Annotated in this window: 107 protein-coding genes and 1 pseudogene (1 of these 108 cut by a window edge); 45 read left to right on the top strand and 63 right to left on the bottom strand. The window is 70.9% G+C overall.

Translation table 11 applies throughout. The features are described 5' to 3' along the window. Together mqnP and K7G59_RS17785 are read right to left on the bottom strand one after the other, a co-directional pair. Nucleotides 1-57: the 5' portion of a menaquinone biosynthesis prenyltransferase MqnP gene (mqnP, locus tag K7G59_RS17790; RefSeq protein ID WP_225835320.1), read on the bottom strand. The gene continues 846 nt to the left of window position 1, outside the view; 57 of the gene's 903 nt are visible here — the first part of the coding sequence; its start codon is at nt 55-57; its stop codon lies off the left edge, out of view. Continuing rightward, nucleotides 54-1,511 (bottom strand): menaquinone biosynthesis decarboxylase, encoded by a 1,458-nt coding sequence (locus tag K7G59_RS17785; protein WP_225835318.1) that lies wholly within the window; start codon nt 1,509-1,511, stop codon nt 54-56. Before K7G59_RS17785 ends, mqnP begins: the two co-directional genes overlap by 4 nt. A 76-nt stretch (nt 1,512-1,587) precedes the next feature. On the opposite strand from K7G59_RS17785, the gene K7G59_RS17780 reads away from it, so the two are divergent. After that, nucleotides 1,588-1,872 carry a PLD nuclease N-terminal domain-containing protein gene (locus tag K7G59_RS17780; protein WP_225835317.1) on the top strand — a complete coding sequence of 95 codons (285 nt, stop codon included), beginning with the start codon at nt 1,588-1,590 and terminating at the stop codon, nt 1,870-1,872. 14 nt (nt 1,873-1,886) lie between these two features. Beyond that, nucleotides 1,887-2,789 (top strand): LysR family transcriptional regulator, encoded by a 903-nt coding sequence (locus K7G59_RS17775; RefSeq protein ID WP_225835316.1) that lies wholly within the window; start codon nt 1,887-1,889, stop codon nt 2,787-2,789. Here the strand turns inward: K7G59_RS17775 and K7G59_RS17770 are convergent. Next, the gene (locus K7G59_RS17770; protein ID WP_225835315.1) at nt 2,677-3,636 is read right to left on the bottom strand and encodes a DMT family transporter; all 960 of its coding nucleotides are present in this window, start codon (nt 3,634-3,636) and stop codon (nt 2,677-2,679) included. The two genes, K7G59_RS17775 and K7G59_RS17770, sit on opposite strands and share 113 nt — an antisense overlap. Before the next feature lie 193 nt (nt 3,637-3,829). Then, nucleotides 3,830-4,165 (bottom strand): helix-turn-helix transcriptional regulator, encoded by a 336-nt coding sequence (locus K7G59_RS17765; protein WP_225835314.1) that lies wholly within the window; start codon nt 4,163-4,165, stop codon nt 3,830-3,832. 107 nt (nt 4,166-4,272) lie between these two features. Between K7G59_RS17765 and K7G59_RS17760 the strand changes: the two genes are divergently transcribed. After that, nucleotides 4,273-5,247: a zinc-binding dehydrogenase gene (locus tag K7G59_RS17760; protein WP_225835313.1), complete on the top strand. Its 975-nt coding sequence runs from the start codon at nt 4,273-4,275 to the stop codon at nt 5,245-5,247. A gap of 162 nt (nt 5,248-5,409) precedes the next feature. On the opposite strand, the gene K7G59_RS17755 is transcribed toward K7G59_RS17760, so the two are convergent. The 6 genes from K7G59_RS17755 to K7G59_RS17730 all read right to left on the bottom strand — a co-directional run bounded on the left by K7G59_RS17755 (nt 5,410) and on the right by K7G59_RS17730 (nt 11,115). Further along, nucleotides 5,410-5,916: a PhzA/PhzB family protein gene (locus tag K7G59_RS17755; RefSeq protein WP_225835312.1), complete on the bottom strand. Its 507-nt coding sequence runs from the start codon at nt 5,914-5,916 to the stop codon at nt 5,410-5,412. Nucleotides 5,917-5,962: 46 nt separating this feature from the next. After that, nucleotides 5,963-6,664 (bottom strand): phenazine biosynthesis FMN-dependent oxidase PhzG, encoded by a 702-nt coding sequence (gene phzG, locus K7G59_RS17750; protein ID WP_225835311.1) that lies wholly within the window; start codon nt 6,662-6,664, stop codon nt 5,963-5,965. Continuing rightward, complete coding sequence (locus K7G59_RS17745) at nt 6,657-7,493, bottom strand: PhzF family phenazine biosynthesis protein (protein ID WP_225835310.1); 837 nt, start codon at nt 7,491-7,493, stop codon at nt 6,657-6,659. Before K7G59_RS17745 ends, phzG begins: the two co-directional genes overlap by 8 nt. 100 nt (nt 7,494-7,593) lie before the next feature. Continuing rightward, a complete protein-coding gene (locus tag K7G59_RS17740; protein ID WP_225835308.1) occupies nt 7,594-9,492 on the bottom strand; it encodes an anthranilate synthase family protein in 1,899 nt (632 codons plus the stop codon). Next, nucleotides 9,489-10,112 carry an isochorismatase family protein gene (locus tag K7G59_RS17735; RefSeq protein ID WP_225835304.1) on the bottom strand — a complete coding sequence of 208 codons (624 nt, stop codon included), beginning with the start codon at nt 10,110-10,112 and terminating at the stop codon, nt 9,489-9,491. Before K7G59_RS17735 ends, K7G59_RS17740 begins: the two co-directional genes overlap by 4 nt. Before the next feature lie 106 nt (nt 10,113-10,218). Then, nucleotides 10,219-11,115 carry an aromatic prenyltransferase gene (locus K7G59_RS17730; protein ID WP_225835307.1) on the bottom strand — a complete coding sequence of 299 codons (897 nt, stop codon included), beginning with the start codon at nt 11,113-11,115 and terminating at the stop codon, nt 10,219-10,221. 243 nt (nt 11,116-11,358) lie between these two features. On the opposite strand from K7G59_RS17730, the gene K7G59_RS17725 reads away from it, so the two are divergent. Both K7G59_RS17725 and K7G59_RS17720 read left to right on the top strand, forming a co-directional pair. Beyond that, nucleotides 11,359-12,423, top strand: coding sequence for an acetylserotonin O-methyltransferase (locus K7G59_RS17725; protein ID WP_225835306.1), 1,065 nt, complete (start codon nt 11,359-11,361; stop codon nt 12,421-12,423). A gap of 138 nt (nt 12,424-12,561) precedes the next feature. Then, nucleotides 12,562-14,040, top strand: coding sequence for a multicopper oxidase family protein (locus K7G59_RS17720; protein ID WP_225835305.1), 1,479 nt, complete (start codon nt 12,562-12,564; stop codon nt 14,038-14,040). Between the two features lie 111 nt (nt 14,041-14,151). Here the strand turns inward: K7G59_RS17720 and K7G59_RS17715 are convergent, their stop codons facing one another. From K7G59_RS17715 to K7G59_RS17690, 6 genes and pseudogenes are all read right to left on the bottom strand, one after another. Next, nucleotides 14,152-14,775, bottom strand: a complete 624-nt coding sequence (locus K7G59_RS17715) for an isochorismatase family protein (protein ID WP_225835304.1) — start codon at nt 14,773-14,775, stop codon at nt 14,152-14,154. A gap of 28 nt (nt 14,776-14,803) precedes the next feature. Next, nucleotides 14,804-15,991 carry a 3-deoxy-7-phosphoheptulonate synthase gene (locus K7G59_RS17710; protein WP_225835303.1) on the bottom strand — a complete coding sequence of 396 codons (1,188 nt, stop codon included), beginning with the start codon at nt 15,989-15,991 and terminating at the stop codon, nt 14,804-14,806. Nucleotides 15,992-16,037: 46 nt separating this feature from the next. Next, nucleotides 16,038-16,526, bottom strand: a complete 489-nt coding sequence (locus K7G59_RS17705; RefSeq protein ID WP_225835302.1) for a PhzA/PhzB family protein — start codon at nt 16,524-16,526, stop codon at nt 16,038-16,040. Between the two features lie 159 nt (nt 16,527-16,685). Then, nucleotides 16,686-16,956 (bottom strand): annotated as a pseudogene (locus K7G59_RS17700) (chorismate synthase); the annotation flags it as partial. A gap of 502 nt (nt 16,957-17,458) precedes the next feature. Beyond that, the gene (locus K7G59_RS17695; RefSeq protein WP_225835551.1) at nt 17,459-18,478 is read right to left on the bottom strand and encodes a cytochrome d ubiquinol oxidase subunit II; all 1,020 of its coding nucleotides are present in this window, start codon (nt 18,476-18,478) and stop codon (nt 17,459-17,461) included. A 55-nt stretch (nt 18,479-18,533) separates the two neighbouring features. After that, entirely contained in the window at nt 18,534-19,802 is a 1,269-nt protein-coding gene (locus K7G59_RS17690) for a cytochrome ubiquinol oxidase subunit I (protein WP_225835300.1), read from the bottom strand. A 208-nt stretch (nt 19,803-20,010) separates the two neighbouring features. Between K7G59_RS17690 and K7G59_RS17685 the strand changes: the two genes are divergently transcribed. The 4 genes from K7G59_RS17685 (at nt 20,011) to K7G59_RS17670 (ending at nt 26,949) form a co-directional block, all read left to right on the top strand. Beyond that, nucleotides 20,011-20,940, top strand: coding sequence for a LysR family transcriptional regulator (locus K7G59_RS17685; protein ID WP_225835298.1), 930 nt, complete (start codon nt 20,011-20,013; stop codon nt 20,938-20,940). A 245-nt stretch (nt 20,941-21,185) separates the two neighbouring features. Next, nucleotides 21,186-22,430, top strand: a complete 1,245-nt coding sequence (locus tag K7G59_RS17680) for an NAD(P)/FAD-dependent oxidoreductase (protein ID WP_225835296.1) — start codon at nt 21,186-21,188, stop codon at nt 22,428-22,430. Between the two features lie 860 nt (nt 22,431-23,290). Beyond that, a complete protein-coding gene (locus K7G59_RS17675; protein WP_225835294.1) occupies nt 23,291-25,402 on the top strand; it encodes a hypothetical protein in 2,112 nt (703 codons plus the stop codon). Continuing rightward, nucleotides 25,402-26,949: a hypothetical protein gene (locus K7G59_RS17670; RefSeq protein WP_225835292.1), complete on the top strand. Its 1,548-nt coding sequence runs from the start codon at nt 25,402-25,404 to the stop codon at nt 26,947-26,949. Before K7G59_RS17675 ends, K7G59_RS17670 begins: the two co-directional genes overlap by 1 nt. Here the strand turns inward: K7G59_RS17670 and K7G59_RS17665 are convergent. The 9 genes from K7G59_RS17665 to hemL all read right to left on the bottom strand — a co-directional run bounded on the left by K7G59_RS17665 (nt 26,946) and on the right by hemL (nt 35,493). Continuing rightward, nucleotides 26,946-27,350: a hypothetical protein gene (locus K7G59_RS17665; RefSeq protein ID WP_225835290.1), complete on the bottom strand. Its 405-nt coding sequence runs from the start codon at nt 27,348-27,350 to the stop codon at nt 26,946-26,948. The genes K7G59_RS17670 and K7G59_RS17665 overlap by 4 nt on opposite strands. A gap of 77 nt (nt 27,351-27,427) precedes the next feature. Then, the gene (locus K7G59_RS17660) at nt 27,428-27,604 is read right to left on the bottom strand and encodes an FKBP-type peptidyl-prolyl cis-trans isomerase (RefSeq protein ID WP_225835288.1); all 177 of its coding nucleotides are present in this window, start codon (nt 27,602-27,604) and stop codon (nt 27,428-27,430) included. A gap of 143 nt (nt 27,605-27,747) precedes the next feature. Beyond that, nucleotides 27,748-28,851, bottom strand: coding sequence for a c-type cytochrome biogenesis protein CcsB (ccsB, locus tag K7G59_RS17655; RefSeq protein WP_225835286.1), 1,104 nt, complete (start codon nt 28,849-28,851; stop codon nt 27,748-27,750). After that, nucleotides 28,848-30,587 carry a cytochrome c biogenesis protein ResB gene (locus tag K7G59_RS17650; protein WP_225835284.1) on the bottom strand — a complete coding sequence of 580 codons (1,740 nt, stop codon included), beginning with the start codon at nt 30,585-30,587 and terminating at the stop codon, nt 28,848-28,850. Before K7G59_RS17650 ends, ccsB begins: the two co-directional genes overlap by 4 nt. 3 nt (nt 30,588-30,590) lie before the next feature. Beyond that, complete coding sequence (locus K7G59_RS17645; RefSeq protein WP_225835282.1) at nt 30,591-31,361, bottom strand: cytochrome c biogenesis CcdA family protein; 771 nt, start codon at nt 31,359-31,361, stop codon at nt 30,591-30,593. A gap of 1 nt (nt 31,362) precedes the next feature. Beyond that, nucleotides 31,363-31,953 (bottom strand): TlpA disulfide reductase family protein, encoded by a 591-nt coding sequence (locus tag K7G59_RS17640; protein ID WP_225835281.1) that lies wholly within the window; start codon nt 31,951-31,953, stop codon nt 31,363-31,365. Between the two features lie 109 nt (nt 31,954-32,062). Then, entirely contained in the window at nt 32,063-33,379 is a 1,317-nt protein-coding gene (locus K7G59_RS17635; protein WP_225835279.1) for a hypothetical protein, read from the bottom strand. 111 nt (nt 33,380-33,490) lie between these two features. Next, entirely contained in the window at nt 33,491-34,138 is a 648-nt protein-coding gene (locus K7G59_RS17630; RefSeq protein WP_225835550.1) for a histidine phosphatase family protein, read from the bottom strand. Nucleotides 34,139-34,176: 38 nt separating this feature from the next. Continuing rightward, a complete protein-coding gene (hemL, locus tag K7G59_RS17625) occupies nt 34,177-35,493 on the bottom strand; it encodes a glutamate-1-semialdehyde 2,1-aminomutase (protein WP_225835277.1) in 1,317 nt (438 codons plus the stop codon). A 253-nt stretch (nt 35,494-35,746) separates the two neighbouring features. Here hemL and K7G59_RS17620 point away from each other — a divergent pair, with 253 nt between their 5' ends. The 5 genes from K7G59_RS17620 to K7G59_RS17600 all read left to right on the top strand — a co-directional run bounded on the left by K7G59_RS17620 (nt 35,747) and on the right by K7G59_RS17600 (nt 40,511). Next, complete coding sequence (locus K7G59_RS17620) at nt 35,747-36,376, top strand: hypothetical protein (protein WP_225835275.1); 630 nt, start codon at nt 35,747-35,749, stop codon at nt 36,374-36,376. A gap of 287 nt (nt 36,377-36,663) precedes the next feature. Continuing rightward, the gene (locus tag K7G59_RS17615) at nt 36,664-37,242 is read left to right on the top strand and encodes a fasciclin domain-containing protein (protein ID WP_225835273.1); all 579 of its coding nucleotides are present in this window, start codon (nt 36,664-36,666) and stop codon (nt 37,240-37,242) included. Nucleotides 37,243-37,545: 303 nt separating this feature from the next. After that, nucleotides 37,546-37,974, top strand: coding sequence for an ATP-binding protein (locus tag K7G59_RS17610; RefSeq protein ID WP_225835270.1), 429 nt, complete (start codon nt 37,546-37,548; stop codon nt 37,972-37,974). Further along, a complete protein-coding gene (locus tag K7G59_RS17605) occupies nt 37,974-39,305 on the top strand; it encodes a PP2C family protein-serine/threonine phosphatase (protein ID WP_225835268.1) in 1,332 nt (443 codons plus the stop codon). Before K7G59_RS17610 ends, K7G59_RS17605 begins: the two co-directional genes overlap by 1 nt. A gap of 228 nt (nt 39,306-39,533) precedes the next feature. Then, nucleotides 39,534-40,511: an MASE1 domain-containing protein gene (locus K7G59_RS17600; RefSeq protein ID WP_225835266.1), complete on the top strand. Its 978-nt coding sequence runs from the start codon at nt 39,534-39,536 to the stop codon at nt 40,509-40,511. A 178-nt stretch (nt 40,512-40,689) separates the two neighbouring features. On the opposite strand, the gene K7G59_RS17595 is transcribed toward K7G59_RS17600, so the two are convergent. Continuing rightward, nucleotides 40,690-41,148, bottom strand: a complete 459-nt coding sequence (locus K7G59_RS17595) for an ArsI/CadI family heavy metal resistance metalloenzyme (protein ID WP_225835263.1) — start codon at nt 41,146-41,148, stop codon at nt 40,690-40,692. Between the two features lie 342 nt (nt 41,149-41,490). Between K7G59_RS17595 and K7G59_RS17590 the strand changes: the two genes are divergently transcribed. Beyond that, the gene (locus tag K7G59_RS17590; RefSeq protein ID WP_225835259.1) at nt 41,491-41,868 is read left to right on the top strand and encodes a helix-turn-helix transcriptional regulator; all 378 of its coding nucleotides are present in this window, start codon (nt 41,491-41,493) and stop codon (nt 41,866-41,868) included. A gap of 64 nt (nt 41,869-41,932) precedes the next feature. After that, nucleotides 41,933-42,406: an N-acetyltransferase family protein gene (locus K7G59_RS17585; RefSeq protein ID WP_374114243.1), complete on the top strand. Its 474-nt coding sequence runs from the start codon at nt 41,933-41,935 to the stop codon at nt 42,404-42,406. 44 nt (nt 42,407-42,450) lie between these two features. On the opposite strand, the gene K7G59_RS17580 is transcribed toward K7G59_RS17585, so the two are convergent. From K7G59_RS17580 to K7G59_RS17570, 3 genes are all read right to left on the bottom strand, one after another. Continuing rightward, complete coding sequence (locus tag K7G59_RS17580) at nt 42,451-43,506, bottom strand: ArsO family NAD(P)H-dependent flavin-containing monooxygenase (protein ID WP_225835255.1); 1,056 nt, start codon at nt 43,504-43,506, stop codon at nt 42,451-42,453. Beyond that, the gene (locus tag K7G59_RS17575) at nt 43,503-44,288 is read right to left on the bottom strand and encodes an MIP/aquaporin family protein (RefSeq protein WP_225835253.1); all 786 of its coding nucleotides are present in this window, start codon (nt 44,286-44,288) and stop codon (nt 43,503-43,505) included. Before K7G59_RS17575 ends, K7G59_RS17580 begins: the two co-directional genes overlap by 4 nt. An 85-nt stretch (nt 44,289-44,373) precedes the next feature. Next, on the bottom strand, nt 44,374-44,688 hold the full coding sequence (locus tag K7G59_RS17570) for a helix-turn-helix transcriptional regulator (protein ID WP_225835251.1): 315 nt from the start codon (nt 44,686-44,688) through the stop codon (nt 44,374-44,376). A 102-nt stretch (nt 44,689-44,790) separates the two neighbouring features. Between K7G59_RS17570 and K7G59_RS17565 the strand changes: the two genes are divergently transcribed. Further along, nucleotides 44,791-45,261 carry a low molecular weight phosphatase family protein gene (locus K7G59_RS17565; protein ID WP_225835249.1) on the top strand — a complete coding sequence of 157 codons (471 nt, stop codon included), beginning with the start codon at nt 44,791-44,793 and terminating at the stop codon, nt 45,259-45,261. A 46-nt stretch (nt 45,262-45,307) separates the two neighbouring features. Then, nucleotides 45,308-45,736: an arsenate reductase ArsC gene (locus K7G59_RS17560; protein ID WP_225835247.1), complete on the top strand. Its 429-nt coding sequence runs from the start codon at nt 45,308-45,310 to the stop codon at nt 45,734-45,736. Between the two features lie 211 nt (nt 45,737-45,947). On the opposite strand, the gene K7G59_RS17555 is transcribed toward K7G59_RS17560, so the two are convergent. Then, the gene (locus tag K7G59_RS17555) at nt 45,948-46,298 is read right to left on the bottom strand and encodes an ANTAR domain-containing protein (RefSeq protein ID WP_225835245.1); all 351 of its coding nucleotides are present in this window, start codon (nt 46,296-46,298) and stop codon (nt 45,948-45,950) included. A gap of 234 nt (nt 46,299-46,532) precedes the next feature. Here K7G59_RS17555 and K7G59_RS17550 point away from each other — a divergent pair, with 234 nt between their 5' ends. Next, complete coding sequence (locus K7G59_RS17550; RefSeq protein ID WP_225835243.1) at nt 46,533-47,867, top strand: PP2C family protein-serine/threonine phosphatase; 1,335 nt, start codon at nt 46,533-46,535, stop codon at nt 47,865-47,867. 197 nt (nt 47,868-48,064) lie between these two features. Here K7G59_RS17550 and K7G59_RS17545 read toward each other — a convergent pair whose 3' ends face one another. The 5 genes from K7G59_RS17545 to K7G59_RS17525 all read right to left on the bottom strand — a co-directional run bounded on the left by K7G59_RS17545 (nt 48,065) and on the right by K7G59_RS17525 (nt 53,115). Beyond that, nucleotides 48,065-49,315, bottom strand: coding sequence for a PP2C family protein-serine/threonine phosphatase (locus K7G59_RS17545; protein ID WP_225835240.1), 1,251 nt, complete (start codon nt 49,313-49,315; stop codon nt 48,065-48,067). 598 nt (nt 49,316-49,913) lie between these two features. After that, nucleotides 49,914-50,489: a hypothetical protein gene (locus tag K7G59_RS17540; protein ID WP_225835237.1), complete on the bottom strand. Its 576-nt coding sequence runs from the start codon at nt 50,487-50,489 to the stop codon at nt 49,914-49,916. Nucleotides 50,490-50,716: 227 nt separating this feature from the next. Then, nucleotides 50,717-51,190 carry an SRPBCC family protein gene (locus tag K7G59_RS17535; RefSeq protein ID WP_225835235.1) on the bottom strand — a complete coding sequence of 158 codons (474 nt, stop codon included), beginning with the start codon at nt 51,188-51,190 and terminating at the stop codon, nt 50,717-50,719. A gap of 231 nt (nt 51,191-51,421) precedes the next feature. After that, nucleotides 51,422-52,072, bottom strand: coding sequence for an NAD(P)-dependent oxidoreductase (locus tag K7G59_RS17530; protein WP_225835232.1), 651 nt, complete (start codon nt 52,070-52,072; stop codon nt 51,422-51,424). Then, nucleotides 52,069-53,115, bottom strand: coding sequence for an EamA family transporter (locus K7G59_RS17525; protein WP_225835230.1), 1,047 nt, complete (start codon nt 53,113-53,115; stop codon nt 52,069-52,071). Before K7G59_RS17525 ends, K7G59_RS17530 begins: the two co-directional genes overlap by 4 nt. Before the next feature lie 79 nt (nt 53,116-53,194). Here K7G59_RS17525 and K7G59_RS17520 point away from each other — a divergent pair, with 79 nt between their 5' ends. The 4 genes from K7G59_RS17520 (at nt 53,195) to K7G59_RS17505 (ending at nt 58,602) form a co-directional block, all read left to right on the top strand. Then, the gene (locus K7G59_RS17520; protein WP_225835228.1) at nt 53,195-54,130 is read left to right on the top strand and encodes a LysR family transcriptional regulator; all 936 of its coding nucleotides are present in this window, start codon (nt 53,195-53,197) and stop codon (nt 54,128-54,130) included. A 53-nt stretch (nt 54,131-54,183) separates the two neighbouring features. Next, a complete protein-coding gene (gene argG, locus K7G59_RS17515) occupies nt 54,184-55,638 on the top strand; it encodes an argininosuccinate synthase (protein ID WP_225835225.1) in 1,455 nt (484 codons plus the stop codon). Between the two features lie 146 nt (nt 55,639-55,784). Beyond that, the gene (locus tag K7G59_RS17510; protein ID WP_225835223.1) at nt 55,785-57,395 is read left to right on the top strand and encodes a class I SAM-dependent DNA methyltransferase; all 1,611 of its coding nucleotides are present in this window, start codon (nt 55,785-55,787) and stop codon (nt 57,393-57,395) included. Continuing rightward, complete coding sequence (locus K7G59_RS17505; RefSeq protein WP_225835221.1) at nt 57,388-58,602, top strand: restriction endonuclease subunit S; 1,215 nt, start codon at nt 57,388-57,390, stop codon at nt 58,600-58,602. The genes K7G59_RS17510 and K7G59_RS17505 overlap by 8 nt, the downstream gene beginning before the upstream one ends. A gap of 13 nt (nt 58,603-58,615) precedes the next feature. Here the strand turns inward: K7G59_RS17505 and K7G59_RS17500 are convergent, their stop codons facing one another. Next, on the bottom strand, nt 58,616-59,401 hold the full coding sequence (locus K7G59_RS17500; RefSeq protein ID WP_225835219.1) for an MBL fold metallo-hydrolase: 786 nt from the start codon (nt 59,399-59,401) through the stop codon (nt 58,616-58,618). Nucleotides 59,402-59,489: 88 nt separating this feature from the next. Between K7G59_RS17500 and K7G59_RS17495 the strand changes: the two genes are divergently transcribed. From K7G59_RS17495 to K7G59_RS17480, 3 genes are all read left to right on the top strand, one after another. After that, nucleotides 59,490-60,089, top strand: coding sequence for an ABATE domain-containing protein (locus K7G59_RS17495; protein ID WP_225835217.1), 600 nt, complete (start codon nt 59,490-59,492; stop codon nt 60,087-60,089). Between the two features lie 583 nt (nt 60,090-60,672). Next, the gene (locus tag K7G59_RS17485) at nt 60,673-60,909 is read left to right on the top strand and encodes a hypothetical protein (RefSeq protein WP_225835216.1); all 237 of its coding nucleotides are present in this window, start codon (nt 60,673-60,675) and stop codon (nt 60,907-60,909) included. A 102-nt stretch (nt 60,910-61,011) separates the two neighbouring features. Beyond that, nucleotides 61,012-62,850, top strand: a complete 1,839-nt coding sequence (locus tag K7G59_RS17480) for a phosphatidylglycerol lysyltransferase domain-containing protein (protein WP_225835214.1) — start codon at nt 61,012-61,014, stop codon at nt 62,848-62,850. On the opposite strand, the gene K7G59_RS17475 is transcribed toward K7G59_RS17480, so the two are convergent. The 6 genes from K7G59_RS17475 to K7G59_RS17450 all read right to left on the bottom strand — a co-directional run bounded on the left by K7G59_RS17475 (nt 62,825) and on the right by K7G59_RS17450 (nt 69,408). Continuing rightward, the gene (locus K7G59_RS17475) at nt 62,825-64,093 is read right to left on the bottom strand and encodes an ArgE/DapE family deacylase (RefSeq protein WP_225835212.1); all 1,269 of its coding nucleotides are present in this window, start codon (nt 64,091-64,093) and stop codon (nt 62,825-62,827) included. The genes K7G59_RS17480 and K7G59_RS17475 overlap by 26 nt on opposite strands. A 118-nt stretch (nt 64,094-64,211) precedes the next feature. Further along, on the bottom strand, nt 64,212-65,678 hold the full coding sequence (locus tag K7G59_RS17470) for a HAMP domain-containing sensor histidine kinase (RefSeq protein ID WP_225835210.1): 1,467 nt from the start codon (nt 65,676-65,678) through the stop codon (nt 64,212-64,214). Next, entirely contained in the window at nt 65,679-66,413 is a 735-nt protein-coding gene (locus K7G59_RS17465) for a response regulator transcription factor (protein WP_225835208.1), read from the bottom strand. A gap of 231 nt (nt 66,414-66,644) precedes the next feature. Further along, the gene (locus K7G59_RS17460; protein ID WP_225835206.1) at nt 66,645-67,217 is read right to left on the bottom strand and encodes an FMN reductase; all 573 of its coding nucleotides are present in this window, start codon (nt 67,215-67,217) and stop codon (nt 66,645-66,647) included. Then, on the bottom strand, nt 67,214-68,314 hold the full coding sequence (locus K7G59_RS17455) for an LLM class flavin-dependent oxidoreductase (RefSeq protein ID WP_225835205.1): 1,101 nt from the start codon (nt 68,312-68,314) through the stop codon (nt 67,214-67,216). The genes K7G59_RS17460 and K7G59_RS17455 overlap by 4 nt, the downstream gene beginning before the upstream one ends. Before the next feature lie 203 nt (nt 68,315-68,517). Further along, a complete protein-coding gene (locus K7G59_RS17450) occupies nt 68,518-69,408 on the bottom strand; it encodes an NADP-dependent oxidoreductase (RefSeq protein ID WP_225835203.1) in 891 nt (296 codons plus the stop codon). A gap of 138 nt (nt 69,409-69,546) precedes the next feature. Here K7G59_RS17450 and K7G59_RS17445 point away from each other — a divergent pair, with 138 nt between their 5' ends. The 6 genes from K7G59_RS17445 (at nt 69,547) to K7G59_RS17420 (ending at nt 77,621) form a co-directional block, all read left to right on the top strand. After that, the gene (locus K7G59_RS17445) at nt 69,547-70,032 is read left to right on the top strand and encodes a helix-turn-helix domain-containing protein (protein WP_225835201.1); all 486 of its coding nucleotides are present in this window, start codon (nt 69,547-69,549) and stop codon (nt 70,030-70,032) included. 491 nt (nt 70,033-70,523) lie between these two features. Continuing rightward, on the top strand, nt 70,524-72,200 hold the full coding sequence (locus K7G59_RS17440; RefSeq protein WP_225835199.1) for a peptide-N4-asparagine amidase: 1,677 nt from the start codon (nt 70,524-70,526) through the stop codon (nt 72,198-72,200). A gap of 393 nt (nt 72,201-72,593) precedes the next feature. Next, a complete protein-coding gene (locus K7G59_RS17435) occupies nt 72,594-76,148 on the top strand; it encodes a GH92 family glycosyl hydrolase (RefSeq protein WP_308295055.1) in 3,555 nt (1,184 codons plus the stop codon). 132 nt (nt 76,149-76,280) lie between these two features. Beyond that, nucleotides 76,281-76,619, top strand: coding sequence for a YnfA family protein (locus K7G59_RS17430; protein ID WP_225835194.1), 339 nt, complete (start codon nt 76,281-76,283; stop codon nt 76,617-76,619). 64 nt (nt 76,620-76,683) lie between these two features. Beyond that, on the top strand, nt 76,684-77,460 hold the full coding sequence (locus tag K7G59_RS17425; RefSeq protein WP_225835192.1) for an SDR family NAD(P)-dependent oxidoreductase: 777 nt from the start codon (nt 76,684-76,686) through the stop codon (nt 77,458-77,460). Next, nucleotides 77,460-77,621, top strand: a complete 162-nt coding sequence (locus tag K7G59_RS17420; RefSeq protein WP_225835190.1) for a hypothetical protein — start codon at nt 77,460-77,462, stop codon at nt 77,619-77,621. Before K7G59_RS17425 ends, K7G59_RS17420 begins: the two co-directional genes overlap by 1 nt. Before the next feature lie 98 nt (nt 77,622-77,719). Here K7G59_RS17420 and K7G59_RS17415 read toward each other — a convergent pair whose 3' ends face one another. Both K7G59_RS17415 and K7G59_RS17410 read right to left on the bottom strand, forming a co-directional pair. Beyond that, the gene (locus tag K7G59_RS17415; protein ID WP_225835188.1) at nt 77,720-79,141 is read right to left on the bottom strand and encodes a hypothetical protein; all 1,422 of its coding nucleotides are present in this window, start codon (nt 79,139-79,141) and stop codon (nt 77,720-77,722) included. A gap of 128 nt (nt 79,142-79,269) precedes the next feature. Continuing rightward, entirely contained in the window at nt 79,270-80,463 is a 1,194-nt protein-coding gene (locus K7G59_RS17410; RefSeq protein ID WP_225835187.1) for an RtcB family protein, read from the bottom strand. A 203-nt stretch (nt 80,464-80,666) separates the two neighbouring features. Between K7G59_RS17410 and K7G59_RS17405 the strand changes: the two genes are divergently transcribed. The 3 genes from K7G59_RS17405 to K7G59_RS17395 all read left to right on the top strand — a co-directional run bounded on the left by K7G59_RS17405 (nt 80,667) and on the right by K7G59_RS17395 (nt 83,978). After that, nucleotides 80,667-81,530 carry a DUF3558 domain-containing protein gene (locus tag K7G59_RS17405; RefSeq protein WP_225835186.1) on the top strand — a complete coding sequence of 288 codons (864 nt, stop codon included), beginning with the start codon at nt 80,667-80,669 and terminating at the stop codon, nt 81,528-81,530. 111 nt (nt 81,531-81,641) lie between these two features. Further along, a complete protein-coding gene (locus K7G59_RS17400; protein ID WP_225835185.1) occupies nt 81,642-82,592 on the top strand; it encodes a DUF3558 family protein in 951 nt (316 codons plus the stop codon). A gap of 141 nt (nt 82,593-82,733) precedes the next feature. Beyond that, nucleotides 82,734-83,978, top strand: a complete 1,245-nt coding sequence (locus K7G59_RS17395) for a DUF2637 domain-containing protein (protein ID WP_225835184.1) — start codon at nt 82,734-82,736, stop codon at nt 83,976-83,978. 100 nt (nt 83,979-84,078) lie between these two features. Here the strand turns inward: K7G59_RS17395 and lysS are convergent, their stop codons facing one another. Then, a complete protein-coding gene (gene lysS, locus K7G59_RS17390; RefSeq protein ID WP_225835183.1) occupies nt 84,079-85,818 on the bottom strand; it encodes a lysine--tRNA ligase in 1,740 nt (579 codons plus the stop codon). A 128-nt stretch (nt 85,819-85,946) separates the two neighbouring features. Between lysS and argS the strand changes: the two genes are divergently transcribed. The 3 genes from argS (at nt 85,947) to K7G59_RS17375 (ending at nt 89,431) form a co-directional block, all read left to right on the top strand. Next, nucleotides 85,947-87,722, top strand: a complete 1,776-nt coding sequence (gene argS, locus K7G59_RS17385) for an arginine--tRNA ligase (RefSeq protein WP_225835182.1) — start codon at nt 85,947-85,949, stop codon at nt 87,720-87,722. A 169-nt stretch (nt 87,723-87,891) separates the two neighbouring features. Continuing rightward, nucleotides 87,892-88,455, top strand: coding sequence for a hypothetical protein (locus K7G59_RS17380; protein WP_225835180.1), 564 nt, complete (start codon nt 87,892-87,894; stop codon nt 88,453-88,455). A gap of 16 nt (nt 88,456-88,471) precedes the next feature. Continuing rightward, on the top strand, nt 88,472-89,431 hold the full coding sequence (locus tag K7G59_RS17375) for an SDR family oxidoreductase (protein ID WP_225835178.1): 960 nt from the start codon (nt 88,472-88,474) through the stop codon (nt 89,429-89,431). Here the strand turns inward: K7G59_RS17375 and K7G59_RS17370 are convergent. The 4 genes from K7G59_RS17370 to hemB all read right to left on the bottom strand — a co-directional run bounded on the left by K7G59_RS17370 (nt 89,422) and on the right by hemB (nt 93,637). After that, nucleotides 89,422-90,456, bottom strand: coding sequence for a YafY family protein (locus tag K7G59_RS17370; RefSeq protein WP_225835176.1), 1,035 nt, complete (start codon nt 90,454-90,456; stop codon nt 89,422-89,424). The genes K7G59_RS17375 and K7G59_RS17370 overlap by 10 nt on opposite strands. A gap of 45 nt (nt 90,457-90,501) precedes the next feature. Beyond that, a complete protein-coding gene (locus K7G59_RS17365) occupies nt 90,502-91,254 on the bottom strand; it encodes a DUF3592 domain-containing protein (RefSeq protein WP_225835174.1) in 753 nt (250 codons plus the stop codon). Between the two features lie 59 nt (nt 91,255-91,313). After that, nucleotides 91,314-92,516 (bottom strand): PLP-dependent aminotransferase family protein, encoded by a 1,203-nt coding sequence (locus K7G59_RS17360; protein WP_225835172.1) that lies wholly within the window; start codon nt 92,514-92,516, stop codon nt 91,314-91,316. A gap of 128 nt (nt 92,517-92,644) precedes the next feature. Beyond that, a complete protein-coding gene (gene hemB, locus K7G59_RS17355; RefSeq protein WP_225835170.1) occupies nt 92,645-93,637 on the bottom strand; it encodes a porphobilinogen synthase in 993 nt (330 codons plus the stop codon). A gap of 237 nt (nt 93,638-93,874) precedes the next feature. Between hemB and K7G59_RS17350 the strand changes: the two genes are divergently transcribed. From K7G59_RS17350 to K7G59_RS17335, 4 genes are all read left to right on the top strand, one after another. Then, nucleotides 93,875-94,357 (top strand): DUF3995 domain-containing protein, encoded by a 483-nt coding sequence (locus tag K7G59_RS17350; RefSeq protein WP_225835168.1) that lies wholly within the window; start codon nt 93,875-93,877, stop codon nt 94,355-94,357. Beyond that, nucleotides 94,347-94,856 carry an RNA polymerase sigma factor gene (locus K7G59_RS17345; RefSeq protein WP_225835166.1) on the top strand — a complete coding sequence of 170 codons (510 nt, stop codon included), beginning with the start codon at nt 94,347-94,349 and terminating at the stop codon, nt 94,854-94,856. The genes K7G59_RS17350 and K7G59_RS17345 overlap by 11 nt, the downstream gene beginning before the upstream one ends. Further along, entirely contained in the window at nt 94,853-95,338 is a 486-nt protein-coding gene (locus tag K7G59_RS17340) for a hypothetical protein (protein ID WP_225835164.1), read from the top strand. The genes K7G59_RS17345 and K7G59_RS17340 overlap by 4 nt, the downstream gene beginning before the upstream one ends. A 355-nt stretch (nt 95,339-95,693) precedes the next feature. Further along, on the top strand, nt 95,694-95,855 hold the full coding sequence (locus K7G59_RS17335) for a DUF397 domain-containing protein (RefSeq protein WP_374114248.1): 162 nt from the start codon (nt 95,694-95,696) through the stop codon (nt 95,853-95,855). A gap of 57 nt (nt 95,856-95,912) precedes the next feature. Here the strand turns inward: K7G59_RS17335 and K7G59_RS17330 are convergent, their stop codons facing one another. The 5 genes from K7G59_RS17330 to K7G59_RS17310 all read right to left on the bottom strand — a co-directional run bounded on the left by K7G59_RS17330 (nt 95,913) and on the right by K7G59_RS17310 (nt 101,628). Next, nucleotides 95,913-97,619 carry a uroporphyrinogen-III synthase gene (locus K7G59_RS17330; protein WP_225835160.1) on the bottom strand — a complete coding sequence of 569 codons (1,707 nt, stop codon included), beginning with the start codon at nt 97,617-97,619 and terminating at the stop codon, nt 95,913-95,915. Next, nucleotides 97,616-98,626, bottom strand: coding sequence for a hydroxymethylbilane synthase (hemC, locus tag K7G59_RS17325; RefSeq protein ID WP_225835158.1), 1,011 nt, complete (start codon nt 98,624-98,626; stop codon nt 97,616-97,618). The genes K7G59_RS17330 and hemC overlap by 4 nt, the downstream gene beginning before the upstream one ends. Next, a complete protein-coding gene (locus K7G59_RS17320; protein ID WP_225835156.1) occupies nt 98,623-100,359 on the bottom strand; it encodes a glutamyl-tRNA reductase in 1,737 nt (578 codons plus the stop codon). Before K7G59_RS17320 ends, hemC begins: the two co-directional genes overlap by 4 nt. Next, entirely contained in the window at nt 100,356-101,138 is a 783-nt protein-coding gene (locus K7G59_RS17315; RefSeq protein WP_225835153.1) for a redox-sensing transcriptional repressor Rex, read from the bottom strand. The genes K7G59_RS17320 and K7G59_RS17315 overlap by 4 nt, the downstream gene beginning before the upstream one ends. Before the next feature lie 205 nt (nt 101,139-101,343). Continuing rightward, the gene (locus K7G59_RS17310) at nt 101,344-101,628 is read right to left on the bottom strand and encodes a glutaredoxin family protein (RefSeq protein WP_225835151.1); all 285 of its coding nucleotides are present in this window, start codon (nt 101,626-101,628) and stop codon (nt 101,344-101,346) included. Nucleotides 101,629-101,735: 107 nt separating this feature from the next. Here K7G59_RS17310 and K7G59_RS17305 point away from each other — a divergent pair, with 107 nt between their 5' ends. From K7G59_RS17305 to K7G59_RS17295, 3 genes are all read left to right on the top strand, one after another. After that, entirely contained in the window at nt 101,736-102,668 is a 933-nt protein-coding gene (locus tag K7G59_RS17305) for an HAD family phosphatase (protein ID WP_225835149.1), read from the top strand. A 337-nt stretch (nt 102,669-103,005) separates the two neighbouring features. Continuing rightward, nucleotides 103,006-103,785, top strand: coding sequence for an ECF subfamily RNA polymerase sigma factor, BldN family (locus K7G59_RS17300; protein WP_225835147.1), 780 nt, complete (start codon nt 103,006-103,008; stop codon nt 103,783-103,785). A gap of 259 nt (nt 103,786-104,044) precedes the next feature. Then, nucleotides 104,045-105,280, top strand: coding sequence for a DUF5667 domain-containing protein (locus K7G59_RS17295; protein WP_225835145.1), 1,236 nt, complete (start codon nt 104,045-104,047; stop codon nt 105,278-105,280). Between the two features lie 63 nt (nt 105,281-105,343). Here the strand turns inward: K7G59_RS17295 and K7G59_RS17290 are convergent, their stop codons facing one another. From K7G59_RS17290 to K7G59_RS17250, 9 genes are all read right to left on the bottom strand, one after another. After that, nucleotides 105,344-106,414 carry a lysophospholipid acyltransferase family protein gene (locus K7G59_RS17290; RefSeq protein ID WP_225835143.1) on the bottom strand — a complete coding sequence of 357 codons (1,071 nt, stop codon included), beginning with the start codon at nt 106,412-106,414 and terminating at the stop codon, nt 105,344-105,346. Between the two features lie 24 nt (nt 106,415-106,438). Beyond that, nucleotides 106,439-107,512, bottom strand: coding sequence for an NAD-dependent epimerase/dehydratase family protein (locus tag K7G59_RS17285; RefSeq protein WP_225835141.1), 1,074 nt, complete (start codon nt 107,510-107,512; stop codon nt 106,439-106,441). A gap of 179 nt (nt 107,513-107,691) precedes the next feature. Beyond that, complete coding sequence (locus K7G59_RS17280) at nt 107,692-107,790, bottom strand: 30S ribosomal protein bS22 (RefSeq protein ID WP_003948845.1); 99 nt, start codon at nt 107,788-107,790, stop codon at nt 107,692-107,694. 134 nt (nt 107,791-107,924) lie between these two features. Next, the gene (locus K7G59_RS17275) at nt 107,925-108,137 is read right to left on the bottom strand and encodes a helix-turn-helix domain-containing protein (protein WP_004984898.1); all 213 of its coding nucleotides are present in this window, start codon (nt 108,135-108,137) and stop codon (nt 107,925-107,927) included. Nucleotides 108,138-108,266: 129 nt separating this feature from the next. Beyond that, nucleotides 108,267-109,091: a phosphatase gene (locus tag K7G59_RS17270; protein WP_374114247.1), complete on the bottom strand. Its 825-nt coding sequence runs from the start codon at nt 109,089-109,091 to the stop codon at nt 108,267-108,269. A 69-nt stretch (nt 109,092-109,160) separates the two neighbouring features. Further along, entirely contained in the window at nt 109,161-110,333 is a 1,173-nt protein-coding gene (locus K7G59_RS17265; RefSeq protein ID WP_225835137.1) for an acetoin utilization protein AcuC, read from the bottom strand. Beyond that, complete coding sequence (locus K7G59_RS17260; RefSeq protein ID WP_225835135.1) at nt 110,284-111,501, bottom strand: MFS transporter; 1,218 nt, start codon at nt 111,499-111,501, stop codon at nt 110,284-110,286. The genes K7G59_RS17265 and K7G59_RS17260 overlap by 50 nt, the downstream gene beginning before the upstream one ends. A 91-nt stretch (nt 111,502-111,592) precedes the next feature. Further along, nucleotides 111,593-112,327 carry a VC0807 family protein gene (locus tag K7G59_RS17255; RefSeq protein WP_225835133.1) on the bottom strand — a complete coding sequence of 245 codons (735 nt, stop codon included), beginning with the start codon at nt 112,325-112,327 and terminating at the stop codon, nt 111,593-111,595. A 92-nt stretch (nt 112,328-112,419) separates the two neighbouring features. Then, nucleotides 112,420-113,064, bottom strand: coding sequence for an HAD family phosphatase (locus K7G59_RS17250; RefSeq protein ID WP_225835131.1), 645 nt, complete (start codon nt 113,062-113,064; stop codon nt 112,420-112,422). Between the last annotated feature and the right edge of the window lie 70 nt (nt 113,065-113,134).

Raw genomic sequence — 113,134 nt, 5'->3', positions numbered from 1 at the left:
GCGGAGGAAGGCCTTGGTGCGTCCTGGCCGCGGGAGCGCGGCGGATGCGCTGGTCACAGGCCGTACTCCTTCCAGCGACGGTCCACCAGCGCGGCCGTGTCCGGGTCCGACAGGACCATCTCCGGCCACCCGCCGTCCCTGGTGTAGCCCTCCTCGGGCCACTTCGTCGTCGCGTCGATTCCCGCCTTGCCGCCCCAGAACTGCTGGTAGGAAGCATGGTCGAGGTGGTCGACGGGGCCTTCCACGACCGTGAGGTCACGGGCGTAGTCGGTGTTGCCGAGGGCACGCCAGGCGACCTCGTGCAGATCGTGGACGTCGCAGTCGGCGTCCACGACCACGATGAGCTTGGTGAGGGACATCATGTGCGCCCCCCAGATCGCGTGCATCACCTTCTGCGCGTGCTTGGGGTATTTCTTGTCGATCGAGACGATCGCGCAGTTGTGGAACCCGCCGGCCTCGGGCAGGTGGTAGTCCACGATGTCCGGGACGATGATCTTGAGGAGGGGGAGGAAGAAGCGTTCCGTGGCCCGGCCCAGGGGGCCGTCCTCGGTGGGCGGCCTGCCGACGACGATCGACTGGAGCAGGGGGCGCCTGCGCATCGTCATGCAGTCGATCCGCAGCGCGGGGAACGGCTCCTGCGGGGTGTAGAAGCCCGTGTGGTCGCCGAAGGGGCCCTCCGGCAGCATCTCGCCCGGCTCCAGCCAGCCCTCCAGGACGACCTCGGCGTTCGCCGGCACCTGGAGCGGGACCGTCTTGCAGTCGACCATCTCGATCCGCTTGCCCGCGAGGAACCCGGCGAAGAGGTACTCGTCGATGTCCCCGGGGAGCGGCGCCGTCGAGGCGTACGTCACCGCCGGCGGGCAGCCGAAGGCGATCGCCACCGGCAGGCGCTCGCCGCGCCTGGCCGCCACCTGGTAGTGGTTGCGGCTGTCCTTGTGGATCTGCCAGTGCATGCCGATCGTGCGCTTGTCGTGCCGCTGGAGGCGGTACAGGCCCAGGTTCCGGATGCCGGACTCGGGGTCCTTGGTGTGGGTGAGTCCCAGGTTGAAGAAGGAGCCGCCGTCCTGCGGCCAGGTGAACAGCGCCGGCAGCCGGTCCAGATCGACCTGGTCGCCGTGCAGGACGACCTCCTGCACGGGGGCGTTGTCGGACTTGACCTTCTTCGGCGGCACGTGCGCCATCGCGCCGAGCTTGCCGAAGGCCTCGCGCACGCCCACGAACCCGTGCGGCAGTTCGGGGCGCAGCAGGCCGCCGATCTTCTCGGAGATCTCGCCGTACGACTTCAGTCCGAGCGCCTTCAGCAGGCGGCGGTCGGTGCCGAAGACGTTCATGGCGAGGGGCATGTCGGATCCGCGCACGTTCTCGAAGAGCAGCGCCGGGCCCCCCGACTTCTGCACGCGGTCGACGATCTCCCCGACTTCCAGATGGGGGTCCACCTCGGCCTTGATGCGCTTGAGGTCTCCCTCGCGCTCCAGCGCCCGCAGCAGGGAGCGAAGATCGTCGTAAGCCATGCGACCCAGTATCTGTCACCCGTTACCCTGGGCCCGTCACCGGGGCCGTCTCACAGCACGGGGAGTGCGCACAACGATGCTGAGATATCTGCCGTTCCTGCTGGTCCTGGCGCTGTGGATCTACGCGTTCGTGGACTGCCTGAACACCCCCGAGGAAGAGGTCCGCCATCTGCCCAAGGTGGTGTGGGTGATCGTCATCCTGCTCTTCGGCGAGGTGCTGGTCGGCCCGGTCGCCTGGCTGATCACCGGCAGGGCCCGCCGGACCCCGGCGTACGGCGCCACGGGCGCCGCCTGGGTCGCCCCGGACGACAATCCGGAGTTCCTGCGGTCCCTCGGCAAGGACGACCCGCGGCAGGACTGACGGACGCACACCCCATGGAACACCGGCTGCTCGTCACCTTCGAGAAGGTCGCCACGGTACTGAGCTTCACCCGGGCCGCGGCCGAGCTGTCGTACGCGCAGTCCAGCGTGACCGGCCAGATCCGCGCGCTGGAGTCCGCGCTGGGCACCGAGCTGTTCGACCGGCTCGGCGGCCGGATCCGGCTCACCGAGGCGGGCGAGCGGCTGCTGCCGTACGCGCGTCGGATCATCGAGCTGACCGAGGAGGCGCGGGCGGCGGTCACCGGCACTCAGGAGCCGGCCGGCACCCTCACGATCGGCACGATGGAGTCCCTGACCTCCTACCGGCTGCCGCCACTGCTGGAGTACTTCCACCACCGCCACCCCAAGGTGCGGCTGGCCCTGCGTACCACCATCGGTGACGAGACCCGGCAGTCGCTGCGGCAGGGCTCGTACGACCTGGGGTTCCTGATGGAGGCGGAGACCGAGCACCCGGGGCTGGAGTGCGCGGTCCTGGCGACGGAGCCGCTGGCGCTGGTCGCGGCGCCCGGGCATCCTCTGGCCGGCGGGCGGGAGACCGGCACCGCCGACCTGCTCCGGCAGTCGCTGCTCGCCACCGAACCCGGCTGCGCCTACCGGGACCTGTTCGAGCGGGAGTTGACGGCCGTGGCGGCCGGGGAGCCCGTCGTCTTCACGGAGTTCGGCACGATCGAGGCCACCAAACGCGCGGCGGCGGCCGGCCTGGGCATCTCGCTGCTGCCCGAGGTGACGGTCGCCGCCGAACTCGCGGAGGGTTCTCTGGTACGGCTGTGCTGGGAGCCTCCGTTCACGCTTCGCACGCTTCTGGCGTGGCGGGCCGGGAAGCGGCTTGCGGCGCACGCGCAGCTGTTCGTGGAGCAGGCACTGCGGCTGGTGTCCGAGCAGGCCGGGCACGGGTGACCTTCAGGCTCGCGGTCACGATCAGCGGGACGCCGAGCGCCTGGACGAGGCCGATGTGGTGGCCGTACACCGCCCAGTCCATGACCATCGCGACCGCCGGGTAGACGAAGGCGAGCACGGCGATCTTCGAGGTGGGAAGCTTGGCGTAGGCCGCGTACATCAGGACGTACATCAGCCCGGTGTGGATCAGGCCGAGCCCGGCCAGCCAGCCCCAGCGCCACCCCGTGCCGCTCATCGCGCCGAAGTCCGCGAAGGGCAGCAGGAGGGGGATGCCGACCAGCACCTGGACGAGCGCGACGAGATGCGGGCGGACACCGCTGATCCGCTTGGTGACCAGTGTGGACAGCCCGTACAGCAGGGCGGCGAGCAGGGCCTGGCCGATGCCCGTCAGGTACGCGCCGCCGCCGCTCGTGAAGTCGCCCGGTGTGACGCCCGAGACCAGGACCAGACCGGCGAAGGCCAGCGCGATCCAGCCCACTCCGGCGGCCGTGAGCCGCTCACGGAAGAGCAGCGCGCCGAGCAGGACCACGTAGAAGGGCTGGGTGTGGTAGACCGCCGTGGCCACCGAGATGGACGTGTTCTCGTACGCCTGGAACAGCAGGACCCAGTTGAAGACGATGAACACCCCGCCGAGGACGGCCAGTGCGAGCGTGCGCGGGGTGAAGCCGTGGTCGCGCAGCCAGCCGCGGGCGACGACGTAGGCGCCCAGCGCCAGCGCGCCGAACAGGACGCGGAAGAAGACGACGTCGAAGGGCGGGGCGCCCGACTCCATGACGAAGACACCGAGGGTGCCGGAGAGCACCATCGCGGTCGTCAGCTGGGCCGTGCCCGTGTTCTGTGAGGTCATGCCGACGACGCTACGAACGGACCCCGGTACCGGTCCACGCGCCAGTGGGGCGTCCTGCCGATGGGGGCATCGGCGGTGCCGATGGGCGCAGGTCGTAGGTCCGTCGGCCCACTGAGGGAGGCCCGGGTGCGGGGCTCGCCGGCCTGACGGGGGCTGCCGGGCACGGCTCCCGCCGGGACCGGATCGCCGTGGGTCAGTCGCCCGTGGGGGTCTCGCGCAGCACGAGGTCGAGCAGCCCCGGGAAGCGGGCGTCGAACTCGGGCTTCCTGAGCCGGTTGACCCTCTTCGGCCCCGCGTCGCGCTGTTCCACCAGACCGGCGCCCCGCAGGACCGAGAAGTGATGGCTGAGGGCCGCCTTGCCGACGGGCACGTCGAAGCTGCCGCAGCTGCGGGACCAGTCGGCCGAGGCGGCCAGCTCCCTGACGAGGGTGAGGCGTACGGGGTCGGCGAGGGCGGCGAGCGCGGTGAGGACGGGCACGTCGTCGGGGTGGGTGTGCTCGGGGGCGGCCCGATGACCGGTGGTGGCCACGTGACCCTCCTCACTGCCGTGTGTCGCTTGCCGAGTGTTCGATGAAAACCATACACTCGTGAGTGTTCGCTTTTCATTGAACATTCGAGTCGAGCGGGGGATACGACATGCGCGCGGTCCGGTTCCAGGAGTACGGCGGTCCCGAGGTGCTGCGGCTGGTGGAGGCACAGATGCCCGAACCCGGCCCCGGGCAGGTGAGCATCGACGTGGCCTACACGGGCGTCAACTTCGCCGATCTCAAGGCCCGTTCGGAGGGTTACCGGGTGCCGGCGCTGCCGTACGTGCCCGGTCTGGAGGTCTCCGGGCGGATCCGCGCGGTCGGCGCGGGCGTCGAGGGCCTCGCCGTCGGCCAGGAGGTGGCGGCGCTGACGGAGGGCGGCGCGTACGCGGACGTGGTCGTGGCCGACACGACGACCGTCTTCCCGCTGCCCTCCGGGGTGGACCTGCGCACGGCGGCCACCCTCCCGACGGTCCTGCCCACCGCCTACGCCCTGGTCCACACCGTCGGCAGGCTCCAGCCCGGCGAGTCGGTCCTGGTGCAGGGCGCGGCGGGCGGAGTCGGCACGGTCGCGGGCCAGTTGGCGCGGGCGGCCGGGGCCGGCGCGGTGTACGGCGTGGTGTCCTCCGCCGCGAAGGCCGCCTACGCCAAGGAGCACGGCTACGACGAGGTGTTCGTCGGCACCTTCCAGGAGCCGGTACGGCAGGCGACCGGCGGCCGGGGCGTCGACCTGGTCCTGGACCCGGTCGGCGGCGACACCCTGCGCTCCGGCCTCGCCTCCCTCGCCCCCTTCGGCCGTCTGGTCTCCTTCGGCAACGCCAGCTCGGCCGAACCGTGGACGGTGGGCCAGCCGGAGCTGTACCCGCTCGGCATCTCCGTGTCCGGCTTCTCCATCCTGAACCTGGCGACGACCGCCCCGAACGAGCTGCGCCGGCTGTCGGAGCAGGCCTTCACGAAGGCCGTCGACGGGACGGTGGCCCTGCCGGTGACCGCCGAGTTCACCCTGGCGGAGGCGGCCGACGCGCACCGTCTGATGGGCGCCCGGACCAGCACCGGCAAGCTGCTGCTGCGGGTGGGCGCGTGACCGTCGCACCCCTCGGCGCCCGACCCGGGCCGGTGCCCGGGCCAGGCGCCGGGCACCGCCGTGATCTCGGCCCACCGCGGCACCCTGTGTGACATCGTTGTCATCATGGGGCCGGGAGTGGGGCAGGGCGTGCCGTGCCGGCCGCCCCGCCCGCGGCCCGGGTCAGGTGGGGATCCAGTCCCGCCTGATGTGCGGGGTCTCGATGCTGAGCGACCGCATGTGCTCGATCGGGTTGGTGTACTCCCGGCTGGCGGCGATCCGGCCGTCGCTGAGCGTGAAGCCGTGGATGAAGTGGTTGCGGTAGTGACCTTCGGGATAGCCGGGGAACCGGATCGTCCCCTCGCCGTCGCACTCGACCCAGATGACGGCCGGGTCCTGCGTCTCGTAGACGTGCACGTCGAACCACTGCCAGTCGGGCAGCACCTCGAGGGACAGCTCGCCGTGCCGCTTCAGCTTCTCGCGGCCCTTGACGACGATGGGCCGGCCGATGTCGGTGTAGAAGAGGGACGCGGTGCCGTCCTCGGTGTAGAGGGTGTACCGGCTCAGCCGCGCCTCGGCGCCGGTCTCCAGGTACCGCTCCACGGCCTTCCGGTTGCGGGCCCGCAGGTCGTGGTGGTCGGTGAACACCGCGGCGGAGGTGTCGGTCCGCGGTGACAGGGATGACGTCATGGTGCTTCCCGGGAGGTCGAACGGGGGTGGGGGGTGCGCGCGGGGGTCACGGCTGGAGTCGGCTGATCCGCCAGCCGTCGCCGGCCCGGTCGTAGCGCAGCCGTTCGTGCAGCCGGTCGGTTCCGTTGGCCCAGAACTCCACGGACTCGGGCTCCAGCCGGTAGGCCACGAACGTCTCGGGACGCGGCAACGGCCGTAGCGGCTCGCCCAGTTCCAGGGCCTTGGCGCGCAGCTCTGCGAAGTGGTCGAGGCCGTCCAGCGGCCGGCTCTGCCGGGAGACGGTGCTCATGGCGTGGGTGAAGACGGCCCGGGCGGACCACAGGGCCTCGGCGTCGGCCTCGGGCAGCAGGCGCGTGGGGCCCGCCAGCGTGATCTGCTGACTGGTCTCCCGCCAGTACAGGACGCCGGAGGCCCACGGGTTCTCGGCCAGTTCCCGGCCCTTCTGACTGTCGACGTGGGTGATGAAGACGATCCCGCCGTCCGTCACCGAGTTGACCGCCACGATGCGGGAGGAAGTGCGGCCCCGGGCGTCGGCGGTCGCCAGTGCCAGGGCGCGCGGTTCGCGCACCCCGCGTTCGACGCTGCTCTCCAGCCACGAGGCCAGCAGGCCCATCGGCTCGGAGGGCGGCGCGAAGAACTCGGGGAAGTCCACCTGGACGGTGCCGGTGAGCGTCTCGGACCGGGTACTGCCGCGCCCCCCGTCGACGGCGTTCGGGGACGTGGCGTTCGACGTTGACAGATCAGACATGCAGCACTCCTTCTAGCGTGACGACGCCATGGCCGGCGACCTCGACGGAGTCGACCCGGTCGCCCTCCCCGTGGACGAGTGCGCCCATGGGAGAGGGGCGGCCCATCTCGACGCCCTGGGTGATCTCGATGCGCCGCCCGTACGCGCTCAGGCCGTGGCGGGCGAGGTGGATGGCGATGGGCCCGGCGGCGGAGCCGGTGGCGGCGTCCTCCACGACTCCGTACGCGGGCGAGAACATGCGGTTGCGCCAGGCGCTCCCGGATCCGGCGAAGCAGTTGACCGCCATGTCGAGGAAGCGGGACAGGGCGCGGTGGTCGGGATCCAGCTTCGACAGCGCCTCGACGCTCTCCAGGCCGACGAGGACATGGCGGGGGCCGTTGCGGTAGATCTCCACCGGGAGCGTCGACTCGCTCAGGCCGAGCGCCTCGAGGAGTTCGTCGACGCGGTCGAAGCGTTCCCAGACGGGCACCGGCTGGCGCATGCGGGCCGAGACGGCCTTGCCGTTCACGCGCTCCAGCTCGAAGGGGATGACGCCCATGGCGGTCTCGATGCGCAGCCGGTCACCGTCGACGCGCCGGCCCAGTGCGATGGCGGTGCCGAGCAACGGATGTCCCGCGAAGGGAAGTTCGTTGACCGGGGTGAAGATCCGCACGTGCGCGTCCCCGCCCTGCTGGGGTTCGAGCACGAACGTGGTCTCCGAGAGGTTCATCTCCCGGGCGATGCTCTGCATCTGCTCGGAAGTCAGATCGTCGCTCGCGAAGAACACCGCGACCGGGTTGCCGGTGAGCGGCACCCGTGCGAACGCATCGACGACGACGTACTGGTGCATCTGTTCTCCCACTTGTCATAGGGCTGCCGCCGGGCCGGGGCAGGCAGCGAGAAGCCGGGCCGGTGCCCCGGGGGAGGCACCGGCCCGGCGGGTTCAGGGATCAGGTCGGATCGGGGGCCGGGTCCGGCACGACCAGGCCGGCCAGGGCGGTGCCCAGGATGCGCGGCCCTTCCCGGGTGAGCACGGACTCCGGGTGGAACTGCATCGAGGCGAAGCCGGGCCCGCGCAGGCCGTGGACCTCCCCGGTGGCCGGATCGCTGCTGACCCGGACCGGGCCGAGGCCGTCGACGTGGAACTCGTCGGCCTCGCTGACGAGGGCGAAGGTGTTGTAGAAGCCGACGCGTTCGGTGCCACCGAACAGGTCGATCTCCTTCTGCACGCCCTGGTTGGGCACCGTCCTGCGGCGCAGCGGCAGGCCGAGGCGGAGGCCGAGGACCTGGTGGCTGAGGCACACGGCGAGGAACGGGCGGCGCTCGCGCAGCAGCGTGTCCACCGCCGCGTGCAGGTGGCGCATCTTGGGGTGCGCGATCTCCTGGGGATCACCCGGCCCCGGCCCCATCACGACCAGGTCGTGCCCCTCGAAGACGTACGGCTCGTCGAAACGGCGGACCGTCACGTCCAGTCCCAGCGAGCGCAGTTGCTGGTCGAGCATGGACGTGAAGGTGTCCTCGGCGTCCACGACGAGGACACTGCGACCGACCAGTTCCGGCCATGCCGACGCACGCCCGTCGGCGTCGGAGAGCCAGAAGTCGGCGATGGAGTCGTTGCGCAGCCCCAGTGCCTGGCGCACGCTGGGATGGTCGGCGAAGCGCGCCTGCTCGTCCCCGCCGAGCGCGGCCACGAGCCCGGCCGCCTTGGCGCGGGTCTCCGCGGCCTCGGAGGCGGGGTCGGAGTGCCGCACAATGGTGGCGCCCACGCCGATGCCGATGCGTCCGTCCTGGCCGATGTCGGCGGTACGGATGAGGATCGCGGAGTCCATGACGCGCTCGCCCGTGTCGTCCCGTCCGATGAGCGCCGCGGCACCGCTGTAGTACCCGCGGCCACCCGGCTCGTACTGGGCGATGATGCGGCAGGCGCTCTCCAGCGGGCTGCCGGTGACCGTGGGCGCGAACATGGTCTCGCGCAGGATGTCGCGCACGTCGCGGTCGGTGTGCCCCTCGATGAAGTACTCGGTGTGCGCGACCCTGGCCATCTCCTTGAGGTAGGGGCCCACGACCCGGCCGCCCGCGGTGCAGATCCGGGCCATCATCTTGAGTTCCTCGTCGAGGACCATGTACAGCTCGTCGGTCTCCTTGCGGTCGCTCAGGAACTCCAGGACGCCCGACAGGGTGGGGCCCGACAGCGGGTAGCGGTACGTGCCGCTGATGGGGTTCATGACGGCCGTACCGCCCTGGAGGCTGACGTGCCGCTCGGGCGAGGCACCGACGAGGGTCCGGGTGCCGGTGTGGATCAGGAAGGTCCAGTGGGCACCGGACTCTCCTTCCAGGAGCCGGCGGAACAGCGCGGGGGCGCTGCGCGGCCCGTAGTCGGTGATGTCGGCGACGAAGGTGCGCTTGATGACGAAGTTCGCGCCCTCCCCCGTACCGATCATCTCCTTGACGATGCGGCGCACCACCTCCTCGTACGCCTCGTCGTCGACGTCGAAGCCGCCGCCCACCAGCGGGGTGGGTACGTCGGGGATGCGTGCCAGCGCCTCGTCGAGCGGCAGCTGCTGCTGGCCGGTGACGGTCATCGCCAGCAGCGGCGTCCCGTCGTCGGCGCAGGCGAAGTCGCGCTCGGCCAGCTGCCGGTAGGGGACGACGACGAGGACCTCGTGGCGGGCCCCGGCGCCGGGACCCGGTGCCGGGGGCAGCGGGATGTCGGCCAGGGTGTCGGGCCGCGACACCGCGCCCGTGAGGACCTCGACGACGCCGGGTCCGGTGGTGCCGGGCCGGTGCAGCAGGGCGAAGGCTTGCGACGGTTCGTTCAGCGCCTGGTCGAGCAGATCGGCGTATGTCATGTGAACAGTCCCTTGACCGTGGTGACGCGGGCGCACCGCTCGGCGGCGTAGGTGAGAGCCGAGCGGTGGTAGTCCTGCGAGAAGTCGGCCGTGGCATCGGCCACGAAGAAGACCTGGATGTCGTGCGTGAAGGCGTCCACAGCGGTGGCCAGCACCCCGACGTGCGCATAGACACCGCACAGGACCAGCTGGTCACGCCCCGCCGCACGCATCCGCTCCAGCAGGTCGGTCCTGAAGAACGCGCTGTAACGCCACTTCGTCAGCACCCAGTCGCCCTCGGCCGGCGCCAGCTCCTCGACCACCTGACGGTCCTCGGGCTCGGGCCGCATCCCCGGCCCCCAGAAATCCTTGAGCAGACCACGCTCTTCATCGGTCATACCGCCCGGCTGAGCGGTGTACGCGACCGGCACACCCAGCCGGGCACAACGGTCACGCAACCGCGCCGCACGACGCACCAGATCATGGCGCAGACCCTCGGGAAACGGCTTCAGGAAATACCGCTGCATGTCATGGACGAGAAGGACCGACCGGTCGGGTACGGCCTCCCACGACACCACGGCCGACGGCAGGTCACCCTCGGAAGGCAGCGGGTAAGCGGGAATGGAAGGTATGCCGGACATGGCTCCAGTTCCTGGCTCGGCAGGTGGCTCAGGTGGCCTGCCATTTCACGGTCTCGTTCAATCCGGATACAGGCCGGACGGCAACCTGTGCGGTCGCCGCTGTACGTCAGCTCGCGGCTCGGACCCGGTCGTGCGCTGCGGCGGCCATCCGGTGATAGGCCGCGAGCTTGTAGTACTCCTCGCCGTGCGACAGCGCACCGGCGTAGACGAACACGCACTCGCCCTCGTACGTGTACGGCGCGTTCCTGGCGAACTTCCCGAGTTTCGGCTCGATGCGCGTGGGAAGCGCCGCGGGGTCGGTGGTCCTGGTGGAAAAACTGATCCGCTCGATCTTCGAAGAATCCCAGCCGAAGGTGGGGTACAGCGCCGACGAGGTCCCGATGAATTCGAGCATCTGCTCACTCGGCTCGGGCAGTCCGAACTCGCGGAGCATCGACAGCACGGTGTCGCGTTCGACGTGTTCGGCGGAGAGTCCGTTGAAGTAGACGTTCCACGTTCTGCGCGCGTAGTCGATCGCGATGGCCGACACCTTGCCGTCCAGGCCGTAGCCGGCGAACGACTTCACGTGCTCGGACAGCGCGCGCGGAATGGACGGGAGGTCGGCAAGCTCTGCCAGCCCCCGGAAGTCGCCCATCGGGAAGAAGGCGTAGGTCTTGTTGAAGCCGCCGGTGAGTCCGTAGTCGACGCCGTAGGACTGGACGGGAAGCCGCGCCTGGATGTCCGGGAAAAGGGCGCGGATGGGATGGTCCGTTTCGTCGACCAGACCGTGTGACAGGGCAAGCGCATACGGATCACCTGCGCTCGAGGACACCGCGAAGTCGAAGGACAGGTCCCCGATGCGACCCCCTCTGGTCACCATGTTGAAGACGACGGGGGAGATGAGTACGTCCTGGAACGCGGTCAGGACCGGCCACATCTTGTCGCGCGCGCAGGTTATGTCCAGCAGACCGGCCGCTTCCTCCACGGCTGAGTACAAGAGCTCGACATCGGCTTTTCCGGACATGGAACCCCCATTTTTCGATATGGAACGTCTGTTTGCTGCTCCGCGGCCGGCCGCCGCGAAGGAGGCGCGCGGCAGCCCAGCGGCGCCGGCGAAGTGGTCGGTCTGAATCATGCTTTCCGCGGCTCGGGACCGGGTCGAGAAGCACCACACAAGGGGACGCGCTCACCTGGCACTCAAGCGGATCGCAATGGGCCGGACGGAGGCTGGAACACGCACCTTCGGACGAATGAGAGAGGGCCTTGCATGGCAGCCGCTCAGCCCGGGAACGCACAAGTCCCGACGACATCCGGTACCCCCGAGGCGACGGAAGAGCTGCTCGAACTCGCTCTGGGCTACGTGTACTCGGCGGCCCTGCACAGCGCCGCGCGCTTCGGCGTCGCCGACCACCTGGTGGACGGTCCCCGCACGGCCGGCGAACTCGCCGAGGCGGTGGGGGCCCACGCACCGCACCTGTACCGGCTCCTGCGGTTCCTCGCCACCAGGGGCGTCTTCCGCGAGGACGAGACGGGCCGTTTCCACCTCACCCCGCTCGCCCAGCCACTGCGCACGGACACGGAGCGGTCCCTGCGCGACTACATCAGGGTGCGCGGCGAGGCCCCCTTCTGGGAGTCGGCGGGCCGCCTCCACGACGCGGTGCGCACCGGCACCACCGCCTTCGAGGGGCTGTACGGCGTCCCCTTCTACGACTACGTGGCCACCCACCGGGACTTCGGAACGGCCTTCGACTCCAGCATGGCGGCGTTCTCCGAGGCGCTGAGCAACGACATAGCCGAGGCCTGCGACTTCTCGCGGGCCAGGAGCGTCGTCGACGTGGGGGGCGGGCGCGGCGGCCTGCTGCGCTCGGTCCTGCGGCGCAACCCGCACCTGACGGGCATCCTGTTCGACCTGGAGAGCGCGGTGGCCGGACACGTCCTCGACACCCCGGACCTGGCCGGCCGCTGGAGGGCCGAGTCCGGGGACTTCTTCGTCTCTGTGCCGTCCGGCGCCGACGTCTATCTCCTCAAGCACGTGCTGGCCGGCTGGCCGGACGAGCAGTGCCTGCGCATCCTGCGCACATGCCGCAGCGCCATGCCCGCGCACGGCCGGCTCCTGGTGGTCAACGCCATGATCCCGGCGGGCAACGACCCGCATCCCGGCAAGACGATCGACATGCTGATGATGACGGTCCTGAACGGAAAGGGCCGTACCCGCGCGGAGTACGAGGGACTGCTCACGGCCGCGGGATTCGAGGTGTCGAACCTCCTGGAGCCCTCGCCGCACGCGTCCGTGGTCGAGGCGGTCCCGGCAGGCCCCACCGGCATCGGCTGACCCGGCCGACGCCGCCGCGGCCTGCGTCTGTTGTGCTCCAGTTGAACTCCAGAGGCACCGGAGTCGAGCAGTGCACCCTGTGAGGGGGAGGCACGTCTGTGTTCTTCCGTCACATCGCAGCGTTCCACGGGGAGAGACATGATCCAGCGCAGAACCGTCCTCAAGACCGGGGCGGCTCTCACCGGTGCCCTCGGCAGTGCGGGCTTACTTGTGCCCGTCATGGCCGGCACTGCACACGCCACCGACCTGGACCCGACCAGTGTCCCGCAGTTCCAGCAGGCCATGCCGGTGCCCAAGGCAATGTGCCCGACGTATGTGTCCGGCACGGCCAGCTACTACCAGATGACCATGAAGGAGGTGGACAAGGAGATCCTGCCGGGGCGCATGACCCGGGTGCGTACCTTCAACGGGAGCTTCCCCGGTCCCCTCATCAAGGCGGTCTCCGGCCGGCGCGTCGTGGTCAAGCAGACCAACCAGCTGAGCGTTCCCACCACGATCCACCTGCACGGCGCCCATGTGCCCTCCAGCAGCGACGGTTCCCCCATGGACCTCATCGCGCCGGGCGGCGGGTCGAAGACGTACACGTACCCCAACACTCAGCCGCACGCCAACCTGTGGTTCCACGACCACGCCCACCACTACGAGTCGGAGACCGTCTACCGCGGTCTGACCGGGTTCTACCTGCTCACCGACGACGTGGAGCGGAACCTGGGGCTTCCCTCGGGCGCGTACGACGTGCCGATCGCGGTGCGTGACGCGCGATTCGATGACAACGGCCAACTCGTTTACGAGATGGGCGACTTCATGAATCGCAATGTGATCCTGGCCAACGGCAAGGCCTGGCCGTACTTCGAGGTGGCCGCCCGCAAGTACCGCTTCCGGCTGTACAACACGGCCAACCTGCGTTTCTTCACCTTCCAGTTGTCCGACGGCTCGGCCTTCCAGCAGATCGGTTCCGACGGCGGCCTGCTGGAGCAGCCGATCGACGTGACCTCGGTGAGTCTCTCGCCCGGTGAGCGCGCCGACATCGTCGTCGACTTCTCCCGGTACGACGCCGGAACCACGCTGATCCTCAACAACACAGCGCCGCTGCTGCCCGGTGCCCCCGCCGACCAGGTCGGGCGGGTCCTTCAGTTCCGGGTGACCGGTCCGGCCGCGGACTTCAGCACCGTGCCCGATTTCCTGCGCGAGCTGCCGGATCCCGGCAGCGCCACGGTCAAGCGCAACTTCGTACTGGCCATGGACGAGACCGGCGTGACGTCCGACGCGTTCATCAACGGCAAGACGTACGACATGGACCGGATCGACACCGAGATCGAGTACGGAACCACCGAGATCTGGACCGTGCAGAACGCGAATCTCTACACCCCGCACAACTTCCACATGCATCTGGTGCAGTTCCGCGTACTGGAGCGCGACGGGAAGCCCGTCACCTCCGGCCCTGAGAGCGGGCTGAAGGACACCGTCGCCCTGCAGCCCGGGGAGACGGTCAAACTGCAGGCGACCTTCACGGGCTACGAGGGCACCTACGTGTACCACTGCCACATGATCGACCATGCGGCGATGGGCATGATGGGCAACTTCCGGGTCAGCAAGACCCAGAGCACCGCCCGCTGACGCTGGTACCCGCAGGGCACGACAAGGAACTCGTGCCGGGCCCCCGGCACGAGAATGCCGGCGCCGGGGGCCCGGTGCCTGGTGGAGCGAGATACCGGCCAGGGTGTCATCTCATGTGAACAGTCCCTTGACCGTGGTGACGCGGGCGCACCGCTCGGCGGCGTAGGTGAGAGCCGAGCGGTGGTAGTCCTGCGAGAAGTCGGCCGTGGCATCGGCCACGAAGAAGACCTGGATGTCGTGCGTGAAGGCGTCCACAGCGGTGGCCAGCACCCCGACGTGCGCATAGACACCGCACAGGACCAGCTGGTCACGCCCCGCCGCACGCATCCGCTCCAGCAGGTCGGTCCTGAAGAACGCGCTGTAACGCCACTTCGTCAGCACCCAGTCGCCCTCGGCCGGCGCCAGCTCCTCGACCACCTGACGGTCCTCGGGCTCGGGCCGCATCCCCGGCCCCCAGAAATCCTTGAGCAGACCACGCTCTTCATCGGTCATACCGCCCGGCTGAGCGGTGTACGCGACCGGCACACCCAGCCGGGCACAACGGTCACGCAACCGCGCCGCACGACGCACCAGATCATGGCGCAGACCCTCGGGAAACGGCTTCAGGAAATACCGCTGCATGTCATGGACGAGAAGGACCGACCGGTCGGGTACGGCCTCCCACGACACCACGGCCGACGGCAGGTCGCCCTCGGAAGGCAGCGGGTAAGCGGGAATGGAAGGTATGCCGGACATGGCTCCAGTTCCTGGCTCGGCAGGTGGCTCAGCCGGCCCAGGACGAGATCACGGACATGGCCTGCCACGGGGTGAGGCGAGGGTCGCAGAACGAGGTGTAGCGCTCGCCGACCGTGGCGAGGTCGGCCTCGGTGGTGGCGCACTCCGTGACGTCGTCCGGCGTCGTCTCCAGGTGCAGGCCGCCGGGAACGCCACCTGCGTCCCGCACGGCGGTCACGAAGCGGGAGACCTCGAGCGCGATGGTCTCCACGAGCCGGGTCTTGTGGCCGCTCGGCGCGGTTATGGTGTTGCCGTGCACGGGGTCGGTGAGCCAGATGGCCGGGTGGCCCGCCTTGCGTACGGCCTCGACCAGGCGCGGCAGCCGGTCCGCCACGGTGTCGGCGCCCATCCGTGCGATCAGGGTGAGTTTGCCCGGGTCGCGCCACGCGTCGAGCCGCTCGCACAGGGCCAGCAGTTCGTCGGGCTCCATCGAGGGGCCGACCTTGCACGCCACGGGGTTGGCGACCTGGGAGAGCAGGGCGACGTGGGCACCGTCGACCTGGCGGGTGCGCTCGCCGATCCACGGCCAGTGGGTGGAGCCCAGGAACAACCGTCCCTGCTCGTCGATGCGGAGCATGGGGATCTCGTAGTCGAGGAGCAGTGCCTCGTGGCTGGTCCACACGCGGGGGCTCACGACGTCGCGTCCCGCGGCGCGTTCACGCCAGCCCAGGTGGTCGACGATGTCGCTCGCGGCCATGTAGCCGGTGAGGATGCGCAGCGGGTCGGCCCGGCGGCTCTCGGCGTCCGGTTCCGGGCCGTTGACCATGTGCCCCCGGAACGAGGGTAATTCGACACCCTCGACGACCTCGGTGGCCTGGGACCGGGGTTTGGCGAACTGCCCCGCGATGCGACCCACGCGCAGGACGGGCTTGCCGGCGATCAGGCCGAGCGCCCCGGCGAGCAGGTCGAGCACCGCCACCTTGCGTGCGACGTGGTGGGACCGGCACTCCCGCGGGTCCTCGGCGCAGTCCCCGGACTGCACCACCAGGGCCTCACCGAGGGCCACCTTGCCGAGCAGGGTCCGCATGGTGGCCACGTCGTCGGGCTGGACTAAGGTGGGGCGCGCGGCAAGTGCCTCGCCCACCCGGCTCAGCTGGAGCGGATCGCTCCATTCGGGCTGCTGCAACGCCCCGCGGACACGAATATCACGGATGACGTCCTTCGCGACGTCCTTCATGCCGTACTCCGATCCAGCGGTGATGTCGTTCGTGTCAGGGACATCGTCAGGTCGGGATTCCCGTGCGCTTGATCTCGGGAACCGGAATACCCAGGGCCCGCAGCTGCTCGAACGGATTCATGAACTCGCGCTGCCGCTTGATCTTCCCGTTCTCGAACTCGAACGAATGCAGGAAGTGGTTCTCGTAATAGCCTTCCGGGTAGTCCCCGAAACGGATCTTTCCGTGGCCGTCGCACTCCACCCAGAAGTGGTTGGGGTCGTCCGTCTCGAAGATCCGGACGTTGTACCACTCCCAGTCCGGGAAGCACTTCAGGGACCACACGGCGTGCTCGGCGAGCCGGTCCCTGCCGTGGGTGGCGACGGGAGAGCCGGTGTCGGTCGTCCACAGGCCGCCGACGCCGTCCTCGGTGAACAGCTCGTGCCGGCGCAGCCGGTCCTGCCCCTTGGTGTTCATGTACTGCTCGACGATGGCCCGGTTGCTGCGCCGCAGCTCCGCCTCGTCGGTGAAGCCCTGGGAGTTGACACTTTCGGACACGATGCCCCCTGTGTGTTTTCCGGGAAACTGAAGGAACGAAGAAGGCGGTCCCGTCGCCGGGACCGCCGTGGTCGTCACCGCTCGGCGCCGCCGGGCCGAGCGGGTCTGCGACCGGCCGTGCCTCTCCCGGTCGGTCCGCCGGGAACGGCTCTCGGCCGGCTATCGGATGTGGAGGTCGTCGAGGTACGACCGGACGTCGCGGCGGGTCTCCGCGACGGAGTCGCCGCCGGACTTCTCCACGACCGCGTCGGCCAGGACAAGCACCACCATCGCCTCCGCGACATTGCCGGCGGCCGGCACGGCAAAGGCGTCGGAACGCTGGTGGTGGGCCTGGGCCTCCTCGCCGGTGGTGACATCCACGGTCTTCAGGGCGCGCGGCACGGTCGCGATCGGTCTCATCGCGGCCCCGCACCCGCAACAGCTCTCTCGTACGCCGCCAGAATGCGGACGAGAAGCGGCCGACTCACCGCGGCATAAATGTTTTCGGGCAGGGAGGGCGTGCAGAAAGCGTGACACAGGCCAGCCTTGTGATCCAAGGACCCCCAAGGTGACTTGGATCACGGACAGACCGTTTACAACTGGCATATTGAGGGACGTCATGAATCGAACTGCCCCTGTGAGTCTGAGTTTTCTTGCCTTGCTTCCCCTCACTTTCTGACTGTTGCCTCAGATTTCCCGCCGCGAGGGCGGTCGAGGAATTCGCTGAATCTCATGAACGGTCGAACTCGGATAGAGAACGGATACGGCCTCGGTCGAGGACGACGACCCGGTCGGCGAGGCGAGGCCCGCGCGTTCGTGCGTCACCAGCAGCGTGGTCCGGCCCCGGGTGGCGTCGAGGGTGTCCGCGAGTACGTCGCAGTGCGGGGATCTCCCGCAGCAGGCGGCGTTCGACCGGCTTCATCCAGGTGACTCCTCTGCCTCGCTGCCGCGGCTCAGAAGTAGCTGGGGTGCCGGCGGCCCGTCCGCCCGCGGAACACCCACCAGCTCATCGTCTGGTAGGCGAGGATCAGCGGGATCAGCACGACCCCGAACCCGGTGAGGATCTTCATCGTGGCGTCGTCCGTGACCGCCTCGTCGATGGTCAGGCCCGCGCCCGCCGAGCTGGTCAGGAGGTACGGGTACTGCCCCGCGCCCACGAGCAGCACGAGCAGCACGACCGCACCGCAGGTGGCCACGAAGGCCCGGACCCGGTGGCCCTGCCGGGCGGCCCACCAGGCGACGGCGAGCGCGGCCGTGAGCAGGACGGCGAGGATCACCGAGGTTGTGCGGTTCGTCATCGACGCGCCCGCACCGAGCAGCGTCAGCAGCAGTGCCAGGCCCCCCGCGGCGCCCGCCGCCTGCAACAGGCCGGTGCCCAGCCGCCGTGCCGTGGCGGCGGTGCCAGGGCCCGAGCGCAACGCGACGAAGGCCGCCCCGTGCGCCGCGAGGAGCAGGGCGAAGGCCACGCCGCAGGCGAGCACGAAGGGCGAGAACACGTCACCGAGGCCGATGTGGAAGGATCCGTCGGCCCGCCGGGGCACGCCGTGCAGCAGCAGGCCCACGACGAGCCCCCAGCACAGGGCGGGCAGCGCGCCGCCGAACACGATCAGTGCCTCCCACCACCGCCGGCCGCGATCGCTGCGGGCGCGGCGGCGCAGCTGGACGGCCGCGTTGCCGAGGACCAGACCGACGAGGATCGCCACGATCAGCGGGTACAGGCCGGACAGCAGGGTGCCTTCCAGGTGCGGGAAGGCACCGAACAGGACGCCGGCGAAGGCCACCAGCCAGACCTCGTTGCCCAGGAAGAACGGCGCGATGGCGTCGAGGGCGGCGTTCCCGCCGGTGCCCTCGGTCTCCTGGTCTGCACGGAGGAAGGGGTGCAGCATCTGTGCGCCGTAGTCGTAGCCGCCGAGCACGAAGTACCCGGCGAGCAGCAGCCCGAGCAGGGCCAGCCAGAGGATCTCCAGACTCATCTCGCTCAACTTTCCATCGCGGCAGGTCAGTTCGTGGGTGCCGGGCGGCGGCTGCTCAGAAGGAGAGAACCGTCTGCCTCTCCTCGACGAGCGGTTCGGTGGCACCGAGCTGGGTGGCGTCCGGTCCGCGGCGGGCGAAGCGGGCGATGAGGGTCCAGTTCACCACCGCGAGCGCGACGAAGATGGCGACGAACACGGTGCAGGAGGCGGCCAGCGAGGCCCTGCTGACGTGGGAGACCGCGTCCTCCACCTTCACATGGCCGTAGACCAGCCAGGGTTGGCGGCCGACCTCGCGGACGATCCAGCCTCCCACGGAGGCGATGAAGGGGAACGGGATCATCGCTGTCATCAGATACGCGAGGGGACGCCACCGCACCAGCCAGTCCTTCCAGAGCAGGAAGACGGCGATGAAGGTGATGGTGGACACGGTGTTGCCGATGACCGACATCAGGTCCATGGAGTCCCGCACCCAGTCCTGCCAGGGCACGTAGTTGCCCGGCCCGAACTCCTTGACCATCCGCGCCTGCTGCTCGGCGACGCCGCTGTTGTGCAGGACGGCCGCCTTCATGGGCTGGGTCCGCTCGATGACGGGCATCTGCATCTGGCCGACGATGATGACGAAGAAGGAGGCGAGCATGCTCACCCACACGCCCAGGCGCAGCGAACCGCGGAACAGTTCGGTCTCCTCGGTGCCGCGCGCGAAGTGCCAGGCGCTGATCCCGGCGACGAAGACTCCGCCCGTGGTCAGCGCGCCGAGCGTGAGGTGGGCGAGCGCCATCTGGGCGTTGGCGTTGGTGAGCAGCGCCCCGAAGTCCGTCAGGTAGGCGACGCCGCCGCGCACTTCGTAGCCGACGGGATGCTGCAGGAAGCCGTTGGCGACCAGGATCCAGAAGCCGGAGGCGTACGCGGTCAGGGCGGTCAGCCAGATGAGCGTGACGTGCACGCCCCTGGGCAGCCGGCCCCAGCCGAATATCCACATGCCGAGGAAGGTGGACTCGGCGAAGAACGCGATGAGGGTCTCCAGGGCCAGCGGGGCACCGAAGACGTTGCCGGCGAACTTGCTCAGGCCGCTCCAGCTGAGCCCGAACTGGAACTCCATGACCAGGCCGGTGACGATGCCGACCGCGTAGTTGATGACGTAGAGCTGGCCCCAGAAGCGCGTCATGCGCTCCCGGACGGCTCGCTTGGCCGGATCGCGGGTGTACGCGGCCCGGGTGTGCATGATCGCCACGATCGGGACGAGCCCCATGGTGAGGATCACGAACAGCCAGTGGATGCTGGTCGTGGCCGCGAACTGGAGTCGGGCCAGATCCGCAGCGCTCATGAGGCGACCTCTCCTGACGGACGGGTACGGACGGGACGGCGGACGGGTGCGGGGCCCTCGCCTCGCGTGTGCAGATGCCGGGTGTCGCTGCCCGTCACCTGTGCGGTGACCCCGCGGATGATCATAGGAAGATCTGCTTATGCGTTTCCAAGACCTTCTTTGCCATGTGAAGATGCCTTCGAAGGCATAAGGAGAGGTGGAACCGGCCGTGGATCTCCTGCAGTTGCGCTACTTCCAGGCCGTCGCCCGGTACGAGCACATCAGCCGCGCCGCTGAGGAACTGCACGTCGCCCAGCCGGCGCTCAGCCGCACCATCGCCCGCCTGGAGGCCGACCTCGGCACCCTGCTCTTCGACCGGCAGGGTCGCCGCATCCGGCTCAACGAGTACGGCACGGTGTTCCTGCGCCACGTCGAACGCGCCCTGAACGAACTCGACGACGGCCGCAGAGCCCTGCGCGAGGCCCGTGACACCGGGCTCGGCCGGGTCAACGTCGCCTCCGAGACCCTGCTGACCATCACCAGTGTCCTGGGCAGCTTCCGGACCGCATGGCCCCGCGCCGACGTGCGGCTCTTCCAGTCGACCGCACAGGAGATGAGCCGCCAACTGCGCGCGGGCGAGGTCGACTTCTGCGTCGCTTCACAGCCGCTGAACGGCACGGACCTGGAGTCGGTGGAACTCGCCCGGGAAGAGGTGCTGCTCGCGGTCCCGCGCGGGCACTGGCTCGACGGAAGGGAGAGCGTGACGATACCCGAGATCGCCGACGAGCCCTTCGTCACCACGCGGCCCGGACACTGGCAGCGCACCCTCCTCGACCGGCTGTTCGCCGCCGAGGGGCTCACCCCCCAACTGTCCTGCGAGGGCGACGAACCGGGCGCCAGCCAGGTCATGATCAGCGTGGGCCTCGGCATCGGCCTCATCCCCGCGGTGTCCCGCGAGGCCGGTACGGAGACGCGCGTCCCGGTCGCCTGGGTGCACCTGGACGCACCCGGCTGCCACCGGGTGCTCACGCTGGTGCACAAACGCGACGCCTACCTCTCCGAAGCCGCCCTGAAGTTCAGGGAGTTCATCACCAGCAGGCCCTTCACGACGCACCAGCCACCGGTCCTGACCCGCGACTGCGGCAACACCCCGTCCTAGGGCCCCCGCCGCCGGAGGTGCCCTGGCGAACCGGGATCTCCCCTGGTACGTTCCCTTCAGGCTGCCGTACCCCCGGCCATAGCTGTCGCGTGTCCCAACGGCCGGTGTGCGAAGGCGAGTCGGCAGGGGTGTCGCATTCCCTGCCGGCCTGGGGCAGCACATCACCCCTTTCTGTGATCACTCGACCGGTTCGCGTGCCGCGGTGCGCGCATCCGCGCGCCCGAAGGCCGCCGAGGAGTCCCCCCATGCCCAAGATCCCGCGCTGGCCCGACACCGCGTCCGTCGTCGTCGTAGGGGCCGGCCAGGGCGGCTACCAGACGGCCGCCTCCCTGCGCGAGCAGGGCTTTCCCGGACGCATCACGCTCATCGGCGCCGAGGACGCCCTTCCCTACGAACGGCCGCCGCTGTCCCAGGCGTACCTCAAGGGCGAGGCCGACGACAGCCAGCTGTGGCTGCGGCCCGTGACGTACTACGGACAGCGGTCGATCGACCTGGTCACCGGCACCGTGACCGACATCGACCGGGCCGCCCGCACGGTCCGCCTCGCCGACGGCACCGTCTACGACTACGACCACCTCGTGCTGGCCACCGGCGCCCGCCCCCGCACCCTCGAGGTACCAGGAGCCGGGCTGCGCGGCGTGCACACCCTGCGCACCGCGCGGGACGCCGCCGCGCTGCGCGACGCGTTCACCGCCGCCCGGCGCGTCGTGGTGATCGGGGCCGGTCTCCTCGGCCTGGAATGCGCCGCCGCGGCACGCGGAGCGGGTCGCGAGGTGACGGTCGTCGAGGCACAGGACCGCCCGCTCACCCGGGTCGCCTCCGCGCCCACCGCCGGGCACGTCACCCGGCTGCACCGCCGGGAGGGCACCCGGTTGCTGTTCGGCCGGGGCGTCGCGGCCCTGCGCGGCACCTACCGGTGGGGACGCGTGGCGGAGGTCGAGCTGACGGACGGCAGCAGCCTGCCGGCCGACCTGGTGCTGGTCGCCGTCGGCGTCAGCCCGCGCACGGACCTGGCCGCCGCGGCCGGTCTCCCGGTGAGCGACGGCATCGCCGTCGACTCCCGGCTGCTCACCGCGGACCCGCACATCTCGGCCATCGGTGACTGCGCGGCGTTCCCGCATCCCCGTTCCGGCAGCCCGCTGCGTCTGGAATCGGTGCAGAACGCCGTCGCACACGCCCGGCTGGTCGCCGCCCGGCTGACCGGGGCGCCCGCTGTCCACGGCGAACCGCCCTGGCTGCGCAGCGATCAGTTCTCGACGACCCTGCAGATCGCCGGACTCGGCGACGGACACGACGGCGAAGTGGTGGTCGGTGACGACCCCGGGGCCTTCTCGGTCCTCCTCTTCCAGGGGCAGGAACTGCGGGCGGTGGAGTCCGTCAACCGGTCCGACGACCACGTGGCGGCACGCCGGCTCCTCAGGAGAGCCGCCCCGGTCACCGTGGACGACGTCGCCGCCGCGGGGTTCACGCTGCCCCCGTCGTTTTCGTGACCCGACGGACACCACAGTCCCTGGCCCAAGGCAACTCCCGTCGGCGGCGACACCCCGCGCTCCGGCCTCACCCCGCTCACCCCCGTCTCCGGCTTCACCGGTCTCACCCTGGCGACGACCCCCCGAAACAGCGCCGGCAAGCTGCTGCGGCGGGGTGCGTAACCGTCGCGTCCCTCAGACCCTGGCCCAGCTCTGGGAGGACGCCCCCGACCGGCAGGTCGCCTCGGCCACGCCACCGCCGAAGGCGAGGTCGAGGCAGCCGCCGTCGAGGACCGCGTGCAGGGAGCTGCCCGAACCCGTCCGCCACAGGCGGGCGCTGCCGCTCTGCGAGCAGTCCCCGACGAAGACGGCCTGGCCGTTGCCCCGGACTCCCCTCGCCGGGCTTCTCCGTGCCGGAGTTCTCCACCGCGGGAGAGGCCGAGCGTCTCTTACCGGGTTCCGGCTTGCCGGACGGGGTTGTGGTACGCACGCCGGACGGGGCGGAGGCCGTGACCGAGGCGGCCGGGGTTCCGCCCGCGTCGGTCCCTCCCGCGTCGGTGGCGTAGGGCAGCAGCTGGAAGCCCAGCGTGGCGGCGCCGACGACCACCACCGGTACGACGGCAACGAGAAGCCGGTTACGACGCCGCTCCGGCTTCGTCTGGCCATGGCGGGCGAGGACTGCCGGATCGTCGGCGAAACGGCCTCGTCCCACCACCTGGCGCAGGCAGATCTCGTCGGGTACAGCGCGCCGCCGTACGGCCTGGTCCCGCACCGCCGGCGAAGACGCCCGCCATGACACCGTTTTCGTAACCCAACGGACACCACTGACCCTGTTCCCGAACAACTCCCCCTTCTTACACTGAGGTTGAGGGGGAGGTGCGGTGCACAGACGGTTGCACGGGCGAGGAGCGCTGTTCGACGTCGATCCGCCCGGTCTTGCGCCGCGGCTCGTGGGGCTGCGCCCCCACCAGCACCGCGGCCATCCGTACGAGCACCCGGGCGAACTGCCCCTGGTGCTGCTCACCGGCGCCCGCGGCCTGGGCAAGAGCGCGGTGCTCGGCGAGCTGCGGGACGCCTACCAGGGACATACGCCGGTCGCGCTGATCGACTGCGCGCAGGAGCAGTTCGCGCGGCCCCCGGCGGAACGCCCCGCCGACTCCTGGTCGCCGCTCGCGCAGGCCCTGCTGGTGATCGCCGAGCAGCTCGCGGCGCCGGTGACCGGCGCCGGGCGGATCACCTTCCCGCGGCTGATGTCGGGCCTGGTCGCGGTCGCCGCGGGCGGCTGGGGCGACGCCGACTCGGAACGGATCCGCCGGGAGGTCGAACGGATCCTGCTGCTGAACGAGCGCGGCACCTGGATCAGCGGCCTGGCCGGGCGCTGGGCCGGGAAGGTGGCGGCCAAGGTGGTCGCCGCGGCCACCGGCACCGGTCCGCTGGTGTCCGGCGCCATCGAGGCGACACTGGAGTCGGTCGCCGAGGGCTTCAGCAACCGCAGGCAGCACAAGGCGTCGGTGTGGTACCGGACGTATCCGAACGCGGGCGACAACGCCCAGCGCGGGCTGATCCTGCTGTCCGGGCACTTCCGGGCGGGCGGCAGCTCCCGGGAGCACGCCGAGCGGTATCTGGTGCGGGCACTGCTCGCCGACCTGACCGACGCGTACGCGGGCGTGCTGCCGCGCATGCAGCGCCTGGGGCGGCCCCTGGTGCTGCTGGACAACGCGCAGTGCGCGCCCGGCCCCGGGCTCGTGGAGGCGGTGCTGCGCGACCGCGCCGAGGGCGTCGAGGACCATGTGGCGATCATCGCGGCCCGGCGCGGCGAGGGCCGCGAGGAGCTGCCCGGCGCGGTGCGGCGGGAGCTCGCGGAGGTGGCCCGGCGCAGCGACTGGGCCCCCGACGCGGCGCCCTCCTCGCGGGCGCTGTGCGTCGCGCTGCCGCCGCTGAGCCCGGACGACACCCTGCACATGGTCGGCGCGGTCTGCGGGGACACCGCCGTGCCGCCTCAACTGCCCCACGCCACTCATCGGTTGACCGGCGGGAATCCGCTGGGCATCGTGCTGCTGGCCGAGTCGGCCGCGCAGCGTCTGCCGCAGGCGTCCTCACTGGGTGAGCTGCTCACGACGGACGTGCGGCCGGGCGAGGACGAGCCGGGGCTGCCCGCCTACCAGGTGCTGCTGGACCGGCTGGTGCCCGCCGAGCACCTGGACGAGCTGACCGTGCTGGCCGCCGCCCACGACCACGACTCGGCCTGCGCGCTGGCCGCCGCGCTGCTCCCGGACACCTTCGGCCCGGCGGACGTCCGCGCCTTACAGACCCTGCTGGCCGAGGAGGGGCTGCCGAGCGTGCCCGGCCAGTTCGTCGGCGACCCCTTCGTGCGCACCCTGCTGCTCCTCCGGCTGCATCTGCGCGACCGGGACCACGCGTCGTGGCGCAGGGTGCACCAGACGCTGATCGCGCACTACCCCGGCGCGGAGCGCGCCCGCTACCGGCTGCACCACGAACTCGCCCTGGGGAGGACGGAGTCGGCGGTCAACCACCTGCGCGACACCTTCACCGTTCTCGACACCCGGACCTGGCTGCGCGCCCTGCGCTTCATCGCGTCCGCGCCCTATTTCCACCCGCACGACGCGATGGGCCGCGACGCCGCCGACGGGGGCGACGGACGGACTGCCGTCGCGCTGGGCCGCAGCGACGCCCGGCGGCGACAGCCGCAAGGCGCGGACGCCGTCCTGCACCTGCGGATACGGCGGCTGCTGCACGCGGTGTGGCAGCTGGCCGATCCGCTGGTGCTGCCCGACCCGAAGGTGTGCGACCGGCTCCGTTTCGAGCTGGAGCAGCTGTCCAACCTGCGGCCCGCGGGCAACGCGCTGCTGTGGCGGGCGTCGAGGGACTGGCCGGCGGCGGCGCTCGCCGGGCGTCCCCTGGACGACCCCGACGGCACCGACGACTCAGACGACGAGGGCGACGGCCCGGACGACCGGAGCGGGGAGGCGTGATGGCGCGCAGAGGCGTGGGCACGTGGATACGCGAGGGCGTGTGGGAGATCCCGCTGCGCCGCTACCTCGCCCTGCTGGTGACGGCGGCCTTGGTGACGGGCGTGGTCTTCGGGGTGCGGACCCTCACCCACACCGACCGGTCCTGCGCGCCGGGGGTGTCCCGGCCACCGGGCAGCGACGAGTGCGTGGGCGTGGCCACCGGCGACTACGACTTCGGCCGGCCGCAGCTGCGGGACGTCGTACGGGCGATCGCACGGGAGAACGACCGTCTCAAGCCCGGCAGTTACGTCACGGTGGCGCTGATGCTGCCGTACACCTCCGCGTCGCCGACGAACATGAACGACATCCAGCACCAGCTCCAGGGCGCCTACCTGGCGCAGTACCGGGCCAACCACGACTCCAACGGCGAGGCCCCGCTGATCCGGCTGACGCTCGCCAACCCGGGGGCCGGCGGCGGGCAGTGGCCGCGGACCGTCGACCAGCTGGCCCGGATGACGACGGGCGCGGACCGGCTGCGGGCGGTCGCCGGGATCGGGCAGAGCACCGACGACAACAAGCAGGCCGTGCGGGCGCTGACCCGGCGCGGGATCCCGGTGATCGGCTCCTCCATCACCGCTGACGACCTGGCCAACGGACAGCACGGCCAGGACCCGTACCCGGGCCTGGCCCGGGTGGCACCGACCAACACCGACGAGGCCCGCGCGCTGGCCTCCTTCGCCAAGGTGAGCGCGGGCAAGGCGCTGCTGGTGTACGACAAGCCGGGCGACCCGTACACGCGCACGCTGCAGGAGTCGTTCGCGGCGCTGATCAAGGGCTCGCCGTACGAGCCGCAGCCGTTCACACCGCCCGCCGACCGCAGTGAGGAGGGCACGACCGCGAACACCTTCCGGCAGATCACGCACCTGGTGTGCGACACCTCCCGGGAGACCGACACGATCCTGTTCGCGGGGCGGCACACGCAGCTCAGGCAGTTCATCAACGCGCTGGGGGGACGTGGCTGCCAGGACCGGAGATTCACGGTGCTGACCGGGGACGAGGCGTCGTACCTCACCCATGAGAGCACGCTGGACCGCAGCGCCCTGCGGCACAACCTCTCGGTGCGCTACACCTCCCTCGCCCATCCGGACGCCTGGACCCGGGACCCGGCGAAGAGGGGCGGCTCGGCGGCGGACTTCCGGCAGCTGCAGCAGATGCTGACGGACGCGGCGCGGGAGCCGGTCGGCCCGATCGGCCCGGCCCCGCTGGACGACGGGCAGCTGATCACCGGCTACGACACCATGCGCCTGGCGGTGCACGGCATCCGCGAGGCGGTGCCCGACGGGGGGTCCGTCCCGGCGCTCGCGGACGTCGGTCTGCAGTGGCCGCAGGTCAAGGGCTCGCTGCGGGTGGACGGGGCGAGCGGCTGGATCTGCCTGGACGTGCACGGCAACCCGTACGACAAGGCCGTACCGATCGTGGAGCTGACCCCGCGGGGCGGCGCGCGCTTCGTACGGATCGCCTGGCCGGAAGGCAAGCCGCCGGGCAGGGAGTGCCTGCCGCCCTCCTAGGCCGCCCGACCCAGATATTCGTCCAGCCGTTCGAATCTGTTCCGCCAGTCCTGCTCCGACGCCCTCTCGCCCTGGAATTCATGGGTGAAGCGCAGCACGCTCGCCGCGTCCCCGGCCCGCTCCAGGTGGAAGCGGATCCGGCCGCCGCCCTCCACGGTGTACTCGGCGACCCGGTCCACGTCCCACGCCGTGACCTTCCCGGTGCCCAGTCCGGGCAGGGCGACCAGGCCGCCGAGCCGGGGTTCGAGAACGTCGACGGCGGTGCACCAGCCCGCGAGTCCCTCGCGGGTGGCCACCGCCGGCCAGACGTCTCCCATCGCCCTCGGGAGCCGCACCGTGAAGTGGAGTATGTGCGTGTTCCCGTGGGTCTGGCTGGTGCCCTGTGCAATGGAACCGCTCATGACACCAGTGTCACCGACCGGCCGGGCGGACAGCTACCCCGGACGGCTACCCCGGAAAGCTACCCCGGACGGCTGCCTCAGACGGCGGCGAGGATGTCGAGGACCGAGACCACGGTGGCGCCGGGCGCCAGGCCCTTCGGGGGATGCGCCCCGTACGCCGGCTTCGCGGGGATGACGGCGAGCACCCGGCTGCCGACCCGCCGGCCGGCCAGAGCCCGGTCCCAGCCCGCGATGACGTTGCCCCGGCCGATCACGCGACAACGACGCGGACTGGATGTGCTTGCCCGTGAACGGCGACACCTCGCTACCGCTGGAACAAGCCACGTTGGAGCGCTCGAACGCAGAAGGCCGGCCCCGTGACGTCACGTCACGGGGCCGGCCTTCTGCTCGAGGGGACCTACACGCCCGCGTACGAGTGCTTGCCGCTGACGAAGATGTTGACGCCGTAGTAGTTGAACAGCCAGCAGCCGAAGGCGAGCATCGCCAGGTAGGCGGCCTTGCGGCCCTTCCACCCGGCCGTGGCGCGCGCGTGCAGGTAGCCGGCGTAGGCGACCCAGGTGATGAAGGACCAGGTCTCCTTGGGGTCCCAGTTCCAGTACCGGCCCCACGCGTCGCCCGCCCAGATCGCGCCCGCGATGATCGTGAACGTCCACAGCGGGAAGACGGCCGCGTTGACGCGGTAGGCGAACTTGTCCAGGGAGGCGGAGGCCGGCAGGCGCTCCAGCACCGAGGTCGCGAAACCGCCCGGCTTGCCGCCGGTCTGGAGCTTGTGCTCGTAGGAGTCCTTGAACAGGTACAGGACCGTGGCGACCGCGCCGACGTAGAACACCGCGCCGCAGAAGATCGCGGTGGAGACGTGGATGTACAGCCAGTACGAGTGCAGGGCGGGCACCAGCTGGTCACTGGCGGTGTAGAGGACGGTCACCGCGAGGCCCAGGTCGAGCAGGACCGAGGTGATCAGGAAGAGACCGAGCCAGCGCACGTTCTTCTTCAGCGCCAGCAGCCCCAGGTACACGCCGACGGCGACCGTGGAGAAGGTGATGTTGAACTCGTACATGTTGCCCCACGGCGCCCGCTCCACGGAGGCCGCGCGGGCGACGACACCGCACAGCTCCACCACGAAGGCGAGCGCGGTGAGGGAGACGGCGATCCGGCCGTACAGGTCGCCCTGCGCGTCCCCGCCGTGCGCGCCTGGCCCGTCCGGCACGTCCCGGGCGCCGGAGGTGGAGCGCACGACCACCTTGGGGCGCTCCAGCACGGCCGTGCCACCGGCGCGCTTGACGGTGACGGCGGGGCCGCTCGCCTTCTGCGCCGCGCTGTCGGCGCTGCCCGCGCTGTCGACGGTCAGCGCGGCGGCCGTGCGGCCCACCTTGCTGCGGCTGCCGAACAGCCACTCGGCGATGTAGGCGAAGAAGGCCAGGGTGTAGACGGCCATCGACGAGTAGATCAGCGTGTTGCTGATGCTCGCCAGGTGTTCGTTGGTCGCGGCGGCGAGAGTCACTTCTCAGCCCCTTCGGGTACGACGTGGGTTTCGGGGGTGTCGTCCTCGGCGTCGGGGGCCCCCGGCGCCTGCTCGTACAGGATTGCGGCGAGGTCGCCCAGCTCTTCGGGCACCTTGGCGGACTCGCTGCGGCCGAGTCCGGCCATCTCGACGACCGTGACGCCGTCGGGACCCGGCAGTGCCCGCACCCAGACGCGGCGGCGCTGGATGAACAGGGAGCAGGCGAGACCGAAGATCGCGGCGAGGGCACCGCCGAGAGCCCAGGCGCTGCCCGGCTCCTGGACCATCTCGAAGCCGGCCCACTCCTTGATGTCCTTCTCGAAGGTGATGGACCCGGCACCGTTCGGCAGCTTCAGGGTGTCGCCCGGCCTCAGCAGCTTCTTCAGCAGCTGGCCCTTGGCGTCCTTGTACGCCTTCATATGGGTCTTGTCGAGCTGGTACACGTTCTGGCTGCCCGTGTCGACGCCGAGGTCGCCGTGGTAGGCGTTGACCGCCAGCAGCGGGTTCACCAGCGCGGGGAACTGCGACAGCATCGTGCCGGCCTTCGGGTTGAACGTCGGCACGAAGAACGCCTGGAAGCCGAGCTGTTCCTTGTGGCCCTCGGGGTTGCGGTAGCCGTCCATCACCTTCACCACGCCGTTGGAGGTGATGTTCCCGTCGAGCGGCAGCAGCGGCACGGCGTCGTGGAAGACGACCGTGCCCTTGCCGTCGCGGACGGTGATGACGGGGGCGTAGCCGTGGCTGACCAGGTAGACCTTGGCGTCGCCGATCTTCAGCGGCTCGTTGACCTTGATGGTGGTCGACTTCTGCTTGCCGTACGCGCCCTCGCTGTACCTGATCCTCGCCGTGAAGGTGCGCGCGGTGCCCCGGTTGGGGCCGTTGATCTCGTAGGTGGCCCGGAAGTCCTTCAGGTCGAAGCTGTACGGCACCAGGTCGTCGTTCTGGAACATGCTGCCGGACTTGAAGTCGTCGTACATCGGCAGCGCGTTGGAGAAGCCGTCGCCCTCGACCATCAGCTTGGTGCCGTCGGACTTGTACATCTGCCCCCAGGCGAAGGCGACGAGCAGCACGATCAGCGAGACGTGGAAGACCAGGTTGCCGACCTCGCGCAGGTACCCCTTCTCGGCGGCGACGGCGTCACCGGCGACGTGGGCGCGGAAGCGGCGCTTCTTCAGCAGGGCGAGCGCCGCCTCGCGGACCTCCTCCGGGGCGGCGTCGGTGCGCCAGGTGGTGTGCGCGGGCAGCCGGTTCAGCCGCCCCGGCGCGCCCGGCGGACGGCCGCGCAGCTGGCCGACGAACTGCCAGGTGCGCGGGATGATGCAGCCGATGAGGGAGACGAACAGCAGGATGTAGATCGCGGAGAACCACACCGAGCTGTAGACGTGGAACAGGCCGAGCTTGTCGTAGACCGGCGCGAGCGTCGTGTGCACCTTGCGGAAGGCGTCGACCTTCATCGCGTCGTTGCCGGACTGCGGGATGAGCGAACCGGGGATCGCGGCGAGCGAGAGCAGCAGGAGCAGCAGCAGCGCGACCCGCATGGAGGTCAGCTGCCGCCAGAACCAGCGGGCCCAGCCGATGACGCCCAGGCCGGGCACGGAGGCGATCTCGTCCCGCGGGGCGGTGGACAGCTGAGAGCCGGCCGCCCCCAGGTCCTGGTCCTCCGCCTCGGTCGAGGCCGAAGCCGAGGCCGAAGCCGTGTCGGGGCCCGGGGCCTTGTCGGTCGTCGTCTTGCTCATCGATCAGATCCCCACAGTGAAGCCGTTGGACCAGGTCTGCATCTCCTGCACCAACCGGTCCCAGGCACCGGTCAGCAGCAGCACACCGGTCACGATCATCATCGTGCCGCCGATGCGCATCACCCAGACATAGTGGCGCTTGACCCAGCCGAAGGCGCCGAGTGCCTTGCGGAAGGCTACGGCGGCGAGCACGAAGGGCACTCCGAGGCCGACGCAGTAGGCGATCATCAAAATGGCGCCGCGCCCGGCGCTCGACTCGTGCCAGGACAGGAGGTTCACCGACGCGAGGGTGGGGCCGATGCACGGCGTCCAGCCGACACCGAAGAGGGCACCGAGTATGGGGGCGCCCACCAGGCCGGTGGCAGGCCTCTTGTGGAAACGGAACTCGCGCTGGGTGAACCAGGGCATGAGCCCCATGAAGAAGACGCCCATGGCGATCATGAGGACGCCGAGCACCTTGGACAGGGTGTCCTTGTAGTCCTGCAGCGTCGAGCCGAAGTAGCCGAACAGCGCCCCGCCGGAGATGAACACGGCGCTGAAGCCGACCACGAACAGGGAGGCGCCGGCGACCATCCGCCCCCGCTTGGCCTCGGCCAGGTCGGTACCGGCGACGCCGGTGACGTAGGAGAGGTAGCCGGGGACGAGCGGCAGGACGCAGGGCGAGAAGAAGGAGACGAGCCCGCCGAGCAGGGCGACCGGCAGGGCGACGAGCAGGGCGCCGTTGAGCACGGTCTCGTTCGGGCCCACGGCGGCGAGCGTGAGGGAGCCGCTCACGTCACTTCTCCGCGAGGACGGGCTTGAGCATCTTCAGCAGGCCCGTGTCGTCGAGCGGCTCCAGCGCCCGCGCGGCGAGCTTGCCGTCGCGGTCGATGACGAGCGTGGAGGGGATCAGCTGCGGGTTGAGCGTGCCCTTCTTGAAGCGGAGCATCAGCCTGCCCGTCGGGTCGTACAGGCTCGGGTAGGTGATCTTGTGTTCCTTCTCGAAGGCGACCGCGGGGGTGGTGCTGGTGTCCCGGGTGTTGATGCCGACGAACTGCACGCCCTTGTCCGCGTAGGCCCGGGAGACCTTGGAGAAGTACGGGGCCTCCTCCCGGCACGGCCCGCACCACGAGCCCCAGACGTTGACCACGACGACCTTGCCCTTGTAGTCGGCGACGTCCACGTTCTTGCCGTCGATGGTCTTGCCGGACAGCTCCGGAGCCGCGGCGCGCTTGCCCAGCGGCGCGGTGTCGATGCCGCCGTGACCGGTGACGAAGTTCGTGTCGCCGCCGCCCCCGGAGGTGCCGCCCTTACCGCACGCGGACAGAGTCAGGGCCGCCGCGGCGGCCATGGCGCCGAGCAGCACGGCGCGGCTACGGGTACTCATGTGAAAAGTTTCGCATGCCGCCTCCGGGGCCTTCGCGCGCCCCCCTGCCGAGCAAAAAAACGCATTTCAGGGCGTATTTACACAGGACAATTCGGTCACATGCCCAGACTCAGGCACCGGAGGCCCCCGGCCTGACATCGGAGAGGAACCTCTTCCATCCCCCGGCCGGCCGCCGGCCGACATCCAGGGTGCGCAGCTTCGCGAGCACCTCGGGCCGCTGGACGTCCATCCAGTCCACGAACTGCCGGAAGGAGACGAGGCGCACGTCCGCGCCCTTCTCCTTCTCCCGCGCGATGTGCTTGACGGCCTCCTCGACGGAATCCATGTAGATGCCGCCGTTCCACTGCTCGAAGTGGTTGCCGACGAAGAAGGGTGCCCGGTTCGTCTCGTACGCCCGCTGGAAGCCGGAGATGTACGCCTGCGACGACTGCTCGCGCCACCCCGGGTAGTTGTAGGCGGGCGCCTTGGTCGAGTTGACGGACTGGTTGGCGAGCATGTTGTAGTCCATCGACAGGACCTCGAAGGACCGCCCCGGGAACGGGATCTGCTGCAGGGGCAGATCCCAGATCCCCATCCGCTTCACCGGCCACACCTGGCGCCCGCCCGGCGAGGAGGCGTCGTAGCGCCAGCCCAGCTCGCGGGCGGCGGGCAGCAGGCTGCCCTGCCCGAGCAGACAGGGCGTACGGCCGCCGACCAGTTCCTTGTCGTAGTCGAACGGCAGCGGGGGCAGGTCGTGCCGGCCGGTGTTGGTCCGCCACTGCTGCACGAACGCCTTGGCCTGCCGGATCTCGCTGTGCCACTGCTGCGGGGTCCAGTTGCCGACCGTGCCGGGGCCGGTGCAGAAGTGCCCGTTGAAGTGGGTGCCGATCTCGTGCCCCTCCAGCCAGGCCCGGCGGATGTTGGCGAGCGTCGACCTGATGTGGTCGTCGGAGAGGTAGCCGATGGCCGAGGCGCCGGGCGGGTTGTTCGGCGGCCGGTACATCCGCTTCTTCGCCTCGGGCAGCAGATACAGCCCCGACAGGAAGAAGGTCATGCTCGCGCCGTGCTCCTTGGCGAGGTCCAGGAAGCGCGGGAAGAGGCCGTTGCCGACCTCGCCGGCGCCGTCCCAGGAGAAGACGACGAACTGCGGCGGGGTCTGCCCCGGCTCCAGCGGCTCGGGCGCGGCGGGCTGGTGCGGCTGCCTGCCCGTGAAGGACGTGGAGCCGTCCCCGATGAGACGCGCCGGGTGCGCACCGTACTTCCCGCCACCGGCCTGGGCGCCCCCGCTCCCGTTCCCGCTCCCGCTCCCGTTCCCGGAACCGGACGCGTGCCCGCCGCCGTCAGAGGACGTGAGACTTCCACAGCCTGCCGGCCCGACGGCTGCTGCCACCCCCGCGCCGAGGCCGAGTATTGCTCTGCGGGAGAGGGTCCGGGAGCTGGTACGCATGGAAATCCCCGATTCGTCACGCCTGCTGATGGTCACCCAGTCAGAGGCCGGGACGACCGGGGAGGTTCCACGGATAAATATAGATTTAACGACTTATACCTTTTGGGCGACTTACGCCCCGAAGGCCTTGCTCTTCCCCTTCACCGGCTTGACGCCGGCGCGGAGATGGACCGGTACGAGATCGATGGCGGGCTCGCTGTAACCGACGGACACGATCTTGTCGCCCTGGTACGTGAACGTCGTCAGCGAGGCGAGCGTGCACTGCCGCTTGCGCGGGTCGTGCCACAGCCGCCGCCGCTCGACGTACGACCGCACGATCCAGATCGGCAGCTGATGACTGACCAGCACCGCCTCGTGGCCGCGCGCCTGGTCCTTGGCCGCGTTCAGCGCGCCGATCATCCGTACGACCTGGTCGATGTACGGCTCGCCCCAGGACGGCTTGAACGGGTTGACCAGGTGCTTCCAGTTCGCGGGCTTGCGCAGCGCGCCGTCCCCGACACCGAACGTCTTGCCCTGGAAGACGTTGTCGGCCTCGATGAGCCGCTCGTCGGTGTCCAGGTCCAGCCCGTGCGCCCTGGCGATCGGAGTGGCGGTCTCCTGCGCCCGCTCCAGCGGCGAGGCGACGACGTACGTGATGTCGCGCGGCGCGAGGTGCTCGGCGACCCGCTCGGCCATCTTCTGCCCCAGCTCGGACAGGTGGTAGCCGGGCAGCCGCCCGTACAGGATCCCGTCCGGGTTGGCGACCTCGCCGTGGCGCATGAGGTGGACGACGGTGATGTCCTTGCCGCTGTCGATGCTCACGCGGTCGCCTCCGCAGCGGCGCGGGCCGCCGCCGGGAGGGCGTCGGCGATCTTCTGGATGGCCCGCTCGTCGTGGGCCGTGGACACGAACCAGGACTCGAAGGAGGACGGCGGCAGGTAGACGCCGTTCGCCAGGAGGGAGTGGAAGAACGCAGTGAAGCGGAAGGACTCCTGCCGCTTGGCGTCCTCGTAGTCGCGCACCTGCCGGTCGGTGAAGAAGACCGAGAACATGTTGGAGGCGGTCTGCAGCCGGTGGGCGACGCCCTCCTTGTTCAGCGCCTCGGTGACGAGGCCCTGGATCTGCTGCGACACCGCGTTGACCTTGTCGTAGGCCGCGTCGTCGAGGAGCCGCAGCTGGGCGAGCCCGGCGGCGGTGGCGACGGGGTTCCCGGAGAGGGTGCCGGCCTGGTAGACGGGCCCGGCGGGCGCGAGATGAGCCATGACGTCAGCCCGTCCCCCGAAGGCGGCGGCGGGGAACCCACCGCCCATCACCTTCCCGAAGGTCATCAGATCGGGCGTGACCCCATCAACCCCGTACCAGCCGCTCCGGCTCGTCCGGAAGCCGGTCATGACCTCGTCGGAGATGAACAGGGCCCCGTTCTCCCGGCAGGCGTCCTTCAGCCCCTGGTTGAAGCCGGGCTCCGGCGGCACGACGCCCATGTTGCCGGGCGAGGCCTCGGTGATCACGCAGGCGATCTCGCCCGGGTGCCGGTGGAAGGCCTCGTGCACGGCCTCGAGGTCGTTGTACGGCAGCACGATCGTGTCGCTCGCCTGGGCGCCGGTGACACCGGGGGTGTCGGGCAGCGCGAAGGTCGCGACCCCGGAGCCGGCGGCGGCGAGCAGGCTGTCGACGTGCCCGTGGTAGCACCCGGCGAACTTGATCACCTTGGACCGCTGGGTGAACCCGCGGGCGAGCCGGATGGCCGACATGGTCGCCTCGGTCCCGCTGCTGACGAGCCGCACCTGCTGGACGGGCTCCACGCGGGCGACGATCTCCTCGGCGAGCGCGACCTCGCCCTCACCGGGCGTACCGAAGGAGGTACCGCGGGCGACGGCCTCCTGGACGGCGGCGATGACCTCGGGGTGCGAGTGCCCCAGGATCATCGGCCCCCAGGAGCACACCAGGTCGACGTACTCCCGCCCGTCGGCGTCGGTCAGGTACGGCCCCTTGCCGGAGACCATGAACCGGGGCGTGCCGCCCACGGCGCGGAAGGCGCGCACCGGCGAGTTCACACCGCCCGGTGTGACGACGGCCGCACGGTCGAAGAGCGCCTGCGAGACGGGCGCGTCGTAGGGATAGGGCGTTTCACTCATGGCACTCATGACGTGCGACTTCTCCGACTTCTCGGACTCCGGTTGCGTAGTGACCCCCTCAGAGTAGGCCGCGGCGGGCCACCCCCGCGGCCGACCTCGTGATCGAAGCCGCGCCATCTGCGAGACTGGGACGGTCCCGCGGACAGGTGTTTCGCCGCACGTTTCGGCGGGCGGCCGTGGGGGAGGTCACTGACACGATGATCAGGTTGCGCGGCAGGGGCCACGCGCCCTAGAAAAGCAGTCGGGTGGAGATATGCATCGCGGTGGCGGACTGGGCGAGGGGACTGATGATCTGGGTCCTCGACGAGCCCGGCGGGGAAGGCACCGGCGCGACGCGGAGGAAACGACCGAAGCACGGCAGACTGACGCACGTCAGGCGCCGGGCGTGCCGAGCGAGTCCGAGCGGTACGACCGTCTCCGGGCGGGGAGCAGGAATGGTGGTCGGGTGGGGGTGACCTACAAGTACTTCGGCGCACCCGACGGCGCGACCGCGGCCCGCGTCCCCATCTCGATGCGCCCCGAGGAACTCGGCGGCGACGAGCTGGGCATGAACGGCATGTTCACCAAGATCAAGCCCGAGACGATGGCGGCCATGGTCCTCACCGGCATCCAGGGCGTCCCCCTGCACAAGGTGCCGCCCCTCGAACTGGTCGTCCTGCACCCCGACTACGCGGTCGTCAAACTCCCCACGACGGTCGTCGACCCCCTCCGCGGCATCGGCGAGGAGGCGGTGGGCGCGGCGGCCTTCATCTGGTCGACGGTGCCGGACCGCGGGGGGCCGCAGGACGCGTTCAACGTGTACCGGTTGCTGCACGAGTGGCAGGACTTCAGCCATCGGCTGCATGAGGCGGGGCATCAGCCGTATTGCCTGGTGTGGCCCTGAGCTGGGTTCTCGGTGGTTCTGGGGCGGGGTTTCCGACCCCGCCCTCGTCATGTGCCGAGAGGGGCCGTCAGGCGGGAACACGGCGGCGCAGCTCCAGCAGGGCGGGGCCGTCACCGCGTCCGGGCTTCGAGATGCGGTCACCGGCACCGGCTGGATACGCTCACTGAGTGGCTGGGTGATGATGACCGAAGACTTGGCGTAGCAGCCGCCCCACCCGGCCCAGCGGAAACGAAGACGTCCGCATTCCAGCCTCTGCAGTTTCACGCCTCCATGGGAGGAAGGTTGCGATGAGGTTCACCCGCATGCGTACGGCAAAGGCCACCGCGGCCGCTCTGGTCGCCATCCCGCTCGCGCTGGGGGGTCTGGCGTCGCAGAGCCACGCACGGGATGCGTCTCCCAGTCCGTCGGGGACGTTCGGTCCCGGCTGTGCGGCGCTGGCCCAGAAGGCCAACACGGCCAAGGACAAGGTCGTGGTGGCTGCGGCCGCATATCCACAGCTCAGCCAGCTGGTCTCAGCCACGGTCAGAGCAAGGCTGAACGACGCCCTCGACGGGAAACCCGACGTCACCATCTTCGCGCCCAACAACCAGGCTTTCAAAAAGGTGAATGCGTCACAGCTCGCCTCGCTGCTCGGCAATCAGGAGCAGCTGAAGAAGGTGCTGACCTACCACGTCGTGAACCAGCAGATCGCCCCGGACGAACTCTCCAAGGGCTCCTTCACGACGGTGGAGGGCAGCAAACTGACCACATCGGGTTCGGGCAGCAAGTTCAAGGTCAACGGCAAGGCGAACATCGTCTGCGGCAATATCAAGGCCGCGAACGCCACCATCTACGTCATTGACGCAGTTCTCCATCCCCCGTCCTGACTCACGGCACCCGGCGCGCAGGGCAACTGCACGCCGGGACCGCACTCGTCGCACGCGGCGAGACCGTCGTCGTCTGCCTGGTCGCCACTGTTGCGGCGACGAGACGGGGAAGCCGACTGTATGACGGTGTGTGACATGCCGCTGTCGGCGTAATGGGCTGGTCGGGCTGGTCGGCCGGGTCACCCTGTGCGGGTTGATCACGGTCGTGTCAGGAGACTGTGGGTGCACGAATCGCGTGAGCGGCCGCATGAGCGGTTCCGCCGCAATCCGGAGTCGTCGGGGTGTTCGGCCCAGAGGTACCGGGTGTCACGGAACACGGTGGCCAAGGCGCTCAGGCTGGAGGACCTCGAGTTCGAGGAGAACCCCGACGTTGCGCCCGAGCCCATCGGCGAGCTGAGGAACCCGGCCTGGGCGTCCGGAGGTCGCGTCCTGGTTTTGCTGATCGGTGTCGGTACAGCCATCGCCCGCGCGGGACTGACGGCCCGTTACTCCAGGAAGGGTGCCACGCTGCCGTTCCAGGTCTTCACGGAGCGGAAGGAACGCAAAGCCACCGCAGTGGCCTCGAACACCCCGCTCAGGGAACGGGACAAGACCTTCCCCGACCCCCGTCCGTGCGCGGCGATCGCCGGCCGGCTCACCTTCACGGGGACCCTGAATCTGATCGGGACCGGCACGGCCTCCTGCCCGCTGAAGGCGACCGATGACGAGTACCGGTCTGCCAGGCGGTCGTGATGGCCGGCGGCAAGGAGGGCGAGGGGGCGGAGCAGCCGCGCCGTCCTGACCTGATGGCGCGTCTGGACGCCGCGCTGGACCGGATCGACGAGGAGCTGCGGGCCCTGGCCACCGCCAAGGAGCGGGTTCAGAGCCTGCTGGACGCGGTGGTGGCCATCACCCGGGAGGTGGAGTTGCCCGCGGTGCTGCATCGCATCGTGACCACTGCCATGGGCCTTGTCGGCGCCCGCTACGGGGCACTGGGAGTTCTGGACGAGTCCGGCGAGTATCTGAAGCAGTTCATCGCGGCCGGTCTGTCCGAGCAGGAACGCGCGTTGCTGGCCGAGGCGGGGTTTCCTCGCGGCCTGGGCGTGCTCGGACACCTGATCTATCACCCCGAACCTCTGCGAGTGGACGACATCCCCTCCCACCCGGCCTCTGTCGGCTTCCCACCCGGTCACCCGCGCATGCGCACCCTGCTCGGCGTCGCCGTCAGCGTCCGCGGTGAGATCTACGGGGACCTCTACCTCTCCGAGCGACGCGACGGACGGCCCTTCGACGTGCACGACGAGAACATCGTCGTTGCCCTCGCCAGTGCCGCCGGTATCGCGATCGAAAACGTCCGCCTGCTCGAACAGGTGCGTGTCGGGTCCGAACAGTTCCAGCGGCTTTTGCTGCCGACGCTGCCCGACATGCGGCCCTTCGACGCCGCCGCCATCTACAAGCCCGCCGCCGAACCCCACCATGTCGGCGGCGACTGGTACGACGCCATCCTGCTGCCCGACGGCGCGGTGGCGGTTGTCATCGGCGACGTGGTCGGCCACGACCTGCACGCCGCCGCCGCCATGGCCTCCACCCGCCACATGCTGCGCGCGTTGCTCTTCGCCATGCGTACTCCGCCCAGCGCGGTCCTCGCCCAGCTCGATCTGACCCTGGAGGCCATCACCGACAACCCCGTCACCACCACCAGCCTGGCGCGCATCGAACCCGCTGGGCCCGCCTGGAGGTTGCACTGGAGCACCGCGGGCCACGTCCCGCCTCTGCTGATCACCCCCGGCGGCCAGGCGGAATACCTGTTCGCCGAGCCCGGACTACCGCTGAACGTCAACACCGAGCAACACCGCCCCGATCACACTCACCCCCTGCCCCGGGACGCCATCGTGGTCTTCTTCACCGACGGCCTCATCGAACACCCCGACCGCCCCATCGACGAGAGCCTGAACGAACTGGCCGAACTGGCCACCACGCACGCCGCGCTGCCCCTGCGGGACTTCGTGCAGGTCCTCGCCGACCACCATCCGAGCGACGGGCACGACGACATGGCCGTCCTCGCCCTGCGCACCCCGCGCTGAAGCGTCGGACAGCCCACGGCCACGCGGCTGAAGAGGAATCGTCAGGCACGACGCCGCCCCCGAGCGGTCGCCCGAAGCAATCCGGCAGAGCGCATTTCGAAAGGTCACACAGATGAGCAGCGGTGTGGTGGATCCGGCGGGGTCAGCGGACGGGGAACGACCGGCCAAGGCCCACCGGAAGACTTCCCGATGACTTCCGCCTGCCGTGACGGTCTCCGGCGCGTCGGCATGACGGTCCTGCAGATCGGTGCCGTCGCCGCGCTGTATTACGCCTTGGGCAAGCTGGGGCTGCTCCAGCAGCTCGTGCGCGGCCAGGTCACCCCGCTGTGGCCACCGACCGGCGTCGCCTTGGCCGGCTTGCTCCTGCTCGGCCTGCGGATCTGGCCCGGGATCGCACTCGGCGCCTTTCTGATCAACATCTCACTCGGGCCGTCGATCCCCGCCGTGCTCGCGATCACCACCGGCAACACACTCGCGCCTCTGTGCTCCTACGCGCTCCTTCACCGCGCCGGGTTCCGCACCCAGATCGACCGCTTCCGGGACGCGCTCGCACTGGTCCTGCTCGGCGGGCTCACCGGCATGCTCATCGGCGCGACCGCGGGCAGCAGCACCCTGCGCCTGGCTCACGCACTGCCCGCCGGCGGTTTCTGGACCACGTGGTGGGTCTGGTGGACCGGCGACGCGATGGGCGTCCTGGTGGTCACCCCGGTGTTGCTCGTCCTGCGCTCGGCACACTGGCCGAAGCACGTGCCGCCCTCCCGATGGGAAGAGGGAACGCTGCTTGTCGTGGCCACCATCGGCGTCGGCTTCCTCGAAAACGCCCCCGCCCCACTGGCCTTCCTCGCCTTCCCACTGCTGACCTGGGCCGCCTTCCGCTTTCAACTCGCCGCAGCCGCACCCTGCGCGCTGGCCGCATCCACCAGTGCGATCCTCGCCGCCACCCGCAGGACAGGCCCGTTCGCCGGTCACAGCCTGATCACCGACATGATCGCGCTGCAGGCGTTCAACGGCGCCGCCGCGATGACCGCGCTGCTCCTCGCCTCGGTCATCACCGAACGAAACGAGACCCAGCAGAAGATCGAAGAAACCTGCAGGCGGCTTGCCGAGATGGCGGCACGGACCGCACCGGATACCGGCGGCCAATCAGCGCTTCCCGGCGACCGGGGCGAGGAGGAGGAGAACGGCGGACCGACTCGGCGGTCATGATCGATCGACGGCACCGTCGCATACGCGGTCTGGGACACCGAACCGGGAATGCCAGTGATCCGGGCGGCGGACCCGCAGTGTGCGGGCCGGCACGGCGGCCACCGGCGTCGCGCCACGAGACGACCCCGGACGGCTGCCGCTCAGTCTTCAGCCGGCGTGGACAGGGGTCATCGGCGGATCAGCAGCAGCCACCCGCGGTGGCGGACTCCTTGGCATCGGTGACGGCCGGGTCGGTGCAGCAGGTGCTGCCCTGCTGTCTGGCGAGAGTGCCGGCATCGGCCTTGACTACGTAGACCTCCCAGGGTTCCTCGCCTGGGCCGTGGACCCAGACCTTGTCCTGGAGGGCGTAGCAGCAGGTGGTGTCGCTCTCCACGTCGGTGGTCAGGCCGGCCGCGCTCAGGCGGGTGGTGGCGGCGTGGACGGCCTCGGTCGATTCGACTTCGACGCCGAGGTGGTCCAGGCGGGTGGCCTCTTCTGCGGCGCCTTCGATCAGGACGAGTTTGAGCGGAGGCTCGGTGATGGCGAAGTTGGCGTAGCCGTCGCGGAGTTTGGCGGGTTCGGTGCCGAACAGCTTGCTGTAGAAGGCGACGGAAGCGTCGAGGTCGGGGACGCGGAGGGCGAGCTGTACGCGGGACATGGCGTTCCTCCTTCAGGAAGGGTTGGGTTGACGGGTCAGCAGCCGCCGGAGGTGGTGGCCGGCGTCCCGGTGCCGATCTGGAGGGTGGCCGGGGCCGCGCAGCATCCGCCGCCCTGGGTCCCCTGGGCCGGCGTCGGGGGCATTACCCCTTTGTTTCGACGTTTGTCGATGACTTGCACGGCAAGCGTGGCATCTGATTCGACAAACGTCAACATAGACATTTACCGAACCAGAACCAGAAGCGGAAGACGCGACCGTGCGGCACGAACGCGGCGGCTCGCCTCGCCCGCGGCTGAACCGTCACCCTCGTCCCACTGTTTCGACGTGTGTCAACATAGATGCATGTCGAATACGAGGGTGCTCCCGCTGATAGAGCCGGAAGCCGCCGACGCCGTGGCGCCGTGCTGCCCGCCGCTCACCGAGCGCGCGTTCACCGCGGAGGAGGCCGAGACGGCCGCGCGGATGTTCAAGGCGCTGAGCGATCCGGTGCGGCTGCGGTTGTTCTCGGCGGTGGCCTCGCACCCGGGCGGCGAGGCGTGCGTGTGCGACATCTCCGACGTCGGCGTCTCCCAGCCGACCGTCTCCCACCACCTGAAGAAGCTGAAGGACGCCGGGCTGCTGACCTCCGAGCGGCGTGGCACCTGGGTGTATTACCGGGTCGAGCCGTCCGTGCTGGCCGCCATGGGCAAGCTGCTGACGATCGCACCGGCCGCGGCCTGAATCGGCGATGGGGAACGAGGGGGAGAGCACCATGGTGAGCCCGGCCAGTGTGACCATCACGCCGATGGCCGTCGCGCATGCCGACGAGGTCCTGGCGATCTACCAGGCAGGGATCGACGAGGGCAACGCCACCTTCGAGACGGCGGCACCGACATGGCAGGCGTTCGACACCGCGAAGCTGCTGGAGCACCGTTTCGTCGCGCTCGGCGAGCACGAGACAGTGCTCGGCTGGGTCGCCGCCACCAGCGTCTCCGACCGCTGCGCCTACGCCGGCATCGTCGAGCACTCCGTCTACGTCGATCCCGGCGCCCGAGGCCGGGGAGTGGCCTCCGCCCTGCTCAAGGCACTGATCGACTCCACCGAGGCGGCCGGGATCTGGACCGTCCAGTCCGGCATCTTCCCCGAGAACGCTGCCAGCATCGCCCTGCACCGTCGGGCCGGGTTCCGCATCGTCGGCACCCGAGAGCGCATCGGCCGCCACCACGGCCGCTGGCGCGATGTCGTCCTCGTCGAACGCCGCAGCCCCCTTGTCGTCTGACTTCCGGCCGACGCCCGGAGGCGGCCGGAGGCGATAGGAACGGCCTACGCGAGCAGGGTGGCGATCTCACGAGCGGCCTCCCGCGCGGGCCGGCCGACGCCGATGAGGGTGGCGGAGGCGGGACCGGTCCAGTCGCCGTAGCCGAGCAGGTGCAGGCGCGGCTCGTCCACCGCTCGCGTGCCGGCGGTGGCGATGTGACCGCGTCGGCCTCGGAGCCGAAGCGGTGCGAGGTGGGAAAGGGCGGGCCGGAAGCCGGTGCACCAGATGATGGTGTCGGCCTCGGCGCGGGTCCCGTCCGCCCATTCGACGCCGCCGGGGATCAGGCGGGTGAACATCGGGCTCGCCTTGAGCAGACCGCGGTCGCGAGCTTCGCGGACGGGCGGGACGGCGACGATGTCGCCGAGCGAGGCGACGCCGCCGGTGTCGGCACGTCCCTCGTCGAGTGCGCGGCGGCGGGCGGTGGCCGCATCGAACAGGGCGCGGCCGTCGATGTCGTCGGCCAGGAAGCGGGGCGGGCGCCGAGTGGCCCAGGTCAGCTCGGCGTCGTGGGCGAGGTCAGCGGCGATCTGGGCGCCGGAGTTGCCACCGCCCACCACGATCAGGCGGCGGCCGGCGAAGTCCTGCGGTCGCCGGTATCCGGCGGTGTGCAGCTGGCGGCCACCGAAGTCCCTGCGGCCTGGGACGGCGGGGAGGAAGGGGCGCCACCAGGTGCCGGTCGCGCTGATCACCGCGCGCGCGTTCCAGATGCCGGAGTCGGTCTCTACACGCAGGAGTTGGCCGTCCCGGTGGACACCGTGGGCACGCACGCCTCGCTCGACGGGAAGCTCGTACCGATTCTCGTAGTCGGCGAGGTACTCCACCACATGCTGCGCGTCGGGGTACGTCGTGCCGGTCTGCGGTGGCATGAGGCGGCCGGGCAGCGAGGAGTACGCGGCCGGGGAGAACAGGGACAGGGAGTCCCAGGTGTGCTGCCAGGCACCGCCCGGGGCGGTCTGGGCGTCGAGGATGACGAAGTCGAGGCCCAGGCGGCGCAGGTGGTAGCCGGCGGCGAGCCCGGACTGGCCGCCGCCGATCACCACCACCTGGGAAGTGCGCGTCACTCGGTGGCGTCCCGGCCGGGCATGAAGATGAGGGCGACCAGCGCCAACCCGAGGACGGCGCCGAGGAGTTGCATGCCGATGAACCCGGCGAGCGAGCCGGGCGCGATGCCCGCGAAGGTGTCGGTGAAGGCGCGGCCGATGGTCACTGCCGGGTTGGCGAAGGACGTGGACGAGGTGAACCAGTAGGCGGCGCCGATGTAGGACGCGACCGCGACGGGAGCGAAGCGCAGGCGGTCGGTGCGGGCCAGCCCGAAGATCAGCAGGATCAGGCCGGCGGTGGCGACGACCTCGCCGAGCAGCAGGTGTCCGGCGGAGCGGTCGTGGGTGGACCACTTCACCAGCGGTTCGCCGAACATGGCATCCGCCAGGACCGCGCCCGCGATCGCGCCGACGACCTGCGCGGGCACGTACACGGCCGCTTCCCGGAGCGTGACGCCGGAGCCGTCGTGACGGGCGGTCCACCACTCGGCCAGGGTGACCACGGGGTTGAAGTGCGCGCCGGAGACCGGGCCGAGCAGGGTGATCAGCACGCCCAGGCCGAAGACCGTGGCCATGGAGTTGGCCAGCAGTTGGAGGCCGACGTCCTTGGTCAGTTCGGTGGCCTGGATACCGGAGCCGACCACGACCGCGACGAGCGCCGCCGTGCCGACCAGTTCGGCGGCGGCCTTGGCCGGCAGCGGAGGAGTCCGGGGCGGGGTGGCACCCGGGGCGGGCTGCGGCTCAGCGGCGGGAGCGGTGCCGTCCCCGGCTCTGTCGTGCTCGGTGGCCTCGGTGGCGGTCAACAGGGCTCCTAGGTGCGTGCGGGATGGCCACGGGAACGCGGCGATGGACAGCGCCGGGGACATGACGATGGACGGCGCCGGGGACTCAGGGGCAGGACCGCTTGACGTTGTTCTCGGCGGTGACGTGCGCGGTCTGCGCGAGGTCGGCGAACTGACCGGCGAGCGAGGCGATGACGTCGGGCTTGAGCCGGTAGTAGGTGAACCGGCCGCATGGCTCCGTCTCCACGACCCCCGCCTCGCGCAGCACCTTCAGATGGTTGGAGAGGTTGGTCTGCCTGGCCCCCGTCTCTTCGATCAGGTGCGTGGAGCAGAGCGTCTCCCTGGCCAGCAAGGTGACGATCTGGAGGCGGAGCGGGTCGGCCAGAACCCGCAACAGATCAGCGTCGACTGACGTCAGCATGGACTGATACTCTCACATCACTCCTGGCTGATACCAGCCTGGGCTGATCCTTGGACCGGCATCCGGGCACGAGTGGGGACCCATGCCCCGAAGGGGGTTCCGATGACCGCAGTCCCGTGCATCCAGCCGTTCCGTGGCCAGGTGCTCGGCCGGCATCGTCAGGGGAAGCGCCTGATCATCGACTCCTCCGGCGCGCCGCGCCGAGCACGCCCGCGTCCGCACCCGATCGCCGCCACTGTCCTCGCCCACCGGGCCGGCGGCCATGTGGTCGTGTCCTCCACCGGTACGCATCCGACCAGCCAGGTCGAGCCGGTCGTCGCGCAGGTGCCGGCCGCAGCAGGCGCCGACTTCACGGACGCGTTCCCCGAGCCGCTGACCGACGAGATGGTTCAGGCCGCCGACATCGTCATCGCGAGGGGCTGTGGCGACGCCTGCCCGATCGTGTCCGGCCGCCGCCACCCGGACTGGCCGGTCACGGACCACGAAGGCGCCCCGATCGCCGTCGCGGGGGACATCCGCGACGAGATCGGCGCCCGCATCACCGAGCCGCTCACCTCCCTGCCGAGCACCTGAACCCACGCCCCCGCAATCTCTTGATCCACTGACGAAGGAAGAACCGATGTCCTCCAGCCCGCTCGCCTCCGTGCTGTTCGTCTGCGTCCACAACGCCGGCCGCTCGCAGATGGCTGCCGGATTCCTCTCCCACCTCGCGGGCGACCGGATCGAGGTCCGCTCCGCCGGTTCCCTCCCGGGCGACCGGGTCAACCCGGCCGCGGTCGAGGCCATGCAGGAGGTCGGCGTCGACATCTCGGAGGCCAAGCCGAAGGTCCTCACCACCGAGGCCGTCCAGGCATCCGACTACGTCATCACCATGGGCTGCGGCGACGCCTGCCCGGTCTTCCCCGGCAAGACGTACCTGGACTGGGCCCTGGAGGACCCGGCGGGCAAGGGCGTCGAGGCCGTCCGCCCCATCCGCGACGAGATCAAGACCCGCATCGAGTCCCTGATCGCCGAGATCGACGCCCAGCAGGAGCCGGGACCGCGGTGACCGACCCCGGCACAGGCGAGGACCTCGTTCATCGGCTCCGGCACAGGCGAGGACCTCGTCACCGGCTCCGGCCCCGCCGGCGACCACACCCAGGCCACACCCAGGCCACACCCAGGCCAGGCCATCACCGGCCGCGCTCAGCGGCTGCCGGGCTGGGCTCGACGCCCGGGGCCGCCGGCGCCGGTGTGGTCGGGGGGCCGGGACAGAACACCTAGTCAGTGGGGTGGGAGCACTTCCTGTACCGCTGGAAGGCACGTTCCAGTTCCAGCATCTCGGGTTCCGGCAGCGCGCCGCCCTGTGCGAAATCGAGCACATGTTCAGCCACGGTCCGGAGCCTGGTGTTCGTACGCTGCGAGACGTCCCTCAGCGCCCGCCATGCCTCCTCCGGGGCGATCCGGCCGATGGCGACGAGGACGCCGATGGCCTGGTCGATGACCGCGTGCGAGGCAACAGCGCGCTTGAGCTGCTCGATCTCTTCGTGGAGCAGCTCGTTCTCCCGCGCCAGGTCAAACGCGGACAGCAGGTGCAGAGGACGCTGCTTGGAGATGGTGAAAAAGGCCATAGCAAGCACCAACAACCTGACAAGTCGGACGGTGCGCTCCATGATGCCCTGGTCGCACGAATCCAGTGTCCTCCCGGAGACCCGACACGCAACACACACCGGCAGACGACCCGGCCGTTCTTCCCGGGCCGGGTCGCAGAACCGCTGTGGGCTGTTTCAGGCATGGTGGAACCGCAGAATGCCCGAGTCCGGGTACCCGGTCAGGAGCCACTGAATGTGAAAGGCGAGGCCGCCATGGGCACACATCGCGACCATCGTGATGCTGACTGGCCGCACCTGCCTTCGCTCGCAGGCGCCGAGGACGACCTGGACCGTCTCCAGGCGGGCCTGCACCAGCTCGCCCATGCTCACGGTCGTCTGCGGTCCCTGCTGGACGCGGTACTGACCATCAGCAGCGCCCTGGAGCTCGAGGTGGTGCTGCACACCATCGTGGACTCCGCCCGGCAACTGGTCGACGCCCGGTACGCCGCCATCGGCGTACTGGACGAGGCCGGCGAATTCACCGAGCTGATCACCTCCGGGTTCGGAGCCGACCAGTTCCGCCAGGACGGCGGCGCCGAGCTGCCCCACGGCGCCGGGCTGCTCGGCGAGCTCGTCCGCCACCCCGAGCCCCTGCGCGTGGAGAACCTGACCGCCGACCCGCGCGCCGTGGGCTTCCCCGAGGGCCACCCCGTGATGGACACCCTGCTCGGCGTACCGATCCGGGTCCGCAGCACCGTGTACGGCAACCTCTATCTCACCGACAAGCGCAACGGCCCCTTCACCGACGAGGACGAAGAGATCGTCACCGCACTTGCCAGCGCGGCCGGCGTGGCCATCGAAAACGCCCGTCTGTACGAGCGCCTGCGCCAGGCCACCGAGGAGTTCCAGCGCCGCCTGCTGCCCGCGCTCCCCGCACTGCCCGGCCTGGAACTTCAGGCCCGCTACCAGCCGTCCACCGACACCCCCCGCATCGGCGGCGACTGGTACGACCTGATCCACCTCCCCGACAACGTGCCCTGCATGATGGTCGGTGACGTCATGGGACACGGCCTCGAAGCCGCAACGCTCATGAGTCAGATCAGCAACGTCCTCCGAGTGATCGCCTACGACGAGCAGGAGCCACCCAGCCGGATCCTGCATCGCCTCGACGAGATCCTCCACGACCTGCACGGCGGCCCCATGGCAACCGTGATCGTCACCCGCCTGGAGCACCCCGCGGCCGACGGCAGCCGCCTCCTGCGCTGGGCCAGCGCAGGCCACATGCCGCCCCTCATGGTCAACCCCGATCACCAGGCCCGTTACCTGCACACGGAGTGCTCACCAGGGCACCCCCTGGGCGTCGATCCCACACTCTCCCGCCCCGACCACGAGCAAATCCTCCGCCCCGGGGCGACGCTGCTCCTGCACACCGACGGGCTTGTCGAACACCGCAACCGCCCCCTCGACGAAGGCATGGACCGGGCCGTCGGCATCGCGGCGAGCCACGCCACTCGGCCTCTCCCCGAGCTGTGCGACGCCCTCCTGGCCCAGAACGGCGGCACCTTCCCGGACGACGTCGCCATTCTCGCGGCCCGCGTCGCGCCCTGAGCCGAGCCGTGGTGGGCCCTGAGCTGCTCGGTCCTGCGGGAGGGCCGAGCGGCCCTTGTCCCCCGTGGCCAGGAGTGGTCGTATGGAGGTGAGGGCGAGGGCCCGTGAGACGCGGAGAAGCGGCCAGTGGCCGTGCACCGCGCAATCAGGATCCGCGAGAAGCGGTTGGGCCCTCCCCGTCGAACGCCCGCCCCCGGTCAGAGCCGGACGACGATCAGAGCGACGTCGTCGCACCCACCGCTGGCGACGCCGAGGCGTGCCAGGACGATGTCGGCGAGCTCTTCGGTGTCCAGGCGGGCGCAGTCGCTGAGCGCGTCCATCAGGCGGCCCAGGCCGACGTCGATGTCCTCGCCCCTGCGCTCGATCAGCCCGTCGGTGTACAGCACGAGCGTGTCTCCCTGCCTGTAGGACACACTCGCCTGGGGGCGGGGGACGTGCTGGAGGCGCGTGCCGAGCGGCGGGTCGGTGGCCTGGTCCAGCAGTTCGCAGCGGCCCTCGTGCCTGACGAGCACCGGCGGTGGGTGACCGGCACTGCTGTAGGTGATCAGATGGCTGCGGGCGTCGATGATCGCTTTCACGGCAGTGGTGCCCAGGGCCCCCTCGATGGACCGGGCGTACAGACCGAGCACCTCCAGCGCCTGGGCGGGACGTTCGAGAGCACGGATGGCGGCGGACAGGGCGCTGCGGAGCATGCCCATGACGGCTGCGGCCTCGAGGCCGTGGCCGATGACGTCGCCGACCGCGAGGGCAAGCCGGTCGGGGGCGATGTCCACGACGTCGTACCAGTCGCCGCACACGTTGAGAGAACCCGTCGCGGGAAGGTAGCGCACCGCGATGTCGCGGTGACGGGCAAGGTCGGGGGCATGCAGCATGGCCTGTTGCAGGGTGACGGCGACCTCGCGTTCGCGGGTGTGGGCCTGGCGCAGCTCCTCGTTCAGCCGCTGCAGCTCTCGTGCACGTGCGTACAGCTCGGCCTCCAGAGCCTGCGTCTCCTCCAGCCGCTGCCCCGCCTGGACACTGGAGGGGCGGATGGCCCGGCGTGCCTTGACGAACTCGGTGACGTCCTCCACCCGGTGGATGATGTAGGCCACGTGCCCGTCGTCGTCGAGGACCGGGGTGTTCACCGGGGACCACCAGCGTTCCTCGAACGCGCCCGGCCGGCCCATGACGGGGATGTCGTACTTCTGCAGCGCCATGGTGTCGGGCTCGCGAGTGGCAAGGACGCGATGCAGGGAAGCGTCAAGGTTGCGGACCCCGTCGGCCTCGGGGTCCGCGGGATTGTCGGGGAACGCGGTGAAGACGTGCCGGCCCAGCAGGTCCTCCCGGGTGCGGCTGGTGGCGGCCAGGTAAGCCCGGTTCACGTCCACGATGATGAGGTCCGGCCCCAGCACCAGGTAAGGGCTCGGCGCGGCGGCGAACAGCGCCGCGTGGTCGACCTGCGATGCCACCGGCCGGCAGCCCCTTCCGGCTCTCATGCCTTCACCCCAATCCAGGCGGCCATGCCTTCAATCTAGGCGCCCTCCTCCGGTCGTGCCCGCCGTCTCACCGCGTCGGCGGCTGGTCGGCCCGTTGCTCGCGGAAGGTGCCGCGAGACCGTCCGGGGTGGTCCGTCCGGTGGACGGGGGAGGCGTCCGGCCCGGTGCGCGCCGGTGCCGGAGTGCGAGACATGGGGGTCATGGCCGGTGATGCGCCGTTGGCCGGGCTCCTCGATCGGCAGCACAGGGTCCTGATCTGCTCGAGCGGGGCGGCTACGGGCAGGGGCGGGCTCTGCCGGCAAGGTACCGGTGCATCACATGAGGGACGAGGGTGTGGTGATCGGCGGCGGTGCGGATGAGCGGCCGCCCCGCGCACTCGACGGCGATGTGTGGCTTGCGAGACCGACGGCAGCGACGCGACGACCGGCGTCGCATGGCGCCTTCGCGTGCTCGGCTACGCACAGGTCCTGGCCGGCTCGGCCATGTGTGGACGGGCTGACCCGGGCCCGGCGGCAGGGGCGCGCGCCCGGGGAGGCTCTGACGCGCGTCCGGTGCCCGCTCCGTCGAAGCGTCAGACGCGCCGGTGACTCCACCCCGGCTCGACAGCGGCCCACTCCTTCTCCCAGGCCCGCCCCCGGCTCCGGTCGAGCCACGCCACGGCACAGCAGCGGCCCGCCAGCACGACCAGGCAGACGCCGGCCGCGGCCGACGCACCGTAGACACCGGCATCGGCGGCGGCAGCCGCACGCCCGAGCGGCGCGCTGGTCATCCGGCCGCGGCCGTCGGTCCACACCCTGGTGGTGCTCCCGGCCCGCTTCCCCTCGTCCACCGACGCGCGGCCCGTGTGCACCGCGCCGTCGGCAGCCGTCCACCGCACCGGGGCCGAGACCCGCGAGAAGGGCACGCCGCTGGGATCGCCGTTCGCCGCGACCGTGGCGTCTCGCGTCAGCACCGCCACCGTCGGGCGCCGATCATGCGCCTGTCGTGCCAGCACCGCCTCGCAGTGCCCGGCCGCCAGCATCCCGACCAGCGGGCCCATGGTGGCGATGACCAGCGCCGCCACCAGGCCGATCCATCCTTCTACGACGTCCGAGCGGCGGCGCATCGGGTTGCGCCACCCCATACCCGTCCTGCCCAGTGCGACCATGACCCACCTTTTCGCCCTGGATTGCCATCGGCTCCAATGTCACTCGCCACAGGGCGCCGGCACTGGGGCCGAACGGCCTGGCGACTGGGCCGGCCGGCATCGCAGCCCAAGGACGACAGGCACCCTCCGGGCCCGCTCGCGCGCCGGCCACGGTGGCCGCGGCGGACGCGCGGTGGTGTGAGCACGCGGCTGTGCGCGCGGTGGTGTGACGCGGCTGTGCCGGTGGGTCAGTAGGTCGATCCCGGGTCTCCTGGCCGGATGCGTCCGCGCCAGCCGCCCGTGCTGCCGCTGCCCTCGACGTAGTCCTTGAAGCGGCGCAGATCCCCCTTGACCCGCCGGTCGATCACGCCGAGTGCGTCCGCGCCCTTCTCGGCGAGGCCGGAGGGTTCCACCTCCATGGTGAGTTCCACCTTGGTGTGGGAGTCGTCCAGTCGCTCGAACCGGACCGAACCCCGCTGCTGGGTTTCGCCGCCGACGGTGCGCCAGGTGATCCGGTCGTCAGGCAGCTGGTCGACGATCTCCGTGTCGAACTCGCGCCGCACCCCGCCGATGCTGGTGGTCCAGTGGTTGTGCCGGTCGTCCAGCTGCCGGACTTCCTCGACGCCCTCCATGAACCTCGGGAACTCCTCGAACTGCGTCCACTGGTTGTAGGCCGCGCGGAGCGGAACCTCCACCTCGACCGCTTCCTTGACCGTACTCATGGATCCCTCCTCACGGTTCCTCGCCGGGCCGGCCGCACCGCGCGGACCGGCCTGACGATTTCTGCGCGGCACCGAGTACCCCGGGACCTCGCGTTGTCACGGATGTGCGGCCCGGACTCCGCGGGGAGCGGCCTGCACAGGCGCACCGTGCCGTCGGGCCCGCCGTGGGCCGGCGCACTTCCGTCCGAGCTGAGGTCCGTGGCTGTGACGGCGCCGGTCCCCTTCACGGCGTCACGACGAAGCCACCGTGATGTGCCGCTCGGGGCCCGGGCTTTCGAGTTCGTCGAGTACGGCGACTGCCAGGTCCTCGGCGCTGATCCAGGACCGGCCGCCGGCGTCGGTGAGGAGGGTGTCGGTGCCACGGCGGTAGCGGCCGGTGCGGTTGCCGGGTTCGAGCAGGGCCGGGGGGCTGAGGTAGACCCAGTCGGCGGTGGGGTGGGCCCGGCAGGTGTGCAGTTGGGCGACTCCGGCGGCGGCGACGGCCCGGTACTCGGCGGGCACGTACGCCGGGTTGTCGGCGACGGGCAGGCCCTCGGCGCCGGGGCTGCGCAGCGCGCCGGCGCCGCCGACCACGAGGACGCGGATGCCGAGCGGTGCGGCGAGGTCCAGCACGGTGCGGGTGGTGCCGACCAGGAACTCCTGGTCGGCCGGTGTGGTGCGCACGGTCAGGACGACGGCGTCCGCAGCGGTGCCGGTGAGTGCCTCGCGCAGGGACTCCGGGTCGTTCGCGTCGACCGCGACCGGTGTCACGCCCGGGTCCTGGCTCGCGGGTCTGCGGGACAGGGCGAGCACCCGGTGTCCGCGTGCACGGGACTCCGTGATCACCCTGCTGCCGACCATCCCGGTGGCGCCGAGCACGGCGATCGTCATGTCTGCCTTCATGAGTGGCTCCTCCTTGGAGAGCGTGGAGAGTGGGGAGAGTGGGGAGAGTGGGGAGAGTGTGGAGAGTGTGGAGAGTGTGGAGACTGTGGAGAGCTCGGTGAGTTCGAAGAACCCGGTGCGTTGAGCTGCGCCGCCAGCATCGCGGTCAGGGCGAGGACGAAGCCGAGGGTCTGCAGCGGGCTCAGCCACTCGCCGAACGCGATGCCTATGACGGTCGCGACCAGCGGAGACAGCAGCACCAGCGGTGCGGACGCGCCGACCGGCAGCCTGCCGATGCCGCGGAACCAGAGCGTGTACGCGATCAGTCCGCCCATGCTGCCGAGCCACAGGTAGCCGCCGGCCGCTTCGGCGTCGATCCGCGGCGGGACCCCCTCGATCGCGAGGGTGAGCGGGAGCATCAGCAGGCCGCCGACCGTCAGCTGCCAGCCGGCCAGGGTCAGGGGACCGACCCCCGCGGGACGGCCCCAGCGCTTGGCGAGGACGACCCCGCCGCCCATGACGGCCGTATGGCCGAGGCCGGCGAGCACTCCGACGGTGTCCAGCCGGGCCGTCGGCCCGAGCACGACGAGTGCGACGCCGGCCAGGCCGACCACACCCCAGGCCAGCCGCCATACCGTCGGCCGTTCGCGGAGCAGCAGCGCGGCCAGCCCGGCGATCAGCAGCGGCTGGGCGGCACCGAGGGTGCCGGCGACACCGCCGGGGAGGCGTTCGGCCGCCACGAACAGCAGGGGCATCCCGCCGATGTTGAGCACGCCGAGGATCACGGCCTTCCACCACCACTCCCCGCGCGGGAGCACGCGGGTGATCGCCAGCGCGAGCAGCCCGGCGGGCAGGGCGCGCATCAGCCCGGCGAACAGCGGGTGTCCCGGCGGCAGCAGCCGCGTGGTCACGGCGTACGTGGTGCCCCAGGAGGCGGGTCCCAGCGCGGTCAGGGCGACGGTCACCGCCTGCCGCCCTTGCGAGGACGGCCCGTGCGTCGACCGTCCGTACCGAGCAGGATCGCGGGAGGAGGGCGTGCGCTGCATGTCGTGCGTGCGAGGCATGCGTGAAGTCTCAGCGGCGGCCCCAGCATCGGTCCAACACATGGTTGCCATGGCAGCCATGAAGGAGAACGATCGATGCGTGGATCTCCAGCAGATGCGGTACGTCGTCGCCGTCGCCGAAACCCGCAATTTCACCCGCGCCGCCGAACGCTGTTTCGTCGTGCAGTCGTCCCTCAGCCACCGGATCGCCGCCCTGGAACGGGAACTCGGCGTCCAGCTGTTCGCCCGGTCCAGCCGCCGCGTGGAACTGACCAGCGCCGGAGCCGCGTTCCTCGCCGGTGCGCGCGATTGCCTGGCCGCCGCCGACCGCGCGGTCGCCGACGCCGCCGCCGCGACCGGCGTGGTGCGCGGCCGGCTGCGCGTCGGCGTGATCGTCACCACGGCGGCGGTGGACGTACCCGAGCTGCTGCAGCGCTACCGCGCCCGGCATCCGGACGTCCGCATCAGCCTGCGCTCCGGACGCAGCGACGAGCTGGCGGCGGCGATCCGGGACGGCGAGCTGGACATCGCCTTCCTCGGTCTGCCGGAGGGCGAACGGCCCTCCGGTGTGGAGACGGTCGTCCTCGACCACGACGAGCACGTACTGGCGGTCGCGGCCGGGCACCGGCTCGCGGGCGCCACCCGGGTCACGCTGACGGACATCGCCGACGAGACCTTCGTGGACTTCGTGGCCGGGACACCCGCCCGGGCGCAGTCCGATCAGGCGTTCGCCGCCGCGGGGCTGGTGCGTGACGTCGCGTACGAGGCCGGTGTCGTCGAACTGATCACCCGGCTGATCGCGCGGGGGCTCGGCATCGCACTGCTGCCCTCGGCGTTCATCCGGCCGCTGGCCGCAGCCGACCCCTCGCTGGCGCTGGTCCCGGTGGTCGACGGGCCGCACCGCATCGAGTATCTGACGTGGAGCCGGTTCAACCCGAGCCCGGCCACGCGAGCCATGCTCCACGTCCTCGGGGTCGTGCCGCAGTCGCCGCGGCCACCGGCGCCCGCGCCGGGGCAGGCGTCAACCGTGTCGTGACCCACACCACGCATGCTTTGCATGGTCATGCATCAAGGCGCATACTCTTCCTTATGTCCAAGGTCCTCACCTCCCTCCCCGCCGGCGAGCGCGTCGGCATCGCCTTCTCAGGCGGTCTCGACACCTCCGTCGCCGTCGCGTGGATGCGTGACAAGGGTGCCGTCCCGTGCACGTACACCGCCGACATCGGCCAGTACGACGAGCCCGACATCGCCTCGGTGCCCGGCCGCGCGAAGACCTACGGCGCCGAGATCGCGCGCCTGGTCGACTGCCGGGCGGCGCTGGTCGAGGAGGGCCTGGCCGCGCTCGCCTGCGGTGCCTTCCACATCCGCTCCGGCGGGCGGACGTACTTCAACACCACGCCGCTGGGCCGCGCCGTCACCGGCACGCTCCTGGTCCGGGCGATGCTCGAGGACGGCGTGCAGATCTGGGGCGACGGCTCGACCTTCAAGGGCAACGACATCGAGCGGTTCTACCGCTACGGCCTGCTCGCCAACCCGCACCTGCGGATCTACAAGCCGTGGCTGGACGCGGACTTCGTGACCGAACTCGGCGGGCGCAAGGAGATGTCCGAGTGGCTGCTCGCGCACGACCTGCCCTACCGCGACAGCACGGAGAAGGCGTACTCCACCGACGCCAACATCTGGGGCGCCACGCACGAGGCCAAGACCCTGGAGCACCTGGACAACGGCATCGAGACCGTCGAGCCGATCATGGGCGTACGGTTCTGGGACCCCGAGGTCGAGATCCTCGCCGAGGACGTGACGATCGGCTTCGAGCAGGGCCGTCCGGTGACGATCAACGGCAAGGAGTTCGCCACCCCCGTCGACCTGGTGATGGAGGCGAACGCCATCGGCGGCCGGCACGGCCTGGGCATGTCCGACCAGATCGAGAACCGGATCATCGAGGCCAAGAGCCGCGGCATCTACGAGGCGCCGGGCATGGCCCTGCTGTACGCGGCGTACGAGCGCCTGGTCAACGCGATCCACAACGAGGACACCGTCGCCCAGTACCACAACGAGGGCCGGCGCCTCGGCCGGCTGATGTACGAGGGCCGCTGGCTGGACCCGCAGGCGCTGATGGTGCGCGAGTCCCTGCAGCGCTGGGTCGGCGCGGCCGTCACCGGTGAGGTGACGCTGCGGCTGCGGCGCGGCGAGGACTACTCGATCCTCGACACCACGGGTCCGGCGTTCAGCTACCACCCGGACAAGCTGTCCATGGAGCGCACCGAGGACTCGGCGTTCGGCCCGGCGGACCGGATCGGCCAGCTCACCATGCGCAACCTCGACATCGCCGACTCCCGCGCCAAGCTGGAGCAGTACGCCGGGCTCGGCCTGATCGGCACCGGCAGCCCCGCCATCGGCGCCGACCAGGCGGCGGCGACCGGCCTGATCGGCACCATGTCGCAGATGCCGGAGGGTGGCGCCGAGGCGATCGCCTCCCGCGGTGAGGTCTCCGAGGAGGAGGAGATCCTGGACCGCGCCGCGATGGAGTCCGGCACGGACTGACCCTGCGTGACGCAGGAGCCGCCTGCGTGGTGTGCGGGACAATGGTGGCCGATGCCCCGGGTTGCCGGTGCATCGGCTCGCCAGGTTCCGGGGTGCCGTAGCGTGCGAGTCTTCCAGCCGATCCCGGGGCCCAGGAAGAGGAACCGATGCCGCCGCGCAAGCGAGCCGCCGCCCGTCAGGCCGAGCCGCCGGGAGTCTCCAGCACCAAGGAGATCCAGGACATCCTGTGGAAGGCCGCGGACAAGCTCCGCGGTTCCATGGACGCGGCCCAGTACAAGGAGTTCGTGCTCGGCCTGGTCTTCCTGAAGTACGTGTCCGACGCGTTCGCGGAGCGCCGCGCCGAGCTGGCGGCCGACCCCGAACGGGCGGAGCAGCGGGACGAGTACACCCGCCAGGACGTGTTCTGGGTGCCGCCGACGGCCCGCTGGGAGCACATGGCCGAACGCGTGGCCGGCAGCGCGCAGGGCGGTGTGGGACTGCTGCTGGACGACGCCATGGACGAGGTGATGCGGGCCAACGAGGCGCTCGCCGGTGTCCTGCCGAAGATCTTCAGCCGGGGCAACGTCGACCAGAACCGCCTGCGGGAGCTGGTCGGCCTGATCGGCGACGCCCGCTTCACGGGGCACGGCGACCGCCCGGCGCAGGATGTCCTCGGGGAGGTCTACGAGTACTTCCTGGAGCGGTTCGCACGGGCCGAGGGCAGACGGGCCGGCGAGTTCTACACCCCGGCGAGCGTGGTCCGGCTGATCGTGGAGGTCCTGGAGCCGTACGAGGGCCTGGTGTACGACCCGGCCTGCGGTTCCGGGGGCATGTTCGTGCAGTCGGCCCGGTTCGTCGCCGAGCGGCGCGGCCGGGACCGCAGCCACGACATCGCCGTCTACGGCCAGGAGGCCAACGAGCGCACCTGGCGGCTGGCGAAGATGAACCTCGCCATCCACGGCATGGATCCCCAGGGTGTGGGCGAGCGCTGGGCCGACACCTTCACCGAGGATCAGCTTCCCGCTCTCAAGGCCGACTTCGTGATGGCGAACCCGCCGTTCAACATGTCCGACTGGGCGCGCGACCCGGACGACCCGCGCTGGAAGTACGGTCTGCCGCCGCGGTCGAACGCCAACTTCGCCTGGCTCCAGCACATCGTGTCCAAGCTGGGCGACCACGGCTCGGCGGGCGTGGTGCTGTCCAACGGCACGCTGACGTCGGAGCAGAACGGCGAGGGCGCGATCCGAGCCGCGCTGGTCGACGCCGACCTGGTCGCCTGCATGGTCGCGCTGCCGGGCAATCTCTTCCGGACGACGGCGATCCCGGCGTGCCTGTGGTTCCTCACCAAGGACAAGACCCCGCACGGCGCGAAGGGGCTGACGGACCGGCGCGGGCAGGTGCTCTTCATCGACGCGCGCTCGTTCGGCACGATGGCCGACCGCACGGAGCGCGTCCTCACGGACGAGGATGTTGCGCGGATCTCCGACGCGTACCACGCCTGGCGCGGCACCGGATCGGCGAAGGAGAAGGGCCTTGCCTACGAGGACGTGCCAGGCTTCTGCCGCAGCGCCACGCTGGAGGAGATCGCCCGGCACGACCATGTGCTCACCCCGGGCCGGTACGTCGGCACCGCCCAGGCCGTCGAGGACCCGGACGCCGAGCCTCTCGACCGGCGCCTCACGCGCCTGACCAGGCAGCTGTTCGCCCAGCTGGACGAGTCCGCGCGGCTGGATGCCGTACTGCGGGAGCGACTGGGCGAGGTGACCGGTGATGCGTGAGGTGCCGTTCGGGGACCTGCTGAGCGAGCCGCTGCGCAACGGGGTCAGCTATCCGACCAGGCTGCGTGGCACCGGCGTTCCCATGGTCAACATGGGCGAGGCGTTCGCGTACGACGTGATCACGGACCAGGAGTGCGAACGGGCGCCGCTGACCGGGAAGAAGAGGGAACGGTTCCTGCTCCAAGAGGGCGACCTGCTGTTCGTCCGCCAGTCCCTGAAGTACGAGGGCGCCGGGCACTGTGTGTACGTAGGGCCGGGCAGCGGTCCGCGCACCTGGGAGAGCCATCTGATCCGCGCCCGGATCAAGGAGTCGCTGGCCGATCCGCGGTTCTACTACTACTACTTCCGCTCCCCCGCCGGGCGGCGCAACCTGGGCACGATCATCCACCAGGTGGCGGCGGCGGGCATCCGGGGCAGCGAACTGGGCGGGCTGCGCGTGCCGTTCCCCCCGCTGCCGCAGCAGCGGGCGATCGCCGCGGTGCTCACGGCGCTGGACGACAAGGCCGAGGCCAACGCGCGGATCACGGACTCCGCCGACGAGATCCTCCGGCTCCTCTACCGCCGTGCCCTGTCGGAGCCGGGCGCGCACGAACTGCCGCTGTTCGACGCGCTGGACATCACGTTCGGGGTGCCGTTCGCGTCGTCCTGCTTCAACTCCGAGGAGGTCGGCCGCCCGTTGCTGCGCATCCGGGACCTGAAGACGTTCCGCCCGCGGATCTGGACCACCCAGCGGCTGGACAAGGAGCTGCTGGTGGCGCCCGGGGAGACCGTGGCCGGCATGGACGCTCAGTTCCGCCCCGTCTTCTGGCTGGGCGAACCGGCCCTGCTCAACCAACGGGTGCTGCACGCGAGGTCCCTGGTCGGCGGGGGGCCGGCGCTGTGCCGGGAGGCCCTGCGCGGCCCGCTGGCCGAGGTCGAGCACTACAAGACGGGTACGACCGTGGCCCATCTGAACAAGCGGGACCTGACCGCACTGACGGTACGGGTGCCCGGCCCGGACGCGGTCGCCTCCTTCGCGGCGGTAGCGCAGCCGCTGCACAAGCGGATCGTGGACGCCGCGGCCGAGTCCCGCTCCCTCGCCGCGTTCCGCGACACGCTGCTGCCCGAACTGATCTCCGGCAGGCTGCGCGTGCGGGACGCGCAGCGGTCGGTGGACGCGGAGCGGGGCGCGAAAAGGCCGGCGGGACGGACCGTGGTCGGCGCCTAGCGGTCTTTCCGGGTCAGTCCAGCTGCAGGCGGTCCGCGAGGCCGGCCGTCTCGAACGCCTTCACCACGTCCTCCCGGCTCTCGGTGAAGTGCGCCCAGCTGTCGCAGTGGACCGGCACGACCCGGCGGGCGCCCAGGATCCGCGCGGCGGTGGCGGCACCGGCGGCGTCCAGGACGAGCAGGGCGTTGTCGAAGAGTGCCTGGATGCGGGGTGCCCCGGCGAACAGGACGGCGGTGTCGACCGGGCCGAACCGGTCGGCGACCTCACGCACCAGGTCCAGGGAGGCGTTGTCACCGCTGACGTACACGGTGGGCAGGTCGGGCGAGGTGAGGACGAAGCCGATGACCTGGCCGCTGACCGCCTCGGCGCCCTCGGGGCCGTGCAGGGCGGGCGCCGCGGTGACGGTGAGGGTGCCGCCGTCGGGGCGGGCCAGCTCCACGGACTGCCAGGGGGCGAGGCCCTCGGCGGTGCCGCCGAGCCGGACCGCGCCACCGGTGGTGGTGAAGGTGCGCGGCACGTCGGCGAGCAGCGCGCGGCCGGAGGTGTCGAGGTTGTCCTGGTGCTCGTCGTGGGAGAGCAGGACGACGTCGACGGGGCCGAGGCCGGCGAGCGGGACGCGGGGCGGCGCGGTCTTGGTGAGGAACCGGCCGCCGCCCCTCGGGTAGTCGCCCGGGGCGTCGAAGGTGGGGTCGGTGAGGAGGCGCAGGCCGCCGTACTCGATGAGGGCGGTCGGGCCGCCGAAGACGCGGACCGGGATGCGCTCGCGGGACGCGTCGAAGGTGGGAGCAGCAGAAGTCATGACGAACACCTCACGGATGTAGTGGCGTCTATCCGTGAGAAACGTTAGACCGTTCTCACGGATGAGTGCAAGGCGTACCATGAGATTCATGAATGGGAGCGCGACCTCCGAACCCGCTCCGCCCCCGGCACCGGGCGCGGAGCAGCACCCCGCACTCGACCTCGCCAACAGCGCGCCCGCCCTGCCCGGCGGTCAGCACCTCGACCTGCTCGGCACGCCGGAGGCCGCGAACCGCTGGCTCACCGGGCACGGCCTCGCCCCCGAGGACGCCGGACTGCGGGAGACCTGCACGGCCCGGCTGCGCACCCTGCGCGAGCACGTCCGCGCACTGCTGGCCGCCCGCGTCGACGGCCTTGCGGCCCCCGCGACCGCCCTGGACGCCGTCAACGACGCGCTCACCCGCGCCCCCGCGGCCTCCCTGCTGCACTGGGACGCCGACCGGGGCCTGTACCGGGAGGCCGGACACCCCACCGAGCAGATCGTCGAGCACGCCCTGGCGGCTCTCGCCGCCGACGCGGCCGATCTGCTCACCGGGACCGAGGCCGACCGCCTCACCGCCTGCGGCTCCAGCCCGTGCAACCGCTACCTGCTGCGCCACGGCCGCCGCCACTGGTGCTCCACCCGCTGCGGCGACCGCGCCCGCGCAGCCCGCGCCTACGCCCGCCGCACCGGCCGGACGGAGAGCTGACCGCCCAGGTGCGGTGACGTGCGGTGCCGGACTGGGGGATGGGCCGCTTCCGGCCGGCAGTACGGGGCTGGCCGGTGACCGAGGCCGACTGCCACCGCGCGGCAAGAGGGACAGCCCCGCTCCTGGTCCCGGCCGACCGCACCGGCGACGCCACGGCTGACGCCCGTGAGGGCCGGCAGGGCGGCACCGAGAGCGGCGGCGGCATGGGCGAGGAGCTGCGACCGAGCGTCCCGGGCGCGCCCGTCCGGGACGGGCAGCCGGCACGCAGCACGGCGTGGGCGTCGTCGGCGAGGACATCGCTCGTGCCGGCCGTCAGTGCGCCGCGCACGGCAGCGTTCACGTCCTCCGTCATCATGGAACGGCCGCGCTCGCAGTCCCGGCCGCCCGGCCGTACGGCCGTACGTCGTCGGCGTCGACGAGTCCGGTGACGCCTTCCGTGTCCGCGCCGAGGTGGATCCGCACGGCGTCGAGCCCAGCGACCCTACGTATTGTAGGTTCCCAACCGCCCACGGTCACAGGTCTGTTCAACGGGGGACACATGCAGGACACGCAAGCGGAACCGAGTCCACCGACGGAGGTCGACGTGCGCAGTCTCGCGCCGACGCTGGCCCTGCTGGTCGTCAGCCTGGTGATCGCCGCCATCGGCGTCTACGAGCTGTGCGGCTTCGGGCTGCACAGCCTCGACCGGCGCCCGCACCTGTTCAGCGACGGCCTCGCGACCGGCGGCGTGATCGTCGCGGTGGTGGCGGCAGGCGCCGCGGCCGGCAACCTGGCCTGGCACCTGGCGGCGGCCCGGCGCGGCACACAGGAACCGGGATGAGACCCTGGGCACCGGATACGCGCAACCCCGTATCCGCATGACCCTACGGACTGTAGGGTCAGTGTCCGGCCCCGTCCCCCTCCCCCAAGGTGACCAGTCACCATGCCCGCACCAGAGTCGACCCTGATCGCCCCACAGGTCCCCGCTCAGCGCAAACCCCTCCGCACGATCCTCTCCTCCGCCCCCTCGCCCGGCCGCGACCGGCTGAGGAAGCGGGCCGCCTCGGCCACCGTCTGGTACCTGCGGCTGATGGTCGTGCTGAACATGGCCTGCGTGATCTCCCTGCCCTTCCGGGAGGAGATCCACGAGCACAACGCGGGCCAGTACTTCACCCCCTACCTGGCCACCGCGGGCCTCACCTCGGCAGCCCTGTCGCTGTTCCTGGCCATGGTGATGCGCCGCCGCAAACGGGCCGCCTGGGTCTTCAACCTCCTCCTCGCCGGCCCCCTGCTCGCCCTGTACGCCCTCGCCCTCACCCGCGCCCCGTACCGCGAGCACCCCTTCAACTGGGCCTCCGTCGGCCTCACCGCCCTGTTCGTGGCCGCCCTGCTGATCGGGCGCCGCGAGTTCGACGCGATCGGCGACCGCTCCAACCCCCGGCTGGCCCTCGTCGTCGGCGTCGGCGGCTCCGTGGTCAGCGCCGCGCTCGGCACCCTGCTGGTGCACGCCACCAACAAGCTTTCCGGCGCCGGCCTGCGCGACGAGATCGCCTACACCCTGCTGCGCGGCATCAGCGTCGGCCCGCTCGCCGACCGCGTGGCCGCCGTCCACGCGCCCCGCTGGGCCGACATGACCGTCAACAGCATGATCGCGGCGACCTTCCTGCTCGTCCTGTACGCCTGCTTCCGCGCGCCGCGCGGCGAGTGCCTGCTCGGCGCGGAGGATGAGCAGCGGCTGCGGACCCTGCTGGACCGGCACGGCGAGCGTGACTCCCTCGGCTACTTCGCGTTGCGCCGCGACAAGGCCGCCATCTTCTCCCCCAGCGGCAAGGCGGCCATCACCTACCGCGTCGTCGGCGGCGTCAGCCTCGCCTCCGGCGACCCGATCGGCGACCCCGAGGCCTGGCCCGGCGCCATCGACGCCTGGCTCGCCGAGGCCCGCCGCCACGCCTGGACACCGGCGGTGATGGGTGCCGGCGAGGAGGCCGGCACGATCTACGCCCGGCACGGTCTGGACGCGCTCGAACTCGGCGACGAGGCGATCGTGGACCTCGCCGACTTCACCCTGGAGGGCCGCGCCATGCGTGTGATCCGCCAGGCCCACAACCGGGTCAAGCGGGCCGGCTACACCGTCCGCATCCGCCGCCACGAGGACATCCCCGACGACGAGATGGCCCTGCTGATCGACCGCGCCGACCAATGGCGCGACGGCACCACCGAGCGCGGCTTCTCCATGGCCCTGGGCCGCCTCGGCGACGAGTCCGACGGCCGCTGCGTGATGCTGGAGTGCCGGGACGCGGAGGGCCGCCCGCGCGCCCTGCTCAGCTTCGTCCCCTGGGGCGGACACGGCCTGTCCCTGGACCTGATGCGCCGCGACCGCGCCTGCGAGAACGGCCTGATGGAGTACATGGTCGTGGAACTCCTCCTGCGCGCCGAGGAGCTGGGCGTACGACGGGTCTCGCTGAACTTCGCGATGTTCCGCTCGGTGTTCGAGCGCGGATCCCGCCTGGGCGCGGGCCCGGTGCTGCGCCTGTGGCGTTCGATCCTCACCTTCTTCTCCCGCTGGTGGCAGATCGAGTCCCTCTACCGTGCGAACGCCAAGTACCGCCCGCTGTGGGAACCGCGCTTCCTGCTCTTCGCCAAGAGCGCCGACATCCCGCGCATCGGCCTGGCGAGCGCCCGCGCGGAGGGCTTCCTCACCCCGCCCACGCTGCCGGCCTTCACCCGGCGCCGTCAGCAGGACTGCGACGGCCGGATCACCTCACCCCGGCCGTCCGCATGACGGTGAGCACGAGGGTCCGCGCCACCTCCACCACCTCACGGAGGGACACGCACTCCCGGGGGCTGTGCGCGACCCGTACGTCCCCCGGCCCGTACTGCAGCGTCGGTATCCCGGCCGCCGCGTAGAGCCGCAGATCGCTGCCGTACGGCGCCCCGCGCTCGCGCGGCCGGGCGGCCCAGCCGTTGGCGTCGGTGCAGGCGTCGCGCACCTCGTCCCGCAGCGGATGCCCCTCGGGGAGGCGTCCGCCGGCGAACTGGCCGCCCGGCCAGGTCACGGTCGCCGGATGCTCGCGCAGCCAGGGGTGGGCGGCGCAGGCCTCGGCCACACAGCGTTCGAACTCCGCGCGGGCGGCGGCCGGCTCCTCGTCGAGCCGGACTCCGAGCCGCCCCTCGGCGACGAGCAGATCGGGGACGCTGCTGGCCCAGTCCCCCGCCCGCACGGTGCCGACGGACAGCGCGTACGGGATCGGATACTCCGCCATCAGCGGGGAGGTTCCGGCATTGCGGGAGGCCTCCAGGCGGGCCAGCGCCTCATGGAGCGGCAGGTAGGCGTCGACGGCGCTGACCCCGGCGTCCCGGGAACTGGCGTGGGCGGCCTTGCCGGGCACGGACAGCCGGAAGGTCAGCGCACCGGCATTGGCGGTGACGAGGGTCCCGCCGGTCGGCTCGGTGATGACGCAGGCGTCACCGCCGTGCCCCCGCTTCAGGGTGCCGAAGGCGCCGATCCCGCCGTCCTCCTCCCCGACGACGAAGTGCACGGCGACACGCCCGCGCAGCCGGACCCCGGCCGCCCGCAGCGCCCCGAGCGCCGCCAGGTGGGCGACCAGGCCCGCCTTCATGTCGCAGGCGCCGCGCCCGTGCACGATGTCCCCGGTGACCCTGGGCACGAAGGGATCGCCGTCCCAGGCGGCCGGGTCCCCGCCCGGCACGACATCGACATGCCCCTGAAGCACCAACGCCGGCCCGTCCCCGCCCCCCGCGGTGGTCCCGACCAGCCCCCACGCCTCCGTGCGCGGCACCTCCATCCCGGGAAACCCCGGTTCGGCGCGGAGCGCGGCCAGATCCATGCGCCAGAGATCGACGTCGAGCCCGAGCCGCTCCAGCCGTCCGGCGAGCAGATGCTGGATCTCCGACTCGGCGGCACTCCCGCTCACACTCGGAACGGCGATCAGCTCGAGCAGCGTCCGCCCGACGGCCCCCTCGTCGATGCAGGACAGGGCGGCAGCCTCCTGATCACTGAGCACAGAGAACCCCCTCGAGGCATGCTTTCCCCTCAGATCATGACCCCTGCCCGCGCCCCGGGCCAGCCCCTGTGACCCCACGGCCACATGCCCGCCGGCGGCGAGGAGGCGAGCTGGACGTTCAGGCCGAGGGTGATGCCCAGGCGGCGGCCCCGCCCACCGTGAACCCGATGACCGCCCCGCCCCCTTCCCGCCGGAAGGCGAACGGCGCCCCACCATGGGCCATGGCGACCTCACGCACGATGGACAACCCCAGCCCCGACCCCGGCAGCGACCGCGCGTCCGCGGCCCGGTAGAACCGGTCGAAGATCCGGATCAGATCCCCCTCGGCGATCCCGGGCCCCCGGTCCAGCACCTCGATCCGCACCGCCCCCGTCCGCACCGCGCCCGGTCGCACCGCCCCCGGCCACACACCGCCGGTGATGTTGATCTCGATCGGCGCCGTACCGTCCCGGTCGAACTTGGCCGCGTTCTCCACCAGGTTGGAGATGGCCCGCTGCAACATCCCCGGCCGCCCGTCCGTACTCGTGTCGCCGCTCACCCGCAGCACGATCTCCCGCCCGGTACGCCGCTTCGCCAGCCCCACCACGTCCTCCGCGATGTCGGCGAGGTCCACCCGCTGCGGCGGCTCGGTGTCGGACTGCCCGGCGGCCAGATCGACCAGCTCGTTGACCAGGTCGGTCAGCTCACGGGCCTCCTGGCCGAGGTCGGCGACGAGTTCCTCGCGCGTCGCGGGCGGCAGCTCGTCGATCCGGCGCAGCAGCGAGATGTTCGTACGCAGCGACGTGAGCGGTGTACGGAGTTCGTGACCCGCGTCCTGCACCAGCCGCCGCTGGTCCTCCTCCGACTGCGCGAGCCGCCCCAGCATCCGGTCGAACGCCCGCCCGAGGCGGCCCACCTCGTCCAGCCCGACGACCGGCACCTGGATGCCCAGCTGCCGGGTCCGCGCCACGTCCTCGGCGGCGGACGTCAGTATCACCAGCCGCCGGGTGATCCGCCGGGCCAGCCACCAGCCGAACAGACCGGCCAGCACCACGACCGCCGCCAACAGGATCAGCGTCCGCTGCTGGAGCGTGCGCAGCAGGTCCTCGGTGTCGCTGAACTCCTGCGCGACCTGCACCGCGCCCCGCCCGTCGCCCAGCGACACCGTGGCCACGCGGAAGAGGTCCTCGGCGACCCGGACGTCCTTGTGTTCGAGCACCCTCCCGGCCGCCGCCTCCTTCGCGACGGCCCTGTCGCGAGCGGTGACGGGCAGCACGGGGCTGCCGTGGTCGACGATCTGCCCCTGCGCGCCGAGCACCTGTACGTCGGTACGGGCCGGCCGGACCAGATCGTGGCCCGGCCGGGAGGAGGAGAAGTCCTCCGGGACCATCTCGTGCTGCCGCACCTCGTCCCGCACGTCCTGCACGACCTGCGTGAACACCGACTGCTGGTCGAACCGCACCAGGCGCGCGGCGGAACCGTACGACACGATGCCGACGAGGATCGCGACGGCGGCGGTGACGGCCGCGAAGGACACGGCGAAGGTGGTGCGCAGGGAGACCAGCTTCGGCCGCGGCCGGTCCGGCAGCCGCCAGCGGCGGCCCACTCAGTCCTCCCGCAACACGTAACCCACGCCCCGGACGGTGTGGATCAGCGCCGGCGCGCCGGGCTCGTCCAGCTTGCGGCGCAGGTAGCCGACGTAGACGGCGAGGTTCTTGGAGCCGGGCCCGAAGTCGTAACCCCAGATCCGGTCGTAGATCGTCGAGTGGTCGAGCACGATGCCGGCATTGCGTACGAGCAGCTCCAGCAGCTCGAACTCGGTACGGGTCAGTTCCAGCTCGCGCGTGCCCCGCCAGGCCCGGCGGGCCTGGAGGTCCATGCGGATCCCGGCGGCCTCCACCTGCCGGTCGGACAACTGCGGCTCCCGGCCGCCCTCCCCGCCACCACCGGTGCCGGGCGCCGGGGCGGGCACCGCGCTGGTACGGCGCAGCAGCGCGCGCAGCCGCGCGAAGACCTCCTCGACGTCGAACGGCTTGACCACGTAGTCGTCGGCGCCGGCGTCCAGCCCGGCGATCCGGTCGGCGGTCTCCACGAGCGCGGTGAGCATCAGGATCGGGGTGCGGTCGCCCTCGGCGCGCAGCACCCGGCAGACCTGGAGGCCGTCGATGCCGGGCATCATCACGTCGAGCACGAGGACGTCCGGCGGCGTCCTGTGGGCCTGAGCCAGCGCCTCGACGCCGTCGGCGACCGCCGTCACCTCATACCCTTCCAGCGTCAGGGCACGCTCCAGGGCATGGCGGATGGCACGGTCGTCTTCGGCGAGCAGCACAGTCTGGGGCACGCACCCAGTCTGCCAAGGCCTCCGGCGGTTGAGCCGGGGCGAGCAGGCGTACGATCACGCTTTTTACCGCCCTCTCACCGTCACAGCGGAACCCGCCCGCCCACCCCTACCGTCTTCTCACCGCCGCCCGACAAGGCCGACGGCCCGGCCGAGCCGGCGGCCCACCCGAGACGGCAGCCTTCCGGCGGGCCGAGACGGGTGGGCGGATGGGCGGATGGGCTGGTGGCCTGCTCAAGGGCGTAGCGCCGCGAGCTGTTCCGCGAAGGGCACGACTGCTCCCTCCGCCCGCCGAGCCGCCGTGGGCATCAGCGAGGCCAGTTCCCCCGCAGCCCGCTCGATCCTCTGCGCCAGCCCCTCGGCCCCCCAGTCCTCCGAGGCCGCGTACACCGCCGTGGGCACGACGACCGCCCGCAGGTACGCGAACAACGGCCGCAGCGCATGTTCCAGCACCAGCGAATGCCGGGCCGTACCCCCGGTAGCCGCGATCAGCACCGGCTTGCCCGCCAGCGCGTCCTTGTCGAGCATGTCGAAGAACGACTTGAACAGCCCGCTGTAGGACGCGCTGAACACGGGCGTGACGACGATCAGCCCGTCGGCCCCCGCCACCGCGTCCTGCGCGGCGGCGAGTTCCTTGCCGGCAAAGCCGTTGGTGAAGTTGTGCGCGATCTCCACGGCGAGCTCACGCACCTCGATCACCTGCAGCTCCACCGGCGTCTGCCGGTCCACCGCCGCGGCCAGCCGGTCGGCCAGCAGCCGCGTGGAGGACGGGACACTCAGCCCCGCCGAGACGACGACGAGCTTCATGCGGCGCTCACCTCCTTCTTGGACTTGTCACTCGCGGCGAGCAGGGAGGCGTGCGTCGGCGCCTCCGGCACATCCGCCGGACGGCCGCTCGCGAACTCCTTGCGCAGCACCGGTACGACCTCCTCGCCGAGCATGTCGAGCTGCTCCAGCACGGTCTTCAGCGGCAGCCCCGCGTGGTCCATCAGGAACAGCTGGCGCTGGTAGTCACCGGCGTACTCGCGGAAGGACAGCGTCTTGTCGATCACCTGCTGGGGCGAGCCCACGGTCAGCGGGGTCTGCTCGGTGAAGTCCTCCAGCGAGGGCCCGTGGCCGTACACCGGGGCGTTGTCGAAGTACGGCCGGAACTCACGCACCGCCTCCTGGGAGTTCTTCCGCATGAACACCTGGCCGCCCAGTCCGACGATGGCCTGCTCGGGCGTGCCGTGCCCGTAGTGGGCGTAGCGGGCCCGGTACAGCTCGACCATCCGCTTGGTGTGCTCGGCGGGCCAGAAGATGTTGTTGTGGAAGAACCCGTCGCCGTAGTACGCGGCCTGCTCGGCGATCTCCGGCGAGCGGATCGACCCGTGCCAGACGAACGGCGCCACCCCGTCCAGCGGACGCGGCGTCGACGTGAATCCCTGCAGCGGCGTGCGGAACTTCCCCTCCCAGTCGACGACGTCCTCGCGCCACAGCCGGCGCAGCAGCGCGTAGTTCTCGATGGCGAGATTGACGCCCTGCCGGATGTCCTGGCCGAACCACGGGTACACCGGCCCGGTGTTGCCGCGGCCCATCATCAGGTCGACCCGCCCGTCGGCCAGGTGCTGGAGCATCGCGAAGTCCTCCGCGATCTTCACCGGGTCGTTGGTGGTGATCAGGGTGGTGGAGGTGGAGAGGATCAGCTTCTCCGTGCGCGCCGCGAGGTAGCCGAGCATCGTGGTCGGCGAGGACGGCACGAACGGCGGATTGTGGTGCTCACCGGTCGCGAAGACGTCCAGGCCCACCTCCTCGGCCTTCAGCGCGATGGCGACCATGGCCTTGATCCGCTCGCGCTCGGTCGGCGTACGCCCCGTCGTCGGGTCCGGCGTGACGTCGCCGACCGTGAAGATCCCGAACTGCATGGTCACTCACTCCCAGGTTGTTGACCGTTCAACTAGTGGCCTCCAACGGTCACCACCCGGCGAATATTCCGCCCCGCCGCCCCGGCTCGACGCCACCCCCGGGACCCGCCCGGCCCCTGCCCGGCCGCTGCCCGCCACGGCACCCGCCACGGCACCTTCGACGGCACCCTGACGACACACCCCCGGCACCCCGGCGGCCCGGCTCAGGGCACGAGCACAACCCGCCCCCGCACACCCCCCTCGGCCAGCCGGGCGTGCGCCTTGGCGGCCTCGTCCAGGGCGAAGGTCTCCGCCACCCGGAGCGTGAGGACCCCCTCGTCGACCAGCCGGACCAGCTCCCCCAGCCGCGCCCCGTCGGCCTGCACCCAGACGTGCTCGATCCGCACCCCACGCCCCGGGTCGGGCAGCTCCCCGTCCCGCACGGCGACATACGCGCCCCCGTCCCGCACCCACGCCAGCGCCGGCGCGCCGAGCACCGCCGCGTCCAGCACCGCGTCCACGCTCCGCGGCTCGACCTCCCCGGCGGTGAAGTGCGCGGCGCCCAGCGACCGCACCAGCTCCTCGTCGGCCGCACGGGCGTGCCCGGTCACCTCGATCCCCCGGTGCGCGGCGAGCTGCACGGCGAACCCGCCGACCGCACCCGCCGCCCCCGTGACCAGCAGCCTGGCGCCCGGCGCGAGGTCCAGCAGGTCCAGGGCCTGGATGGCGGTCAGCCCGTTCAGCGGCAGGGTGCCCGCGTGCACCGCGTCCACCGTGACCGGCGCCTTGGCCACCGCGTCCGCGCCCACGACGACGTACTCGGCGTGCGCGCCCAGCGGCTCGGCCACACCCGGCACGATGGCCACCACCGGGTCCCCGGCCTCCCAGGCGGCGGCCACCCCGACCGCGTCCACCGTCCCGGCCACGTCCCAGCCCAGGCCGATGACCTTGCCCGCCCCGCCGAAGAAGCCGGCGCGCACGGCAGCGTCCACGGGGTTCACAGCCCCGGCCGCCACCTTGATCCGCACCTGCCGCGCCCCCGGCTCCGGCACCGCGACCTCCGCGATCTCCACGGCCTCCGGACCGCCGAACGTCGTCACTACAGCAGCACGCATGTCAACTCTCCCCGTCTGCAGGGCATTTGAAGGGTTACGCGGCGTTTTCCCGGCCGCGACACCAACCCTAGGAGAGGTACTATCTATTGGTAAGTAGTTACCTGAGAGTGCGTAGGTGACCCGAAGGAGAGCGAGCCCATGGCGACCACGACCGCGACCCAGCGCCGCGAGCGGGCCCGAGCCGACTACGACGCCTTCCTGCGCGCCTGCCCCACCCACCAACTCCTCGGCCGGCTCAGCGACAAGTGGGTCAGCCTGGTCGTGGCCGCACTCTCCACCGCCCCCATGCGCTACAGCGACCTCGCCCGCAAGATCGCGGGCGTCAGCCCCAAGATGCTCACCCAGACGCTGCGCACCCTGGAGCGCGACGGCATCATCACCCGCACCGTCACCCCTTCCGTCCCGGTCCGCGTCGACTATGCCCTCACCCCGCTCGGCAGCAGCCTCACCACCCTGCTCAGCGCGGTGAAGGACTGGGCGGAGACCCACTTCGAGGAGGTCCGGGCGGCCCGCGAGCGCTACGACGCCGAGAACACCGAAAACACCGAAAACACCGAAAACGCCGGGAACGCCGCGAACACCGAGAACGCCGGGAACGCCGGGACCGGCCAGAGCGCCGCCTAGCAGCCGCCGGGGCACGACGGGGTGGCAGGGCTCCACCGGACCCTGCCGAACGGCCTGGTGGAGCCGGGGAAGGCGTCGGCCTGCCCGACGGCCGCGCCGCCGCTTGCGGTGCCGGCCATGGGGTTCACCGGCGCCACGGGACCGGCGACGGGGGCCGGGACAGTGACGTGACCGCCCGGCCGGCGGCGGGGGCGAGCGCCACGATCAGCGCACCGGCCGCCTGTCCCTGGCGGCGCCCCGGCAAACCGCCCGATCCCGGGTGCGCGGCCGCCTGTCCCTGGCGGCGAGATGACGAGGACATCGTTGTCACATCGGTAGTGGCTCATACGGCGCCGGAATGCGTCAAGGCCCGCGGCCCTTGATGACGGAGCGTCATGAGGCGTCCGGAGAAGGCGGATCGGTGAGTCGTGCAGCCCTCTTGTGTACTGCCGTGCAGGGGTGCCAGGGTTCCCTCCCGTCGTTCTCAGTCAAGATCGACGGGAGAGGAACACATGCGCATACGCATCGCAGGTGTGCTCGGAGCAGCCGCACTGCTCTGCGCCGCACTGCTCGGGACGGGCGCGGCCCAGGCCGATTCGGGGCAGATCGAGGCCGGCTACCAGAACCCTGTCACCGCGCTGCCGCCGGTGAGTCACCCGGACACGCACCACTGCACCGTCACGGCGATGCAGTACGACTTCGGCAACACCATCTCCTCGCCCGCGTGGAACGGGACGGTGACACCGCCGGCGGACTGTCCGGGGCCGTGGAGCAAGGTCGTGCTCAACTGGTCCGGCAGCGTGCAGGGCCGGCAGTACGACCGGCTCGCGGGCGTGTGGATCGGCGGGGCAGAGGTGCTGCGGACCAGCACGCCGGAGCCGACGCAGGAGGGCATCAGCTGGTCGCTGGAGAAGGACGTCAGCGAGTTCATCCCGCTGCTGCGGCAGACGCAGCCCATCGCCGTCTCGCTCGGCAACGTTGTCAACTCCACCTACACCGGCGTCTACCACATGAAGTTGACGCTCACGTACTACCAGGCCGACCACCGCCACCCGGCGGCGCACACCGCCGACCAGGTCGTGCCGCTCTCCGCCTCGACCACCGACACCGGCTGGACCAACCTCGACCCCGGCCAGTCGTCATCGAAGACGGTCACGCTCCCCCGCAACCTCACCCACGTGCGGATGGAGCTCTACGCCCGCGGCGGCGGCTGTGACGAGCAGTGGTTCACCGCCGTGCCCGACGACTTGGCGAACACGCACCCCGACTACCTGTGCGGCGGCGGTCCTTACCGCGAGGTCCAGGTCTCCGTGGACGGGCGGCCCGCCGGGCTCGCGCAGCCGTACCCCGTCGTCTACTCGGGCGGCATCGTGCCGACACTGTGGCGGCCGATCCCGGCGGTGGACCAGTTCGTGACCCAGGCCTACGACCTGGATCTGACGCCCTTCGCCGGGCTGCTGGTGGACGGCAAGCCGCACACCTTCACCATCACGCCCTACGGCGCGGCGGACGGCTGGACGGTGGACAGCACGCTGTTCCTCGACACCGACCACCACGCCACGCGGACCAGCGGCGCGCTCACCGACGACACCCTGTCGCTGAGCCCCTCCGTCGCCACGACGGAGACCCCGGGCGCCGGTCACCTGGTGAACGTCCGCGTCAGCGCGCAGCGCGACTGGGCGACCTCCGGCTACCTCGACACCTCCGCCGGCCGCATCCGCACCACGGTGACGCAGCACACGAGTTACCTCAACACCGACGCCGTCTCCGACGGCGGGCAGAAGCAGGTGGTGGCACAGGACGAGCACGGCACCACCGTCGTCACGACCACCCCCGAGCACGGGCACCCGACGGCGGCCAAGCACACCTGGGACTACCCGATCACCGTGGACTCGGACGTGCCGCTGCTCACCGACGGGAACAACTACTCGCTCTCCGCCACCGTCCACCAGGGCCGCATCCTCGACGACAGCGTCAGCCAGGGCAACCACTGGCGCACCGTCGCCACCACCCGCGACATCGTCGACGCGACCGGCGTCCTCGCCCGCACCAATGGCGTGGTGACCGCCGCCGACGGCTCCGACTCAGAGCACTGGACGGGGACGACGGACACCGGCGCCTGCTACGACCACCTGATCCGTGCCGCGCACGGGTATGTGACACAGGATCACGTCTCCGGCTGCGACTGACCGGCCGGTCGACGCGTGAAGCCTCTGGCACCCGGAACCGTTCGTCGTGGACCTGTTCCCGCCAGGGGCTTCCCGCGTCGGCTCATCAGCCGCTGCGAACCGAGGCGCAGATGAACACCCGGCGTCCGCACCCTCGCACAGGGCGCGTCCTCGTGTGCGGCGGAGCGGCAGAACCGGTCGATCCGCTTCTCCTGACCCCCCGCCCCTGATGCTTCGTCAAACCTCGCCGCAGACCTCTTGACGCCATCCGGCGCCACATGAGTCACTTCCGCAATGACAACGATGTCTATGCCATTTCTTCGTCATCGTTCCCCACTCTCCCGTTCCGGTCCGGGCAGGTCATGGCCGCGAGGCCGTCTGCCCCTGGCCGCGATGCTGGCCGGGACGCTGGTCGTGGCGCTTGCGCCTGTCGCTGCGCAGGCGGCCACTCCACCCGACCGCGTCGCCGACCCCGCGGCGCTGGTGAACCCGATGGTCGGCACCGGAAGCGGTGGCGCGGTCGTCGGTCAGGTCGACACGTTCCCCGGTGCCGTCATGCCGTTCGGCATGATGCAGTGGAGCCCTGACACACCGTCGCGCCCCGACGGGGGCGGCTACAACGTCGACGACTCCAGCATCACCGGGTTCAGCCTCACCCATGTGTCCGGCCCCGGATGCCCGATCGCGGGGGACTTCCCCATCCTGCCGCTGACCGGCGCTCTGCCCGCCGACCTCGACTCGGCCTCCGCAGCGTTCGACCAGAAGTCGCAGACCGCGCACCCCGGTTCCTACGCGGTGACCGCCGGCGGCGTGCACACCCGGTTGGCCGTGACCCAGCGCACCGGCGTCGCACAGTTCACCTACCCCTCGTCCAGACAGGCCCACCTGCTGGTGAAGGTCGCGCAGAGCGCCAACGGCAGCTCCTCCGCCGGCTTCCAGACCGTCGGCGACCGGGAGATCACCGGCACCGTCACCAGCGGCCACTTCTGCGGTCAGCCGAACAGCTACACGGTCCACTTCGCCGCCCGCTTCGACCGGCCGTTCACCGCCTCGGGCACCTGGGGCGGGGCGACTTCCGCGCAGGTCACCAAGTCGGCGGGCAGCACGAGCGTGACCGAGAAGGGCAAACAGAACCCGCAGCCCAAGAGCTTCTCGACCGCCAAGGGCACCGCTCCGGCCGCCTCCCAGGGCTCCGGCGTCGTCGCCGGTGGCTGGCTCACCTTCGACACCACCAAGGACACGCAGGTCGGGATGCAGGTCGCCCTCTCGTACGTCGACGTCCAAGGCGCGCTGGACAATCTCGACGCCGAGGCGCACACCTGGAACGTCGGCACCGTCGCGGCAGCGGCCAAAGCCGCGTGGAACAAGCAGCTCGGCACGATCTCCGTCGCCGGTGGCAGCCCCACCGCGCAGGCGACCTTCTACACGGCCCTGTACCACGCGTCACTGGAGCCGAGCCTGTTCAGCGACGCCGACGGCCAGTACACAGGCTTCGACGACAAGGTCCACCGGGTGCGACCGGGGCACGCCCAGTATGCGAACTACTCCGGCTGGGACATCTACCGTTCCCAGACACCGCTGCTGGCCACCATCGACCCGCCGGTGGCCGCGGACATGGCGACCTCGCTGCTCAACGACGCGGCCCAGGGCGGCTCCCTGCCCAAGTGGCCCTCGGCCAACGGCTACACCGGCGTGATGAACGGCGACCCCGCCGACCCCATCCTCGCCGACACCTACGCCTTCGGCGCACGAGGCTTCGACGCCTCCGCCGCCCTCACCGCCATGGTGAACGGCGCCAACGGCACCACCGGTGCCCCCGGGCAGGGCTGGTACGTCGAGCGTCCCAACGGGGCCGCGTACATCAAGAACGGGTACGTGCCGAACATCGGCTCCGACTCGATCAGTCCGGTGCCCAACGGCGCCTCGGAGACGCTCGAGTACGCCCTCGACGACTTCGCCATCTCGCGGCTCGCGAAGAGCCTCGGCAAGACCTCGGACGCCGAGGTGTTCACGAAGCGCTCGCAGAACTGGGCGAACATCTTCGACACCGCGAACGGGTACGTCGAGCCGCGCGACGCTGCCGGCGCCTTCCCCTCCGGGCCGCCGGTGAGTGTCTCGGGCTTCGGCCAGAACGGTTTCCAGGAGGGCAACGCCGCGCAGTACACGTGGATGGTGCCGCAGAACCTCGCGGGCCTGGTCCAGGGCATGGGCGGCAAGCAGGCCGCGTCGAACCGGCTGGACACCTACTTCACCCAGCTCAACGCCGGCCCGGACCTGCCGTACCAGTGGCAGGGCAACGAGATAGCGTTCGGCACGCCGTGGGCCTACAACAGCATCGGCGAGCCGTGGAAGACGCAGTCCGTCGTCCGGCGCACGATGAACGAGCTGTACTCCCTCACCCCGGGCGGAGAGCCCGGCAACGACGACCTCGGCGCGATGAGCTCGTGGTACGTGTGGGCCAGCCTCGGGGTGTACCCGCAGACCCCGGGCGTGCCCATGATGGTGCTGGGCGCCCCCCGGTTCCCGCAGGCGACGATCCACGGCGCGTACGGGGACCTGACGATCAACGCGCAGGGCGCGGGTGAGACGTACGTGAAGGCCCTGCGCGTCGACGGGCAGGCCACGGAGCACACCTGGATCGACCTGACCAAGACCCACCGCCTGGACTACACGCTCTCCAGCACGCCGAACACCGGCTGGGGCACGGCACCCGGCGACGCCCCGCCGTCGTTCGGGGCGGGCCCGGTGACGTTCCCGCCGAGCACGAGCGCCTCACTCGACCTGAGCCCCGGCCAGGTGCGTATCGCTCCCGGGGCCGGCACGACCGTCGCGGTCGAGGTCGACAACACCTTGGGCTCCAGCCCGGCGACGGTCACCTGGAGCGCCACCACGCCGGCCGGACTGTCGGTGAACCCGGCCGACGACACGGTCACCGCGCCGGCCGGAGGCACGGCCCGGACCACGGTGACGATCGCCGCCGCCGCGGGCACCACCACCGGCTACTACCAGGTGGCCTTCGCCGCGCATGCGTCGAACGGCGCGGTCATTCCGAACGCCTCGCTGCTGACGACGGTCGCACAGCCCGGCGAGACGATCCCGACCGCGTACGTGTCCAACTACAGCGACAACACGGTGACCCCGGTGGACACCCGGACGCACAACGCCGGCCCGGCCATCCCCGTGGGCGGCGGACCGGACGGCATGGCGGTGGCCGGCGGCGACCTGTTCGTCGCCGACAACAACAGCAACGACGTCACCGTGATCGACACCGCGACCAACACCGTGATCAAGACCGTACCCGTCGGGAGCATCGCGGCCGACGTGGCCGCCACCCCGGACGGCAAGACGGTGTGGGTGACCAACTTCGGTGACGGAACGGTCCAGCCGATCGACGTCGCGACGCTCACCGCGGGCACGCCGATCACCGTGGGAAGCCAGCCGGAACGGCTCGACACAAGCCCCGACGGCACCCACCTGTGGGTCGCGAACCAGGGCAGCGGCACCGTCAGCGACGTCGACCTGGCGACGCGCTCGGTCGCGCACACGGTCGCGGTCGGCGCCGCCCCGTACGGCGTGGGGATCACCCCGGACGGCAGCCGTGTGTTCGTCTCCAACGGCGGTTCCTCCTCGGTGTCGGTCGTCAGCACCGCCTCGGACAGCGTGGTGGCGACGATCGCGACCGGCGCCGGCCCGCAGGGTGTCGCGGTCTCACCGGACGGCACGAAGGCCTACGTCACGGACAGCGGGGCCGGGGGCGTGACGCCGATCGCGGTCGCGACCGACACGGCAGGAACCTTCATCCCGACCGGCTCCGGCGCCTACGCGGTCGGATTCAGCCCGGACGGCACCACTGCCTGGGTGGTGAACACCAATGTGAACCAGGTCATGCCGGTCACGGTGGCCACCGATGCTCCAGGTCCCGCGGTCACCGTGGGCAACGTCCCCGACGGGGTGACAGTCGTCGGCTGATCATCCACGGCCCCGCGCCGGTCTGCGCTGCAGCACGCGTACCCGCGCGGGGCCGTCCGGTGTCCCGGTGCCCAGCCGGCCACCGGGCGCCCTCCGCCAGGGGACAGCGCCCCGGCGTGCGAGGCTGCCCGCATGACGATCCTGCGCTCCGCCGCCCTGTTCGCCCTCGCCGCGCTGCTGGAGATCGGCGGTGCCTGGCTGGTCTGGCAGGGCGTACGGGAACACCGCGGCCGGCTGTGGATCACCGGCGGAGTCCTCGCCCTCGGCGCGTACGGCTTCGTCGCCACCTTCCAGCCCGACGCCCACTTCGGCCGCGTCCTGGCCGCCTACGGCGGGATCTTCGTCGCCGGCTCCCTCCTGTGGGGCGTCGTCGCCGACGGCTTCCGCCCCGACCGCTGGGACATCGCCGGAGCCCTGATCTGCCTCGCCGGAATGGCCGTGATCATGTGGGCGCCGCGAAGCACGCGCTGAGGCTCGCTTACGCTGGACGGAGCCCGACCGCCGAACGAGACCCGCCCGAGCCCCGGAGCAGCCCATGGCCACCGCCGCCCCGTCCGCCGCCTCCCGCATCGCCGTCGTCACCGGTGCGAGCAGCGGTATCGGCGCCGCCACCGCCCGGCAGCTCGCCGCGGCCGGCTACCGCGTGGTCCTCACCGCCCGCCGCAAGGACCGTATCGAGGCGCTGGCCGAGGAGATCAACGCGGCCGGCCACTCGGCGACGGCGTACCAGCTGGACGTGACCGACCGCGCGGCGGTCGACGAGTTCGCGACCGCCTTCCGGACGGTCGGCGTCCTGGTCAACAACGCGGGCGGCGCGCTCGGCGCGGACCCGGTGGCCACCGGCGACCCGGCGGACTGGCGCACGATGTACGAGACGAACGTCATCGGCACCCTGAACCTCACCCAGGCCCTGCTGCCCAAGCTGATCGCGAGCGGCGACGGAGTGGTCGTCGTCGTCTCCTCCACGGCGGGCCACGCCACCTACGAGGGCGGCGCGGGCTATGTGGCCGCCAAGCACGGCAGCCACGTCCTCGCCGAGACCCTGCGCCTGGAGATCGTCGGCCAGCCGGTACGGGTCATCGAGATCGCACCCGGCATGGTCAAGACCGAGGAGTTCGCGCTGACCCGCTTCAGCGGAGACTCCGACAAGGCGGCGAAGGTCTACGCGGGCGTGGCCGAGCCGCTCACGGCCGACGACGTGGCCGAGACCATCACCTGGGCGGTCACCCGCCCCAGCCACGTCAACGTCGACCTCCTCGTCCTGCGCCCCCGTGCCCAGGCGTCCAACACGAAGGTGCACCGGGAGCTGTGATGACAGAGGACTCCTCCGGCATCCCGGAGTCGGTCGAGAAGCGCCGCCTGGCCCAGGAGAAGAAGAACGAGCGCCAGGTCTGGTACTTCCTGGCGTACTTCCTCTTCGGCATCCACTTCCTGGCGTTCGTGATGATCTACGCGGTACGCCACGGGCACTGATCAAGGAAATGGAGGCCGGGGGCGGCGACACCCGGTCAGCCCTCACCGCCCCGGCCGCACAAGGCAGACGCTCGCCTCATGCCCTTGTGCGACCCGCTTCAGCCCTGGGCCGGGAACACGAAGAAGCCCTTCTGCGTGCTGATGTAGCCGTACCCCGACGGCTGTGAGAAGAACGGGACGTCCTCCTCCGGCAGGCTCTTTGCGAGCACCTTCTTGGTGCGGCCGTCGACGGCGAGGAACACGCTCGGGCTGAATTCGTCCTTGGTGGCGCCGTAGAGGATGCCGTTCGGGGAGAAACGCAGCGGCTGCATCGCCTTCTCGCCCTCCTTCTGTGCCCAGACCTCCTTGCCGTCCGCGGGCTGCCACACGGCGGTGCCCTGCTTGGTGTGAGCGGCGGCCAGGGTGTGGTCGGGCGTGAAGACGGACGAGCCCTCGGTGTTGATGGTGTCGTCAGGACTGTCCTGGTACGAGTACTTCGAGGAGCCGCCGACCTGTTTGCCGCTCGCGATGTCGTACGTCGCCGTCACCCAGGTGTCGGGGGAGAAGGCGCCCGCACCCCAGGCGGTGAGGACACGGCCGTCGCGCACGTCCAGGACCCGGAGGGCGCCGCTGGTGCGCTTGCCGTCCTCGTCAAGCTCCACGCCCGCCGGCGGGGTGACGTCCGCGGTGCTCCAGGCCTTCTCGCCGGTGGCGAGGTCCGTCATGACGAGCTGTTCGGGCTCGTCCTCGTAGGTGGACGCGTTCTCCACATGGAAGGCGTACTTGCCGGTGATCAAGGGCGCGTGGGCCTGCCCGCCGTCGATCTCGTTGGTGCGCGCGTCGAAGCTGCACCTCGCCAGTTGTCCGGTGCAGGTGACCTTGCGGGCGGCGCCGCCGTCCATGGGCGTGAGCTTCAGGCTCGCGTCACCGTCCTGCTCGATGACGTACCCCTCGCGGACGTCGAACTCGTCGCCCTCGACACTGGACTTGCCCAGTTCGGTGCCGTCACTGCCGTAGACGGTGATCTTGGTGGTGGTCTTCTCCTGGCTCAGACCGTCCGACTCCGTCGTGGCAGCGGCGAACACGGCGACCGCCGGGACGCCGTCGTGCCAGGTCGTGGCGGCCACACGATCGGTCTTCACCTTCAGGCTCTTGCGCACCTGCCCGGTCTTCACGTCCCGGAACTCCAAGGTGGCCGGTTCCGGGTCGTCGGTGGAGTGGAGGGTGCCGACCGAGCCGTCGGCCGGCACCCATGTGTATCCGCCGCCGGTGGCGTACTCGCCCTGGGCATCCTTGACGAACAGGAAGGCGTCACCGAGGTCGATGGCTCCGGCGGGCGGCAGGCTCCATGCGGGCCGGGCGGCGAGGCCGGGTATCGCGGGTCCGCTGTACGCGGGCCCCGTGGGCTTCGCGCCGTGCGGGCCGGCCCAGCTGCCGCCCTTCGGCCCGGAGGCGGAGTCGTCGGCGTCGGAGGAATCGCAGCCCGCGACCAGCCCGAGCGTAAGGACGAGGCCGACGGCAGTCGCTGTGTACTTGTTCATGTCCTCGTGATTTTTTGGCAGACGATCTTGAAATGCTCAGTGCAGCATAGGCGTCCGGCCCAACTCCGCACGCAGGCCCAGGAGATCTGCACGGGCTCGGCACACGCCTGCCGTCACGAGCTCGCGCGTCACCCCTTCACACAGACGACCTGCTTCAGCTTCGCCACGACCTCCACAAGATCCCGCTGCTGCTCGATGACCTGCTCGATGGGCTTGTACGCGCCCGGGATCTCGTCCACGACACCGGAGTCCTTACGGCACTCCACTCCCCGCGTCTGCTCCTCCAGGTCCTTCGTCGAGAAGCGGCGCTTCGCCGCGTTGCGGCTCATACGCCGACCCGCACCGTGGGACGCCGAGTTGAAGGCCTTCTCGTTCCCGAGGCCCTTCACGATGTAGGAACCCGTGCCCATGGAGCCCGGGATGATCCCGTACTCGCCGGAGCCCGCCCGGATGGCGCCCTTGCGGGTCACGAGCAGGTCCATACCGTCGTACCGCTCCTCCGCCACATAGTTGTGGTGCGCGCTGATCTCGGGCTCGAAGGCAGGCTTGGCCTTCTTGAACTCCTTTCGGACCACGTCCTTCAGGAGCGCCATCATCATCGTGCGGTTGTGGCGCGCGTAGTCCTGCGCCCAGAAGAGGTCGTTCCGGTACGCCGCCATCTGCGGAGTGTCCGCGACGAAGACGGCGAGGTCGCGGTCGACCAGGCCCTGGTTGTGCGGGAGCTTCTGTGCCACACCTATGTGGAACTCGGCGAGTTCCTTGCCGATGTTCCGCGACCCGGAGTGCAGCATGAGCCACACCGAATCATCTGTGTCCAGGCAGACCTCCACGAAATGGTTCCCTCCTCCGAGGGTTCCCATTTGCGCAACCGCCCGCTCCTTGCGGAAATGCACCGCGTCCGCGACGCCGTCGAACCGCTCCCAGAAGTCACCCCACCCCGCGGTGGCGAGCCCGTGGAACCGCCCCGGCTCCACGGGAGTCGCATGCACACCCCGCCCGACGGGAATCGCCTGCTCGATCTTCGTCCGCAGCCGGGACAGATCCCCGGGCAGGTCGTTCGCCGTCAGTGACGTCTTCACCGCCGACATCCCGCAGCCGATGTCCACGCCCACCGCCGCCGGGCACACCGCGTCCTTCATGGCGATGACCGAGCCGACCGTCGCACCCTTGCCGTAGTGCACGTCCGGCATCACGGCCAGGCCCTTGATCCAGGGCAGGGTGGCGACGTTCTGGAGCTGGCGCAGGGCCACGTCCTCGACACCGGCCGGGTCGGTCCACATGCGGATCGGGACCCGCGCGCCCGGCATTTCCACGTACGACATCTCTTCCTCGTTCCCCCGTGGGACAGCAACAAATGGCCTTAAAGCAACAGAACGCAAAAGCAGCGCCAAGGTCGATGAAAAGGGACAAGGGACCGGCGTTCACAGCAGTGCGTGCGATACACATTGTCTGCAGGGGACGCCCCGCCGCAGCAACCGAATAACCGGCGGCAGGGGCACTGGACAGCGTCGAGAGGAGCCCGACCGTGCAGCGGAAGGCGTACGTAACCGGCACCGCCGCCCTCCTCGCGGCGTTGCTGGCCGGCTGCACGAGCGGGTCCGCCGGGGACAGCCCGACGGACGACGCCAATCCGGGTGCCGTCGGCACGGCCACGGTCGAGGCCCAGCCCGGCCGCTACCGCAGCCTCCCCGAGCCGTGCGGCGCGGTCGGCCACGACACCCTCGACACGCTGCTGCCCGGCATCCGGCAGATCGCCGACCAGGAGCAGCGCGACAAGGCCTACCAGGGCGAGGCCGCGCTCACCTACGACACCGACCGCAAGGTGGGCTGCCGCTGGAAGAACGACTCCGGCGAGGCCACCGACCGGCTCTCGGTCGACTTCGAGCGCGTGGTGTCGTACGACAACACGGTCAGCGACGACGACCAGGCGCAGAAGCTGTACCAGGACAAGCGGACGGCGGCCGGCATTCCCGGCCCCGCCGCCGGCGCGCCCGCGACGGAGTCCTCCGCAAGCCCCGCCGCCGACCACTCCTCCGCATCCGCCGCTCCTCCCTCCCCTTCGTCCTCCGCGTCCTCCTCGTCCGCGACGTCGACCCCCACGAACTCCGCGAGTGACGGCGATTCGTCCTCCGGCGCCGCCCCGGCCGACCTCCAGCCGCGCGCGCTGTCCGGACTCGGCGACGAGGCCTACCTCGACGACCAGCTCGGCGACTCCGGTTCGACGGTCGAACAGCGCACGGTGACTGTGGTGTTCCGCACGTCCAACGTCATCGTCACCATCGCGTACGAGGAGCAGCCGATGACCGTCGGTGCGGTCCCGGACAGCAAGGAAATGCAGGACAGGGCCCGTGATCTGGCCTCCCGGCTGGCCGACGCGCTCAACGGCTGACACCTCTCGCGGTCGCTTCCGCACCCGGCCGCACAGCCCGTGAACGGAAACCGCACAGCTTTTCCACCGCGTACGGTGGCTCCGCAGGAACCCGAACGAACACCCGGCGTCATGAGTGAAGGAACCATGCAGCAAGCAGCCCAGCGAGTCGTCCGTGCCATGGCGGTATCTCCCACGCCCTTCAGGCAGTGGGGGAATGACCAGCGAGCCAAGCGCCTGCGCCGTGCCCTCGTCTGCGCGGCAACAGTCCCCGTGGTGCTGATAGCCGCCGGCTGCTCCTCGGACTCCGGCGACGGCAAGGACAAGTCCGGCGACAGCGCCTCGCCGAGCACCGGCGCCTCCCAGCAGCCCTCGGCCAGCGCCTCACCGACCGTGCAGCCCGCGGCGTTCCAGAAGCTGCCCGAGCCCTGCTCGGTGCTGTCGGGCAAGACCCTGGCCACGCTGGTGCCCAAGGGCACCAAGTCCGGCAAGGAGGGCCCCAGCGACGACACGGCGTCCCGTTCCTCCTGTTCCTGGAGCAGCCTGGACAACAACGGCGTCAAGGGCTCGCAGTTCCGCTGGCTCAACGTCTCCCTGCTCCGCTTCGACTCGGACGCCCACCGCGGCTCCGGCAACACGCAGGCGCACACCTACTACACCCAGCAGGTCAAGGGCGCCCAGACGGTGACCGGTGCGAAGAACGGCAGTTCGGTGCCGATGACCGGGGCGGGTGACGAGGCGATGGTCGTGCGCTACGACCTGAAGAAGAAGGAAGGCGCCTTCAAGCAGCAGACGGTCGTCGCCCGCGCCGAGAACGTCGTCATCACCGTCGACTACAACGGTGCCGGTCTCGCGGGCGAGAAGACCCCGAACGCCGACGACCTGACGAAGGCCGCGGTGAGGGCCGCCAAGGAGGTCGTGGCAGCCGTGTCGAAGGCCAACGGCCGTGCCACGGGCGCCGGTTCGCCGGACACGTCTTCCGCGTCCCCCTCCGGGCCGGCCGCGAAGTCCCCCTCGAAGTCCCCGTCCGGGTCCGCCTCCCCCCGTGTGTCGCCGTCCAGGTCCGCCGCGAAGAAGAGCTGACCGCACCTGCGGCACGGGGCGTCCGGAAGGCGTCCGGAAGGACCGGTACCGCGTTCGACGCACACATGTGCCACTCTGTTGCGCGCAACAGCACGCTAGGGGAGGGGAGTACGAGTGGCCGCGCCACCGCAGCTGACTCGGATGCACCGCGTTCTCATCGGCGTGGTCGTTTCCGGCGCCTTGATCATCGCCGGCATCGGCTTCGCCGGCTCGTACGCGGCCGTCCGTGAGCTGGCCATCAAGAAGGGCTTCGGGAACTTCTCGTACGTGTTCCCGATCGGCATCGACGCGGGCATCTGTGTCCTGCTGTCCCTGGACCTGCTGCTGACCTGGATCCGCATCCCCTTCCCCCTGCTGCGCCAGACGGCCTGGCTCCTGACGGCGGCGACGATCGCCTTCAACGGAGCCGCCGCCTGGCCGGACCCGCTGGGCGTGGGCATGCACGCGGTGATCCCGGTGCTCTTCGTCGTCTCGGTGGAGGCGGCCCGGCACGCGGTCGGCCGTATCGCGGACATCACGGCCGACAAGCACATGGAGGGTGTCCGCCTCACCCGCTGGCTGCTCTCGCCGGTCCCCACGTTCCTGCTCTGGCGCCGCATGAAGCTGTGGGAGCTGCGCTCCTACGACCAGGTCATCAAGCTGGAGCAGGAACGTCTCGTCTACCAGGCCCGCCTGCGTTCCCGCTTCGGCCGGGCCTGGCGCCGCAAGGCCCCGGTGGAGTCCCTGATGCCGCTGCGCCTGGCCCGCTACGGCGTGCCCCTGGCGGAGACGGCCCCGGCGGGCCTGGCAGCGGCCGGCATCGAGCCGACCCTCATACCTGCCGTGGCCGCGGGCGGTCGTGCCGCCGGTTCCGCTCCCGTCCCCCAGCAGGCGGCACCTCCCGGCGGCCCGCGCCCCGAGCTGCCCAGCCAGCACACCCGGCACACCGGCCGACCTGAGAACCCCCCGGTCGACGAAGAGAGCCCCTGGTTCCAGGCCCAGCGCCAGATCGAGTACCACGGCGACTACGACCCCACCTACGAACCGCCCCCCGAGCCCCAGTACGTCCCCGAGGAGCAGTACGAGGAGTGGTACGAGGAGCAGCCGCCGGAGCAGTTCCAGCAGCCCTCCCCGGAGGAGACCGGCAGTTTCCCCATCCCGGTCGGCCCCAACCGCACCCGGGAGCTGGGCGAAGGCGGCGGCACCGCGCCGGCCGAGCCGGACGAGGAGGCCTACTACCAGGTCTTCCGCCAGTCGATCAACGGCAGCTACCCCACGCCCGGCCAGTTCGCCGACAACGTGCAGGCGGAGTTCGGCATCGCCCTGCCGGACACGGAAGCCAAGCACATGGTCAGCCACTTCACGAACCGCTTCAACGCGGAACTCGAAGAGGACCACATCGCGTAGGGAACGCCGTAGGACCACGACGAAGTCGTCAGGACACATCGAAAAGGGGCCCTCTCACGAGGGCCCCTTTCCTTCACGGCTTGCTCGCCGCGCTCGTCGCTTACTCGCCGAGCAGGCGCCGCACCCGTTCCTGCCCGACCGCCAGCAGCAGCGTGGGCAGACGCGGGCCGGTGTCACGGCCGACCAGCAGGTGGTAGAGCAGCGCGAAGAACGACCGCTGGGCGGTCTTGATCTCCGGCGGCAGCTCCTTGGGCGTGGCGTCGGCCGAGAACCCGGCCTGTACCTTCGGCACGCCGTAGACAAGGTGGGTCAGCCCGTCGAGCGACCAGTGCTCGGCAAGCCCGTCCAGCAGCAGCCGTACGGACTGCTGGGACGCCTCGTCGAGGGACTTCAGCAGTTCGGCGTCGGGCTCGTCGCGCACGATGGTGCGCTGGTCGGCGGGGACGTGCGTGTTGATCCACGCTTCGGCCTTGTCGTACCGGGGGCGGGCCAGATCCAGGGAGGCCAGCGGCTGCTCGGGGTCCAGCTCGCTCAGGATCCGCAGGGCCTGGTCCTCGTGGCCGGCGGTGATGTCGGCGACGGACGCGAGCGTGCGGTACGGCAGCGGGCGCCGGGTCCTGGGCAGCTCACCGGCAGCGGTGCCGACGGCGCGCGTGTAGGCGGCGACGTCCGCCGGCAGGGCGGACCCGTCGGCGACCTTGCCCGCGAGCTTGTCCCACTCGTCGTACAGCCGCTGGATCTCCTGGTCGAAGGCGATCTTGAAGGACTGGTTCGGCCTGCGGCGGGCGTAGAGCCAGCGCAGGATCTGCGGCTCCATGATCTTCAGCGCGTCGGCCGGGGTGGGCACGCCACCGCGCGAGGACGACATCTTCGCCATGCCGCTGATGCCGACGAACGCGTACATCGGGCCGATCGGCTGCTTGCCGCCGAAGATGCCGACGATCTGCCCGCCCACCTGGAAGCTGGAGCCGGGCGAGGAGTGGTCGACGCCGCTCGGCTCGAAGACGACGCCCTCGTAGGCCCAGCGCATCGGCCAGTCGACCTTCCAGACCAGCTTGCCGCGGTTGAACTCGCTGAGCCGGACGGTCTCCGAGAAGCCGCACGAGGTGCAGGTGTACGCCATCTCGGTGGTGTCGTCGTCGTAGGAGGTGACGGTCGTCAGGTCCTTCTCGCAGGTGCCGCAGTACGGCTTGTACGGGAAGTACCCGGCGGCGCCGGAGCTGCCGTCGTCCTCGGAGGCGGCGCCCGAGCCCTCCTCGGCCTCCAGCTCGGCCTCGTCGACGGGCTTCTGCTGCTTCTTGGCGGGCTTCGGCTTCGTCCGGTACTGGGCGAGGACCGCGTCGATGTCACCGCGGTGCTTCATCGCGTGCAGGACCTGCTCGCGATAGACACCGGAGGTGTACTGCTCGGTCTGGCTGATCCCGTCGAACTCGACGCCCAGCTCGGCCAGCGACTCGACCATGGCGGCCTTGAAGTGCTCGGCCCAGTTCGGGTACGCCGAGCCCTTCGGGGCGGGCACGGAGGTCAGCGGCTTGCCGATGTGCTCGGCCCAGGACTCGTCGACGCCTGCGACGCCCGCCGGCACCTTGCGGTACCGGTCGTAGTCGTCCCAGGAGATCAGGTGCCGGACCTGGCGGCCACGCCGCCGGATCTCGTCGGCGACGAGGTGCGGGGTCATGACCTCGCGGAGGTTGCCGAGGTGGATCGGTCCGGAGGGGGAGAGTCCGGACGCGACGACGACCGGTTTGCCCGGGGCCCGGCGCTCCGACTCCTCGATGACCTCATCCGCGAAACGGGAGACCCAGTCGGTGGTCTCGGTGCTCTGAGCCACGATCGGCACGTCCTTCTTTCTGAACGGGGTGACACTCCATTCTCACAGACCGCGATGCGACGGCGAAAACCGCTTTACCCACCGTGGGATACTGGCCGGGACTATCCATCCCCACGAGGAGAACGGCACCCATTCCTATGGCCTCGGTCACGTCCCTCAGCGATTCCGTCCAGCAGCGCCTCGCGTCCGCCCTCTCGGCCACCCTGCCGGAGGCCGCCGACGCCGACCCGCTGCTGCGACGTAGCGACCGGGCGGACTTCCAGGCCAACGGGATCCTCGCGCTGGCCAAGAAGGCCAAGTCCAACCCGCGGGAGCTGGCGACCGAGGTCGTCGCCCGGGTCGAGTCGGGTGACGTGATCCAGGACGTCGAGGTCTCCGGCCCCGGCTTCCTCAACATCACGGTCACGGACCGGGCGATCACCGGGAACCTGGCCGCGCGGTACGCGGACGACACGGGCCGCCTCGGCGTGCCCACCGCCGCGAACCCGGGCACCACGGTGATCGACTACGCCCAGCCGAACGTGGCGAAGGAGATGCACGTCGGTCACCTGCGGTCCGCCGTGATCGGCGACTCGGTGGTCCAGCTCCTGGAGTTCACCGGCGAGAACGTGGTCCGGCGCCACCACATCGGCGACTGGGGCACCCAGTTCGGCATGCTCATCCAGTACCTGGACGAGCACCCGCACGAGCTGGACCACAAGGCGTCCACCGAGGACACCGCGGCCTCGGGCCAGGAGGCGATGTCGAACCTCGACCGCCTCTACAAGGCCGCGCGGAAGAAGTTCGACGCGGACGAGGAGTTCAAGACGCGCTCGCGGCGCCGGGTGGTGGACCTCCAGGCCGGCGAGCCGCACACGCTCGCCATGTGGCAGAGGTTCGTGGACGAGTCGAAGATCTACTTCTTCTCCGTCTTCGAGAAGCTGGACATGGACATCCAGGACCCGGACATCGTCGGTGAGTCCGGCTACAACGACATGCTGGCCGAGACGTGCCGCCTGCTGGAGGAGTCGGGTGTCGCGGTCCGCTCCGAGGGCGCCCTGTGCGTGTTCTTCGACGACATCAAGGGCCCGGACGGCAACCCGGTCCCGCTGATCGTCCAGAAGTCCGACGGGGGCTACGGCTACGCGGCCACCGACCTCTCGGCGATCCGTGACCGTGTCTTCAACCTGAAGGCGAACACCCTCCTGTACGTGGTGGACGCCCGTCAGGCCCTGCATTTCCGGATGGTCTTCGAGACCGCGCGGCGGGCCGGCTGGCTGAACGACGACGTCACGGCCGTCCAGCTGGCGTTCGGCACGGTCCTCGGCAAGGACGGCAAGCCGTTCAAGACGCGTGAGGGCGAGACGGTCCGGCTGGTGGACCTCCTCGACGAGGCGATCGACCGCGCGTCGGCCGTCGTCCGCGAGAAGGCCCAGGACCTCTCCGAGGAGGAGATCGCCGAGCGTGGCGCCCAGGTGGGCATCGGCGCCGTGAAGTACGCGGACCTGTCCACGTCGGCGAACCGGGACTACAAGTTCGACCTGGACCAGATGGTCTCGCTCAACGGCGACACGAGCGTGTACCTCCAGTACGCCTACGCCCGTATCCGGTCCATCCTCCGCAAGGCGGGCGAGGTCCGCCCGGCGGCCCACCCGGAGCTGGCGCTGACGGACGCCGAGCGTGCCCTCGGTCTGCACGCCGACGCCTTCGCGGAGACGGTGGCGGAGGCGGCGTCGGAGTACGCCCCGCACAAGCTCGCCGCGTACCTGTACCAGTTGGCCTCGCTGTACACGTCGTTCTACGACAAGTGCCCGGTGCTGAAGGCCGAGACGCCTCAGCAGGTGGAGAACCGCCTCTTCCTGTGCGACGTCACGGCCCGCACCCTGCACCGGGGCATGGCCCTGCTGGGCATCAGGACGCCCGAGAAGCTCTGACGCCGCAGACACTCACACGACGGCCCGCTCTCACATCGAGGGCGGGCCGTCGTGCGTACGGACCGCATCACCCGGCGCCCGGCCCGTCACCCGGCTGCCCGATGCGGTGGCCCGCCTGCCGGCTCGCGGTGATGATCGGACCACCGAGGGTTGACCAGGAGGGATGACCATGAGCCACGTCCCGCCGGGGGTCCGGTGTTCTTTGACGTGCGTCCTGCTTGTCGCCGTAGCAGGATGCGGCGAGCAGCAGGCCGGCGCCGGGTCCGGCAGGGCCGGTGAGCCGATCACCACGGGACTGGTCGCCGACCTGCAGAAGAGCGGATTCCAGGTCAACCCGGGATACGCGACCCTGTACACCGAGCAGGACTGCAAGGACGCCACCTACCCCAAGCTGAAGAACTGCCTCCTGAACAACCCCGCGGCCCCGTACGTGTCGCCCGTCGTGAAGACCTGGCCGGACGAGTACGTCGACCCGGCGACGGTGAATGCGTTCGGCCGGACACGGAGCGGCTACAGCGCGACCTACCGGCTCGATCCGCGGGACGCGATCGTGCTCTACGGGAAGATGCCACCCCCGGGCCGCTACATGAGCCTGCAGTCATGGGAGTTCAGCCGGCGCGGGCAGTGGAAGACCAGTGACGCGCCCGACGGCCGGCGCTCGGCCGGTCAAATAGGGCACCGCCGGCAGCCGGGAACACCGCAGAAAAAGGGTGACGTGAACTGTCACCTTTGACGTGCACCGTGGTGACATGGACAAGGACATCGACACCCAGCACGCCGGCCAGGAAGGCCCCCTCGCCGACCGGATCGCGCTCGTCGCCGGGGCCACCCGCGGCGCCGGACGTGCTCTCGCCGTCGAACTCGGCCGCGCCGGCGCCACCGTCTACGTCACCGGCCGCACCACCCGCGGGCACGCCAGCGAGGTCGGCCGGACCACGGAGACCATCGAGGAGACCGCGGAGCTGGTCACGGCGGCCGGTGGCACCGGCATCGCCGTCCCCACCGATCATCTGGACGAGGACCAGGTACGCGCCCTCACCGAGCGGATCGACCGCGACCAGGGGCGGCTCGACATCCTCGTCAACGACCTCTGGGGCGGCGAGCACCTGCTCGTCGACTCCGTCTTCGGCAAGAAGAGCTGGGAGACGCCGCTCGCCGACGGACTGCGCATCCTGGAGCTGGGGGTGCGCTCACACGTGATCACCGCGGCACTCGCCCTCCCGCTCCTGATCCGCTCGGACGCCCCGCTGCACGTGGAGGTCACCGACGGCACGGCGGTCTCCAACCGCCGGTACCGCGAGAACCTCTACTACGACCTCGCGAAGAACGCCCCGATCCGGATCGCCTTCGGGCTGGGCGAGGAACTGGCGGAGTACGGGGGCACGGCGGTCGCCGTCACGCCGGGCTTCCTGCGCTCGGAGCAGATGCTCACCCACTTCGGTGTGACGGAGGAGAACTGGCGCGACGCCATCGCCCAGGAACCGGACTTCGCCATCGCCGAGTCGCCGCGCTACCTCGCTCGCGCGGTCGCCGCCCTCGCCGCCGACCCGGACCGCGCGGCCCGCTGGAACGGGAAGTCCACCTCCAGCGCGGAGCTCGCCAGGACCTACGGCGTACGGGACGTGGACGGCAGTCAGCCGGACGCCTGGGCGTACTTCGAGGACGTCAGGTACGGCGGGAAGGACGGCTCGGCCGACGACTACCGCTGATTCTCCGGCTCCGCGCCGTACAGGGCAGCAAGGGCCCGCGCATGCTCGCGGAAGCGAGCGCGCAGGCCCTCCGGGGCCAGCACCTCCACGTCCGCGCCCAGCCCGGTCAGCTGGGCGAAGGCGACGTCATCCGACTCCGCCGGCAGGTCGAGCGTGACGCGCCCGGCGGCGTCCGGCGCGGTCGCGGACGCCAGCGCCTCGCCCACGCCGGCCGGATCCACCACGGCGGCCAGGCGCCGCAGACCTCGCTCCGTGAGGCGCACGGTGACGGTCGTACGCAGCAGCGCCCGGGCGAACCCGGCGGCGTGGGCCTGCCAGTGCGCGGCCAGGTCGAAGGACGGGTCGCGGACGAAGGGTTCCTCGGCGCCGGGAGCGGGGGACAGCGCCGTGACGCGGTCGACGCGGTAGGTACGCCAGGCGCCGTCCCGGCCCGGCTGCTCACCCGGGACACGGCCCACGACGTACCACACCCCCGCTTTGAGGACGAGCCCGTACGGCTCCAGCAGGCGGGTCACCCTGCGCGGCGCCGTACCGTCCCGGCCAGGCCGCGCGTAAGCCAGCTCGACAGCGCGGTCGGACCACACGGCGCGGGCCAGCTCCGGCAGCAACTCCGGTGCCGACGGCTCACGGAACCAGGCCGGGGCGTCGAGGTGGAAGCGGCGCACCGACGACTCGGCCGCCGCACGCAGCGACGGGAGCAGAGTGGCCGACAGCTTCAGCCGGGCCGTGCCCGCCGCGCCCGACAGCCCGAGATCGCGCAGGGCCGTGGGCAGACCGGAGAGGTAGAGCGTCTCCGCCTCGGTGGGGTGGAGCGTGGTGAGCCGGGTCCGGTGGCCCGGCGCCAGGTGGTAGCCGCCCGCGCGACCGCGCTCGGACCGGATGGGAACGCCCGCCTCCTGCAGAGCCTGGGCATCGCGGATCACCGTGCGCTCGGAGACGTCCAGCTCCCGGGCAAGGGCGGCGGCGGTCAGACCAGGGCTCGACTGGACGAGTAGCGCCATGCGGATCAGGCGGGCGGCACGCATGGTTCAAGGATCGTGGATCCGACACCGCGGCGTTGCCCCCTCACGTCACCACAGCAGCCCGAAGGACAGATAACCGCCGACGTACAGCCAGAACAAGGAACCGATGAAGAAGGTCAGGAGCTTGAGCACGGCGAAGGGCGGCCACATCGCGTGGGCGGCCCGCTCGGGCTTGTGCGGGTCGTAGGCGAGCTGCGTGCGCTGCGCCTTGCGCCGGCAGCTGTACTTGTGCACGCGTCCCTCGGCGTCGACGTACTCGTACACCACGTTCTTCTTGCCGTCCTTGCCGACCGCCTGGGCGAGGACGGTGATGCCGCGCCGGGCCAGGACGATCCGGCGGAAGGCCTCCTGGACGGTCAAGAAGAGAACCCCCAGGCCGAAGACGAGGGGCAGGGTGCCGACGATCACCGCGACGACCCGCGTGCCGTGGGTGACGCCGACCCACACGACGTACCCGACGTAGGCGAGCGGGAGGGCGGCGATCATCGCCAGGGCCGCCCAGGCGTCCGCGTTCCCGCCGTACTCGGTGGTGGTGACCAGGGCGCTGCCCGCCGGGTCCCGCCGCCGCGGCAGTTCGGCGGTGAGGGCGGCGACGAAGGCGGCCGTGGCGGTCGGGTTGCCGCCCTCGACGCGGTGGGTGGCGCCGTCGGTGAGGACGATCTCGACGACGCGGTCCTCGGCGGTGCGCACCTCGCGGACCGCGGCGAGCGGTATGTCGACACGCCGGCGGCGAAGGTCGAGGCGGACGCCGTCGGAGTCGAAGCTCGCCGACACTCCTCGCCCGTTGAGTATCTGGGACATGATCAGATGACCACCGGGACGAGCGGAGGGTTGCACGGGCCGACACGCCGCCCGTGGCCTCAGAGCCCCAGCCCCTTCCCCAGCCTCCGCAGGCCCTCCGCGATCTCCTCGGGGGTCTGTGTGACGAAACAGAGCCGGAGGGTGGAGGGATCCGGCTCGTCGGCGTAGAAGGGTGCGCCGGGCACGTAGGCCACGTTCTGCTTCACCACCTGGGGCAGCAGGGCCGTCGTGTCGTACGGCTCCGGCAGGCGCGCCCAGAGGAACATGCCGCCCTCGGGACGGGTCCACACGGAGCCCTCCGGGAGGGCGTCGGGGAGTCCCGCGAGCATGGCGTCCCGGCGCTCGCCGTAGACCGCGCGCACCCGCTCCACGTGGGTGTCGAGGACGTCCAGGTAGCGTGCTGCCGCCAGTTGGTTGAGTGTCGGCGTGTGCAGGTCCGCCGCCTGCTTGACCAGCGCGCACGCCCGCCGGAGCTCCGCGGGTGCCCGCAGCCAGCCGAGCCGGAGGCCGGGGGCCATCACCTTGGAGAAGGAGCCGAGAAGGACGGCCCGGTCCTCGGCGCCGGGATGTGCGGCGATCCAGGGCACCCGCTCGCCGTCGTAGCGGAGTTCGCCGTAGGGGTCGTCCTCGATGATCCACAGACCGTGGCGGGCCGCCACGGCCGCCACGGCCTCGCGGCGCTGCGCGGGCATCGTGCGGCCGGTGGGGTTCTGGAAGGTGGGGACGAGGTAGAGCAGCTTCGGGGATTCCCGGCGCACCAGCTCGGCGAGGGCCTGCGGGTCGGCCCCGTCCTCGTCGCCCGGCACCGCCACCACACGCGCGCCCGCCAGACCGAAGACCTGAAGTGCCGCCAGGTAGCAGGGGTTTTCCACCAGGACCGTGTCGCCGGGTTCGAGCAGGGCCGTGGCCAGGAGGGACAAGGCCTGCTGGGAGCCCGTGGTGATGAGGATGTCGTCGGAGGCCGTCGGCAGGCCCTGTGCGGTGATGCGGGACGCCAGGGTGGTTCTGAGGACCGGTTCGCCTTCCGTGGTGGAGTACTGGAGTGCCTGGCTGGGCGTTTCGGCCAGGGCGTCGTGGAACGCCGCCGCTATGCCGTCCCGGTCGAACAGCTCGGGCGCCGGGAGCCCGCCCGCGAAGTTGATCACCTCGGGGCGTGCGGTGACCGCGAGGATGTCCCGTACCGGCGAACCGCCCACCGTGCGGGCACGCGCGGCGAGCGGCGGGACGGGGGCACGGGTCGGTGCGGGCTCGGCCAGGGGCATGGGACGGCTCTCCTTCGGCTGCGGGGCGGCGTGTACCACCGTCCCGTCAGCCTAGGGATGTACGTGCCGCCTACACCCGGTATTCCGCGATCCGGACCAAGAAGGCGCGGCGTGCGCGGCGCCGGGCGTCAGCGCAGCTTCTGCGCGGCCTCGGTGGCCCAGTAGGTGAGGATGTTCCGCGCACCGGCGCGCTTGATGCCGGTCAGGGTCTCGAAGATGGCCCGGTCCCGGTCCACCCAGCCCTTCTCGGCGGCGGCCTCGATCATCGAGTACTCGCCGGAGATCTGATACGCGGCGACCGGCACGTCCACGGCGTCCGCGACGCGCGCGAGGATGTCGAGGTACGGCCCGGCCGGCTTCACCATCACCATGTCCGCGCCCTCCTCCAGGTCCAGGGCCAGCTCCCGCAGGGACTCGCGCCAGTTGGCGGGGTCCTGCTGGTAGGTCTTCCGGTCGCCCTGGAGCGAGGAGGCGACGGCCTCACGGAAGGGGCCGTAGAAGGCGGAGGAGTACTTGGCGGTGTAGGCGAGGATCGCCACGTCCTCGCGGCCGATCTGGTCCAGTGCGTCACGGATGACGCCGATCTGGCCGTCCATCATCCCGCTCGGGCCGACCACGTGCGCGCCTGCGTCGGCCTGCACCTGGGCCATCTCGGCGTACCGCTCCAGGGTGGCGTCGTTGTCCACGCGTCCCTGCGCGTCGAGCACGCCGCAGTGGCCGTGGTCGACGGTCTCGTCCAGGCACAGGTCCGACATGACGAGCAGGTCGTCGCCGACCTCGGCCCGTACGTCCCGGATGGCGACCTGGAGGATCCCGTCCGGGTCGGTCCCCGGCGTCCCGAGGGCGTCCTTCTTGCTCTCCTCCGGCACGCCGAACAGCATGATCCCGGAGACGCCGGCCTCCACGGCCTCCAGCGCGGCCTTCTTCAGGCTGTCGCGCGTGTGCTGGACGACGCCGGGCATGGCGGCGATCGGCACCGGCTCGCTCACGCCCTCGCGCACGAACGCCGGGAGGATGAAGTCGGCGGGATGCAGACGCGTCTCGGCGACCATCCGCCGCATGACGGGCGAGGTCCGCAGCCGACGGGGACGGGCACCGGGAAAGGATCCGTACTTCGTCATGACCCCTACGCTACGCCCGCCCCGGGGGCGCCTTTGCCGACGGGGCGTCGGCCCCCGGCCGCGGAGGCCGGCGGAGGCCGGAGGCCACGATGGCTCTGTCAGCCACCGGTTCGGCGCAGCTGGAGGTGCTGTGCCGGGAACGATCGCAGGTGCTGCCCCGGGTCCTCCGGTCCGGTGATGATGTGACGCGGCCCACAGGGAACGTCCTTCCGGGGTGCCTCCTCCTCGGGGTGTCGGTTGTTCACCAACACTCCGGGGGGACTCGTGGTCGACATCAACGCACGACAGCGGGCGGGCCGGGCAGTCGCCGGCCTGCTCGCCGTGGACGGCCTCGCCCACGTCTACTGGGCCACCGGGCTGACCTGGCCCGCGCCCGACCAGCGAGCGCTGTCGCTCGCGGTCATCGGTGCGGTCGTGCCCTTCGCGCCGCGTGTCGTGCTGCCGCTGGCGCTGGTGCTGTTCAGCGCCACGGCCGCCGTCCTCGCACGCGCGTACGGCCGGGGCGGGCGGTTCGCCGGGCTGGTGTCCTTCGCCGTCGCTGCGGGACTCCTGGTCCGTGGGCTGGCCGGCCTGGTGTGGGCGCTCGGCATCGGCAACGGGGCCGGTCCGGTGTTCTACTGGCTCAATCTGCTCCTCTACACCCCGCTCTGCCTCGGCTTCGGCTGGTCGGCCGCCACCCGCCTGGTGACCCCCCGGAAAGAATTCCTCCGTGACCACTGACCGCAGGGACCGGGGAGTGGCCCTGGCGCGGGCGGCGAGGGCCGGGAACACGCTCGCGCTGCACGAACTCCTGGACCACCTCACCCCGTACATCGCCCGGATCTGCACCCCCATCGCGCTCGCCGACGGCCCGGACGCCACCCAGGAGACCCTGCTCGCCGTGTTCCGGTCGCTGCGGTCCCTGAAGGATCCGCAGGCGCTGTACGGGTGGGTGCGGGCCATCGCCGTGCGGGAGGCGGTACGGATCGCCCAGCGGGCGGCGCGGGCCCACCCCGCCGAGCTGGCCGACGTACCCGAGCGCGGTGATCCGCAGCTCGCCGCGGACATCGACGACGTACTGGCCCGGCTCTCCCCTGCCCACCGGGCCGTCCTGATGCTGCGGGACATGGAGGGCCTGGACGAGGAGGCCGTAGCCGCGCTGCTCGGCGTCCCGGCAGGCACCGCCAAGTCCCGGCTGCACCGGGCCCGGATGAGCTTCCGAAAGGCATGGTCCTCATGACGACGCACGAGATCGACCCGGTGGAGCGGCTGCGCATCATGGCGGCCGGCATCCGCGGCGCGCGGATCGCCGAGGAGGTGCTGCCCGCCCCGTTCGAGGAGGTGTGGGCGGTGATGGCGGACCTGGAGGGCGAGTTCGGCCGCTTCCAGCCGGACATGCGGAGGGTACGGGTGCTGCGGGTCGCGGGAGACCGGGTCGAGGCGCTGGCCCGCAGCAAGTACGGCTTCCGCGCGCACCTGCGCGGCTTCGTCCGGCCGGGCTGGTGCTGGCTGCAGAGCCGGTTCCTGATCATCGGGATGGCGGCGGCCCCGGTGCCGGGGCCGGGCGGCGGCACCAGGGTGGCGCTGACCGGCGGTGTCCGGCTCCGCGTCCCGGGACGGGCCCCGGCGGTCGTCACGTCGGGTACGGCGTCCGAGTTGTCCCGCGCGATGACCTGCCTCGCGGAACGGGTGGGCGACCGGCGGACGGGCCCGGTGGTGTGACCGGGCGCCGGTCTCGCCGATCATCACCCCTTTCTTTCGCACGTACGCTCAGGCCATCTGGCGTGGGCCGACCGTCACGGACGGCAGAAGAGAGCAGTCACGGCAGCGGCCGGGGTGCGGTGCGCGGAATGCGCCGGGCCCTGTGGTCCTTTACGGCCAGCCGCCCCAGCCGCCGTGCCACCGGGGCACGGACATCGAGCATGGATCATCAGCGCAGGTCGTGGACACCCGCTACGGGGTCATCCGAGCCCAGGCTCTCAGCCCCGGGAGTCGTTGGCCTTCGTAAAAAGGTGTTGGGAGACGCAGAGACATGACGCTTAAGGCGTCAGGAGGAGCGGACGCCAGCGTGGAGTGGATGAAGAGCAGCTACAGCACAGCCGACGGACCCGACTGCGTCCAGGTGACGGCTGTCCCCGGCCGGATCGTCGTCCGCGACTCCAAGAACCCCACCGGCCCCCGCATCGCCCTCACCCCCACAGCCTGGGCGACCTTCCTGCCGTACGCCTCCGGGCACTGAGGTTCCTGAAGAAACAGTGCGGCGGAGTGCCCCCAAGAGGAAGCACTCCGCCGTACCTCACGTGGTCGACCGGCGCCTGCGCGCCCCCGGCCGCCGCTCGCTCGGCCGGGTGACGGGGTCCCCCGACTCCAGCGCGGCAGCGCGTCGCTTCATGCCGAAGTCCGCCAGCGCCTCCGCCAGCTTGTGCACGGACGGCTCGGGTGCCATGACGTCGACCCGCAGCCCGTGCTCCTCGGCCGTCTTCGCCGTGGCGGGGCCGATACAGGCGATCACCGTCACGTTGTGCGGCTTGCCCGCGATGCCCACCAGGTTCCGGACCGTGGACGAGGACGTGAACAGCACCGCGTCGAAGCCACCGCCCTTGATCGCCTCTCGCGTCTCCGCCGGCGGCGGCGAGGCCCGTACGGTCCGGTAGGCGGTGACGTCGTCGACCTCCCAGCCCAGCTCGATCAGACCGGCGACCAGCGTCTCGGTGGCGATGTCGGCACGCGGCAGGAACACCCGGTCGATCGGGTCGAAGACCGGGTCGTACGGCGGCCAGTCCTCCAGCAGGCCCGCCGCCGACTGCTCACCGCTGGGCACCAGGTCCGGCTTCACGCCGAAGGCGATCAGCGCCTTGGCCGTCTGCTCGCCCACCGCAGCCACCTTGATACCCGCAAAAGCCCGAGCATCAAGGCCGTACTCCTCGAACTTCTCCCGGACCGCCTTCACCGCGTTCACGGAGGTGAAAGCGATCCACTCGTAGCGGCCCGTCACCAGGCCCTTGACCGCCCGCTCCATCTGCTGGGGCGTACGCGGGGGCTCCACCGCGATCGTCGGGACCTCGTGCGGCACGGCGCCGTAGGACCGCAGCTGGTCGGAGAGCGAGGCCGCCTGCTCCTTCGTGCGCGGCACGAGCACCTTCCAGCCGAACAGCGGCTTGGACTCGAACCACGACAGCCGGTCGCGCTGGGCGGCGGCGGAACGCTCACCGACCACGGCTATGACGGGCCGCCCGCCCTCCGGGGAGGGCAGGACCTTGGCCTGCTTCAGCGTCTGCGCGATCGTGCCGAGGGTGGCCGTCCAGGTGCGCTGGCGGGTCGTCGTACCGGCGACGGTGACCGTCAGCGGGGTGTCGGGCTTGCGGCCCGCGGACACCAGCTCACCGGCCGCCGCCGCCACCGAGTCCAGCGTGGTCGACACGACCACCGTGCCGTCGGAGGCGCCCACCTCCGTCCAGCAGCGGTCGGAGGCGGTCCGGGCGTCCACGAACCGGACGTCCGTGCCCTGCGCGCCCCGCAGCGGCACACCCGCGTACGCGGGGACACCGACGGCGGCGGCGACACCGGGCACCACCTCGAAGGGGACACCCGAGGCGGCGCAGGCGATCATCTCCTCGGCCGCGTACGTGTCGAGTCCCGGGTCCCCGGACACCGCACGGACGACCCGCCTGCCGCCCCGCACAGCCTCCATGACAAGATGAGCGGCATCCCGCACGGGCGGGACAGCAACGGTTTTTGACGTGCCGTCAACGACCGTCAGCTGCGGCGTGCCCGTGCCCGGAAGCGCCTCCGAGGACACATCTGCGTCTGTCGGCACAACGGAGACGCCCGGCCGCGCATGCGTCCGGATCACGTCGAGCACCTCGTGCTCGGCGATCAGGACGTCCGCGTGGGACAGCGCCTCCACGGCGCGCAGAGTCAGCAGTCCCGGATCTCCGGGTCCGGCACCCAGGAAGGTGACGTGCCCGTGTTCAAGGCCGGCGGGAAGGGTGGTGGGGCTCAATGTGCTCGCTCCCCCATCAGACCGGCCGCGCCCTGGGCAAGCATCTCGGAGGCGAGTTCGCGACCGAGTGCCATCGCATGGTCGTGCGTGTGGGGCACGGGACCGGTGGTGGACAGCTGCACCATGCGGGTGCCGTCGGTCGTGCCGACGACGCCCCGCAGGCGCATTTCCTTGACAGTCTGCATGTCGGCCTGGGGGTCCCCCCGCTCGAGCGGAGCCGAGAGTGGGGGAAGGTCGGCCAACGCGCCCACGGGGGCGCTGCAACCGGCCTCCAGGGCGGCGAGCAGTGATCGCTCGGCGGTGACGGCGACCCGCGTGAACGGGTCGTCCAGCTCACCGAGCGCCGCGATCAGGTCCGCGTCGTGCGCGGCGCACTCGATCGCCAGGGCCCCCTGGCCGGGGGCGGGCAGAACCGTGTCGACCGACAGGAAGTCGGTGACCTCGTCGCTCCGGCCTATTCGGTTCAGTCCGGCGGCGGCCAGCACGACCGCGTCCAGTTCGCCGTCGCGGACGTACCGGATGCGGGTGTCGACGTTGCCGCGGATCGGGACCGTCTCGATGTCCAGGCCGTGGGCGCGCGCGTACGCGTTCAGCTGCGCCATGCGGCGCGGCGAGCCGGTGCCTATGCGGGCGGTCCGCGTCGGGGAGGACGCGACCAGGTCCGTGAACTTGAGTCCGTCGCGCGCGACGATCACGTCCCGGGGGTCCTCGCGCGGCGGTACGGCGGCCAGGACCAGCTCGTCGGGCTGCGTGGTGGGCAGGTCCTTGAGCGAATGAACCGCGAAGTCGACCTCGCCCTTCAGCAGTGCGTCACGCAGTGCCGTGACGAACACGCCCGTGCCGCCGATCTGGGAGAGGTTCTCGCGGGAGACATCACCGTACGTGGTGATCTCGACCAGCTCCACGGGCCTCCCGGTCACCCGGCGGACGGTGTCCGCCACCTGCCCGGACTGGGCCATGGCGAGCTTGCTGCGCCTGGTCCCCAGCCTCAGTGCCTTGTCACTCATGCCGGTCGGTCCTTCTCGTCTGTGCTGTTCTCGGCCCGGGAAACGGCGGCGACCGTCTCGGGATCGAGGTCGAACAGGGTGCGCAGCGCGTCCGCGTACCCGGCGCCGCCGGGCTCGGCCGCGAGCTGCTTGACCCGTACGGTCGGCGCGTGCAGCAGCTTGTCGACGACCCGGTGCACGGCCTGCCGGATCTCGCCGCGCTGGCGCTCGTCCAGGTCGGGCAGGCGGCCGTCGAGCCGCGCGATCTCGCTCGCGACGACGTCGGCGGCCATGGTGCGCAGCGCGACGACGGTCGGTGTGATGTGCGCCGCCCGCTGCGCCGCGCCGAAGGCCGCGACCTCGTCGGAGACGATACGCCGGACCTGGTCGACGTCGGCCGCCATCGGAGCGTCGGCGGAGGCCTCCGCCAGGGACTCGATGTCCACCAGGCGTACCCCGGCCAGCCGGTGCACGGCCGCGTCGATGTCGCGGGGCATGGCCAGGTCGAGGAGGAACAGGGCCGGGGCCGGGCGCGGGACCGCGGCGACCGGTTCGGGCTTGCGGCGCTCGGGGATGCGGCCGACGGTGGCGACGGTCGCGGCGAGCGCGGTGATCAGCTCGGCGTCGGCCTCGGGCGTACGCCGGGAGGCGTCGCGGCGGTCCACGGCCCCGCCCCCGAGTTCCCGGCTTCGCTCGAACAGGGAGGTACCCCCGCCCACCCAGGCCGCGTGCTGCTCCAGCGTGGCCGCGTCCATGCCGGCCACGGCGGCCTCGCCCATCACGGAGAAGCCCGACTGTCCGGAGCGTACGGCGGCCAGGTCCAGCGGGCAGTTGTCGTCGGCGGCGAGCGGCGGCGGGGACTGGCCGGCGTCCGTCGATATGGCCGTGCGGGCACGGTCGGCAGGCTGCCCGGTGCGGTCCTCGAGGGCCTGCGCGACCGCCTCCGCGGTGAGCACCAGGCCCGTCGCCCCGGTGCAGGAGACGACGACGTCGGCACGTGTCAGCTCGCCCGCTACGGCGTCCATCCGTACCGCACGGGCGGTCACCGCGTTGTCGTCGGCCTCGGTGAGGATGGCGGCGAGCCGCTCGGCGCGCTCGAAGGTGCGGTTGGCGACGACCACCTCGGCCACGCCGGCGCGCGCGAGCGTCGCGGCGGCCAGGGAGGACATCGAACCGGCGCCGATGACCAGCGCCTTCTTGCCCGCGGCCCACTCGGGCACGGCCCCGCCCTCGGCGAGCTGCTCCAGCCCGAAGGTGACCAGGGACTGTCCGGCCCGGTCGATGCCGGTCTCGGAATGGGCGCGCTTGCCGACCCGCAGGCCCTGCTGGAACAGGTCGTTCAGCAGCTTGCCGGCGGAGTGCAGCTCCTGGGCGCGGGCCAGCGAGTCCTTGATCTGGGCGAGGATCTGGCCCTCGCCGACGACCATCGAGTCCAGCCCGCAGGCCACCGAGAACAGGTGGTGGACGGCCCGGTCCTCGTAGTGCACGTACAGGTAGGGCGTCAGCTCTTCCAGGCCGACCCCGCTGTGCTGGGCGAGCAGCGTGGACAGCTCGGCGACACCGGCGTGGAACTTGTCCACGTCGGCGTACAGCTCGATGCGGTTGCAGGTGGCCAGCACCGCGGCCTCGGTGGCCGGTTCGGCGGCGACCGTGTCCTGGACCAGCTTGACCTGGGCGTCCGCGCTCAGCGCGGCCCGCTCCAGCACGCTGACCGGGGCGCTGCGGTGGCTCAGCCCGACGACGAGGAGACTCATGCCGGCATCACGGCGGGTACGTCCCCGTCGGGCCCCTGGTCGGCGGATTCGTCGCGTGCCACACGCTCCTCGCGGGGGGTGGCCGCGGCCAGCGCCCTCTCGCCCACGGTCGTCTCCTCGCCGGCCTTGCGCTGCTCGTGGAACGCGAGGATCTGCAGCTCGATGGAGAGGTCGACCTTGCGCACGTCGACGCCGTCCGGGACGGACAGCACGGTCGGCGCGAAGTTCAGGATGGAGGTGACCCCGGCGGCCACCAGGCGGTCGCAGACCTGCTGGGCGGCGCCGGCGGGGGTGGCGATGACGCCGATGGACACCCCGTTGTCCTTGATGATCTTTTCCAGGTCGTCCGTGTGCTGCACCGGGATGCCGGCGACCGGCTTCCCGGCCATGGCCGGGTCGGCGTCGATCAGCGCGGCCACACGGAAGCCACGGGAGGCGAAGCCGCCGTAATTGGCCAGGGCGGCGCCGAGGTTTCCGATACCGACGATGACGACCGGCCAGTCCTGGGTGAGGCCGAGTTCGCGGGAGATCTGGTAGACGAGATACTCCACGTCGTAGCCGACACCGCGCGTTCCGTAGGAGCCCAGGTAGGAGAAGTCCTTGCGCAGCTTGGCGGAGTTGACCCCCGCCGCCGCGGCCAGCTCCTCGGAGGAGACCGTGGGGACCGAGCGCTCCGACAGTGCGGTCAGGGCTCGGAGGTACAGCGGAAGCCTGGCGACGGTGGCCTCGGGAATCCCTCGGCTACGGGTCGCCGGTCGGTGTGTTCGGCCAGTTGCCACGGTGCTCCTGCGGGTAGAGCGGGGCTGCGGGCGGCCATACGTCCCCAGACCGCCCCGTCGACAGCAGGCTATGTCTTTGTGAACGCGTGCACAAAGATGGTGTCCGATTTGCCCGGCAAACGTGACCGGGGTCACGCAGGTCAAAGCCGGACTCTGTCCGGTCCGTTCATGATCATTTCTCGGCGCTTCGAGGTTGGTTTCCCAGCTAGTTCGCAGCAAGTTCCTTCCGGAGGCGGCCCTCGTCCACCCGCCAGAAAGTGTGCTGCCTGCCGTCGACGAGGACGACCGGAATTTGCTCCCAGTACTGGTCGTGCAGCTCCTTGTCCTCGGTGATGTCCCGCTGCTCCCACGGCACGCCGAGTTCGCCGCAGACCTTCTCGATCACGGTCTGGGCGTCGTCGCACAGATGACAGCCGGGTTTGCGGATGAGGGTGACCAGCCGCTCCTGCGGGGCGGCCTTGCGTCGGAAGAGGGGGCTCATGCCGGCCATTGTCGCGCTCGCCCCCGCGCCCGCTCGACGGCCCCGTCGCACAGAGTTCACACCCCCGCCGTACCGGCGAGGCCGGAAGCCCCGAACGAACTGGCTATGCTCACGGCATGGCCGCTCTAGGATGGCTCACTCCCCGTAGGCGCTCCGCCACGGCGCGGAGCGTGTTGGCAGGCGAGGCCTCGGCGGAAGCCGCCCGCAAGTCCTCGCAGGAGGCACAGGCAACCACCGAGGCGGCCGAGGAGAAGGAACCGGAGTTCCCGGTCCTCGGCGACGACAAGGCGGCGGCCTTCTTCGACCTCGACAACACCGTGATGCAGGGCGCGGCCCTGTTCCACTTCGGCCGCGGCCTGTACAAGCGGAAGTTCTTCGAGACCCGCGACCTCGCCCGGTTCGCCTGGCAGCAGGCCTGGTTCCGGCTGGCCGGCGTCGAGGACCCCGAGCACATGCAGGACGCCCGCGACTCGGCGCTGTCGATCGTCAAGGGCCACCGGGTCGCCGAGCTGCAGTCGATCGGCGAGGAGATCTACGACGAGTACATGGCCGAGCGCATCTGGCCGGGCACCCGTGCCCTCGCCCAGGCCCACCTGGACGCGGGCCAGAAGGTGTGGCTCGTCACGGCGGCGCCGGTGGAGATCGCCACGGTGATCGCCCGCCGCCTCGGCCTCACCGGCGCGCTCGGCACGGTCGCGGAGTCCGTCGACGGCGTCTACACCGGCAAGCTGGTGGGCGAGCCGCTGCACGGTCCGGCCAAGGCGGAGGCGGTGCGCGCGCTGGCCGCGGCGGAGAACCTCCACCTGGCCCGCTGCGCCGCGTACAGCGACTCCCACAACGACATCCCGATGCTGTCGCTGGTCGGGCACCCCTACGCGATCAATCCGGACGCCAAGCTGCGCAAGCACGCCCGTGAACAGGACTGGCGCCTGCGGGACTACCGCACGGGCCGCAAGGCCGCGAAGGTCGGCATTCCGGCGGCGGCGGGCGTCGGCGCCGTCGCCGGTGGCACGGCGGCGGCGATCGCACTGAGCCGGCGCCGCCGGTGACCACCCGGGACGGGCACACCCCACAGCAACGGTCGCTGTCATGTGCCCGCCGCCGCTGAAACGTGCCGCCTGCCGCGGGATTATGCCCGCCGCCCCCAACACGCGCCCTGTTTCGCCGAAATCGGCCATTTTTCGATCAGAAATCTGTCACTCTCTGAAACTTGATGGGGCATCAACCGGCAACACAAGCGACGTAATCGATGATTTGAGCAACTGGGTGTAGCAGTGCCTGCACGAAGCGTTATTCTCCTCAGACGCAAACCGGTACCCCTCCGTCGCTACGACGGGTGAACGGTCCCGCACTGCACGTGATGGAAGCTCTGCCTCTGGGAGTCCCGTGTACCCACACGTCGGGGTTGACGCCTCGGGCCTGGCTACGCTGCGCGCAACGGTCGCAATGGTCAAGGAGACGCTGCGCGGCGTCGTCCCCACCGCGTACGCCGTCCCCGCCTTCGCCGCCGCCGCGCCCGCCGGCCCGTGCTACGCACTGGCCGAGGGCAGCGCCGCCGTCGGCAGACGGGCGCGCGCCACCGGCGCGGCGACCAGCCGCCGGCCGGCCGCCGACAGCGACAGCGCCCGGATGATGGACCTCGTCGAGCGCGCCCAGGCCGGCGAGGCCGAGGCCTTCGGGCGGCTCTACGACCAGTACAGCGACACCGTGTACCGGTACATCTACTACCGGGTGGGCGGCAAGGCGACCGCCGAGGACCTGACCAGCGAGACCTTCCTGCGGGCGCTGCGCAGGATCGGCACCTTCACCTGGCAGGGCCGCGACTTCGGCGCCTGGCTGGTCACGATCGCCCGCAACCTCGTCGCCGACCACTTCAAGTCCAGCCGCTTCCGGCTGGAGGTCACCACCGGCGAGATGCTCGACGCCAACGAGGTCGAGCGCTCCCCGGAGGACTCGGTCCTGGAGTCCCTCTCCAACGCCGCCCTGCTCGACGCCGTACGCCGGCTGAACCCGCAGCAGCAGGAGTGCGTGACGCTCCGCTTCCTCCAGGGCCTCTCGGTCGCCGAGACCGCCCGCGTGATGGGCAAGAACGAGGGCGCCATCAAAACCCTCCAGTACCGGGCCGTGCGTACCCTCGCCCGGCTCCTGCCGGACGACGCCCGCTGAGCGGACCGTCGACACCCCCCACCCTGAACCACCCTGCGTAACGCTCAAGTCACTATCCGTGAGAGCCTGTTGCTTTTCTGAGCCGATCAGCCGCCGTCCGTAACCCAAGTGCCGAGCCGCTCGTTGTGCGGGATACAGGCTCCCTGTGGTCACGTCCTGGCCGATCCCTGATCGCTCGATCGTGTGGAAGTGGTCGTGGGCGTGCAACCCTCAGGACCCCCTGGGGAGTCGACCGTCATGACGAGAGGAGGTGCCGCCAGTGATCGCGAACGTATCGGCGCACCGGCGGGCGAACGCCTTCGCCCAGGCCCTGGAGGAGCAGTCCGACCGGGACCCGGCGGCCGAGCAGTCCGCAGCACCGGCGGGATCACCGCCGACCGCCGGGGAACAGAGCGAGCAGGGCGCGCTGTTGGCCCTCGCGGCGGAACTCGGCGCACTGCCCAGGCCGCAGCTCGACCCGGAGGTCAAGGTCGTCCAGCGGGCCCAGCTGGTGGCCGCGATGGAGGCCATGCTCCAGGAGGGCACCGCGGGCGGAGAGGCGGACGCATCGGTGCCCGGACAGCGCGGGCGGGGCAGGGGAGCGCACCGGGCGAGGCCGCTCGGCAGACTCCGGCCGCGTTCCCGGCTGACCAAGGGCCTCGCAGCCGGCGGACTCAGCGTCGGCGTGGCCGCCGGGGCCTTCGGCGGGGTCGCCGCCGCGAGCTCCGACGCCCTGCCCGGCGACTCTCTGTACGGCCTCAAACGCGGCATCGAGGACTTCAAGCTCAACTACCTGAGCGACGGCGACGACGAGCGCGGCCAGACCTACCTCGACCAGGCCTCCACACGGCTGAGCGAGGCACGCCGGCTGATGGAGCGCGGCCGGACGGGCCACCTCGACCACGAGTCCATCGGCGAGATCCGCCGCACCCTGTCCGGGATGCGGCACGACGTCACCGAGGGACACCGCCTGCTGCACGAGGCCTACGAACGCGACCCCGACTCCCTGGGCCCCATCCAGGCTCTCTCCGCGTTCTCCCGCTCCCACCGCGACGCCTGGAGCCAGCTCAGCGACAAGCTGCCCGTGCAGCTCGGTGACGTCAAAGAACAGGTCTCGTCGGTCTTCGACGCCATAGACGAAGAGGTCGCCCCGCTGCAGTCCCTGCTCCCCCAGCCACCCGACCGCACCGGCGGCAGCGGGCGGCAGGACTCCGGCCCGGCGTCCACCGGCTCTCCCGGCACCGGCCGGTCGACCGCGCCGGCCTCCGGCGGCGACGCCCCCTCCTCCGGCAAGCACACGAGCACCGGCCAGCCGAGCGAGTCGGCCACCGGCAGCAGCGGCGAGGGCCTGATCGGGGGCAGCACGGGCGGCCTGCTCGAACCGCCGAAGACCGGCACCGGCGGCACCACCTCGTCGACCAGCAGCCCCCCGACGACCGAGCCGGACATCACCGTCCCGCCGCTCCTGCCCGGCCTGCTCCCGGGCCTGGGCATCGACGGCCAGGACGCGAACTAGGCCACGGCCTTGGGCGCCCCCACCCGAGCGGGGGCGCCCAAGGCCGTGGTCGCGGAAGAACCCTCAGAAGAACACCGAACGCCGCTGCACCAGCAACTTGTACAGCGTGTGCTGGATCTGCTCCCGTACCTGGTCGGTCAGGTTGAACATCAGCATCGGGTCCTCGGCCGCCTCCGGCGGATAGCCGTCCGTCGGGATCGGCTCGCCGAACTGGATGGTCCACTTCGTGGGCAGCGGGATCGCCCCCAGCGGGCCCAGCCACGGGAAGGTGGGGGTCAGCGGGAAGTACGGGAAGCCCAGCACCCGCGCCAGCGTCTTGCTGTTGCCGATCATCGGGTAGATCTCCTCGGCCCCGACGATCGAGCACGGAATGATCGGCGCCCTCTTGCGCAGGGCCGTGGAGACGAAACCGCCCCGCCCGAACCGCTGGAGCTTGTACCGCTCGCTGAAGGGCTTCCCGATCCCTTTGAAGCCTTCCGGCATCACCCCGACCAGCTCTCCCTGCCCCAGCAGCCGTTCGGCGTCCTCCGTGCAGGCGAGGGTGTGGCCGAGTTTGCGGGCGAGTTCGTTGACCACCGGCAGGACGAAGACCAGGTCGGCCGCAAGGAGCCGTAGATGCCGGTCCGCCGGATGGTGGTCGTGCACGGCGACCTGCATCATCAGGCCGTCCAGCGGCAGGGTCCCGGAGTGGTTGGCGACGATCAGCGCCCCGCCTTCGGCCGGGATGTTCTCGATGCCCTTCACCTCGACCCGGAAGTACTTCTCGTACAACGGCCGCAGCAGCGACATCAGGACCTGGTCGGTCAGCTCCTCGTCGTAGCCGAAGTCGTCGACCTCGTAGTCCCCGGTCAGCCGGCGGCGCAGAAAGGCCAGCCCGGCCGCCATGCGCCGCTCCAGGCTCCCGTCGCCCTCGTCACCGGCCGGCCGCCCCGCCTGCCCGTCCTCGCGGCTCACAGGCCCGTCCTGCCGCGTCCGGGGCCGCCCCGGCAGGGGCTGCACCTCGGCGACCTCGCCGTCCCCCGCGTGCTCGCCGCCCTTGCGCCGGCTGCCCGTGTTCCGGCGCCGCGCCGGGCGCTGCGCGGCGCTCCCGCGGGACCGGTCGTCGTCGAACGGAATGACCTTGGCGTCCGCCATCGTTGCTGCGCTCCTCGGTTGGCGCTAGAGGGTGTGCGTCGAGGGGGTGTGCGTCGAAAGGGGGCCGCCGCTCCTCGCGGACAGCGCGGCGATCCGGTCGACGACCCCCGCGAGGGCCTCCGGCGGCAGCAGCCCGGGGCCTTGTCCACGGACGAAGTCCGCGAACGTCTGTGCCGTCGTGTACGTGGGCGTGAAGCCCAGCGTCTCGCGCATCTGGCCGGTGTCCACCACCCGCCCGTGGGTGAGCAGCCGGATCTGCTCCGGCGAGAAGTCCGTCATCCCCAGCGTACGCACCAGCGAGCCGGCCCAGGTGACCGCGGGCAGCAGCAGCGGCACGATGGGGCGGCCCAGACGCCGGGAGCACTGGGAGAGCAGCAGGACCCCGTCCCCGGCGATGTTGAAGGTGCCGCTGTTCAGCGTGGACCGGCGCGGCTCGTGCGAGGCGATCCGCAGCACCTCGATGACGTCGTCCTCGTGCACGAACTGCAGCCGCGGATCGTAGCCGAACACCGTCGGCAGCACCGGCAGCGCGAAGTAGGAGGCGAGCGGGGTGTCGGCGGTCGGCCCGAGGATGTTCGCGAACCGCAACACGCACACGGCGACGTCGGGCCGCCGCCGGGCGAAGCCGCGCACATACCCCTCGACCTCGACGACGTCTTTCGCGAACCCGCCGCTGGGCAGCGACTTGGCAGGGGTGGTCTCGGTGAACACGGCGGGGTCCCGGGACGCGGACCCGTACACGTTCGTACTGGACTTCACCACCAGCCGCCGCACGGTCGGCGACTTCTGGCAGGCGCCGAGCAGCTGCATGGTGCCGATGACGTTGGTCTCCTTGACCGTGGCCCGGCTGCCGCCGCGCAGCGCGGTGCCCGTCACGTCCATGTGGACGACCGTGTCGGCGCCCGTCTCGGCCAGGACCCGGGCGATCGTGGGCTGCCGGATGTCGGTCTGGACGAAGTCGGCGCCGCCGAGGTGATGCGCGGGGGGCACCGCGTCCACGGCGATCACCCGGTCGACCTCCGGGTCCCGCTGGATCCGCCGGACGAAACGGCCGCCCAGTTGACGGGCCACTCCGGTGACGAGCACGACCTTCCCCAAGATCAGCGCCTTCCTTCCCGCGTTACCCCGTGTACGGCCAACCTAGCGGTTCGGTGTTGCACTGTGATGACCGCCTCATGCGCGAGGCGACGGAAATTCCCCCATCGGAATATGCCTGTGGCCCCCCACCGCATCGGATGGGGGGCCACAGGGACACGCTTCACGCTCTACGGCGCCGCTTACTTCTTGTTACGACGCTGAACGCGCGTGCGCTTGAGCAGCTTGCGGTGCTTCTTCTTGGCCATCCGCTTGCGCCGCTTCTTGATAACAGAGCCCACGACTACCCTCGCTCACTTCTCATCACTCGGTTGTTTGGGCGCCATGGGCCCACACGACCTACGAGGGGCTAGCCTACCCGCCCGAGCGTCCAGGTCGTAATCGAGGGGTGTACCGGTGTTCACCGGATGTGCCGTCAGGCCGTTTCCACCCCCACATAGCTCTCGCGCAGGTACTCGTGAACCGCCTGCTCCGGGACACGGAAAGACCGTCCCACCCGGATCGCGGGCAGATGACCGCTGTGCACCAGCCGGTACACGGTCATCTTCGACACTCGCATCACCGAGGCGACCTCCGCCACGGTAAGGAACTGAACCTCGTTCAGAGGCCTCTCGCCAGCTGCAGCCATGACACACCTGAACCTTCCGCACGCGACGGCCACCGGCTTCCCCTTCCGGTGACTCTTCGTCGCTGCGTGCTCACTGCCCAGACTAGGGGCGGGTGATGCGAGTGGGGAAGAGGTGCACCCATCGGCGGCCTACTGTGACAGACACGCTCGTTCGAGAACGTAGCGCGTGAGCGGATGGTAGTGGTCCGAGCGCACGCCGTCATCAAGCGGAACGACGACGGACACGACCCCCTCCGCCTCCCCGACGAAGAGCGCGGGATCGTCCGTGTCCGCCAGCCCGATGGCCTCGAACCCCAGCTGACCTGCGCCACAGACCCAGCCGTGGTCCCCCACGACCAGCTCGGGCAGCGGCCCGCCGCTCTCGGCCGCGACCCCCAGCGCCACCCGAACCGGCAGCGGCGAATGACTGTGCAGACCCGGCTCACAACCGGGGCGCTCGCTGTCGAGTTCTCGCACCACAGCGACACCTCTTACGTAGTCGAGGCGGCACGTACGTAGACCGAACCGGGTCAATATGTCGACACAGCGACCCTGCGCGGGGGTGAGGACCTCACACCCCGCCGCCGACAACGCGTCCGCCAAACCTGCGTAGAACCCGAGCAGCCGGTGCGGATGCCCGGTCCCGAACAACACCGGCGCCCCCCGCCGGGCCACCGACCCGATCCGCTCCGCGAAGGCGTCCAGCGCGGCCAGGGTCAGCTCGGGATCGATCACATCCGGCCCGGAAGTATGCCGAGGATCACCGGAAACCCCGCATCTCTCGGCCATCAGGGCGAGCAGTTCCCGCTGCCCCCACGCGCACTCCGGATCAATTCCGATCAACGCCCGCGGGTCACCGGCCGCGAACAGCCGATAACTCCGAAGACTCACCTCCCGCGAGGTCCCGACCACCCCGGCCAGCCGGGCAGCCAACAGATGCGCCCGAAGTACGCCCACGCCCACCACGCTAGCGATGGTGGCGGATGGTCTCCCGGGCAGCCGCGGAAACGGGGGAACACCGCACGGTTGGCGTAATGAACCCCCTCACGGCATCAGCCCCCGCAACGGAAACGCGGCCCGCCGTGTCGCCAGCACCGCCTGGTCGAGCCGGTCAGCGGGGTCGTACCCCGACTCCCATGAGGCGCACGACACCGGCCACCGCCCATCGGTCATCCGCTGCGGCCCCAACTGGCGTGTGCGGGCGAAGACTTCATGCCGCCATCCCTCGGGAATCACCGTCTCGGGCGCGACCTCCCGCCCCGCCGCGATCCCCACCAGATGCGTCCAGGACCGCGGCACCACATCCACCACCGCGTACCCGCCGCCGCCCAGGGCGACCCACTTGCCGTCGGCGTACTCGTGCGCCAGCTCGTGACACGCCACCTGCACCGCCCGCTGCGCGTCCAGCGAGACGGCGAGATGCGCCAGCGGATCCTCGAAGTGCGTGTCGCAGCCGTGCTGCGAGACCAGCACCTGCGGCCGGAACTCGGCGAGCAGCTCCGGCACCACCGCGTGGAACGCCCGCAGCCACCCCGCGTCCGCGGTCCCCGCCGGCAGCGCGACGTTCACCGCGGCCCCCTCCCCGGCCCCGGCACCGGTCTCCTGCGGCCACCCGGTCTGCGGGAACAACGTACGGGGGTGCTCGTGCAGCGAGATCGTCAGCACCCTCGGATCCTCCCAGAACGCGGCCTGCACCCCGTCCCCGTGGTGCACGTCGACGTCCACGTAGGCGACCCGCTCGGCCCCCAGCTCCAGCATCCGCGCGATGGCCAGCGCGGCGTCGTTGTAGATGCAGAACCCCGAGGCACCACCCGGCATCGCATGGTGCAGCCCGCCCGCGAAGTTCACGGCGTGCGCGACGTCCCCCTGCCACACCGCCTCGGCGGCCCCCACCGACTGCCCCGCGATCAGCGCGGACACCTCGTGCATTCCGGCGAACGCGGGATCGTCCGTCGTACCGAGCCCGTACGACCCGTCGGCCCCCGCCGGATCCGCCGACGCGGCCTTCACGGCCTCGATGTAGTCCTCCCGGTGGACCAGCCGCAGCGTCGACTCCCCGGCGGGTTTCGCCGCGACGACCTCCATGTGCCGGTCGAGCCCGAAAGCCCCCACCAGTTTCCGGGTCAGCTCCAGGCGGACCGGATCCATCGGATGGCCCGGACCGAAGTCATAGCCCGTTACTGCCTCGTCCCACATCAGCCGTGCGCCGCCGCTCATGCCCGCCACCGTATCGGTCCGGTTCGGTCGCGAACGACCTGGCGTACACCAGCGTCACCAGTACCAACACCATCGGCACCAGCATGGCCCCGCGGTAGCTCCAGGAGTCCCCGAGCGCCCCCACCAGCGGCGAACCGACCAGGAATCCGACGTAGTTGAAGATGTTGAGCCGCGCCACCGCGGCATCGGAGGCACCCGGCAACAGCCGCCCGGCCGCCGCGAACGTCTGCGGCACGAGTACGCACAGCCCAAGACCCAGCAGGGTGAACCCCAGCATGCCCACCCAGGCGCCCGGCGCCGCGGCCACCACCGCGAACCCTCCGGCTGCCACGAGCGCTCCGAGCCGTACGACGGCGACGGCCCCGAACCGCCGCACCCCGAAGTCCCCGACGGTCCGCCCCACCAGCGTGGTCACCATGTACACGTTGTACGGCACGGTCGCCAGCTGCTCGGAACTCCCCAGCACGTCCTGCAGGTACTTCGCGCTCCAGTTGGAGACGGTCGAGTCCCCGATGTAGGCGAAGGTCATCACCAGGCACAGCGGCAGCAACAGCCTGAAGACGACCTCCCCGCCCCCGTCCTGGCCGGCCGCCGCGGGCCCGGGCTCCCCGTCCACGTACCACCGGCTGCCGGCGAGCGTCGCCGGCAGCAGCACAGCCACCACCGGCAGGTACGACACCCACAGCGCGAGATGCCAGTGCGCCCCCACCCACGCGAGCGAGGCACCCATGATCCCGCCCAGGCTGTACGCGGCGTGGAAGCTGAGCATGATGCTGCGCCCGTACGCCCGCTGCAGACTGACCCCGAGCATGTTCATGGAGGCGTCCAGCGCCCCCACAGCCAGCCCGAACGCGCCCAGCGCCACCGCCACCTCGGCCATCTGCCCGTGCCCGCCCGCCCCGACGCCGAGCAGTGCCAGCAGGACCAGCGGCTGGGACCAGCGCAGCAGCCGGCTGGGCCGGACCCGCTTCACCAGCTGCTCGGTGGTCACGCTGCCGATCCCCGCGAGGACCGGTACCGCCGCCAGGAAGACGGGCAGCAGCGCGTCGGAGATGCCGTACCGGTCCTGGATGGCCGGGATCCGTGTCACCAGCAGGGCGAAGGTGGCGCCCTGGGCGAAGAAACCGAACGCCAGGGAGGCCCTGCCGCGCCGCAGCACATCAGTCATGGCGGCGAGCGTAGGGCCCCTGGCTACCCCTGGGTAGATCCGGCCAAAGATGAATTTCCCTCAGCTTCACTCGCCCACCAGGTCGATCGGCTCAGGCGGCGACGGCCATGGGGCCGGGTGCGCCGGCCGTGCCGGCCTCCGCCTCGGCGGCGAGCATCCGCTCCATCGGCTCGACGGCCAGCCCGCCGCTGACCACGAAGGCGACCACCATCGTGCCGATCAGAATGACCGTGCCGAGCCACACCATCGTGTCGACGGGGACGGTGTACGCGGCGACGACCCGCGCCACGCACTCGGCGAACAGGGCCAGCCCCCAGACCACCGAGAACTGCTTCTCCTTGCGCCGGAAGGCCGCGGATCCGGCCGCCGACCCGGACATCAGCCGCTCCCAGGCGGCGCCCTTGGCCGCATCGCCCTTGACGAGGAAGGGCTTCATGCCGGCGGTCATCATGGGCTTGCCGAGCGCGACCGAGACCAGGATCCCGATGGCGACCGTGCTGCTGACCGCGCCGTCCTTGGCCAGCATCAGCCGGGGGTCCCCGGAGACGAAGCTCAGCAGCAGCGAGACGACGTTCACGACCAGGGTGAGACTGGCCAGGGCGTTGGTCCTGCGCTCCTTGACCAGGCCCCACGCCGTGCGAGCGGCCGGCACCACGCTGCTCCAGGCGAGCGCCGCGAAGGTGCTCGCCCCGAAGGCGTCCTTGAACAGGTAGTACGAGCCGAGCGGCACCGCCACGTCCACGATCAGCGGCTTGAAGTTGTCGAGCACGCTCGGGTTCTGCTGCTGGTCGGTGCTGCGGCCCTGGTTCCCCGTCTTCTTCGTCATGTCCCCAGCTTCCCGGCCGGGAGGGGTCCGCCAGTAGAAACGATCGTCCGGAGGTCGGCATGACAATCGTCAGCCCCGACCGCAGCCCCGGGTCATATCAGCAGGTCAGCCAACTCCCCCATGGTGGTGAACAGTTGGTCGGCCCCGGCGAGGCGCTCGGCCGGCGTCATCGCGGTGAACCCGTACACGTCCATTCCGGCGGCCGCGGCGGCCTGGACGCCCAGCGGGGAGTCCTCGATGACCAGGCACCGCCGCGGCGGGACCCCCATCCGCTCGGCCGCGTACAGGAAGAGATCCGGCGCGGGCTTCCCCCGCCCCACGTCCTGTGAACTGAAGATCCGCCCTTCCTCGAACCACCGGTCGAGTCCGGTCGTCCGATGCCCCACCCGGATCCGTTCGTGGCTGCCGGAAGAGGCCACGCAGTACGGCACCCCGCTGGCGGCCAGCTTTTCCAGCACGCCGTCGACGCCGGCCACGGCCTGCAGTTCCCGCTCGAACGCGGCGAACACCCGCGCATGGAAGACGTCATCGAATTCGTCGGGCAGCCGCTGCCCCGTCCGTTCTTCCACCAGTTCGTGGATGCGGTGCATTGCCGAGCCCATGTAGTCCCGGATGGAGTCCTCGTACGACGTCGGGTGCCCCAGTTCGGTCAGATAGGCAGCGAGAATCCGGTTCGATATGGGCTCGCTGTCGACCAGGACGCCGTCGTTGTCGAAGAGGATGAGGTCATAGCGCATGGTACGAGCGTAAGGTGCCTAAACGCAGAAAGCCCCCGCATCCGAAGATGCGGGGGCTTTCCCAAAATTT

The sequence above is a fragment of the Streptomyces sp. NK08204 genome, from assembly GCF_020400585.1.
Classification (GTDB): Bacteria; Actinomycetota; Actinomycetes; order Streptomycetales; family Streptomycetaceae; genus Streptomyces.
The sequence above is the reverse complement of the archived record's forward strand: the minus strand, read 5'-3'. Positions and strand labels throughout refer to the sequence as shown.

Coding starts and splice junctions, on each gene's coding strand:
- K7G59_RS17785 (WP_225835318.1), bottom strand. CDS start 1,511: ATGGCTTACGACGATCTTCGCTCCCTGCTGCGGGCGCTGGAGCGCGAG.
- K7G59_RS17780 (WP_225835317.1), top strand. CDS start 1,588: ATGCTGAGATATCTGCCGTTCCTGCTGGTCCTGGCGCTGTGGATCTAC.
- K7G59_RS17775 (WP_225835316.1), top strand. CDS start 1,887: ATGGAACACCGGCTGCTCGTCACCTTCGAGAAGGTCGCCACGGTACTG.
- K7G59_RS17770 (WP_225835315.1), bottom strand. CDS start 3,636: ATGACCTCACAGAACACGGGCACGGCCCAGCTGACGACCGCGATGGTG.
- K7G59_RS17760 (WP_225835313.1), top strand. CDS start 4,273: ATGCGCGCGGTCCGGTTCCAGGAGTACGGCGGTCCCGAGGTGCTGCGG.
- K7G59_RS17755 (WP_225835312.1), bottom strand. CDS start 5,916: ATGACGTCATCCCTGTCACCGCGGACCGACACCTCCGCCGCGGTGTTC.
- phzG (WP_225835311.1), bottom strand. CDS start 6,664: ATGTCTGATCTGTCAACGTCGAACGCCACGTCCCCGAACGCCGTCGAC.
- K7G59_RS17745 (WP_225835310.1), bottom strand. CDS start 7,493: ATGCACCAGTACGTCGTCGTCGATGCGTTCGCACGGGTGCCGCTCACC.
- K7G59_RS17740 (WP_225835308.1), bottom strand. CDS start 9,492: ATGACATACGCCGATCTGCTCGACCAGGCGCTGAACGAACCGTCGCAA.
- K7G59_RS17735 (WP_225835304.1), bottom strand. CDS start 10,112: ATGTCCGGCATACCTTCCATTCCCGCTTACCCGCTGCCTTCCGAGGGT.
- K7G59_RS17730 (WP_225835307.1), bottom strand. CDS start 11,115: ATGTCCGGAAAAGCCGATGTCGAGCTCTTGTACTCAGCCGTGGAGGAA.
- K7G59_RS17725 (WP_225835306.1), top strand. CDS start 11,359: ATGGCAGCCGCTCAGCCCGGGAACGCACAAGTCCCGACGACATCCGGT.
- K7G59_RS17720 (WP_225835305.1), top strand. CDS start 12,562: ATGATCCAGCGCAGAACCGTCCTCAAGACCGGGGCGGCTCTCACCGGT.
- K7G59_RS17715 (WP_225835304.1), bottom strand. CDS start 14,775: ATGTCCGGCATACCTTCCATTCCCGCTTACCCGCTGCCTTCCGAGGGC.
- K7G59_RS17710 (WP_225835303.1), bottom strand. CDS start 15,991: ATGAAGGACGTCGCGAAGGACGTCATCCGTGATATTCGTGTCCGCGGG.
- K7G59_RS17695 (WP_225835551.1), bottom strand. CDS start 18,478: ATGAGTCTGGAGATCCTCTGGCTGGCCCTGCTCGGGCTGCTGCTCGCC.
- K7G59_RS17690 (WP_225835300.1), bottom strand. CDS start 19,802: ATGAGCGCTGCGGATCTGGCCCGACTCCAGTTCGCGGCCACGACCAGC.
- K7G59_RS17680 (WP_225835296.1), top strand. CDS start 21,186: ATGCCCAAGATCCCGCGCTGGCCCGACACCGCGTCCGTCGTCGTCGTA.
- K7G59_RS17670 (WP_225835292.1), top strand. CDS start 25,402: ATGGCGCGCAGAGGCGTGGGCACGTGGATACGCGAGGGCGTGTGGGAG.
- K7G59_RS17665 (WP_225835290.1), bottom strand. CDS start 27,350: ATGAGCGGTTCCATTGCACAGGGCACCAGCCAGACCCACGGGAACACG.
- K7G59_RS17650 (WP_225835284.1), bottom strand. CDS start 30,587: ATGAGCAAGACGACGACCGACAAGGCCCCGGGCCCCGACACGGCTTCG.
- K7G59_RS17640 (WP_225835281.1), bottom strand. CDS start 31,953: ATGAGTACCCGTAGCCGCGCCGTGCTGCTCGGCGCCATGGCCGCCGCG.
- K7G59_RS17635 (WP_225835279.1), bottom strand. CDS start 33,379: ATGCGTACCAGCTCCCGGACCCTCTCCCGCAGAGCAATACTCGGCCTC.
- K7G59_RS17630 (WP_225835550.1), bottom strand. CDS start 34,138: ATGCGCCACGGCGAGGTCGCCAACCCGGACGGGATCCTGTACGGGCGG.
- hemL (WP_225835277.1), bottom strand. CDS start 35,493: ATGAGTGAAACGCCCTATCCCTACGACGCGCCCGTCTCGCAGGCGCTC.
- K7G59_RS17620 (WP_225835275.1), top strand. CDS start 35,747: ATGCATCGCGGTGGCGGACTGGGCGAGGGGACTGATGATCTGGGTCCT.
- K7G59_RS17615 (WP_225835273.1), top strand. CDS start 36,664: ATGAGGTTCACCCGCATGCGTACGGCAAAGGCCACCGCGGCCGCTCTG.
- K7G59_RS17605 (WP_225835268.1), top strand. CDS start 37,974: ATGGCCGGCGGCAAGGAGGGCGAGGGGGCGGAGCAGCCGCGCCGTCCT.
- K7G59_RS17600 (WP_225835266.1), top strand. CDS start 39,534: ATGACGGTCCTGCAGATCGGTGCCGTCGCCGCGCTGTATTACGCCTTG.
- K7G59_RS17595 (WP_225835263.1), bottom strand. CDS start 41,148: ATGTCCCGCGTACAGCTCGCCCTCCGCGTCCCCGACCTCGACGCTTCC.
- K7G59_RS17590 (WP_225835259.1), top strand. CDS start 41,491: ATGTCGAATACGAGGGTGCTCCCGCTGATAGAGCCGGAAGCCGCCGAC.
- K7G59_RS17585 (WP_374114243.1), top strand. CDS start 41,933: ATGGCCGTCGCGCATGCCGACGAGGTCCTGGCGATCTACCAGGCAGGG.
- K7G59_RS17570 (WP_225835251.1), bottom strand. CDS start 44,688: ATGCTGACGTCAGTCGACGCTGATCTGTTGCGGGTTCTGGCCGACCCG.
- K7G59_RS17565 (WP_225835249.1), top strand. CDS start 44,791: ATGACCGCAGTCCCGTGCATCCAGCCGTTCCGTGGCCAGGTGCTCGGC.
- K7G59_RS17560 (WP_225835247.1), top strand. CDS start 45,308: ATGTCCTCCAGCCCGCTCGCCTCCGTGCTGTTCGTCTGCGTCCACAAC.
- K7G59_RS17555 (WP_225835245.1), bottom strand. CDS start 46,298: ATGGCCTTTTTCACCATCTCCAAGCAGCGTCCTCTGCACCTGCTGTCC.
- K7G59_RS17550 (WP_225835243.1), top strand. CDS start 46,533: ATGGGCACACATCGCGACCATCGTGATGCTGACTGGCCGCACCTGCCT.
- K7G59_RS17540 (WP_225835237.1), bottom strand. CDS start 50,489: ATGGTCGCACTGGGCAGGACGGGTATGGGGTGGCGCAACCCGATGCGC.
- K7G59_RS17535 (WP_225835235.1), bottom strand. CDS start 51,190: ATGAGTACGGTCAAGGAAGCGGTCGAGGTGGAGGTTCCGCTCCGCGCG.
- K7G59_RS17530 (WP_225835232.1), bottom strand. CDS start 52,072: ATGAAGGCAGACATGACGATCGCCGTGCTCGGCGCCACCGGGATGGTC.
- K7G59_RS17525 (WP_225835230.1), bottom strand. CDS start 53,115: ATGCCTCGCACGCACGACATGCAGCGCACGCCCTCCTCCCGCGATCCT.
- argG (WP_225835225.1), top strand. CDS start 54,184: ATGTCCAAGGTCCTCACCTCCCTCCCCGCCGGCGAGCGCGTCGGCATC.
- K7G59_RS17510 (WP_225835223.1), top strand. CDS start 55,785: ATGCCGCCGCGCAAGCGAGCCGCCGCCCGTCAGGCCGAGCCGCCGGGA.
- K7G59_RS17505 (WP_225835221.1), top strand. CDS start 57,388: ATGCGTGAGGTGCCGTTCGGGGACCTGCTGAGCGAGCCGCTGCGCAAC.
- K7G59_RS17500 (WP_225835219.1), bottom strand. CDS start 59,401: ATGACTTCTGCTGCTCCCACCTTCGACGCGTCCCGCGAGCGCATCCCG.
- K7G59_RS17495 (WP_225835217.1), top strand. CDS start 59,490: ATGAATGGGAGCGCGACCTCCGAACCCGCTCCGCCCCCGGCACCGGGC.
- K7G59_RS17480 (WP_225835214.1), top strand. CDS start 61,012: ATGCCCGCACCAGAGTCGACCCTGATCGCCCCACAGGTCCCCGCTCAG.
- K7G59_RS17460 (WP_225835206.1), bottom strand. CDS start 67,217: ATGAAGCTCGTCGTCGTCTCGGCGGGGCTGAGTGTCCCGTCCTCCACG.
- K7G59_RS17455 (WP_225835205.1), bottom strand. CDS start 68,314: ATGCAGTTCGGGATCTTCACGGTCGGCGACGTCACGCCGGACCCGACG.
- K7G59_RS17450 (WP_225835203.1), bottom strand. CDS start 69,408: ATGCGTGCTGCTGTAGTGACGACGTTCGGCGGTCCGGAGGCCGTGGAG.
- K7G59_RS17445 (WP_225835201.1), top strand. CDS start 69,547: ATGGCGACCACGACCGCGACCCAGCGCCGCGAGCGGGCCCGAGCCGAC.
- K7G59_RS17440 (WP_225835199.1), top strand. CDS start 70,524: ATGCGCATACGCATCGCAGGTGTGCTCGGAGCAGCCGCACTGCTCTGC.
- K7G59_RS17430 (WP_225835194.1), top strand. CDS start 76,281: ATGACGATCCTGCGCTCCGCCGCCCTGTTCGCCCTCGCCGCGCTGCTG.
- K7G59_RS17425 (WP_225835192.1), top strand. CDS start 76,684: ATGGCCACCGCCGCCCCGTCCGCCGCCTCCCGCATCGCCGTCGTCACC.
- K7G59_RS17420 (WP_225835190.1), top strand. CDS start 77,460: ATGACAGAGGACTCCTCCGGCATCCCGGAGTCGGTCGAGAAGCGCCGC.
- K7G59_RS17415 (WP_225835188.1), bottom strand. CDS start 79,141: ATGAACAAGTACACAGCGACTGCCGTCGGCCTCGTCCTTACGCTCGGG.
- K7G59_RS17410 (WP_225835187.1), bottom strand. CDS start 80,463: ATGTCGTACGTGGAAATGCCGGGCGCGCGGGTCCCGATCCGCATGTGG.
- K7G59_RS17400 (WP_225835185.1), top strand. CDS start 81,642: ATGAGTGAAGGAACCATGCAGCAAGCAGCCCAGCGAGTCGTCCGTGCC.
- K7G59_RS17395 (WP_225835184.1), top strand. CDS start 82,734: ATGCACCGCGTTCTCATCGGCGTGGTCGTTTCCGGCGCCTTGATCATC.
- argS (WP_225835182.1), top strand. CDS start 85,947: ATGGCCTCGGTCACGTCCCTCAGCGATTCCGTCCAGCAGCGCCTCGCG.
- K7G59_RS17380 (WP_225835180.1), top strand. CDS start 87,892: ATGAGCCACGTCCCGCCGGGGGTCCGGTGTTCTTTGACGTGCGTCCTG.
- K7G59_RS17375 (WP_225835178.1), top strand. CDS start 88,472: ATGGACAAGGACATCGACACCCAGCACGCCGGCCAGGAAGGCCCCCTC.
- K7G59_RS17370 (WP_225835176.1), bottom strand. CDS start 90,456: ATGCGTGCCGCCCGCCTGATCCGCATGGCGCTACTCGTCCAGTCGAGC.
- K7G59_RS17365 (WP_225835174.1), bottom strand. CDS start 91,254: ATGTCCCAGATACTCAACGGGCGAGGAGTGTCGGCGAGCTTCGACTCC.
- K7G59_RS17360 (WP_225835172.1), bottom strand. CDS start 92,516: ATGCCCCTGGCCGAGCCCGCACCGACCCGTGCCCCCGTCCCGCCGCTC.
- hemB (WP_225835170.1), bottom strand. CDS start 93,637: ATGACGAAGTACGGATCCTTTCCCGGTGCCCGTCCCCGTCGGCTGCGG.
- K7G59_RS17340 (WP_225835164.1), top strand. CDS start 94,853: ATGACGACGCACGAGATCGACCCGGTGGAGCGGCTGCGCATCATGGCG.
- K7G59_RS17335 (WP_374114248.1), top strand. CDS start 95,694: ATGAAGAGCAGCTACAGCACAGCCGACGGACCCGACTGCGTCCAGGTG.
- hemC (WP_225835158.1), bottom strand. CDS start 98,626: ATGAGTGACAAGGCACTGAGGCTGGGGACCAGGCGCAGCAAGCTCGCC.
- K7G59_RS17320 (WP_225835156.1), bottom strand. CDS start 100,359: ATGAGTCTCCTCGTCGTCGGGCTGAGCCACCGCAGCGCCCCGGTCAGC.
- K7G59_RS17310 (WP_225835151.1), bottom strand. CDS start 101,628: ATGGCCGGCATGAGCCCCCTCTTCCGACGCAAGGCCGCCCCGCAGGAG.
- K7G59_RS17305 (WP_225835149.1), top strand. CDS start 101,736: ATGGCCGCTCTAGGATGGCTCACTCCCCGTAGGCGCTCCGCCACGGCG.
- K7G59_RS17290 (WP_225835143.1), bottom strand. CDS start 106,414: ATGGCGGACGCCAAGGTCATTCCGTTCGACGACGACCGGTCCCGCGGG.
- K7G59_RS17275 (WP_004984898.1), bottom strand. CDS start 108,137: ATGGCTGCAGCTGGCGAGAGGCCTCTGAACGAGGTTCAGTTCCTTACC.
- K7G59_RS17265 (WP_225835137.1), bottom strand. CDS start 110,333: ATGAGCGGCGGCGCACGGCTGATGTGGGACGAGGCAGTAACGGGCTAT.
- K7G59_RS17260 (WP_225835135.1), bottom strand. CDS start 111,501: ATGACTGATGTGCTGCGGCGCGGCAGGGCCTCCCTGGCGTTCGGTTTC.
- K7G59_RS17255 (WP_225835133.1), bottom strand. CDS start 112,327: ATGACGAAGAAGACGGGGAACCAGGGCCGCAGCACCGACCAGCAGCAG.
- K7G59_RS17250 (WP_225835131.1), bottom strand. CDS start 113,064: ATGCGCTATGACCTCATCCTCTTCGACAACGACGGCGTCCTGGTCGAC.